This is a genomic window from Pseudomonas sp. TMW 2.1634 (assembly GCF_001703595.1).
In the GTDB taxonomy this organism is placed as follows: domain Bacteria; phylum Pseudomonadota; class Gammaproteobacteria; order Pseudomonadales; family Pseudomonadaceae; genus Aquipseudomonas; species Aquipseudomonas fragi.
In genome coordinates this window covers 452,508-567,850 of sequence record NZ_CP016849.1, presented here as the reverse complement: position 1 = coordinate 567,850, position 115,343 = coordinate 452,508, and the positions used below count along the sequence as shown (strand labels likewise).

General features: G+C 60.3%; 95 protein-coding genes (2 of these 95 cut by a window edge). 43 read left to right on the top strand and 52 right to left on the bottom strand.

Going from position 1 to position 115,343, the window contains the following annotated elements; genetic code table 11:
• The 12 genes from BFC21_RS02690 to BFC21_RS02625 form a co-directional block, all read right to left on the bottom strand.
• Window positions 1-343 carry the 5' portion of a sigma-70 family RNA polymerase sigma factor gene (locus tag BFC21_RS02690; protein ID WP_120265652.1) on the bottom strand. Its footprint begins 158 nt before the window's first position, so 343 of the gene's 501 nt are visible here — the first part of the coding sequence; its start codon is at window positions 341-343; its stop codon lies off the left edge, out of view.
• Window positions 344-541: 198 nt separating this feature from the next.
• Window positions 542-1,288 (bottom strand): SDR family oxidoreductase, encoded by a 747-nt coding sequence (locus BFC21_RS02685; RefSeq protein ID WP_016780488.1) that lies wholly within the window; start codon window positions 1,286-1,288, stop codon window positions 542-544.
• Window positions 1,289-1,354: 66 nt separating this feature from the next.
• Window positions 1,355-3,451, bottom strand: coding sequence for a bifunctional diguanylate cyclase/phosphodiesterase (locus BFC21_RS02680; protein ID WP_095005610.1), 2,097 nt, complete (start codon window positions 3,449-3,451; stop codon window positions 1,355-1,357).
• Between the two features lie 853 nt (window positions 3,452-4,304).
• The gene (locus BFC21_RS02665) at window positions 4,305-5,513 is read right to left on the bottom strand and encodes an acetyl-CoA C-acyltransferase (protein ID WP_088377111.1); all 1,209 of its coding nucleotides are present in this window, start codon (window positions 5,511-5,513) and stop codon (window positions 4,305-4,307) included.
• A 9-nt stretch (window positions 5,514-5,522) separates the two neighbouring features.
• Complete coding sequence (locus tag BFC21_RS02660) at window positions 5,523-5,993, bottom strand: MaoC family dehydratase (protein ID WP_088377110.1); 471 nt, start codon at window positions 5,991-5,993, stop codon at window positions 5,523-5,525.
• 10 nt (window positions 5,994-6,003) lie between these two features.
• Window positions 6,004-6,789, bottom strand: coding sequence for an SDR family oxidoreductase (locus BFC21_RS02655; RefSeq protein WP_088377109.1), 786 nt, complete (start codon window positions 6,787-6,789; stop codon window positions 6,004-6,006).
• A gap of 149 nt (window positions 6,790-6,938) precedes the next feature.
• Window positions 6,939-7,817: an SDR family oxidoreductase gene (locus BFC21_RS02650; protein WP_120265651.1), complete on the bottom strand. Its 879-nt coding sequence runs from the start codon at window positions 7,815-7,817 to the stop codon at window positions 6,939-6,941.
• Between the two features lie 10 nt (window positions 7,818-7,827).
• Window positions 7,828-8,979, bottom strand: coding sequence for an acetyl-CoA C-acetyltransferase (locus BFC21_RS02645; protein WP_088377107.1), 1,152 nt, complete (start codon window positions 8,977-8,979; stop codon window positions 7,828-7,830).
• 2 nt (window positions 8,980-8,981) lie between these two features.
• A complete protein-coding gene (locus BFC21_RS02640; RefSeq protein WP_088377106.1) occupies window positions 8,982-10,040 on the bottom strand; it encodes an acyl-CoA dehydrogenase family protein in 1,059 nt (352 codons plus the stop codon).
• Between the two features lie 8 nt (window positions 10,041-10,048).
• Entirely contained in the window at window positions 10,049-11,203 is a 1,155-nt protein-coding gene (locus tag BFC21_RS02635; RefSeq protein WP_088377105.1) for an acyl-CoA dehydrogenase family protein, read from the bottom strand.
• 10 nt (window positions 11,204-11,213) lie between these two features.
• The gene (locus tag BFC21_RS02630; RefSeq protein WP_120265650.1) at window positions 11,214-11,978 is read right to left on the bottom strand and encodes an enoyl-CoA hydratase family protein; all 765 of its coding nucleotides are present in this window, start codon (window positions 11,976-11,978) and stop codon (window positions 11,214-11,216) included.
• A 155-nt stretch (window positions 11,979-12,133) separates the two neighbouring features.
• On the bottom strand, window positions 12,134-12,688 hold the full coding sequence (locus BFC21_RS02625; RefSeq protein ID WP_088377103.1) for a PadR family transcriptional regulator: 555 nt from the start codon (window positions 12,686-12,688) through the stop codon (window positions 12,134-12,136).
• Between the two features lie 480 nt (window positions 12,689-13,168).
• Here BFC21_RS02625 and BFC21_RS02620 point away from each other — a divergent pair, with 480 nt between their 5' ends.
• From BFC21_RS02620 to BFC21_RS02595, 6 genes are all read left to right on the top strand, one after another.
• Complete coding sequence (locus tag BFC21_RS02620) at window positions 13,169-13,660, top strand: CS1 type fimbrial major subunit (RefSeq protein WP_120265649.1); 492 nt, start codon at window positions 13,169-13,171, stop codon at window positions 13,658-13,660.
• Between the two features lie 108 nt (window positions 13,661-13,768).
• On the top strand, window positions 13,769-16,297 hold the full coding sequence (locus BFC21_RS02615; RefSeq protein ID WP_162939278.1) for a CS1-pili formation C-terminal domain-containing protein: 2,529 nt from the start codon (window positions 13,769-13,771) through the stop codon (window positions 16,295-16,297).
• Between the two features lie 93 nt (window positions 16,298-16,390).
• A complete protein-coding gene (locus tag BFC21_RS02610) occupies window positions 16,391-17,134 on the top strand; it encodes a pilus assembly protein (RefSeq protein ID WP_095005457.1) in 744 nt (247 codons plus the stop codon).
• Window positions 17,131-17,622: a CS1 type fimbrial major subunit gene (locus BFC21_RS02605; RefSeq protein WP_088377099.1), complete on the top strand. Its 492-nt coding sequence runs from the start codon at window positions 17,131-17,133 to the stop codon at window positions 17,620-17,622. The genes BFC21_RS02610 and BFC21_RS02605 overlap by 4 nt, the downstream gene beginning before the upstream one ends.
• 120 nt (window positions 17,623-17,742) lie before the next feature.
• Window positions 17,743-18,915, top strand: coding sequence for an acyl-CoA dehydrogenase family protein (locus BFC21_RS02600; RefSeq protein ID WP_120265647.1), 1,173 nt, complete (start codon window positions 17,743-17,745; stop codon window positions 18,913-18,915).
• Entirely contained in the window at window positions 18,912-20,096 is a 1,185-nt protein-coding gene (locus tag BFC21_RS02595) for an acyl-CoA dehydrogenase family protein (protein WP_120265646.1), read from the top strand. The genes BFC21_RS02600 and BFC21_RS02595 overlap by 4 nt, the downstream gene beginning before the upstream one ends.
• A gap of 133 nt (window positions 20,097-20,229) precedes the next feature.
• Here the strand turns inward: BFC21_RS02595 and BFC21_RS02590 are convergent, their stop codons facing one another.
• From BFC21_RS02590 to BFC21_RS02575, 4 genes are all read right to left on the bottom strand, one after another.
• Complete coding sequence (locus BFC21_RS02590; protein ID WP_088377096.1) at window positions 20,230-21,843, bottom strand: DUF1302 domain-containing protein; 1,614 nt, start codon at window positions 21,841-21,843, stop codon at window positions 20,230-20,232.
• An 89-nt stretch (window positions 21,844-21,932) separates the two neighbouring features.
• The gene (locus tag BFC21_RS02585) at window positions 21,933-23,315 is read right to left on the bottom strand and encodes a DUF1329 domain-containing protein (RefSeq protein ID WP_088377095.1); all 1,383 of its coding nucleotides are present in this window, start codon (window positions 23,313-23,315) and stop codon (window positions 21,933-21,935) included.
• 139 nt (window positions 23,316-23,454) lie between these two features.
• Window positions 23,455-25,833, bottom strand: a complete 2,379-nt coding sequence (locus tag BFC21_RS02580; RefSeq protein WP_120265645.1) for an RND family transporter — start codon at window positions 25,831-25,833, stop codon at window positions 23,455-23,457.
• Between the two features lie 298 nt (window positions 25,834-26,131).
• On the bottom strand, window positions 26,132-26,602 hold the full coding sequence (locus BFC21_RS02575) for a hypothetical protein (RefSeq protein WP_088377093.1): 471 nt from the start codon (window positions 26,600-26,602) through the stop codon (window positions 26,132-26,134).
• A 376-nt stretch (window positions 26,603-26,978) separates the two neighbouring features.
• Between BFC21_RS02575 and BFC21_RS02570 the strand changes: the two genes are divergently transcribed.
• Window positions 26,979-27,212: a hypothetical protein gene (locus BFC21_RS02570; RefSeq protein ID WP_088377092.1), complete on the top strand. Its 234-nt coding sequence runs from the start codon at window positions 26,979-26,981 to the stop codon at window positions 27,210-27,212.
• A gap of 9 nt (window positions 27,213-27,221) precedes the next feature.
• Here the strand turns inward: BFC21_RS02570 and BFC21_RS02565 are convergent, their stop codons facing one another.
• From BFC21_RS02565 to BFC21_RS02555, 3 genes are all read right to left on the bottom strand, one after another.
• Window positions 27,222-27,440: a hypothetical protein gene (locus BFC21_RS02565; RefSeq protein ID WP_088377091.1), complete on the bottom strand. Its 219-nt coding sequence runs from the start codon at window positions 27,438-27,440 to the stop codon at window positions 27,222-27,224.
• Between the two features lie 131 nt (window positions 27,441-27,571).
• Window positions 27,572-28,912, bottom strand: coding sequence for a phospholipase effector Tle1 domain-containing protein (locus BFC21_RS02560; protein ID WP_120265644.1), 1,341 nt, complete (start codon window positions 28,910-28,912; stop codon window positions 27,572-27,574).
• Between the two features lie 169 nt (window positions 28,913-29,081).
• Window positions 29,082-29,486 carry a TraR/DksA family transcriptional regulator gene (locus BFC21_RS02555; protein WP_016780464.1) on the bottom strand — a complete coding sequence of 135 codons (405 nt, stop codon included), beginning with the start codon at window positions 29,484-29,486 and terminating at the stop codon, window positions 29,082-29,084.
• Window positions 29,487-30,124: 638 nt separating this feature from the next.
• Here BFC21_RS02555 and BFC21_RS02550 point away from each other — a divergent pair.
• From BFC21_RS02550 to BFC21_RS02540, 3 genes are all read left to right on the top strand, one after another.
• A complete protein-coding gene (locus tag BFC21_RS02550; protein ID WP_120265643.1) occupies window positions 30,125-30,394 on the top strand; it encodes a hypothetical protein in 270 nt (89 codons plus the stop codon).
• Between the two features lie 161 nt (window positions 30,395-30,555).
• Window positions 30,556-31,272, top strand: a complete 717-nt coding sequence (locus tag BFC21_RS02545; RefSeq protein ID WP_088377088.1) for an HPP family protein — start codon at window positions 30,556-30,558, stop codon at window positions 31,270-31,272.
• A 125-nt stretch (window positions 31,273-31,397) separates the two neighbouring features.
• Window positions 31,398-32,474 carry a GGDEF domain-containing protein gene (locus BFC21_RS02540; protein WP_088377087.1) on the top strand — a complete coding sequence of 359 codons (1,077 nt, stop codon included), beginning with the start codon at window positions 31,398-31,400 and terminating at the stop codon, window positions 32,472-32,474.
• Window positions 32,475-32,585: 111 nt separating this feature from the next.
• Here BFC21_RS02540 and BFC21_RS02535 read toward each other — a convergent pair whose 3' ends face one another.
• From BFC21_RS02535 to tpx, 5 genes are all read right to left on the bottom strand, one after another.
• Window positions 32,586-34,022 (bottom strand): efflux transporter outer membrane subunit, encoded by a 1,437-nt coding sequence (locus BFC21_RS02535; RefSeq protein WP_088377086.1) that lies wholly within the window; start codon window positions 34,020-34,022, stop codon window positions 32,586-32,588.
• The gene (locus BFC21_RS02530; protein ID WP_095005447.1) at window positions 34,019-37,126 is read right to left on the bottom strand and encodes an efflux RND transporter permease subunit; all 3,108 of its coding nucleotides are present in this window, start codon (window positions 37,124-37,126) and stop codon (window positions 34,019-34,021) included. Before BFC21_RS02530 ends, BFC21_RS02535 begins: the two co-directional genes overlap by 4 nt.
• A complete protein-coding gene (locus tag BFC21_RS02525; protein ID WP_120265642.1) occupies window positions 37,123-40,224 on the bottom strand; it encodes an MdtB/MuxB family multidrug efflux RND transporter permease subunit in 3,102 nt (1,033 codons plus the stop codon). Before BFC21_RS02525 ends, BFC21_RS02530 begins: the two co-directional genes overlap by 4 nt.
• Entirely contained in the window at window positions 40,221-41,525 is a 1,305-nt protein-coding gene (locus tag BFC21_RS02520) for an MdtA/MuxA family multidrug efflux RND transporter periplasmic adaptor subunit (RefSeq protein WP_120265641.1), read from the bottom strand. The genes BFC21_RS02525 and BFC21_RS02520 overlap by 4 nt, the downstream gene beginning before the upstream one ends.
• A 288-nt stretch (window positions 41,526-41,813) precedes the next feature.
• Window positions 41,814-42,314, bottom strand: a complete 501-nt coding sequence (tpx, locus tag BFC21_RS02515; protein ID WP_095005444.1) for a thiol peroxidase — start codon at window positions 42,312-42,314, stop codon at window positions 41,814-41,816.
• A gap of 273 nt (window positions 42,315-42,587) precedes the next feature.
• On the opposite strand from tpx, the gene BFC21_RS02510 reads away from it, so the two are divergent.
• Together BFC21_RS02510 and BFC21_RS02505 are read left to right on the top strand one after the other, a co-directional pair.
• Window positions 42,588-43,379, top strand: a complete 792-nt coding sequence (locus BFC21_RS02510) for a hypothetical protein (protein ID WP_120265640.1) — start codon at window positions 42,588-42,590, stop codon at window positions 43,377-43,379.
• 9 nt (window positions 43,380-43,388) lie between these two features.
• Window positions 43,389-44,807 (top strand): DUF1254 domain-containing protein, encoded by a 1,419-nt coding sequence (locus BFC21_RS02505; RefSeq protein ID WP_120265639.1) that lies wholly within the window; start codon window positions 43,389-43,391, stop codon window positions 44,805-44,807.
• Window positions 44,808-44,977: 170 nt separating this feature from the next.
• On the opposite strand, the gene BFC21_RS02500 is transcribed toward BFC21_RS02505, so the two are convergent.
• Complete coding sequence (locus BFC21_RS02500; protein WP_016780454.1) at window positions 44,978-45,646, bottom strand: DUF3313 domain-containing protein; 669 nt, start codon at window positions 45,644-45,646, stop codon at window positions 44,978-44,980.
• Window positions 45,647-45,984: 338 nt separating this feature from the next.
• On the opposite strand from BFC21_RS02500, the gene ccoN reads away from it, so the two are divergent.
• The 3 genes from ccoN to tal all read left to right on the top strand — a co-directional run bounded on the left by ccoN (window position 45,985) and on the right by tal (window position 48,778).
• A complete protein-coding gene (ccoN, locus tag BFC21_RS02495; protein WP_088377079.1) occupies window positions 45,985-47,412 on the top strand; it encodes a cytochrome-c oxidase, cbb3-type subunit I in 1,428 nt (475 codons plus the stop codon).
• A 56-nt stretch (window positions 47,413-47,468) separates the two neighbouring features.
• Window positions 47,469-47,699 (top strand): hypothetical protein, encoded by a 231-nt coding sequence (locus BFC21_RS02490; RefSeq protein ID WP_088377078.1) that lies wholly within the window; start codon window positions 47,469-47,471, stop codon window positions 47,697-47,699.
• A 155-nt stretch (window positions 47,700-47,854) separates the two neighbouring features.
• The gene (gene tal, locus BFC21_RS02485; RefSeq protein WP_088377077.1) at window positions 47,855-48,778 is read left to right on the top strand and encodes a transaldolase; all 924 of its coding nucleotides are present in this window, start codon (window positions 47,855-47,857) and stop codon (window positions 48,776-48,778) included.
• Window positions 48,779-48,929: 151 nt separating this feature from the next.
• Here tal and rfaD read toward each other — a convergent pair whose 3' ends face one another.
• From rfaD to BFC21_RS02450, 6 genes are all read right to left on the bottom strand, one after another.
• Complete coding sequence (gene rfaD, locus BFC21_RS02480) at window positions 48,930-49,919, bottom strand: ADP-glyceromanno-heptose 6-epimerase (protein ID WP_120265638.1); 990 nt, start codon at window positions 49,917-49,919, stop codon at window positions 48,930-48,932.
• Between the two features lie 70 nt (window positions 49,920-49,989).
• Complete coding sequence (locus tag BFC21_RS02475) at window positions 49,990-50,766, bottom strand: class I SAM-dependent methyltransferase (RefSeq protein WP_088377075.1); 777 nt, start codon at window positions 50,764-50,766, stop codon at window positions 49,990-49,992.
• Window positions 50,767-50,833: 67 nt separating this feature from the next.
• Entirely contained in the window at window positions 50,834-53,278 is a 2,445-nt protein-coding gene (locus tag BFC21_RS02470; RefSeq protein WP_088377074.1) for a TonB-dependent receptor, read from the bottom strand.
• A gap of 258 nt (window positions 53,279-53,536) precedes the next feature.
• Window positions 53,537-54,517: a FecR domain-containing protein gene (locus tag BFC21_RS02460; protein WP_120265637.1), complete on the bottom strand. Its 981-nt coding sequence runs from the start codon at window positions 54,515-54,517 to the stop codon at window positions 53,537-53,539.
• A complete protein-coding gene (locus BFC21_RS02455; protein ID WP_088377072.1) occupies window positions 54,514-55,038 on the bottom strand; it encodes a sigma-70 family RNA polymerase sigma factor in 525 nt (174 codons plus the stop codon). Before BFC21_RS02455 ends, BFC21_RS02460 begins: the two co-directional genes overlap by 4 nt.
• A gap of 149 nt (window positions 55,039-55,187) precedes the next feature.
• On the bottom strand, window positions 55,188-56,465 hold the full coding sequence (locus BFC21_RS02450) for a serine/threonine transporter (RefSeq protein WP_016780446.1): 1,278 nt from the start codon (window positions 56,463-56,465) through the stop codon (window positions 55,188-55,190).
• Between the two features lie 228 nt (window positions 56,466-56,693).
• On the opposite strand from BFC21_RS02450, the gene BFC21_RS02445 reads away from it, so the two are divergent.
• Window positions 56,694-57,224 carry a DUF4946 domain-containing protein gene (locus BFC21_RS02445; RefSeq protein ID WP_120265636.1) on the top strand — a complete coding sequence of 177 codons (531 nt, stop codon included), beginning with the start codon at window positions 56,694-56,696 and terminating at the stop codon, window positions 57,222-57,224.
• Between the two features lie 14 nt (window positions 57,225-57,238).
• Here the strand turns inward: BFC21_RS02445 and BFC21_RS02440 are convergent, their stop codons facing one another.
• Together BFC21_RS02440 and BFC21_RS02435 are read right to left on the bottom strand one after the other, a co-directional pair.
• Window positions 57,239-58,198 carry a zinc-binding alcohol dehydrogenase family protein gene (locus BFC21_RS02440; protein ID WP_095005435.1) on the bottom strand — a complete coding sequence of 320 codons (960 nt, stop codon included), beginning with the start codon at window positions 58,196-58,198 and terminating at the stop codon, window positions 57,239-57,241.
• 90 nt (window positions 58,199-58,288) lie between these two features.
• On the bottom strand, window positions 58,289-59,068 hold the full coding sequence (locus BFC21_RS02435) for a helix-turn-helix transcriptional regulator (RefSeq protein ID WP_095005434.1): 780 nt from the start codon (window positions 59,066-59,068) through the stop codon (window positions 58,289-58,291).
• Window positions 59,069-59,240: 172 nt separating this feature from the next.
• Between BFC21_RS02435 and BFC21_RS02430 the strand changes: the two genes are divergently transcribed.
• From BFC21_RS02430 to BFC21_RS02405, 6 genes are all read left to right on the top strand, one after another.
• Window positions 59,241-59,687 carry a DUF411 domain-containing protein gene (locus tag BFC21_RS02430; protein ID WP_095005433.1) on the top strand — a complete coding sequence of 149 codons (447 nt, stop codon included), beginning with the start codon at window positions 59,241-59,243 and terminating at the stop codon, window positions 59,685-59,687.
• 567 nt (window positions 59,688-60,254) lie between these two features.
• Window positions 60,255-61,826, top strand: coding sequence for a glycogen synthase GlgA (glgA, locus tag BFC21_RS02425; RefSeq protein WP_088377069.1), 1,572 nt, complete (start codon window positions 60,255-60,257; stop codon window positions 61,824-61,826).
• A gap of 61 nt (window positions 61,827-61,887) precedes the next feature.
• Window positions 61,888-63,969, top strand: a complete 2,082-nt coding sequence (gene malQ / locus BFC21_RS02420; RefSeq protein WP_088377068.1) for a 4-alpha-glucanotransferase — start codon at window positions 61,888-61,890, stop codon at window positions 63,967-63,969.
• Between the two features lie 26 nt (window positions 63,970-63,995).
• Window positions 63,996-64,223 carry a DUF2934 domain-containing protein gene (locus BFC21_RS02415; protein ID WP_016780441.1) on the top strand — a complete coding sequence of 76 codons (228 nt, stop codon included), beginning with the start codon at window positions 63,996-63,998 and terminating at the stop codon, window positions 64,221-64,223.
• Window positions 64,224-64,366: 143 nt separating this feature from the next.
• Window positions 64,367-66,520 (top strand): glycogen debranching protein GlgX, encoded by a 2,154-nt coding sequence (gene glgX, locus BFC21_RS02410; protein WP_088377067.1) that lies wholly within the window; start codon window positions 64,367-64,369, stop codon window positions 66,518-66,520.
• A gap of 94 nt (window positions 66,521-66,614) precedes the next feature.
• Window positions 66,615-67,418, top strand: coding sequence for an endonuclease/exonuclease/phosphatase family protein (locus BFC21_RS02405; RefSeq protein ID WP_088377066.1), 804 nt, complete (start codon window positions 66,615-66,617; stop codon window positions 67,416-67,418).
• Window positions 67,419-67,552: 134 nt separating this feature from the next.
• Here BFC21_RS02405 and glgB read toward each other — a convergent pair whose 3' ends face one another.
• Window positions 67,553-69,772: a 1,4-alpha-glucan branching protein GlgB gene (glgB, locus tag BFC21_RS02400; protein ID WP_371914929.1), complete on the bottom strand. Its 2,220-nt coding sequence runs from the start codon at window positions 69,770-69,772 to the stop codon at window positions 67,553-67,555.
• A 283-nt stretch (window positions 69,773-70,055) separates the two neighbouring features.
• Between glgB and BFC21_RS27105 the strand changes: the two genes are divergently transcribed.
• The 3 genes from BFC21_RS27105 to mapR all read left to right on the top strand — a co-directional run bounded on the left by BFC21_RS27105 (window position 70,056) and on the right by mapR (window position 73,447).
• Window positions 70,056-70,199 carry a hypothetical protein gene (locus BFC21_RS27105; protein ID WP_162939277.1) on the top strand — a complete coding sequence of 48 codons (144 nt, stop codon included), beginning with the start codon at window positions 70,056-70,058 and terminating at the stop codon, window positions 70,197-70,199.
• Window positions 70,200-70,447: 248 nt separating this feature from the next.
• Window positions 70,448-71,869, top strand: coding sequence for a cytochrome c oxidase accessory protein CcoG (gene ccoG / locus BFC21_RS02395; RefSeq protein ID WP_088377064.1), 1,422 nt, complete (start codon window positions 70,448-70,450; stop codon window positions 71,867-71,869).
• Window positions 71,870-72,034: 165 nt separating this feature from the next.
• The gene (gene mapR / locus BFC21_RS02390; RefSeq protein ID WP_088377063.1) at window positions 72,035-73,447 is read left to right on the top strand and encodes a GntR family transcriptional regulator MpaR; all 1,413 of its coding nucleotides are present in this window, start codon (window positions 72,035-72,037) and stop codon (window positions 73,445-73,447) included.
• 190 nt (window positions 73,448-73,637) lie between these two features.
• Here mapR and BFC21_RS02385 read toward each other — a convergent pair whose 3' ends face one another.
• Entirely contained in the window at window positions 73,638-74,048 is a 411-nt protein-coding gene (locus BFC21_RS02385; protein ID WP_016780434.1) for a hypothetical protein, read from the bottom strand.
• Window positions 74,049-74,237: 189 nt separating this feature from the next.
• On the opposite strand from BFC21_RS02385, the gene BFC21_RS02380 reads away from it, so the two are divergent.
• From BFC21_RS02380 to BFC21_RS02370, 3 genes are read left to right on the top strand one after another with little or no spacing between them, the layout of a single operon-like run.
• Window positions 74,238-77,459, top strand: a complete 3,222-nt coding sequence (locus BFC21_RS02380) for an efflux RND transporter permease subunit (protein ID WP_088377062.1) — start codon at window positions 74,238-74,240, stop codon at window positions 77,457-77,459.
• Window positions 77,449-78,615, top strand: a complete 1,167-nt coding sequence (locus BFC21_RS02375; protein ID WP_088377061.1) for an efflux RND transporter periplasmic adaptor subunit — start codon at window positions 77,449-77,451, stop codon at window positions 78,613-78,615. Before BFC21_RS02380 ends, BFC21_RS02375 begins: the two co-directional genes overlap by 11 nt.
• Entirely contained in the window at window positions 78,599-80,026 is a 1,428-nt protein-coding gene (locus BFC21_RS02370; RefSeq protein WP_088377060.1) for an efflux transporter outer membrane subunit, read from the top strand. The genes BFC21_RS02375 and BFC21_RS02370 overlap by 17 nt, the downstream gene beginning before the upstream one ends.
• An 832-nt stretch (window positions 80,027-80,858) precedes the next feature.
• Here the strand turns inward: BFC21_RS02370 and BFC21_RS02365 are convergent.
• Together BFC21_RS02365 and BFC21_RS02360 are read right to left on the bottom strand one after the other, a co-directional pair.
• Entirely contained in the window at window positions 80,859-82,130 is a 1,272-nt protein-coding gene (locus BFC21_RS02365; protein ID WP_088377059.1) for a Zn-dependent hydrolase, read from the bottom strand.
• A 36-nt stretch (window positions 82,131-82,166) separates the two neighbouring features.
• Window positions 82,167-83,654 (bottom strand): NCS1 family nucleobase:cation symporter-1, encoded by a 1,488-nt coding sequence (locus BFC21_RS02360; protein ID WP_088377058.1) that lies wholly within the window; start codon window positions 83,652-83,654, stop codon window positions 82,167-82,169.
• Between the two features lie 598 nt (window positions 83,655-84,252).
• Between BFC21_RS02360 and hydA the strand changes: the two genes are divergently transcribed.
• From hydA to preA, 3 genes are read left to right on the top strand one after another with little or no spacing between them, the layout of a single operon-like run.
• Entirely contained in the window at window positions 84,253-85,692 is a 1,440-nt protein-coding gene (gene hydA, locus BFC21_RS02355; RefSeq protein ID WP_029611352.1) for a dihydropyrimidinase, read from the top strand.
• Between the two features lie 58 nt (window positions 85,693-85,750).
• The gene (locus BFC21_RS02350; protein ID WP_120265635.1) at window positions 85,751-87,118 is read left to right on the top strand and encodes an NAD(P)-dependent oxidoreductase; all 1,368 of its coding nucleotides are present in this window, start codon (window positions 85,751-85,753) and stop codon (window positions 87,116-87,118) included.
• Window positions 87,119-88,390 carry an NAD-dependent dihydropyrimidine dehydrogenase subunit PreA gene (gene preA, locus BFC21_RS02345; protein ID WP_088377056.1) on the top strand — a complete coding sequence of 424 codons (1,272 nt, stop codon included), beginning with the start codon at window positions 87,119-87,121 and terminating at the stop codon, window positions 88,388-88,390. It abuts the gene before it with no gap.
• Between the two features lie 206 nt (window positions 88,391-88,596).
• Here the strand turns inward: preA and BFC21_RS02340 are convergent, their stop codons facing one another.
• Both BFC21_RS02340 and BFC21_RS02335 read right to left on the bottom strand, forming a co-directional pair.
• Window positions 88,597-89,217: a TetR/AcrR family transcriptional regulator gene (locus BFC21_RS02340; protein WP_016780421.1), complete on the bottom strand. Its 621-nt coding sequence runs from the start codon at window positions 89,215-89,217 to the stop codon at window positions 88,597-88,599.
• A gap of 122 nt (window positions 89,218-89,339) precedes the next feature.
• A complete protein-coding gene (locus BFC21_RS02335) occupies window positions 89,340-89,696 on the bottom strand; it encodes a hypothetical protein (RefSeq protein ID WP_016780420.1) in 357 nt (118 codons plus the stop codon).
• A 251-nt stretch (window positions 89,697-89,947) separates the two neighbouring features.
• Here BFC21_RS02335 and csrA point away from each other — a divergent pair, with 251 nt between their 5' ends.
• Together csrA and BFC21_RS02325 are read left to right on the top strand one after the other, a co-directional pair.
• Window positions 89,948-90,142: a carbon storage regulator CsrA gene (gene csrA, locus BFC21_RS02330; protein ID WP_016780419.1), complete on the top strand. Its 195-nt coding sequence runs from the start codon at window positions 89,948-89,950 to the stop codon at window positions 90,140-90,142.
• A 291-nt stretch (window positions 90,143-90,433) separates the two neighbouring features.
• Window positions 90,434-90,979, top strand: coding sequence for a DUF1269 domain-containing protein (locus BFC21_RS02325; RefSeq protein WP_016780418.1), 546 nt, complete (start codon window positions 90,434-90,436; stop codon window positions 90,977-90,979).
• Between the two features lie 47 nt (window positions 90,980-91,026).
• On the opposite strand, the gene BFC21_RS02320 is transcribed toward BFC21_RS02325, so the two are convergent.
• Window positions 91,027-91,347: a YbjQ family protein gene (locus BFC21_RS02320; protein WP_088377055.1), complete on the bottom strand. Its 321-nt coding sequence runs from the start codon at window positions 91,345-91,347 to the stop codon at window positions 91,027-91,029.
• Window positions 91,348-91,580: 233 nt separating this feature from the next.
• Here BFC21_RS02320 and ppnN point away from each other — a divergent pair, with 233 nt between their 5' ends.
• Complete coding sequence (gene ppnN, locus BFC21_RS02315; RefSeq protein ID WP_088377054.1) at window positions 91,581-92,954, top strand: nucleotide 5'-monophosphate nucleosidase PpnN; 1,374 nt, start codon at window positions 91,581-91,583, stop codon at window positions 92,952-92,954.
• Between the two features lie 76 nt (window positions 92,955-93,030).
• Here the strand turns inward: ppnN and BFC21_RS02310 are convergent, their stop codons facing one another.
• The 3 genes from BFC21_RS02310 to BFC21_RS02300 all read right to left on the bottom strand — a co-directional run bounded on the left by BFC21_RS02310 (window position 93,031) and on the right by BFC21_RS02300 (window position 95,283).
• Window positions 93,031-93,564, bottom strand: coding sequence for a DUF3087 domain-containing protein (locus tag BFC21_RS02310; protein WP_120265634.1), 534 nt, complete (start codon window positions 93,562-93,564; stop codon window positions 93,031-93,033).
• 63 nt (window positions 93,565-93,627) lie between these two features.
• Window positions 93,628-94,308 (bottom strand): glycoside hydrolase family 19 protein, encoded by a 681-nt coding sequence (locus BFC21_RS02305; RefSeq protein ID WP_088377052.1) that lies wholly within the window; start codon window positions 94,306-94,308, stop codon window positions 93,628-93,630.
• A gap of 504 nt (window positions 94,309-94,812) precedes the next feature.
• On the bottom strand, window positions 94,813-95,283 hold the full coding sequence (locus BFC21_RS02300; RefSeq protein WP_016780413.1) for an Lrp/AsnC family transcriptional regulator: 471 nt from the start codon (window positions 95,281-95,283) through the stop codon (window positions 94,813-94,815).
• A gap of 124 nt (window positions 95,284-95,407) precedes the next feature.
• Between BFC21_RS02300 and BFC21_RS02295 the strand changes: the two genes are divergently transcribed.
• Complete coding sequence (locus tag BFC21_RS02295; RefSeq protein ID WP_088377051.1) at window positions 95,408-96,595, top strand: methionine gamma-lyase; 1,188 nt, start codon at window positions 95,408-95,410, stop codon at window positions 96,593-96,595.
• Between the two features lie 457 nt (window positions 96,596-97,052).
• Here BFC21_RS02295 and BFC21_RS02290 read toward each other — a convergent pair whose 3' ends face one another.
• Window positions 97,053-97,973: a LysR family transcriptional regulator gene (locus BFC21_RS02290; protein WP_086796285.1), complete on the bottom strand. Its 921-nt coding sequence runs from the start codon at window positions 97,971-97,973 to the stop codon at window positions 97,053-97,055.
• 306 nt (window positions 97,974-98,279) lie between these two features.
• On the opposite strand from BFC21_RS02290, the gene BFC21_RS02285 reads away from it, so the two are divergent.
• From BFC21_RS02285 to BFC21_RS02270, 4 genes are all read left to right on the top strand, one after another.
• Window positions 98,280-99,011 (top strand): DUF969 domain-containing protein, encoded by a 732-nt coding sequence (locus BFC21_RS02285; protein ID WP_016780410.1) that lies wholly within the window; start codon window positions 98,280-98,282, stop codon window positions 99,009-99,011.
• Window positions 99,008-99,958: a DUF979 domain-containing protein gene (locus tag BFC21_RS02280; protein WP_088377050.1), complete on the top strand. Its 951-nt coding sequence runs from the start codon at window positions 99,008-99,010 to the stop codon at window positions 99,956-99,958. Before BFC21_RS02285 ends, BFC21_RS02280 begins: the two co-directional genes overlap by 4 nt.
• A gap of 7 nt (window positions 99,959-99,965) precedes the next feature.
• Entirely contained in the window at window positions 99,966-100,604 is a 639-nt protein-coding gene (gene pcp, locus BFC21_RS02275) for a pyroglutamyl-peptidase I (protein WP_120265633.1), read from the top strand.
• Between the two features lie 317 nt (window positions 100,605-100,921).
• Window positions 100,922-102,508, top strand: coding sequence for an aldehyde dehydrogenase (NADP(+)) (locus BFC21_RS02270; protein ID WP_120265632.1), 1,587 nt, complete (start codon window positions 100,922-100,924; stop codon window positions 102,506-102,508).
• On the opposite strand, the gene BFC21_RS02265 is transcribed toward BFC21_RS02270, so the two are convergent.
• From BFC21_RS02265 to BFC21_RS02255, 3 genes are all read right to left on the bottom strand, one after another.
• Window positions 102,502-102,951 (bottom strand): hypothetical protein, encoded by a 450-nt coding sequence (locus BFC21_RS02265; RefSeq protein WP_120265631.1) that lies wholly within the window; start codon window positions 102,949-102,951, stop codon window positions 102,502-102,504. The two genes, BFC21_RS02270 and BFC21_RS02265, sit on opposite strands and share 7 nt — an antisense overlap.
• A gap of 260 nt (window positions 102,952-103,211) precedes the next feature.
• Entirely contained in the window at window positions 103,212-104,480 is a 1,269-nt protein-coding gene (locus BFC21_RS02260) for an ATP-binding protein (RefSeq protein WP_120265630.1), read from the bottom strand.
• Entirely contained in the window at window positions 104,477-105,160 is a 684-nt protein-coding gene (locus BFC21_RS02255) for a response regulator transcription factor (RefSeq protein ID WP_016780403.1), read from the bottom strand. Before BFC21_RS02255 ends, BFC21_RS02260 begins: the two co-directional genes overlap by 4 nt.
• A gap of 183 nt (window positions 105,161-105,343) precedes the next feature.
• Here BFC21_RS02255 and bamA point away from each other — a divergent pair, with 183 nt between their 5' ends.
• The 3 genes from bamA to BFC21_RS02240 all read left to right on the top strand — a co-directional run bounded on the left by bamA (window position 105,344) and on the right by BFC21_RS02240 (window position 108,450).
• Window positions 105,344-107,710 (top strand): outer membrane protein assembly factor BamA, encoded by a 2,367-nt coding sequence (bamA, locus tag BFC21_RS02250; protein ID WP_088377046.1) that lies wholly within the window; start codon window positions 105,344-105,346, stop codon window positions 107,708-107,710.
• A gap of 85 nt (window positions 107,711-107,795) precedes the next feature.
• On the top strand, window positions 107,796-108,155 hold the full coding sequence (locus tag BFC21_RS02245) for a type II toxin-antitoxin system RelE/ParE family toxin (RefSeq protein ID WP_016780400.1): 360 nt from the start codon (window positions 107,796-107,798) through the stop codon (window positions 108,153-108,155).
• Window positions 108,148-108,450 carry an XRE family transcriptional regulator gene (locus BFC21_RS02240; RefSeq protein ID WP_088377045.1) on the top strand — a complete coding sequence of 101 codons (303 nt, stop codon included), beginning with the start codon at window positions 108,148-108,150 and terminating at the stop codon, window positions 108,448-108,450. Before BFC21_RS02245 ends, BFC21_RS02240 begins: the two co-directional genes overlap by 8 nt.
• Window positions 108,451-108,454: 4 nt before the next feature.
• Here BFC21_RS02240 and BFC21_RS02235 read toward each other — a convergent pair whose 3' ends face one another.
• The 5 genes from BFC21_RS02235 to BFC21_RS02215 all read right to left on the bottom strand — a co-directional run bounded on the left by BFC21_RS02235 (window position 108,455) and on the right by BFC21_RS02215 (window position 114,945).
• On the bottom strand, window positions 108,455-109,513 hold the full coding sequence (locus BFC21_RS02235) for a linear amide C-N hydrolase (RefSeq protein ID WP_088377044.1): 1,059 nt from the start codon (window positions 109,511-109,513) through the stop codon (window positions 108,455-108,457).
• A gap of 22 nt (window positions 109,514-109,535) precedes the next feature.
• Window positions 109,536-110,297: a hypothetical protein gene (locus BFC21_RS02230; protein WP_120265629.1), complete on the bottom strand. Its 762-nt coding sequence runs from the start codon at window positions 110,295-110,297 to the stop codon at window positions 109,536-109,538.
• Between the two features lie 155 nt (window positions 110,298-110,452).
• Complete coding sequence (locus tag BFC21_RS02225) at window positions 110,453-112,663, bottom strand: FAD-dependent oxidoreductase (RefSeq protein WP_371914928.1); 2,211 nt, start codon at window positions 112,661-112,663, stop codon at window positions 110,453-110,455.
• Between the two features lie 355 nt (window positions 112,664-113,018).
• Complete coding sequence (locus BFC21_RS02220) at window positions 113,019-114,365, bottom strand: glutamine synthetase family protein (protein ID WP_088377043.1); 1,347 nt, start codon at window positions 114,363-114,365, stop codon at window positions 113,019-113,021.
• A gap of 22 nt (window positions 114,366-114,387) precedes the next feature.
• On the bottom strand, window positions 114,388-114,945 hold the full coding sequence (locus BFC21_RS02215) for a helix-turn-helix domain-containing protein (RefSeq protein ID WP_083369465.1): 558 nt from the start codon (window positions 114,943-114,945) through the stop codon (window positions 114,388-114,390).
• Between the two features lie 159 nt (window positions 114,946-115,104).
• Here BFC21_RS02215 and BFC21_RS02210 point away from each other — a divergent pair, with 159 nt between their 5' ends.
• Window positions 115,105-115,343, top strand: partial view of a LysE family translocator gene (locus BFC21_RS02210; RefSeq protein WP_120265627.1) — the 5' end (the start) only. The gene runs 349 nt beyond the window's last position; the window shows 239 of its 588 coding nt (coding positions 1-239); it begins with the start codon at window positions 115,105-115,107; its stop codon lies off the right edge, out of view.

Sequence of the window (115,343 nt, the reverse complement as noted above, 5' to 3'; positions counted from 1 at the left end):
AGCCTTCCAGCACGCGGTCGATGGCTTCGATCGCCTCGCGTACCAGGACAATGTCTTCGGCGGAGGGGGCGAAGGCCTGGGGCAGCTCGGCCAATTGCTCGAGGTAGGACTGCTCCAGCTTGCGCCGCCGCCACAGCGAACACAGCAGGCGCCGGGCCACGGTGCTCAGGTAGGCGCGAGGTTCCTGGATACGCTCCAGTTGCCGGGCGTCCCAGGCGCGCAAGAAGGTGTCCTGGGCCAGATCAGCCGCATCCTGCGGGCAACGCACCTGTCGCGACAACCAGCCGCGCAGCCACGCATGATTGTCGTGATACAGGTTCGCCAGCAGGCTTTTGGGATCCACAGGGCTAGACACGATAGATAACCATACTTAAATAGCAATAAGTCGCATTATCGTCGGATCAAGCCTAAATGCAAGCCATGTGGGAGCGGGCTTGCTCGCGATTAAGGCGATGCGGTCAGTCAGGCACACCGTGGCGCAACCATCGCGGGCAAGCCCGGCTCCCACCGGCATGGCGCCGACCTTGTGGGAGCAGGGCCTTCAGCGACCGCCGCCCAGGTCCAGGAAGGTACCCGTGGTGTAGGAGGCCTTGTCCGAGAGCAGCCACACAATGGCTTCGGCCACTTCTTCGGGGCGCCCGCCGCGGCCCATCGGGATCAGCGGTTCAAGTTTGCTGACTCGCCCCGGGTCGCCACTCAGGGCGTGGAAGTCGGTGAAGATATAGCCCGGGCGCACGGCATTGACGCGGATCCCTTCCCCCGCCAGTTCCTTGGACAAGCCCAGGGTGAAGGTGTCCAGCGCGCCCTTGGAAGCGGCGTAGTCGACATATTCGCCGGGAGAGCCCAGGCGGGCAGCCACCGATGACACATTGACGATATTGCCGCCCTGCCCGCCGTAGCGTGGCGACATGCGCAGCACCGCATGCTTGGCGCACAGGATCGGCCCCAGCACGTTGGTCTTGAGGGTGTGCATGATGCGCAGGTCGGTCAACTCGTCGACCCGCGACTTGAGCCCCACGGTGCCAGCATTGTTGACCAGCGCCGTCACCGGTCCCAGTTGTTCATCGACGTCAAGAAACAGGCGAATGATTTCTTCTTCGTCACTGACATCGGCACGCACGGCAATGGCCTTGGCACCGAGGGCGCGAACCTGTGCCAGCACCTCATGGGCGGCGGCATCATCGGTCAGGTAGTTGATGCAAATCCGATAACCCTGCCTGGCAGCCAGCAAGGCAGTGGCAGCGCCTATACCGCGGCTGCCGCCGGTGATCACGATGACTTTATCCATAAATACGTGTTCCCCTTACACCGATCCAAATCTGGCTGCCAGAATAACCGCGAAGGCGCGGTTTTGTCAGGTCGCCGTCTTGTTGTCTGGCTCGACGGGCCTGGCACTGTGGATATCAGCCATAAACTGTTCCGCCGGCAAGGGCTCGCCCAGCAGAAAACCCTGCAGGGCGTCACAGCCAAGGGTAGTCAAAAAGCTTTGCTGGGTATCGGTCTCTACCCCTTCGGCAACGATGCGCAAACCCAGGGCCTGGCCCAGCGCGACAATGGCCGAGACAATCGCCGCATCGTCACTGTCGTGCTCCAGGTCGCGCACAAAGCCGCGGTCGATCTTCAGTTCATTGGCGGGCAGGCGCTTGAGGTACATCAGGCTGGAGTAGCCGGTACCGAAGTCATCGATGGACAGGTCCACGCCCATTTGCGACAGCCGCTGCAACACCACCATGCTCGCATCGGCATCGCTCATGGCGGTGGTTTCGGTGATTTCCAGGGTCAGGCTGTTGGCGGGCAGGCGGTGGCGCTCCAGCGCCGCGACCACGCTTTCGACCAGGCCGGAATAACAGAACTGCAACGCCGACAGGTTGACTGCAATGCGCCAGTGGCTATAGCCCTGATCAAACCAGATGCGCATCTGCCGGCACGCTTCGTTGAGCACCCAGTCGCCGATGGGGATGATCAGGCCGGTTTTTTCCGCCAGGTCGATAAAGTGTTCCGGCAGCAGCAACCCCTGCTGCGGGTGCTCCCAGCGCAACAACGCTTCAGCCCCCACCGGCTGGCTGTTGCTGGCGTCGAACTTGGGCTGGTAATGCAGACGAAACTGCTGCAGCTCCAGGGCCTGGCGCAAGTCCTGCAGCAGTTGCAATTGCTTGCGCGCATTGGTGTTCATCGAGGCGTCGAAAAAACTGTAGCCGTTCTTGCCGGTGCCCTTGGCGTGGTACATCGCCGCGTCGGCGTTCATCAGCAATTCCTCGGCGGTCAGGCCATTGCCGGGGTACAGCGCGATACCGACACTGGCGGAAATCAGCAACTCATGCTCATCGACGCGAAACGCCCGGGACAGCAGGCTGACCTGACGCGCCGCCACTTGCGGGGCATCGTCCGGCTCAAGCAGGCGCACCAGCAAGACAAACTCGTCACCGCCAATGCGCGCCAGGGTGTCCTGACTGCGCAGTTGCTCGCGCAAGCGCAGGGCGACCTCGCGCAGCAGGCGGTCGCCCAGGTGATGACCAAAAGCATCGTTGACCGGCTTGAAGCCATCGAGGTCAATAAACATCAGCGAAAAACAGCCGCCCTGCTCCGCCACCTTGTTCATCGCCTGGCCGATGCGGTCGGCCAGCAGGATGCGATTGGGCAGCCCGGTGAGGGTGTCGTGCAACGCCAGCTGGGTCAGTTCTTCGTTGGCCAGGGTCAGGGAGTCCGCCAGGGCGGCGGTACGCGCATCGAGGCGGGCATCGAAAATCGAGGTCAGCAAGGCGATCACCAGTACAGCCAGGCTGGACACCAGCACCAGATTGTCCAGGCCGTTGCCGCTCAAGCCGTCGATGGCGGCACCGCAAAAACTGCCGATGGGGAAATTGGCAGCGGCCATGCCGGTGTAGTGCATGCCGACAATCGCCAGGCCCATGATCACCGCAGCGCCACCGCGCATCAGCCGCACATAGGGGGTTTGCCTGCGCAAGCGAAAGGCGATCGCCAATGCGGCCGCCGAAGCCCCCACGGCAATCACCAGCGACAGGCCGAACAGTGTCGGGTCATAGTCGATACCCGGCTGCATGCGCAACGCGGCCATGCCGCTGTAATGCATGGCACTGATGCCCGCGCCCATGATCAGGGCACCGAACAGCAACTGCAGGGCCGGCAACCGTGGCTGACTGACCAGCCACAAGGCAAAGCCCGAAGACAGAATGGCCACCAGCAACGACCACAGGGTGAGCCCCAGGTCGTAGCCCAATTCAAGGGGTAACTGCAGGGCGAGCATGCCGATAAAGTGCATCGACCACACGCCAAAGCCCATTGCCAGCGCCCCGCCGCCGATCCACAGATACACGGTCCGGCCTCGCGCCGTGGCAATGCGGCCACTCAGATCAAGGGCGGTGTACGACGCCAGAATGGCGACACACAGGGAAATCAGAACCAGCGCGGGGGAGTAACTAGCGGAAACCATGGGCCTTCTCGTGAACAGATGCCGAACAGCGTCCATGCCCGGTAAAGAAGCGCAATTGTACTTCTTCCCTGCTTTTACGCACCTATCCGCGCGACTAAATCCTTAAGCCCCATGCCCTCCCAGTGGGAGCCGGGCTTGCCCGCGATGGCCGCGCCGCGGTATGCCTGATTGACCGTATCGCCTCAATCGCGAGCAAGCCCGCTCCCACAAGGTCGGCGCAATGCCCGTGGGAGCCGGGCTTGCCCGCGATGGCCGCACCGCGGTATGCCTGATTGACCGTATCGCCTCAATCGCGAGCAAGCCCGCTCCCACAAGGTCGGCGCAATGCCTGTGGGAGCCGGGCTTGCCCGCGATGGCCGCACCGCGGTATGCCTGACTGACCGTATCGCCTCAATCGCGAGCAAGCCCGCTCCCACAAGATCGGCGCAGTGCCTGTGGGAGCCGGGCTTGCCCGCGATGGTCGCCCCGCGGTATGCCTGATTGACCGTATCGCCTGAATCGCGAGCAAGCCCACTCCCACAAGATCGGCGCCATGCCTGTGGGAGCCGGGCTTGCCCGCGATGACCGCACCGCGGTGTGCCTGACTGACCGCATCGCCTGAATCGCGAGCAAGCCCACTCCCACAAGGTCGGCGCAATGCCTGTGGGAGCCGGGCTTGCCCGCGATGGTCGCACCGCGGTATGTCTGACTGACCGCTTCGCCTCAATCGCGGGCAAGCCCGCTCCCACAAGGTCGGCGCAATGCCTGTGGGAGCCGGGCTTGCCCGCGATGGTCGCACCGCGGTGTGCCTGATTGACCGTATCGCCTCAATCGCGGGCAAGCCCGCTCCCACACAGAAACTGCCCCCCTACCTTCAGTTCAACTCAAACAACCCCGCTGCTCCCATGCCGCCGCCGATGCACATGGCAACCACCACAAACCGCGCGCCACGGCGGCGACCTTCAAGCAGGCTGTGGCCCACCATTCGCGCACCCGACATGCCGAACGGATGACCAATGGCAATCGCCCCGCCATTGACGTTCAGGCGGTCATTGGGGATCTGCAGGAAGTCGCGACAATGCACCACCTGGCAGGCGAACGCTTCGTTGATTTCCCACAGGTCAATATCCGACACCGTCAGGCCAAAGCGCTTGAGCAACTTGGGAATCGCATACACCGGGCCAATGCCCATTTCTTCCGGCGCACAACCACTCACGGCAATCCCGCGATACACGCCCAGGGCTTCGATTCCACGTTGTCTGGCTTCGCCACGGCTCATCAGCAAGACCGCAGCGGCACCATCGGAAAACTGCGAAGCATTGCCTGCCGTAATGAACTCTCCCTGTTCAATCCACTTGCCGTCTTTCCACACCGGCTTGAGGCTCGACAGGTCTTCGAGGGTGGTGGAGGGACGGTTACACTCATCACGGTCCGCGATCACGTCCTGATGGCCGCTGGGCTTGCCTTCCTTGTCAAAGCACAGCTTGCGCGCCGCCAATGGCACGATCTCGTCGGCAAACAAACCTTCAGCCTGGGCGGCAGCCGTGCGCTGCTGGCTCTGCAGCGCATACTGATCCTGCACGTCGCGGCTGATGCTGTAGCGCCGGGCCACGATTTCTGCAGTTTCAAGCATCGGGATATACGCCGTGGGCATGCATTCGAGCACGGCTTCGGACTGGGCACGGTAGGTGTTTTTGTACTTGTTCTGGGTCAGCGAAAGCGACTCCACGCCACCGGCTACGGCTATCTTCATTTCGCCGGTCATGATGCCGTTGGCCGCCACGCCGATACTCATCAGGCCAGAGGCGCACATGCGGTCAAGCGCCATGCCCGGCACAGTGTCAGGCAGGCCGCCGGTATAGGCACACAGGCGCCCGATATTGTAGCTCTGGGTGCCCTGCTGGGCAGCGGCGCCCATGATCACGTCTTCCACCGAGCCCGGCTCGATGCCCGCGCGCTCGACCACCGCGCGCACCACGTGGCCGCCCAGCACCGGCGCTTCGGTATCGTTGAACGAGCCACGGAAGGATTTGGTCAGGGCCGTGCGGGCGGTGGAGACGATCACAACGTCATTCAAATTCATACTCAAGGCTCACTGTTCAAGAGGGTTGAAGGTGTAGCGACTGATGGTGTCCACCACACAGCCGGGGCGTTCGCTGCCTTCGATTTCGACGCTTATGCGCACCACGGCCTGCACGGCCTGGCCCAGTGTTTCGACCCGCATCACCTGGCCATGGCCGCGAATTCGCGAACCGACCTTGACCGCTGCCGGGAAGCGCAGCCGGTCAGTGCCACAGTTGACGCCCATCGCCAGGTTTTCGAATTGCATCAATTGCGGCATAAACAGATTGGCCAGCGACAGAGTCAGGTAACCGTGGGCGATGCAGGCTCCGAATGGCCCGCTGGCGGCGCGCTCAGGGTCGACATGGATCCACTGGTGATCGCCGGTGGCCTCGGCAAACAGGTTGATCCGTTCCTGGGTCAGCAACAGCCAGTCGGTGCGCCCCAGATCAATCCCCTCGGCGGCCAGCAACTGGGCGGCACTGCTGAAAGTCGTGCTCATATGCGCCTCCTCAGGCCTGTTGCGAGCTGACGGGCAGCACTTCGCCGACCATGTACGAGGCGTAGTCACTGGCCAGGAACACCATGACATTGGCCACCTCCCACACTTCGGCGGCGCGGCCAAAGGCTTCGCGGCTGGTAAGCTGGTCGAGCAGTTCGCTGCTGGCGGCTTTTTTCAGAAAGTCATGCAGGGCAATCGACGGTGCCACAGCATTGATCCGTACACCGTTTTCGGCAGCTTCCAGGGCGCTGCAACGGGTCAGGGCCATGACCCCAGCCTTGGCCGCGGCGTAATGGGCCTGTTCCTTCTGCGCGCGCCAGCCCAGCACCGAGGCGTTGTTGACGATGGCCCCGGCGCCACGACGTTCCATGTGCGGAAGCATGGCGCGGGTCATGCGCATGGTGCCGGTGAGGGTGATATCCAGTACCGACGACCACTGCTCATCCGTCATTTCGGTCAGGCGTACCTGGCCGCCAAGCCCGGCGTTGTTGATCAGCACGTCGACGCCGCCCAGGGCCTCTTCGGCGGCGGCGACCAGGGCTTGCACGTCGGCTTCGACGGTGACGTTGCACAGCTGGCCGTAGACCGCCTGCAAGCCGGTTTCAGCCTTGAGCCGCTCGACGGCTTCTTCGAGACGCCGTGGGTGGATATCGGAAATCATCAGGGCGCGGCAGCCCTCTTCGGCGCAGCGTTTGGCGGCGGCGTAACCGATACCGGCGCCGGCTGCGGCCGTGATCAAAATCGACTTGCCAGCCAGTAGCTGGTGGCCGGGGACATAAGGGGGGGCTTGTCTCATGGTTGAATGCTCTTTTTTAATCAAAAATCAAAAGCCCCTCACCCTAACCCTCTTCCAAGGGAGAGGGGACTGACCGCACGCGGTTTCGAGAACACCACAAATCAGCCCCCTCTCCCTCCGGGAGAGGGTTGGGGTGAGGGCCTGCGTTATCAGCTACCCCACACCCGCTGCGGCGCAGGTGCTTCAGCCAGAATCTGGCCCAGGGCAACGCCCACTTCTTCGGGCTGCCATTGCGCGCCCTTGTCGCGGGTTACGCCGGTGCGCCAGCCATCGCCCAAGGACAGGCGCCCACCCTGGCTTTCGATGATCTGCCCACTCACCTCCCCCGAGAGTTCACTGCCCAGCCACACCACCAACGGCGCGACGTTTTCCGGGGCCCAGGCATCAAAGCCGCCGTCTTCAGGTTTTTTCACCATGTCCGGCATCGCGCTCTCAGTCATCGACGTACGCGCCGCCGGGGCCAGGGCATTGGCGGTCACGCCGTAACGCGCCAGTTCTGCTGCCTGCACCAGGGTCAGCGCAGCAATCCCGCCTTTGGCCGCGCTGTAATTGGACTGCCCCACCGAACCCTGCAGGCCCGCGCCGGAGCTGGTATTGATGATGCGCCCAGCCACCGGCTTACCCGCCTTGGCCAGGTCGCGCCAGCGTTTACCGAGGATATTGGCCAGGCAAAAATGCCCCTTCAAATGCACACGCATCACCGCGTCCCAGTCTTCTTCAGCGAGGCTGATAAACATGCGGTCGCGCAGGATGCCGGCGTTGTTGACCAGCACATGCACTTCGCCAAACGCCGCCAGCGCAGCGTCGACGATGTGCTGCGCCGTGGCGAGGGTGGTGATGTCATCGGTATTGGCGATGGCCTGCCCGCCTGCCTGGCGAATGTCCGAGACCACCTCTTCTGCGGCTTCGCGACGAATGTCGTTGACCACTACGTTGGCGCCCTCGGCGGCGAACGCCAGCGCGTAGGCGCGGCCCAAACCGCCGCCCGCGCCGGTAATGATGACGGTACGTCCTGCACAAATTGCCATGTCGTTACTCCTAGAGGCGCTCAATAATCGTCACGTTGGCTTGCCCGCCGCCTTCGCACATGGTTTGCAGGCCATAGCGGCCACCGCTGTGCTCAAGCTGGTTAAGCAGGCTGGTCATCAACCGCGCGCCGCTGGCCCCCAGCGGATGGCCGAGGGCAATCGCGCCGCCATTGGCGTTGGTGCGGGCCGGGTCGAAATCCAGCTCCTTGGCCCAGGCCATGACCACCGAGGCAAAGGCTTCGTTGATCTCGACCAGGTCAATGTCCTGCATGCGCATGCCGGCTTTTTTCAGCGCCGCGCGGGTGGCGGCGATCGGTGCGGTGAGGTGCCAGATCGGGTCGTCGCCGAGCACCGAGAGGTGATGGATCCGCGCTCGGGGCGTCAGGTTGTAGCGCTTGAGCGCAGCCTCGGAGACCACCAGCAAGGCCGCTGAAGCATCGCAGGTCTGGCTGGACACGGCAGCGGTGATCGACGGGAACTCGGCGGATACCGGCTCCAGCTCGGCCATTTTCGCCAGGCTGGTATGGCGCGGGGTTTCGTCGTCCCGCAGCCCTTCACAAGGCACGATTTCGTTGACGAACCGACCGGCCGCCATCGCCTCCAGCGCCCGCCGATGGCTTTGCAGGGCATAGGCTTCCATGTCCTGGCGGCTGATGTTCCAGTGGTCGGCAATACGTTGGGCGGCGTAGAACTGGTTGACCGGCTGCTCGCCAAAGCGCGCTTTCCAGCCTTTGCTGCCAGAGAACGGGTCGGCAAAGCCCAGCGGCTGACCGGCCAGCATCGCCGATGAAATCGGGATCTGGGTCATGGTCTGCACGCCACCCACGGCAATCACATCCTGAGTGCCGCTCATCACCGCTTGCGCGGCGAAATGCAAAGCCTGCTGCGATGAGCCGCACTGGCGATCGATGGTCGTGCCGGGCACATTCAACGGCAAACCGGCAGCCAGCCAGCTGGTGCGGGCAATATCACCGGCCTGGGAGCCGATGGTATCGACACAGCCAAACATCACGTCGTCATATTCGTCGGCCGGAATCCCGTTGCGCTCCACCAGTGCCTTGAGCACATGGGCACCGAGGTCGATGGCATGGACATGGGCCAGGCCACCCTTGCGTTTGCCGGTGGGGCTGCGCAGGGCATCAACAATATAGGCTTGGGGCATGCTCAATCCTCGAACGTATGGCCGGGGCCCAGGGGCGCCGCACCACTCAATACATACTCGGCCACACGGGTCTTGTGCAGCGCACGGTCGCCCCAGGCGTTATCCAGGGCCCAGGCACGCTTCATGAACATTTGCAGGTCGACTTCCCAGGTGTACCCCATCGCGCCATGCACCTGGATGCCGTGACGGGCCGCCAGCCAGCTGGCTTCACAACTGGCCAGGCGCGCCTGGGATACCCACACCGCAGCATTCGGCTCGTTATGGGCCAGGGCATAAGCGGCGCGATACAGCACCGGCTTGGCGAATTCGAGCGCCGTGGCAACATCGGCCAGGTGGTGCTTGACCGCTTGAAAACTGCCGATGGGCTTGCCAAATTGTTTGCGTTGCGCGGCGTAATCCACCGACAAATCGAGCATGCGCTGGGCCAGCCCAACCAACTGCCCGGCCACCGACAGCGCGCCCCGATTCAGGGTTTGCGCCCACAGTGCGCGGCCCCGCTCGCCCTGCGCCACCAGGGTGGCCGCAGCGGGCTGCCAGCTGACCTGCGCCAGGCGCCGCGAGGCATCGAGGCTGGCGTGGTTTTGCACATCGACCTGGCTGCGCGGCACGGCATGGACTTCATCGCCGTGGGCCAGCAGCAACAAATCGGCGTGGGCGGCATCGGCTACCAACGGATTGACCGGGTGCCCGATGGCCACCCGCAAACTGCCGTCGGCAATGCGCTCCAGCCATTCGCCGCGCCGGGCAACGCTGTCATCCAGCCCGGCAATCAGGGCGCTGGCCACATACGCGGTGTCACCCAGCGAGTCAGGAATGGCGTAGTAACCCAACTCCTGGGTCATCAGCGCCCAGGCCACATCGTCCATGCCCAGGCCGCCATAGGCCTCGGGGATCGACAGCGCAGTGAGGCCCTGCTCGGCAATCTTGTTGCGCAGATCCGGGGAGCGACCCACATCGGTTTCCCAGATTTCACGGAGCATCTCGGGGGCGGCTTCGGTCATCAGGAAACGGCTGATGGCCTCGCGGAAGGTGATCTGGTCTTCGGTAAAGGTAAAGTCCATGCCCGGCCTCACTTCGGCAGACCGAGCATGCGCTCGGCAATGATATTGCGCTGGATCTCGTTGGTGCCGGCGTAGATCGGCCCGGCCTGGGCAAACAGAAAGCCCTCCAGCCAGTCGTGGCCATCCGCCGATTTACCGGTCAGTTCACCACTGGCGCCGAGAATGCGCATGGCAGTTTCGTGCATGCGCAAATCCAGCTCCGACCAGAAGATCTTGTTGGTGCTCGACTCGGCGCCAATCTGCGCGCCCTGACTCAAACGCCCCACGGTGTGGTAGGAAGACAGGGTGTACGCCTGCGCATCCATCCAGGCCTTGCACACCGCATCGCCCAGGCTCGGGTCACGGTCGGCGCTGGCGCGGTTGGCCTGATACAGCTCCACCAGCTTGCGCGCCGTGTACTGAAAGCGCGCCGGCGAGCGCAGCAGCAAGCCGCGTTCAAATCCAGCGGTGGCCATTGCTACATGCCAGCCCTGCCCTTCGTCACCGATACGGTTTTCCAGCGGTATGCGCACGTCGTCGAAGAACACTTCGGCAAACGCATCCTTGCCGTTCAAGGCCTTGATCGGACGTACCGTGACCCCCGGTGCGTTGAGCGGCACCATCACAAACGACAGGCCGTGGTGACGGCTTGAACCAGGGTCGCTGCGGAACAGGCCGAACAGCCAGTCGGCAAAAATCGCCCGCGTCGACCAGGTTTTCTGGCCGTTAAGTACGTAGCTGTCACCGTCGCGGGTGGCCTTGCTGGTGATCGCCGCCATATCGGAACCGGCGTTGGGCTCCGACCAGCCCTGGGCCCACATGTCGGCACTGGCCGCCATGCGTGGCAGGAAACGTTTTTTCTGCGCCTCGGTACCGAACTCCATCAGGGTCGGGCCCAGCAACAACTGGCCGTTCTGATTGATCCGCATCGGCGCGCCGGCACCGTAATACTCTTCTTCAAAAATCAGCCACTCGATCAGATCGCAGCCGCGCCCGCCCAGCTCGGTAGGCCACATGACCATCGACAGCCGGCTTTCGAACAGCCTGGCTTCCCACTGGCGGTGCTGCTCGAAACCCTCACGGGTGTCGTAGCTGGCCAGCGGCGTGGCCGGCAGATTGTCCGCCAGCCATTGGCGCACCTCCTGACGGAAAGCTTTCTGCTTGGGGGAGTAAGTCAGATCCATCTTCAGCTCCTCAGAACGTGGCGTCGCGTTTTTCAACGAACGCGCGACGGGTTTCAGCGGAGTCCGCGCAGTTGTAGGCCTGCAGCGTAAAGCCCTGCTCCCAGCGGTATTTGTCTTCCAGGTTGCCGTCTTCAATACCGTTGAGCGCTTCCTTGGCGATGCGGATCATCGCCGGGCTTTTACTGGCGATCTTGCGGGCAATCTCCAGAGCCGTTTCGCGCAGTTGCTCGCGGGGCACCACGCGCTCGATAAAGCCGTATTGCTGGGCGTCGACGGCGCTGATCTTGTCGCCGGTCAGGAACAGATAACGGACTTTTTGCACCGGGAACAAACGCTGCAGGTGCGCTCCGCCACCCATCGCGCCACGGTCCACTTCCGGCAGGGCAAACGTTGCGCAGTCGGAGGCCACGACGATATCCGCCGCGCCGGTAATGCCGATCCCGCCGCCCAGTACAAAACCATGTACTGCAACAATCACCGGCACCGGGTTGCGATGCACCGCCTTGAAGGTGGCGTAGTTACCCGCGTTGACCTTGACGATCAGCTCAGGGTGGGCGTCCAGCTCCTTGATATCGACCCCGGCGCAAAAACCCCGGCCTTCGGCACGGACCACAATCACCCGCACTTGCGGATCCTGGCCCAGGGCTTCGAGGGCATGCGCCAGGTCCAGCCATTGCTGGCTGTCGAGGGCATTGACCGGTGGCCGGTCGATCACCAGCTCAGCGACGCCTGCGTCGATGCTGGTGTGAAATGCGGTATGAGTTGCGCTGTTCACAGGTGCTCCCGGGTTGGCAAAGGCATGGGAGCAGTATGGGAATGCGCTGCGGCGTGATCATCGTCCGTTGAGACTAACGCGAGTGCAGGCGATGCAGCCGCTGACGCACCGGGTGGTACCGGTTCATCAGCGGCCGCGAGGCGTCACGTGCTGCCTTACTCAAACCCGGACGGGCCGTCTACGATGGCTTTGGCGGTGTTATTGAGCAAGTCATGCACTCGCTGGATCTCGGCCGGGCTCCAGAGCCCCTGATGCAATTGCAGGGCATGACGCAGGTTATGCACGGCCTCGTGGATTTCTTCCGGTCGGCCCTGGCTGCGCAGCGAGCGCCTGCTGACATCGATGCGCATGCGCACCCCATTGAGGGCAACGTGTTGCTGGGTCAAATAAGTGCATCCAGCCTCAGTAATGCTGTAGCACTTTTTCTCCCCTTCCATGCAGGCCACCACCAGATGGCCGGCCTCCAGAAACGCCATTGTTGGATAAATAACCCCCGGGCTGGGGCTGTAGGCGCCATCGAAAAGGGCCTCGACTTGCTGGATCAAGTCATAACCGTGGCGCGGTTGATCGCGTACCAGCGACAGCAACAACAACTTCAAGTCACCGGCGGCAAAAACCCTCGGGTTACGGCTGCCGCGCTCTCGCGCTGAGCGTTTATCCATTACCTCGCCAAAATCGCTCTCATGTTGATACTTATATTGGCTACTCATGTTCGCACTCCATTTCATTCAACAGAGCCCACGTTAAAACACAACTTAATTTTCAACTCAAGCCATTAACACAACCCCAGCCAAAATACAGTTACACAGCAACAAAAAATACGATATACCCCGCAACTACGACACAACTAAATTGATATTAACGATATAACTTTCCAGCCCGCCCCACCTCACAATCCTCCCCCATACGCATCCACAAAAAAAAACACAGCCAGACGCGCTTCCCAAAAATTGTATATCTAATAATTTCACAACCGGAAAACAGCCTAAATTCAAATATCAGACATATCTTTCTGCTCATATCTGAAAAAGACTACAAAAGCTTGGATGGTATGACTACTTACTTATCTATTGTCTTCCTTTAACCTGAGCTGGCGCTACAAACGGAGTTTAGAGATTTCGCTCTCGCCCCGTATACAGTTGAAAGTCTCACCCTCCCTGAGAGTCTAATTGACCTACTGGTACCCAATTATGTTCAAAAGCAAAATCGCTGTAATTCTTGGCACCCTGATCATTGGTACATCGACGGCAAGCATGGCAGTTGCCAACACCTCTTCAACCTCAATCAATATCAGCGCAGTCGTTCCAAGCACCGAGTTTCAAGCACTGCCAACCAATCCAAACTTCGGACAAGCAGAAGTGCTGGCTTACAACCCGACCAACTCCAGCCTGGGCGGCCTGAGCCAGCGTTACACATACAAAAGCACGGCGGGCGCGATCAAGGCTTTTATTGAGGGCGGCGTTTCAAATCTCTACAACGGCAACAGCGCTCAAAATATACCGCTAACCACCAAATTCAATAACGTAGTCCTGACTGGCACCGCCCAGGAAGTAGTGGCGCAAACCCTTGCCAATAGCGGGGGATCAGCCGACCTGATAATCACCCCTGGTCCTATTCCAAGCGGCGCTTCGGGTAATTATGACGCGTCATTCACTGTGATTTTTGAAAGCACGGCACCATAACAGTTCGGCTATGGCCCTTTGATTCGGTAGCACTTGGTGCCCGTTCAGTGCACTCGCTGAACGGGCACCACAAGTAAATTATTGGTTTGATAGCAGAGTATGGTGAACATGTTCCCGATGACATGCATCGCGGTAACACTTGCTTCATTGATGTGTTTTGCGACTCTTGCAGTGGCTGCAGGCAACAGCATCACGCCAAAACGTTTGCTGGAGCAGGCCAAGGGGCTGCCGGCAGACTTTGAAGAGCATCTTTTCGATGTGCCGCTGGCCGTACAAGTGGAGCGTGACAGTCAACTGGTCGGAGAAGCCCTTATTGTGCTGTCACGGGATGACCGTATCACGCTGCTCGCATTCACGGACTACAACGAAAGCCAGATATCCCCCAATGAACGGGACATATGGGCGGATCATCTCAAACAGGGTACCCCGCTGGGAGCCTGCACGAGCAAATGCCCCGAACAGTTGCTTGCCATTCACTACAACCTTGAGAACTCAATGGTCTCGTTGCTGACCGCAAAAGCCGAACAACAATTCCAGCAAAGCCAATACTACGACCTGCCCATCGATGGCAGCACCGGATTGATCCTGCGTAACCAGTTGAACCTCACCGGTGGCCAGCAGGAATACCTGGGCGGCCGTTATGGTCTGGAGGCCAGCAGCAGCCTGGGTAACTGGACCCAGACACTCAACCTGCAACTGAATCGCATCGGCGGCCCGCAAGAGAACCAGATCAGGCACGCAGTGTATTCGGCCTACACCCAGCGCGAACTGCCAGGCAGCTTCCTGCGCCTGGGTTACTTTACCCCCGGGTCAGAAGGCCTGACCCGCCAGATCCGCATACTCGGGGACAACCCTGATACGGCGTTTGGCGTAATGTACGGCAGCTCAGACAGCTTGAGCATTACCCTGCCCAAACCCAGCGTCTACCCCATTTATGTCACGCCTAACCGGCAGGCGACGGCGCAAATTTATCGTAACGGCGTGTTGATCAACACCCAACCGGTCGCTGCCGGCTTGCAAAGTCTGGACACCCGCCCCCTGCCGGGCGGGATCTACGAAGTGCAAGTGCGCCTGGTCGAGGATGACCAGGTCAGCAGTACCACCACGGAATTGGTGTACAAGCCGAGCAACTGGCGCAACCTCGACAACCCCTGGCGCTATAACCTGTTTGCCGGCCGTGAGAGTACGTTGCTGAGCAACTGGGAAGCTCAGGCCAGCGGCGAGATGACCGCCGGCGGCGCCGTTAATTACCTGCTGCATCCGCGCGTGGTACTGGGTGTCTCAGGGCGCCAGGTCAAGGGTAACGCGCAATGGGGTACCTCCATTGACTGGACGCTGAGCGGCGCTGCCGGCTTTTACGCCAACCTCTACCAGACCAAAAACCACGGCACGGGTGTCGACCTCAACAGCCAGTATAACTATGGCACGGGCAGCATCACCTTTACGCACAACCGCAGTTGGCTCGATACCCGCGACACCTATGAAACCCTGCCGGATGGCACCTATCTGCGCCCAAAGACGGCTTATTTGGGGCAGGTCAGCCGCTCTTCGGCGTCCTTGAACCATCGCTTCGGGGTCAGAAACACCTTCAGCGCGCGTCTGTCCCATAGCAAGGGTTACACCCAAGGATACGGGCTGGATCTAGGTTGGACGCAAATGACCCATCTGTTTGGCAGCGATGGCAACTGGCGTTTATCGGTATTTGACCGCCCGGCCAGCCTCAGCAGCGCCGACACGCGAAACCGCGGCTTCGACCTCAGTTTCAGCCTTGCCCTAGGCGGTCCGGGCGAGCGCTGGTCAGCCAGCCTGGGCTCGCGTACCAGCCGCGACGGTGAACGCGACAACAACGCTTCACTCAGCTACAGCAAGGATCTCAAGGACCATACCCTGCAAAGCGTGGCAGCTACGGCAAACATCGATGTGTATGGCATAGGGCTCAACGGGCGCACCAGCTTCCAGTCCGATGCCTTTGGCGGCGACCTGTTCCTGCAACGCTCCTCCTACAACGGCAACTTCAGTGGCGGCCTGAACCTGGACAGCACCGTGGCCTTAAACGGCTCAACACTGGCCATGACCAGCCAGCCCGGGGGCCAGGGGGCCGGGCTGATCGTTGATGTGGAGTCCGATGTAGCCGATATCGACTTGCGCGCCGATGACCTGAGCGGCAGCAGTACGATACTGCGCCCGGGCCGCAACTTTATCCCCATTACCGCCTACAAGAACAGTTCGGTCAGCTTCGACTTCCAGGGCACCGATGTCCCTGCTGCTGCGATCCAGCCACCGCGCACGCGCTATCACCTGAATAAGGGCGGCGTGGGCTATCGCAAGATTAATGTGGCCAAAACCGTCACCGTGCTTGGGCGCCTGCTGGACCAGCAGGGCAAACCGCTCAAGGGCCATCACATCATCAACCATGCCAGCCGTGGGGTCAGTGAAGTGGACAGGTTCTTCTCGATGGAAATGAACGCTGGAGCGCCCACGCTCGAAGTGCGCAAGGGCGAAGCATTGCTCTGCCAACTGGCAATCGACATGAGCACAACAGCAATGCAGGCCAACGTCCTGGAAATCGGCGACGTGCGCTGCATCCCTGAGACGCTGACCAGGTCGGTTACGGGTGACAACGTAGCAGGCTTGTAGGCGACAACGGGTTAGTAGCGCTGGGGTTGCAACCGTTCATCGGGTTCAGAAACTCAATGCTGCCAGGCAGCAAACACAACGCGGGAAACAACCATGAAACTTGTCATTACGATATTGGGCCTGTGCCTTTACTCACTGGGCGCAATGGCGAGCCCCAACATCAACATCGGAAGCGTTTTCGACTATATGGACGCCGGGCACAGCTCGTATTTAAAGCGGGTGTACAACGGTGGCAGCAGCACGGCGTTTGTGCGTGTTTCAATTCTGGAAATCGTCTACAAGGCGGACGGCACACACGAAGAAGTGCCGCTCAATAGCAAGGGCAACTCCCCCACACGCGATGGCTTGATCGCCAGCCCGGCCCGCCTGATTGTGCCAGCCAAGGGCAATCAGGGCACGCGACTGGTGTTCAAGGGCACCCGCGACAAAGAGCGCTATTACCGGGTTCGTTTTGTGCCCGTAGTGCCTGAAAAGGAAGATCAGTTCGCCATCAGCGAGGGTGAAGTCAGTGAGTACAAAAAAAGCCTGTCGGCCGGCGTCAATGTGATGGCTGGCTACGGCACAGTTTTTATCGTCAGGCCTGCAAACGCCAGGTTTGATACCCGGATAGAAGACACCCCGCTGCAGTATACCCTGCGCAACAACGGCAACACGGTGGTGGTGCTCGAAGCGTTCAAGGACTGCTCGCTCAAGGATGCACAGGACTGCAAACCCGTCACCTTGCATCATGTCCTGCCCGGCCGCTTCATGACATTTACCAAAGAGGCAGACCGCCACTATCGCTTCAATCTGATAGAGGGCCATGTGAAGAAAAACATCGAGGTAAAAGGCCGATGAAACTGTTCGCCAAGCACACCCTGGGCTATGCACTGGCGGCAGGGTTGCTGGCGACTCATTGCACAGTGCATGCCGTGCGCGAAGTGCATGATTTTGAGGTCACGGTCTCTATCCCGACCCAGGAGTTCTATGCCCTGCCTGCTGACCCGGGTTTTCTTGAGCGTGAACATCAAATGGGCTGGAATCCACAGCATCTGGACCTTGTACCGATCAAGGCATTCTTCGACGTACTCAGCAGCGGTGGCGCTATAACCGCACGGTTGGGCTACGAGCCAAAGCTGTCCAGTAACAAGTTCGAGATCCCGCTCCAGGTCAAGCTCAACAACCAGCTGTTGACCCTGACCGATAGCGTCATCGCCAATGAACAGCAAGCGCGCTACGGTCTGCGGGTGCCATTGCGCATTGATGCCGTCAAACCGGCTCAAGGGTACGAGGCGGGCAAGTATGACGGCAATGTCCTGATCCTGTTCGAGACCCTGGCGCCTTGATCGACCGGCAAGGCGACAGCACAAGCCCTCAAAGGGACTAGTCCGAGTCAGGGATTGCACCCATGCAGCACGCTTTCATGCTGGCGGCATGATCCGTAATCCTGCGAGGAGCGCCGCCCTATGGAGCTTGCCCTGTCTGACGAGCAGCGAATGATTCAAGCGTCTGCCGAACGCTTTCTGGCCCAGGTGGCCAGTTCCGCCGAAGTGCGCACGGCCATGGCCAGCGAACAGGGCTATAACCCGTCTACCTGGGCACGCATTGCAGGTGAGCTGTACTGGCCTGCCCTGGCCATCCCCGAGGCCTATGGCGGCCTGGGGCTGAGCTTTGTCGAAGTGTGCCTGCTGCAGGAACAATTGGGCCGGCGCTTGCTGCCTTCGGCGTTCTACGCCACCTGCTGCCTGGCCCTGCCCGCGCTGTTGCTGAGCCGCAACGAACCCCTCAAGACGCATTGGCTGCCATTGATTGCGGCGGGTGAAGTCACGGCCAGCCTGGCTTACGCCAGCGCTCCACGCTGGGATGACACCGCCGTGCAGGTGTACGCACAAAGCTGCGCTGGCGGCTACCGGCTCAACGGTCAGTACCTGCATGTGATCGATGGGGCCGACTGCGATGTGCTGATCATCGCTGCCCGCACCCCGGGCAGCGTCGGTGAGGCAGGGATCAGGCTGTTTGCCATAGCCGCCAACACCCCCGGGGTTGAGCGTCACTCTCAACCCACTCTCGATCAGACCCGACGCCTGGCCACTGTCAGCCTCAACGATGTGCAGTTGCACGATGAACACCTGCTCAGCGAACCCGGCCAGGGTTGGCCAATGTTGCGCGACGTGCTGCGCATTGGCTGTATCGGCCTGGCCGCCGAACAGACGGGTGGCGCGCAACAGTCAATGGACATGACCCTGAGCTATATCAACGGCCGTGAACAGTTTGGGCGGCGCATCGCCAGTTTCCAGGCCATCAAGCACCGCTGCGCCGATCTGATGCTGGCGCTGGAATGCGCAAGGTCGGCCAGTTACTACGCCGCCTGCATCGCCGCTCAATGCCTGGACATCGACGGCGACCCGGCAGCGCAACAACAACTGGGCGAAGCGGCAGCCACGGCGAAGATCCACGCCAGTGAAGGTTTTTTTCATTGCGCCGCCGAGTCGATCCAGTTGCATGGCGGCGTGGGTTTTACCTGGGAATATGACCCGCACCTGTACTTTAAGCGGGCTCGTGCCAGTGAGCAGTTGCTGGGCTCCCCTGCCTTTCACCGCGAAGAACTGGCCAAACAGATCTTTGGAGAGCTGTCATGAATATTGGATTCAGCGCCGCCGATGAGCAGTTTCGCCAGCAAGTGGCGCAGTGGATGCAAGCCCACCTGACAGGCGAGTTCGCAGCCCTGCGCTTTCGTGGCGGACCGGGGGATGAAGACTTCGCCCCGGCCTTGCGCAAGGCCTGGGAGCAGGTGTTGGGCACCGGCCAATGGATTGGCGCAGGCTGGTCTGCGCAGCACGGCGGTCGCGGCTTGAGCATCAACCGCCAGGTGATCTTTTTTGAAGAGTACGCCCGCGCTGGCGGCCCCGGTCGCATGGGGCATATTGGCGAAGGCCTGGTGGGGCCAACGGTTGCGGTGTTTGGCACGCCAGAGCAGCAGCAGCGGTTTCTGCCGCCGATACTGGCCGGGCAGGACTTCTGGTGCCAGGGCTATTCAGAACCAGGGGCCGGCTCGGACCTGGGCAATATCAAGACCCGCGCCAGCTTCGACAACAGCAGCGGGCAGTGGTTGATCAGCGGGCAAAAGGTCTGGACCTCACTGGCCCATGAAGCAGACTGGTGTTTTGTACTGGCCCGCACCGAGCCGGGCAGCGTGGGCCATCGCGGGTTGTCGTTTTTACTGGTGCCCATGCAGCAAAGTGGCATCAAGGTGCAGCCGATCCGGCAACTGACCGGCTCGTGTGAATTCAACGAGGTATTTTTCGATCAGGCTACGACTGCGGCCGACAACCTGATTGGCCAGCCGGGCGATGGCTGGAAAATCGCCATGGCCCTGCTGGGTTTTGAACGCGGGGTCTCGACCCTGGGCCAGCAGATGCAGTTTCAGAATGAGCTGGACGAGGTGGTACGCATCGCCAAGGCCAATGGCGCGGCACAGGACCCGCTGCTGCGCCAGCGTATTGCCCGGGCCTGGAGCGGCTTGCGGGTATTGCGCTACAACTCGTTGCGCATGCTGTCAGGCGAGCAGGACGGCAGCCTGCGACCCGAGGCGACGATCTACAAGCTGGCGTGGTCGAACTGGCATGTCGAACTGGGCAAGCTGGCAATGGACGTGTTGGGCCCTGATGCGGAGCTGCTGGCGGGCGGGCCTTATGAACTGACCCGGTTGCAGGCGTTGTTCCTGTATACCCGGGCGGACACCATCTACGGCGGCAGCAGCGAAATCCAGCGTAATATCATCGCCGAGCGGGCCTTGGGAATGCCGCGGGAGGCGCGGTAGACGGGCTGAGAATCAAAAGCACCCTCACCCTAACCCTCTCCCGGAGGGAGAGGGAACTGACCGCGCGCGGCTTCAAAATCTCCACTGACCAGCTCCCTCTCCCTTCGGGAGAGGGTTGGCGTGAGGGCCAGGGTCAGAACGTGTACTTGCCGTTAAACGACAGGTAATCCCGATCCGCCATTGTCCGCCCCTGGGCAATATCGGCCGAACTCAGGTACGCCACATAGGTCAGCCCCATCTGGAAGTTGCCCAGGTACTTGAAATCACCGCCCAATGTCAGGCGCTTTTCAGCACGACCCAGCCCCGAATAGGCGCTGCCATCGATATTCTGCGTCCAGGTCGCCTTGGTGGTCAGGTCCCAGCCATTGAACACGTTGGGATGGTCGAAATACGCGCCGATCCCCAGCAGGCTTGAACCCCGTGTTTGCCCGTCATACACGTACTTGTTGAAAGTCCCGTCCGTGCCCGCCCCGCCACCGGTAATGGTCAGGTCATCCACGCCCTGGATGCGCTGGTGCACCACTTCGGTCATCAACGTGGTCTGCTGCGCCATAAACGTCGGGCCGATCATGTACACGGCATTCAAGTTGCCCTGCCACACCTGCCCGCGCGCCGGGGCACCATTGCTCAGGTACACCGCCGCACCGTCGCGATAGCTCAGGTCTCCGGCAAACTGCACCGAATCACCCGCCTTGGTGGTGAAGCTCACGCCCGTGAGCTTGATGTTGTCAAAGTAGCCCAGCTGGTAGCTCGGGCCATTGCCGCTGCCCCCCGCCTTGTTCAGCGAGGAATAGTGGGTCTGCCCGGTAAAGTCGAAAAACAGCGCCGGCACGCGGTCGTGATAACGGTAATGGAACAGGCCAATCTCGGTGTTTTGCGTCAACCGGTAACGCGTGCCCAGCCCCCACTCACCGCTGTCGCCCGGCTTGACCGAGCCGCCGTAGCCAACCGCTGCGCCGTTGGGCAGATTGTCGACGATACCCGGCGCCAAGCGGAAAAACTCCGCCCCCGGGCCAAAGGTGTCGCTGCCAAAGTAGTCACCCACCGGGTTGAGCTGGGTTTCTTCCCACTTGTATTGGTAGAAGCCGAGCAGGGCCAGGTCCTCGTTGACCGACCACGAACCCGATACCTGCCCTACCGGCAGGTAGGCATCCTTGGCTTCGGTACCCGGCACGTTGAACTTGGTCGAGTCCACCGGTGCCTGGCCCTGGCTGATGTTGGGCCAGAACAGGCTCTCGCCCCACGCCACCAGATGCCGCCCGGCCTTGAGCGACAGGTACTGGTCATCATTGACGGTAAAGTCGCCATACACATAAGCATCCAGCAGCCGCGCCTTGCTGCCGCTGAGTTTGCGTGTGTCCCGGCTGAAGTCGTTGTAGCGCCCGGTCTTGTTCACCGTGTCCGGCGAGTCGTTGTCGTTGCGCTGATGGTAGACCTCGTCATAGAAATGACTGGCGCGCATCACCGCACCGAGGTTGTCGTGCTTGAGCATCAATTCGCCGAATACGCTGACCCGATTGTTGATCAATGAACCGCGCTTGAAGTTGCGCGTGGCATCGTCGTAGTTGATGTTGTTGAGGTACTCATGATCCGGTTTTTCGGTACGCATCGAGGCCGTGTAGTTGACGGTCAGCGACGAGTCCAGGGTGGTGTTTTCACCCAGCTCGAGGGTCGGCGCAGCCAGGGCCAGTCCGCTTAGTCCCGAGAGCAAACCGGTGCCGACAAAACGCGAGTAGTGCTTGAACATGCCTTGCTCCTTGTTATTGTTGTTTTGCTCCGCCCGGCCACCTGCGCACAGGCGAGGCCCGTGGCAGACAGCTGAGTGGAGTCAGGGCGTTACTTGCCGGCCCGGCGTGCCGCTTCAGGGCCGAAGTCGCCTGCAGCAAAACCGCCTTTGTTCAGCACATAACCGTTACGTTGTTCATTGATCAGGTTGAAGGCCAGGTAACTGCCGGCATTCAAGTCGTGGTACAGGCCAACACCGGCCTGCCAGGTTTGCGTTTCCGGGGCGTAGAAGTAATTGACCATCGAGGTGCGCCACAGCTCGCCACGGTTGTCGTAGTTGTCACCCATGATCGGGAACCAGCTGTCTTCATCGATATACAGCGTGCGCTTGCCATACAGATGGCGATTGCCAGGCTTGAGCACGCCTTCGAGCACCCACACGCGGTGCAGTTCGTAACGCATGTTGTCCGGGTTGATATGCCCCGGGGTCAGCATGCTCGCGTACTTGAGGTCATTGCCGTGCAGGCGCGCGGTGTTATACGGGATATACAGCTCTTTTTTGCCGACGATGTTCCAGTTATAGCGCTGCGCCGAGCCGTTGAAGATGCGCACTTCGTCGACGGTGATCGAACCGCCGGAACCCGGGAAAGCCATGTCGAAACCGTATCCCGGCGACTGCCGCACGCGGCGCGTACCCGGGTCATAGCGCCAGCTCTGGCGCGGTTCGGTCTTGTCGTTCCAGTACTCGGTACCGGTGTTGATTTCGCCCTTGTCGCGCTGTGGCAGCAGGGTTTCGTTGAGGTAGAAAGACGAGTTGCCCACCGTGTCGCCGATCTTGCCCGGTTCCAGCCCCGGTGCCATGTTGCGCGAGTGCACGCGGCCCCAGTTGATATTGCCGTCCTTGAGCACATAGGCGTTGTCCGAGGTGTATTCCTCGGTCCAGGCGCGCACGGTGAACAGCGAGGCATTTTTCAGCAGCTCGATCCCGTTTTGCGGAATGGGGAATGCCACGCCACCGGTGCGAGCCACCACCCCTTCGCCATCGTCGACCAGCTTGGCGGTCGCGGCGTTTTCCAGGGTGGCCTTGCATACCGTGTCAGAAAAACGAAAGTCACGATGCGAAGGGTAAACCGGCATGCGGAAGGTTTGCGGGTAGAGCTTGAACAGGGCCTTTTGCCCCTCGGACAAGTGCGCGTCGTACTGGCCGAGGTTTTGCGCGGTAATCACAAACAGCGGTTTTTCATTAGGATAGGGGTCGACCGGGTGTTTGCCCGTGCCCTCGAATTTCATCCCCGGGGCCGCGCCCAGCCATTGCCCGCCAAAAGCAGGAATGGTACCTGCGGCGTTGCCCGCTTTTTCAGCGCCGACGCAGGTCAGGTCCTTGCCCAGCCGGGCGATTTGATCGGCCGGGGCCTGGGCCAGCGCCAGCGCGCTGTAACCCTGCAATACCAGAGCGACTGACAGCCAGCCGCCCATGTGGGTGATGCGTCCCATGGAGTTCTCCTTTTTATTGGTCTTGCACATTTACGTGTGGGAGCGGGCTTGCTCGCGATTGGATCGACGAGGTCTGGCTGATACATCCCGGCGCTTGAATCGCGAGCAAGCCCGCTCCCACCTGAAACCCGGCGCCCACTCAAGCGCTGGCTGGTTGCGCAATCGTGAGCATCCCGGGCTGCACCAACGGCCTGCCCAGGTTGAACCACGCGGCCAGTGCCGGCAGCAGGAAGATCGCCCCCAGCACATTGACCATAAACATAAAGGCCAGCAGCACGCCCATGTCGGCCTGAAACTTGAGCGGCGCAAACACCCAGGTACATACCCCCAACGACATGGTCAGCGCGGTGAAAACCGCCGCCGTGCCGCGCTGGCACATGGCCCGGTAGAACGCTTCGCGCAGGTCATGCCCGGCTGCCATTTCATGCTCGATGCGCTCGTACAGATAGATGCCGTAGTCCACCCCTACCCCCACGCCCAGCGCCATCACCGGCAACGTCGCGACCTTGAGGCCAATGCCCAGCAAGGCCATCAACGCATTGCACAGCACCGCGACAATCGCCAGGGGCACCAGAATGCACAGCACCGCGCGCACCGAGCGAAAGGTCAGCAGGCAGAACAGCGCCACCGAGAAAAACAGCGCCGCCAGCATCACCACTTCGGCTTGCTTGACCGCTTCGTTGGAGGCCGCCATGACGCCGATATTGCCCCCCGCCAGCTTGAACTCCACACCGGGCACATGGATGCTGGCGATGATGCGCTTGGCCTCAGCCAGCACATGGGCCACGGTGGCGCCTTCGTGGTCGGTCAGGAACACCAGAATCTGCATCTGCTGGCAGCCGTCCGTTACCAGCCCCGAGTCTGGCGAATAGGCGTACGCGCCCTGCTGCAAACCCTGGGCGGAACCCGGAATGGCCGCCCAGCGCGGGTTGCCTTCGTTGTTGCCGGCAATCACCTGCTTGCTCATGCCCGCCACGCTTTGCACCGACTGCACACCGGCCACTTCACGCATCTTGAAATCGAAGGTTTCCACCGCGCGCATCACGGCCGGGTCCAGGCAGGCCTCGCTGCGATCGCGAATGGTCAGGAACACCGAGAGCACATCAAGGCCGATGGCGTAATTGCTGATGATTTTCTGGTTGTCCTGGTTGTAGCGCGAGTCGGCACGCAACTCCGGCGCGCCGGAACCGATATCACCGGTCGCCAGATCACGGGCCTTGTAGGCGCCGGCCACCAGCAAGACCAGGCTCAAGGCAAAGACCCAAAGTGCCGGGCCGGGCGTGGCCAGCGCCGACAGCCGCCACCACAGCGGGTGGCGTGAACGGGCAATGCGCGCCTGAGCCGTCAGCAAGCGTGGCTCCAGCGTCAGGTGGGCAATGATCAGCGGCAGCATGATCTTGTTGGTGATGATCATCAGCATCACGCCGATGCAGGCCGTAACACCCAACTCATGCACGATAGGGATATCGATCAGCATGATCACCCCGAAGCCCAGGGCGTTCATCAGCAGCGCCAGCGCGCCGGGGATAAAAATCTTGCTGAACGCCGCCTTGGCCGCACTCACCGAATCACTCCCGGCCAGTACTTCCTGCTTCCAGGCGTTGGTCATTTGCACGGCATGGGACACACCGATGGAGAAGATCAGGAACGGCACCAGTATCGACATCGGGTCGATACCCAGGCCCAGCAACGGCAACAGGCCGAGCAGCCAGATCACCGGCAGCAAGGCGACAAACAGGGCCACCAGGGTCAGGCGCAGCGAGCGCGAATACAGCCACAGCAACGCGCCGGTGATCAGGAACGCGATGGCAAAAAAACCCATCACCGTGTTGAGCCCTTCAACCACGTCACCCACCAGCTTGGCAAACCCGACGATGTTGATTTCGATGTCGGCGTTGCTGTATTTGGCGCGGATATCCTCCAGGCGCTGGGCGACTTGCGCATAGCTGACCGGCTGCCCGGTTTTGGGATCGATGTCCTGCAGGTCGGCGCGCACCAGCGCTGACTTCAGGTCATTGGCCAGCAAACGGCCGATCTGCCCCGAGCGCGCGGCATTGCTGCGCACTTGCTGCAAGTCGGCGGGCGTGGCGGCGTATTGGGGTGGCACCACCAGATCACCGACATAACCGTCTTCGGTGATTTCGATATAGCGCACGTTGGGCGTAAACAGCGACGTTACGCTGGGGCGACTGACCCCGGAGATATAGAACACATCGTCGGTGACGTGTTGCAGGGTTTCGAGGAATTCGGGGTTGTAGATATCCCCCTCGCCTTTCCAGTGCACGCTGACCAGCAAGCGGTTGGCACCGGTAAAAATGCGGCTGAAATCCAGAAAGTTGAGCATGTAGGCATGACGCACCGGGATCTGCTTGTTGAAGCCGGGGTCCAGCCGAACATGGGTGGCGCTGTAACCAAGGGCCAGGGTCAGCAGCATAAAAAAGCCGAGCAGGACTTTGCGCCGGGCCATTAATTGCTCGGCGCAGCGCTGCACAGCCGATGACAAGACAAAAGCGCCCATGCTCGCGGTCCCTCGCACACTGGTTGAAAGTGATCGCGATCATCAAACGGGGCCTGGCCTGGAACATCGTCCGTAAGGGTTAGGCTGTTTGAGGGATGGAGAGCAGGTGGGCGTTATACAAAGGCCGAAAACTGTAGCCGCTGAGGAGCGCAGCGAGGCTGCGATCGGGCGCGCAGCGGCCGTGGAATCAGGTTCATCGGTACTCCAGACACTTCGAGTGCTCCGGGTTTACGGCCGCTTCGCAGCCGATCGCAGCCTCGCTGCGCTCCTCAGCGACTACAGGCGGCTACGGGCGGTTTCACTCTTTACTGGCCTTGAACGCCAACTCGCCCTTGGGCCATTTGGCCGCTTTGGCGGTCACCGCCTTGAGGGTTTTGCTCAGGCCTTCCTTGAGCTGGTCGTGAGCGGCGAAAATCAGCATCACGGTCTGGCCTTCCTTGAAGACGATACCTTCGCCCAGAGGGGAGCTGACATAGGCGTAATCACCAATGCCGTAGATCGTCATCTTGATATCGCGAAATTTTATGTCGAGCTTGCCGCCTTCACGGCTGGGCAGGACGGCAGCGCGAAAGTGGTCACCCACCTTAAGCCCAAGGCCTGGCTTGTCATCTACCACCAGCGCTTCTTCAGTGTCGATTTCAGCGATGTAAATCCCTTCGGCGTTCTGCTCGGTGACGTACACAAAACGGGATTGGAACAGTTTTACCAAACGTGCCCGCAAATCACCCAGAACAAACAACGCATGCATTTCCAGATTGCTGACTGCCAACGAAAAACCCTCGAAAACGTGAAGTGGCGCTGCCAGAACAAATGACAGGCAGCAGAATAAAGGCCTTGGCCCACTTATTTTAAAAAACCGGGTACAGCAAAATCTCCTGACTGCTCGAGTCAGAAGTGGCATGTGGCATCAAGACTAAAAAATACAACCGGAGCACCATTCTACCGGCTCATGCCCAAAGTTGGGTATACACATCCACATCCCGGTCCGGGAATCGGTGATTTTTTCTTGATTGGCGCCAGCTTCTACAAGGCTTTCGTCGTTAACTGCGCCGCTGGCTGTCAACAACTGCCATACTGCCCGAAAAATCAGCCTGGCCCATGCCGCCGGGTTGTCCGGCTTCATTACCTCGAAGGGAAAGCGACACGTGACGGAATTTGATATTGGCGAATTTTTTATCCGCGGCGAGTCCAAAGAAGTCGATGGTGAGTTTCAGGCCGTGATTGTGATGCGCGCCAAGCCACCGTTGAAAACCGTGACTTACCATCAGGTCGAGAAAGACCGCTGGTTCAAGACAGCCGAGCAGGCTGAGACGGCCGCCAAGGGTTCGGCTCAGGAATTGAAACTCGCGGTGGACGCAGGCGCCCTGAATCCATCCTGAGACCCCCTTTCAGGCACGCTGGGCCCGAACCTGCATTGCGCACGCGCTGGCGCTCAGCTGCGCCAGCCAGGCAGCGCGACACTCTTCAGCTTCACTGCGGCTGGAGAACGCCGTACCGCGCTGCTCACCGTTGACCAGCACAACCCAGCACACCTTCTGCCCCGTGGCCCGCAACCCCTGAGGCACGCCCGTGCCGATCATCACAGCAACATCAACCCGATTGGACATGATGGCTACTCCACCTATTTAGTTAGTCACCTAACGATGTCGGCCATCTTAAAGAGTTAGGGTCGGTGGAAAAAGCTATGCCCTGCATAGCTGCATTGCATCAGCGGTAACAATGCCGCCGTAATCGATGTTCAAGCGGGGGGCTTTTGCTCGTAGACAAAGCGCCCGCCTTCTTGGGGGATATTGAAAAAAGCCTTGTCCAGCACCCCCAGGCCCTCCCCCACATTGGCATTGAAATTGGCCGACTGATGCACATAGCGCTGGCGCAGCAAACGTTCCTGGGCCGGGGTCAGCTTTAATGCATTGGCCGGGCTGGCCAACTGCTCCTGCAGCCTGGCGGCGATGGGCATTAGCTCGGCAGGCAAAGCATCCTGGGCATCGCTCAGCGCGGCAAACGGTACCCCGTGTTGCCGGGCCAGGGCGTGCATAAGGCGCAAGTACACCCTGGACAAATGACCACGTACGTGGCGCTGCATAAAGACCGCCGCCTGGACTCGCTTCATCGGGTCCTGGCGGGTGCCCGCCTTGTGCTCCTCGATGCGCACCTGCACGCCATCATCGATTGCCTGCGGGTCGATCAGGTCTTTGTCCTGCCACAGCTGCAACTGCGCCTGGGCCAGCTTCCAGGCCTGGGTCAGACGCACGGGGGTGGAGGCACTGACCAGATTGCTTTGCCAACGGCTTAATTGCACTTGCTCCAGCATCTCGAGCGGGTAACCGCCGCCCAGATCGGCATGGGCACCTGGCAGCGCAATATCCAGCGGCCATTGAGGGGCAATGCGGGTCAGGGCAAAGTTGCGCCGGTATTCGTCCCGCGCGCACAGCTGCACGACCTGTTGCGCGCAATCAGGCGCCAGATACAGGTTGAGCCCCGGGTTGATCTCATCGGCCACGTTGCCCAGGTCCTCCAGACCGCCCATTGCCGCGACAGTGTCGAACAAGCCGATAAATTCAATGGAGCACTTGAAATCAGGGGCCAAGGCAAACTGCTGGCGCAAAGGCAGGGTGCGCACCTGGTTGGCAAAATGCCGGGCCGCCGCCGCACCGCGACTGAAGCCAAACAGGTCCAGTTGCAAGCGATTCAGGGTGTTGGGCGCCAGCAAACGGACAAACCGCTCCAGGCTCTGGCTCAGCAGCGCACCGGCCTCATCGGCCTTGCCCAGCACCCCGGTACGCCCACGACCATAGCTGAGGCCCGGAAACGGGCTGTCGGCCGCGCCGGTGGTGGTGCCGATACCGCTGATATAGAGCGAGGTCACCGCCTGGCCATCGCTGAAGGTTGTTTGCACGGGATAGTGCTGGTGCAGGCGAGCGATATTGGTCGGGGCACCGGCATAACTGCTGCCCGGATCGACCTTCAGGCCCTGGGCCTGACGCTCCAGCCCCAGCTGGCTGTTGTACTGATTATTGGCGGTGCCATCGAAAAAAATACCGACACGCAATACGTGTCCCGTATTGCTTGAGCGACTCATGACCCAGGCCCTCGATTGATGCAAATTGGCGTAAATACGCCGTGCCAAATATAAAGGCACGCAACCGGAACACTTGGCTCAACGTCTACTTTTAATTTTAGCGGGGAATTACAACTGGGGGCGTAAAGCTGCCGCAGCCGCATGGCGCGGCTGCGGCAAGGTCAGGCGCTTAGGCTTGACGCTGATGCTTGTCGATCTGCTCGTGACGCTCTTGAGCTTCGATGCAGTACTTGGTGGTCGGGCTGATCAGCAAGCGCTTGAGGCCGATTGCGTCGCCACTGTCGTCACACCAGCCGAAGCTGTCGTCCTTGATACGTTCCAGCGCCTGTTCCAACTGAGGCAGCATGCGCTGGTCACGGTCGATGGCGTTTACCAGCCAGGTGCGTTCTTCTTCAACCGAAGCGGCGTCGGCCGGGTCGGCGGGAGTGTCCAGGCTCTCGATCGCGATGCGGTTCTGCTCGATACGCTCGTGGGTTTCGACCTTCATGTTCTGCAACAGCTCGCTGAAAAAAGCATGTTGCTCGGCATTCATGTAGTCATCCGCCGGCATGGCCAGCAACTTATCCTTTGTCATTGATTTCTCTATAAAAAATACGTGCATTAAGGCGAATTAGGGAGCGTTCTGACCGATCTTCATCCCAACCAGTTAGGTGCCATCTATTTCAAGCGCCACCCGGCACTCAATTTACGAGGGGCGGCAGTCTAAGGCCGAGTTATCGACTCAGCAACTGAAAACGCACCTATTTGTCCAGCAAAACCTGGAAAGTGACGAAAAACGTGTTTAACAGGGGCTAATGGAGTGCGTTTATAGCAAGAAATTCCATGTTCCGACTGAAAATGCACACCTCAAGCGCAAAAACCCGATCACCCGACCACGCGCTGCTCGCCCGACCGTTTCAACAGTGAGGGCGGATGCCGATGCGCGCAGGGCGCAACCGACAACAGGATTTTTATATCCAAATATGAGCGTTAACCGACACGTTCAAATTACTCACTCTGCCTATCGAACAATCCTGCGAGTATCTGCGTAAATCTACTGCACAGCAGCGTAATTCCTGACAATACCGCGCTGTTGGGTCACCTTACAATCACTGCCCCAAGCCTAGATCGCCAGCCGAGTAAATGGCCGAGATGTCACTGCTTGTATCGTGACCGCGGCTATCCGCGACAGGCTTCCATGCATCTATACCCTTATATAGGGAGCACAACGTGATGAGCCACTCAGTGATTGCCAAAGCCACCCCCTGCCCGGAGTCAAACGCCAATGCCCAGGCTTGCGCAGCGGATACCTGCCTGCTGGAACTGTGCAAACTGATAAAACTGCGGGATGCATTGATCGTCTTGAAAGGCCCGCTGGCCAATAGCCCCGAGGTGCGCAGCATCATGGAGCAGCGACTGTTGAACAATGACGTCTATGAGCGCGTATTGGGCAAGCTCGCCAGCGACTGGCCACCCCCTCACAGCGCCATCCATCAAAAATAATGCAGTTAATCAGCATTATTATGCATTTGTTGATTGCTTCTTCACCGTGCAGACTGCACCGGTTCCTCCCCCAAATGAAGGAACATTTTCCAGGGCTTGCCGGTAAACCCGCCAGGCCCTTTTTTTACCCGCCCGTTCCACAAAACCGGATCCCCCTGACCATGCCAACCCGCTGGATCAGCCGCCTGTTGCCTGCGGCTACGAACACCCGTCCCTCCGAATGGAGCCGCGCTGCCATTGGCGTATCACTTGGCACGTTGTTCAGTGTCTGGGTATGCAGCCAGTTTTTCGGCCTGCCCGTGGCCATGCACCTGATCGGCCCGTTGGGGGCCTCGGCCATTTTGCTGTTTGCGGTGTCCTCCGGGGCACTGGCGCAACCCTGGTCGATCGTCGGCGGCTATTTGTGCGCCACGGTGGTATCCCTGGGCGTGGTGTATTTTTTCGGCCGCGGCCTGGACAGCGCCTGCCTGGCCGTGGGTGTTGCCCTGCTGTGCATGTGCCTGCTGCGCTGCCTGCACCCGCCTGCCGGGGCCCTGGCATTGCTGGTGGTCCTGGCTGACCCCGACAGCGCCCGCCTGGGCTGGGGCGTACTGGCGCCGGTGATGCTCAGCGCCGTGTGCATGCTGCTCGCGGCGCTGGCCTACAACAACCTGACCCGCGTGCGTTACCCGAAAAAGCCCGCCGAGCCCAGCCCTGTAGTGGTAACCGGGCAGGCCCCGGCCGACCCGGGCATTACCGCCGAGGATTTGCACAACGCGCTGCAACAAATGGATGCGTTTATAGACGTAACCCCCGAAGACCTTGAAGAACTGATCCGGGCCAGTGAGCAACAGGCACGCCGTCGCAGTATCGGCGAAGTGTTCAGCCACAACGGCTGAACCGCACGCCGGACGCGTTTCGATATGCAGCCAACTCCTGCTAGGGTTACAGGTGTAACCCGGGCGGGAGATGTTTAAACTCGTTTTGCCCGGAGTCCGTCATCCGACAGTGTCCAAGGCGTGCGATGCTCAAAACCATTGAATCCGAGATCTCCAAACAATCTGCGCCACCTGCCTTGCAAGCTGAATTTGCCCAACATGACTTCGAAAAACTGCGCAAATTTTGCCGCCTGACCTACATCACCAGCATTGCCATCTGGTTGCTGTTCAACCTGATTGTCAGTTTCAAGGGCGGCCAGGGCTTTACCGGTCTGTCCTTGCTGTTTATCAGCGTCATGGCGGTGCTCACCATCATTCTTGGCTTTATTCCCAGTTACCGGCATTTCGACGTACTCAACCTGATGTTCGTCGCGGTCATTACCCTGGGCTTGCGCCTGGTCACCTTTGGCCTGCCAGCCGACACACAGCCCATCTGGCTGGCACTGGCCAGTTCCAGCATCCTTTACAGTGCCTCGGTCCTGCCCCTGAGCCGCTGGGCCTTCCTGGGCGTTGCCGCGATCACCTGCCTGCTGCTCAACCCGTTCCTGATGACTCAAGCCTCGATCATGGACCTGCGCGGCCTGCTGATCCTGTGCTATTTCACTTTTTTGTGCAGCCTGACAATCTACAGTTTTTTCAAGTTGCGCCGCATCAAGCTGCACAACTACATCATGTCCAAGCGGCTGTCGGTGCAGGCCTATATCGACGCCCTGACCGAGATCCCCAACCGGCGCTCCTTTATGCTGCATGCCGGCCTGCTCCTGGGGGCCATGCCGCGTGAACACGATCATTACCTGGCAATGATCGACATCGACAACTTCAAGAAGGTCAACGACCGCTACGGCCATGACATGGGTGATGAGGTGCTCAAGCGCACAGCCGCCAGTATCAAGGCGGTGATGGCCGGGCATGAGTTTGCGCGCCTGGGCGGCGAGGAGTTTGCCGTGTACCTGTCAGGCGTACGCCGCGAAGACGTTGAGGGGCTGATGGCCAGCTTGTGTCGCCAGGTGCGCGAAGACCCCGATGAACACCCGGTGACGGTGAGCATCGGCCTGGCACGGGTCGAAGATGCCGACACGCTCAACCAGGCGCTGGCCAAGGCCGACAAGGCCCTGTACAGGGCCAAGAACAGCGGCAAGGACCGGTTCAGTTTTTACTCATAGAAAGACACCGCTAAACCTGTGGGAGCAGGCTTGCCTGCGATGCAAACAACGCGGTCTCCCAGGCAAGCCACGGGGACTTCATCGCGGGCAAGCCAGCTCCCAGAGGAGATGTTACTTGTCGCTCAGGTCGGTATTGCCATCCCAGCCACCGCCCAGCGCCGCGATCAGTTGCACGCTGGCGATCAACCGGCTTTGCAGCAGGTTCAGCACACTGCGCTCGGTGCTCAATGCGGTGGTCTGAACCGATACCACGTCCAGGTAAGCAATCAGCCCGGCCTTGTACTGGTTGGTGGTCAGGCGCAACGACTCGCGGGCCGAGTCCAGTGCCTGCTCCTGCACCACCGTTTCATCCCCCAGCACTTTCAACTGCACCATGTAGTTTTCTACTTCGCGCAAACCGTCGAGCACGGTCTGGCGATACTTGGCCACCGTCTGGTCATACACGGCTTCATTGCGATCCACTTCTGCCGAACGCTGGCCGCCATCGAACAACGGCAGGGAGATTTTCGGCCCCACCGACCAGAAGCGGTTGGGCACGCTGATCCAGTCCTGGTACTGGCTGCTGCTATAGCCGCCCGAGAGGCTCAGACTGAAATCGGGGTAGTACGCCGCCTTGGCCACGCCGATATTGGCGTTGGCGGCAATCACCGAGCGCTCCGCCGAGGCGATGTCAGGACGCCGCTCCAGCAGTTGCGACGGCAGGCTGACCGGGATCTGCGGCAGTTTTGGCACGTCCTTGATTTCCGCCAGGTTGAACCCCGCCGGCGCCTGCCCGGTGAGCACCGCGATCGCGTTTTCAAACTGCGCCCGCTGCCAGATCAGGTCGATCAGGCTGGCCTGGGTATTGCGCAGCTGGGTTTGCGCCTGGGCCACCGCATCCTTGCCGGAAATCCCCGCCCGGTACTGGTTTTCGCTCATTTTCAGCGAGCGCTGATAGGCCTCGACTGTGGCTTCGAGCAAGCGCTTCTGTTCGTCGATAACCCGCAATTGCAGGTAGTTCTGCACCAGTTCCGACTGCTGGCTCAAGCGCATGGCGGCCAGATCGGCCAGGCTGGCTTCGGCGCTCGCCTCATTGGCTTCCAGGCCGCGGCGCAATTTGCCCCACACATCGGCCTCCCAACTGACCCCGACCTGGGCATTCAAGGTGTCGCGAATACCGCTGCTGGAGCTGGTCAGGCTGGAGTTGGAACTGCCCGTGCCCTGGCTGGAGCGAGTCTTGCCCACGCTCAAATCGGCGCTGGGCAGGAATGCCCCACGCGCACTGCGCACCAGAGCCTGGGCCTGACGGAACTGGGCTTCGGACTGGGCCACGCTCTGGTTGGCACTGTTGAGTTTTTCGACCAGGGCGTTGAGCTGCGGGTCGCCATACAGTTCCCACCAGGCGCCACGGGCCAGGGAGTCGCTCGGGTTGGCCTGGGTCCAGCCGGCCGCCTGCTTGTACTCAAGGGGCGCCGAGGTCTGCGGGCGCTGGTAGTCCGGGCCAATGGCACAGCCGCTGAGCAACGCAATGGAAAGCGCCGGGGCAAGGAGAAACAAACGAGAGGTCATAGCGGAGTTTCCAGAGCAGCATCAGTGCGCACGCCACGCCATTTGTTGAAACGATGGCGCACACGGTCGAGATAGAGGTAAACCACCGGAGTGGTGTAAAGGGTCAGGATCTGGCTGAAGATCAGCCCGCCGATGATGGTCAGGCCCAGGGGCTGGCGCATCTCCGCACCTTCGGCGCTGCTGAGCATCAATGGCAAGGCACCGAGGATGGCCGCCAGGGTGGTCATCAGGATCGGCCGCAAGCGCTGCAGGCAGGCGCTGCGGATCGATGCTTGCGGGTCGAGGCCCGAATGCCGCTCCAGTTGCAGTGCCAGGTCGATCATCAAAATGGCGTTCTTCTTCACCACGCCGATCAGCAGGAACAGCCCCAGCAACGAGATCAGGCTGAACTCGCCGCCCGTGAGATAGATACTCAGCAGCGCGCCTACCCCGGCCGACGGCAAGGTCGACAGGATGGTCAGGGGGTGAATGTAGCTCTCATAGAGAATCCCCAGCACCAGATAGACCGCCACCAGCGCCCCGAGAATCATGAACGGCTGGCTTTTTTGCGTGGCGGCAAAGGCATCGCCCGTACCCGCCATTTTCACGATCACCTCTTCCGGCAGGCCGAGCTTGGCCACCGCTCGTTCAATGGCTGCCGTACCCTGCTCCAAAGTAACGCCTGGGGCGAGGTCAAAGGCGATGCTCTCCGAAGCGAACTGGCCTTCGTGGGACACCCGGTCGTTTTGCAGGCTGTTTTCATAGTGGGCAATGGCCGACAACGGAATCCGCTGGCCATCGGCAGTAATCACCTGCACCTGATTCAGGGTTTCCGGGTCCTGGGCGTACTTGGGGTTGACCTCCATCACTACCTGATACTGGTTCAGGCTGTCGTAGATGGTGGAAATCTGCCGCTGGCTGTAGGCGTTGTTGAGCACGGCGGTGACCATGTCCATGTCCACCCCCAGGCGCTTGGCCTGGTCGCGGTCGACCACCAGGGTCACCTGCTGGGCACCACGGCCTTCACGCGCATCAATGGCCGTCAACTCCGGCAATGCCTTGAATGCGGCCACCACTTTCGGGTACCAGGTGCGCAACTCGCCGAGGTCGCCACTTTGCAGGATGTAGGAGTATTGCGAGCTGGTCTGGTCGCGACCGCCGCCAAACTGCAGGTCCTGGTCGGCCATCAGCATCAGGCGCCCGCCTGGCACCTTGGGCATGTTCTCGCGCAGCCGTTCGATGACCTTTTGCGCCGACACCTTGCGCTCCGAGATCGGCTTGAGCCGCACGATCATAAAGGCATTGTTGGTGCCGCCGTTGCCGCCAATAAAGCCGGCGACGCTTTCCACCGCAGGGTCGGCCAGCACCGCCTTGCGGAAGATTTCCATCTTGGGCTGCATCACGCTGAACGACAGGCCATCGTCACCGCGCACAAAGCCGATCAGTTGCCCGGTGTCCTGTTGCGGCATAAAGGTCTTGGGTACCACCACATACAGCGCCACGTTGACGCCGATGGTCACCAGCAGGCTGAGCAGGGTCAGGCGCTTGTGCCGCAGCACCCAGTCCAGGCTGCGGGCGTAGCCGCTGACCATGCGCTCGTTAAGGCGCATGCTCCAGCGTTGCATGGCGTTCTCGGTGCCCGGCACATGGGGCTTGAGCCAGCGTGCGCAGAGCATCGGGGTCAGGGTCAGGGACACCACCAGCGACACGATGATCGAGGCCGCCAGGGTGATGGAGAACTCGCGGAACAGACTCTCGACAATCCCGCCCATAAACAGGATCGAGAGGAACACCGCCACCAGCGACACGTTCATCGACAGCAGGGTAAATCCGACTTCCTTGGCCCCCAGCATCGCTGCTTTCATTGGCGCAACACCAGCATCGATGTGCCGCGAGATGTTCTCCAGCACCACAATAGCGTCGTCCACCACCAGGCCAGTGGCCAAAATCAGCGCCATCAGCGACAGGTTGTTCAGCGAAAAACCGTAGAGGTACATGATCGCAAAGGTGCCCACCAGCGACACCGGCACCGCCAGGGTCGGGATCAGCGATGCGCGCAAATTGCCGAGAAACAGGAACACCACCAGGATCACCAGCGCCACGGCAATCAGCAGGGTCATCTCGGCCTCGTGCAGCGTGGCCTTGATCACCGGCGAGCGGTCCATCGCCAGGTTCAGTTGCACACTGGCCGGCAACACCGCCTGCAGGGCCGGCAACTGGGCCTTGATCGCGTTAACGGTCTCGATGATATTGGCACCGGCCTGGCGGTTGACCACCAGCAGCACCGCCGCATCGTTATTGAAGAAGCCGCTGTTGTAGCGGTCTTCCACGCTGTCCTTGACCTTGGCCACATGGCTCAGGCGCAGTGCAGCACCGTCCTGGTAGCGGATGATCAGCGGCTCGTAGTCCTTGGCTTTCTCCAACTGGTCGTTGGCCTGGATCTGCCAGTTGCGCTCGCCATCGGACACCGCGCCCTTGGGCCGGCGCACGTTGGCGTTGGCAATGGTGTTGCGCACGTCATCCAGCGAAACACCGTACTGGTTGAGCAGTTGCGGCTCCAGTTCGATGCGCACGGCAGGCAGCGAGCTGCCGCCAATCTGCACTTCCCCCACCCCCGGCACCTGGGACAGGCTTTGCGACAGGATGGTCGAGGCCAGATCGTAGAGCTGGCCCTTGGACAATACCTCGGAGGTCAGCGACAGCACCATGATCGGCGCTTGCGACGGGTTGATCTTCTTGTAGGTGGGCATGCTTTTCATGCCGCTGGGCAGCAGGTTGCGCGAAGCGTTGATTGCCGCCTGCACCTCCCGCGCCGCGCCATTGATGTCACGGTCCTGGTCGAACTGCAAAATCACCCGGGTCGAACCCTGGCTCGAATTGCTGCTCATGGTATTGACCCCGGCAATCGCACCGAACGCCCGCTCCAGCGGCGTGGCCACGGTGGAGGCCATCACCTCGGGGCTGGCCCCGGGCAAGCTGGCCGACACCACGATCACCGGGAAGTCCATTTGCGGCAACGGCGACACAGGCAGCAAGCCAAAGCTCACCCCGCCCAGCAACATGATTGCCAGGCTCAGCAGCATGGTCGCTACCGGGCGCTTGATAAACGGGCCGGACAGGTTCATACCGGCGCCTGCCCGGTCTGGTCAGCATGACCGCGCCAGCGACGGCCCAAGCGATCGAAGTACAGATAGATAACGGGGGTCGTGAACAGCGTCAGCACCTGACTCACCAGCAAACCGCCGACCATCACCAGGCCCAGCGGCTGGCGCAACTCTGCACCGGAGCCGGTGGCCAGCATCAGCGGTACGGCACCAAACAGCGCTGCCAGGGTGGTCATCAGAATCGGCCGGAAGCGCAGCAGCGCCGCCTGGTAGATCGCCTGTTCAGGCGCCATGCCCTGGTTGCGCTCGGCGTCGAGGGCGAAGTCGATCATCATGATCGCGTTTTTCTTGACGATGCCGATCAGCAAGATGATGCCGATGATCGCAATCATGCCCAGGTCATTGCCGCTGAGGATCAACGCCAGCAAGGCACCGACCGCCGCCGACGGCAGGGTCGAGAGAATGGTGATCGGGTGGATATAGCTCTCGTAGAGCACACCCAGCACGATATACATGGTCACCACCGCCGCCAGGATCAGCAGCAAAGTGCTCGACAGCGACGCCTGGAACGCCTGCGCGGCGCCCTGGAACTCGGTCTGGACCCCCACCGGCATGCCGATGTCCTTTTGCACCTGATCGATCAGCTCCACGGCCTGGCCCAGCGCCACGCCGGGCGCGAGGTTGAACGAGACCATCACCGAAGGAAACTGGCCGATATGGGAAATGGCCAGTTGCGCCTGACGCTCCTCGACCCGGGCCAGGCTCGACAGCCGCACCTGACCGCCGTCAGTGGTTTTGACGTGGATCTGATCCAGAGCCTGCGGGCCGATTTTCTCGCCCTCTTTGGCCTGCAATACCACGCGGTACTGGCTGGCCTGGGTGTAAATGGTCGAAATCTGTCGCTGGCCGAAGGCGTCATACAAGGCATCGGTGATATTGGCCACCGACACGCCCAGGCGCGAAGCCGCATCGCGGTCGATCACCAGGTACACCTGCAGGCCCTTGTCCTGCAGGTCACTGGCCACATCGGCCAGCTCGGGCTGATTGGACAGCGCGGTGACCAGCTTTTGCGTCCAGGTGCTGAGCAGGTCGGCATCCGGGGACGACAGGCTGAACTGGTACTGGGTACGGCTGACGCGGTCTTCGATGGTCAGGTCCTGCACCGGCTGCATAAACAGGCGGATACCCGACAGTTTGTCCAGTTGCGGCTGCAGCCGCGCAATCACCTCGGTGGCGCTGTCACTGCGTTCGCTGTGGGGCTTGAGGTTGATCAGCATACGGCCGCTGTTGAGCGTCGGGTTATCCCCGTCCACGCCGATATAGGACGACAGGCTCTCGACATCCGGGTCTTGCAGGATGATCTTGCCCAGCTCTTGCTGACGCTGGCTCATGGCGCTGAACGAAATGGACTGCGGCGCCTCGGAAATGCCCTGGATCACCCCGGTGTCCTGCACCGGGAAAAAGCCCTTGGGCACCACCATGTACAGGAACACGGTCAGCGCCAGTGTGCCAATGGCCACCAGCAACGTCAGCGGCTGGTGCTTGAGCACCCACTGCAACATGCGCCCGTACTCGGCGATCATCCAGTCGATAAACGCGCCGCTGGCACGGTAAAAGCGCCCCTGCTCTTCGGGCTTGGGTTCGGCCTTGAGCAAGCGCGCGCACATCATCGGGGTCAGGGTCAGCGAGACCACCAGCGAGATCAGGATTGCCACCGCCAGGGTGATGGCAAATTCGCGGAACAGGCGCCCCACCACATCGGCCATAAACAGCAACGGGATCAATACCGCGATCAACGACAGGGTCAGCGAGATCAAGGTAAAGCCGATCTGTTTGGCGCCCTTGAGCGCCGCCTGCATCGGGCTGTCGCCTTCCTCGATATAGCGCGAAATGTTTTCCAGCATGACGATGGCGTCATCGACCACAAAACCGGTGGCGATGGTCAGGGCCATCAGCGTCAGGTTGTTGATCGAGAACCCGGCCAGGTACATCACGCCAAAGGTGCCAACCAGCGACAGCGGCACGGCAATCGACGGAATAATGGTGGCGCTGGCACGGCGCAGGAACAGGAACGTCACCATCACCACCAGGGCGATGGCGATCAGCAATTCGTGCTGCACATCACGCACCGAGGCACGGATGGTTTGCGTTCGGTCGGTGAGCACCGTGACATCGATACCGGCAGGCAGGTTATCGGTGATGCTCGGCAGCAGCGCCTTGATCCGGTCCACCACCTCGATCACGTTGGCCCCGGGCTGGCGCTGGATATTGAGCAACACGGCCTGGTTTTCGTTGGCCCAGGCAGCGAGACGCTCGTTCTCGGCACCGTCGACAATCTCGGCCACGTCCTTGAGCCGCAACGGCGCACCGTTGTTGTAGGCAAGGATCAGCTCGGCGTATTCCTGCGGGGTTTTCAACTGGTCGTTGGCATCAAGCATCGACACCCGGGTCGGGCCGTCGAAGTTGCCCTTGGGCTGGTTGACGTTGGAGGCACCGATCAGGGTGCGCACGTCGGCCAGGTTCAGGCCGTTGGCGGCCAGCGCCTCGGGGTTGACCTTGATCCGCACCGCCTGGCGTTGACCGCCGGCAATACTGACCATGCCCACGCCGCTGATCTGGGCGATTTTTTGCGCCATGCGCGTATCGACCAGATCATTGAGCTTGGGCAACAGCATGGTCTTGGAACTGATGGCCAGGGTCAGCACCGGGGTATCCGCCGGGTTGACCTTGTTGTACACCGGCGGTGCCGGCAAATCCTTGGGCAGCAGGTTGCTGGCGGCGTTGATCGCCGCCTGCACCTGTTGCTCGGCGACATCCATATTGATGTCGAGGTTGAAACGCAGGGTCAGCACCGACGCGCCGCCGGAACTGGTGGAGGCCATTTGCGTCAGCCCCGGCATTTGCCCGAACTGACGTTCAAGCGGCGCCGTTACCGCGCTGGTCATCACATCGGGGCTGGCACCCGGGTACAGGGTCATCACGCGGATGGTCGGGTAGTCGACCTGGGGCAAGGCCGACACCGGCAGCAAGCGGTAGGCGATGATCCCGGACAGCACGATGGCCAGCATGCACAGCGTGGTTGCGACCGGACGCAGGATAAACAGCCGCGACAGATTCATTCGCGGGCCTTGGTCTTGGCTTGGTCGGCGACAGGCGCGGCATCGGCTTCAGGGCCGCCCTGCAAATGCTGAACCGGGGTGGCAGGGACTTCGACAGTGTCGTTGACCACTTCCACCGCGCCGCCGTCACGCAGACGGTCCGTGCCTTCGAGCACCACGCGATCGCCTGGCTTGAGGCCGTCTTCGATCACCGTTACGTCGCCATCGGTGGCCCCTACCTTGACGGTACGGATCTTGACCTTGTTGTCGCCGTCCATCGCATACACAAACGAGCCGTTGGTGCCGTACTGAATCGCCGCAGTCGGGGCCAGCACCACGTTTTTCAGGGTGTCGGCCAACAGGTGGACATTGACGAACTGGTTGGGAAACAGCGCCTGATCGCGGTTTTCGAACAACGCCTTGAACTTCAGGGTGCCAGTGGTGATATCGATCTGGTTATCAATGCTGCTAAGCACGCCCACCGCCAGTTCCTGGGTGTCACCACGGTTCCAGGCCTGCACCGGCATTTTGGCGCCGCTGCGATAACGCTCAAGCACCAGACCCAGGTTGGTCTCGGGCAAGGTGAAACTGACCACAATGGGCTCGGTCTGTGTGATCACCACCAGGGCAGTAGTGTCGTTGGCGGCCACCAGGTTGCCAACGTCCAGCTGACGCAAACCGACACGGCCGCTGATCGGTGCGCGAATTTTGGTGAACTCCAGGTTCAGTTTGGCGTCGTTGACTGCCGCCTGATTGGTCTTGACCGTGCCCTGGTACTGGCTCACCAGCGCTTCGGCGGTGTCCAGGGTCTGCTTGGCGATACTGTCCTCGGCATACAGGCCGCGATAGCGCTGTACATCGACCTGGGCGTTTTTCAGCTGGGCCTGATTCTGCAGCAACGTGCCTTCAGCCTGCAGCAGGGCATTCTGATAGCTGCGCGGGTCGATTTCAGCCAGCAACTCGCCTGCCTTGACCATCTGCCCTTCCTTGAAATAAACCTTGACCAGCTCCCCTGCTACACGGCTGCGCACATTGATGGTGTTGAGGGCAGTGACCGTGCCCAGCGCCTTGTAGAAAATCGGAAAATCACCCTGTTTCACTTCCGACACCCGCACCGGTACAGGCTGGGTCGAGCCGCCAAAGCCCGGGCGCATCATCCCCGAGCGGCTGGTGCGCCCGGCAGGCTCATCGGTCGCGGCCTTTTTGGAGGCCGACGGCCACAGCCACCAGCACAGGCCAAGGACTATCAGCAAGACCAGCAGACCAACCAGCCAACGACGAGATTTGTGGGAAACAGAGGATTGCATGGAGTGATCAACCATTAGCGCGAGCGAGAATTTTCAGGAAGTGGAACGATAAGCAGTGCAGACCGTTATGAAAAGGTTCTTTACCCGCTATTTACGTTATAGACGTGTCACTGAGATGAAGATGGGCGGATTTTCAGGTAAACCGCAGCGATATCATCGCGAGCAAGCCCGCTCCCACAGGATATTCACTGCCCATGTGGGAGCGGGCTTGCTCGCGATGCAGGCAACGGGGTCGGGCAGGCAGTACGAAAAAAAACGGCCTGGCACGTCAAGTGCCAGGCCGCTTCAGGCTTGCGCTGCGACTTACTTCAAAACAGCCAGGGCTGCTTCGTAGTTCGGCTCTTCAGCGATTTCTTTAACCAGTTCGCTGTGCAGCACATTGTCGTTTTCGTCGAGCACCACCACCGCACGCGCAGTCAGGCCGGCCAGCGGGCCATCGGCGATTGCCACGCCGTAGTGCTCGATGAACTCACGGCCGCGCAGGGTCGACAGGTTTTGTACGTTTTCCAGGCCTTCAGCACCGCAGAAACGGGCCTGGGCGAACGGCAGGTCTGCCGAGATGTTCAGTACAACAGTGTTTGGCAACGCATTGGCTTCAGCGTTGAACTTGCGCACCGAAGTGGCGCAGGTCGGGGTGTCAACGCTTGGGAAGATGTTCAGCACTTTGCGCTTGCCGGCAAAGTCGGCCAGCGTTACATCGGACAGATTGCCGGCAACCAGCGAAAATGCAGGTGCCTTGGCGCCGACTGCTGGCAATTCGCCGTTGACTTGAACAGGGTTGCCTTTAAGCGTCACTTGAGCCATGAACGATGTCCTTTTTAGACAGGTTGTTGAAGAGCCCGAAGTTAAACATGAATCCGTCAGGCTGACCTATGGGCTGAACATAAAATCTCATGCTTCTCATTACAAAAAGACGCTTCCTACCCCCCTCACACAGCACCTGTATTACCTATTTCGCGTCCAGGCAGACTTTTCTGTATACCGGTGCGCAAAACAACCATAAAACCCTACATGGAATGAGCCAAATCCTGGCCTGCTGCTAGCGTTCAGGGCTAGCGCCCAAGGAACAGGATCGCCATGCCCATCACTCGCCTTGCCTCAGGTTTGTTGTTCAGCCTCGCCCTGTGCCCCATTGCCGACGCACTGGCGGATAACGCCGAGACTGCCAACAAAAGTAACAACCCGCTCAACCTGGCACCCGGCATCAACCTGCAGGACTACTACACGCCGCAGGTGTACGACAGCAATATCCACACCAACGACGCCCTGTTGCGTGGCGCCCTGCCCGTGGCCCCCGGCGACATTATCGGTGTGCCGCAACTGCTGCGCGTCACGCTGCCGATCAGCACCCGACCCGACCCGCACGGCGGCTACAGCACGGGCATGGGCGACCTCAACCTGTTCGATATTTTCCTGCTCAAGACCGAAGGCGTGCAATTGGGCATCGGCCCGCAAATCACCGCGCCCACTGCCGAGCATGACGAACTGGGTACCGGCAAATGGCAAGCCGGCCTGGCCGCCATCGCCATCGACGCTTCACCCCGGGGCCTGCTGGGCGCGCTGGTGCAGTATCAAAGCTCGTTTGCCGGGGACAGCGACCGCCAGCATGTCGAGAGCGCCACCTTCCAGCCATTTATCATCCACAACCTGCCCAAGGGCTGGTACCTGCGCTCTACCGGCACCTGGACTTACGACCTGAAAAACAACACCCACTACATCCCCATTGGCCTGGGTGTGGGCAAGGCCTGGAAAGCCGGCAGCAACATCCTCAATGCCTTCGTTGAGCCGCAATGGACCGTGGAACGCAAGGGCGACGACCTGCCCCAGTTCACCCTGTTCGCCGGGATCAACGTCACCTTCGGGAAATAGGAACCTGTCATGCACATCAAGCCCCCCTGCAGCCTGCTCGCTGTCTGCCTGTCCATCGCTGCGGGCAACGCCGCGGCCATCAACTTCAGCGCCACCCCCGCCGAGGCCACGAGCATCGCCAGGGAAGCCTACCTGTATGGCTTCCCGGTGGTGGAGATGTACAAAACCCTCTACACCCAGGCTGTGGATACACAGGGCCAAAACTTCAAGGCGCCCTTCAACCAAATCGGCAACACCGCCATGGTGTTCACCCCCCGGGATACGGCATTCGTGACCCCCAACTCGGACACGCCCTACTCGTTCCTGTGGATGGACCTGCGCACAGAACCGCTGGTGCTGACCCTGCCCGCCATTGAGGACGGTCGCTACTACTCCACGCAACTGATTGACCTGTACACACAAAACTTCGCCTATCTGGGCACCCGCACTACAGGTAATAAAGGCGGCAATTTCATGATCAGCGGGCCCGGCTGGACCGTGGATAAACCTGCCGGTATCGATGCCGTGATTCCCAGCGAGAGTGCCATTGCCTACGGCTTGTACCGCACGCAACTGTTCGATGATAAAGACCTGGCCAAGGTCAAGCACATCCAGCGCGGTTACAAGGTCCAGCCCCTGAGCCAGTTTCTCGGCAAATCCGAGCCCGCAGCAGCGCCAGCCGTGAACTGGCCTGCGCCCGTTGCCGACATGAGCGACAGCCCCGAACTGTTCAAGTACCTCAACTTCATGCTCGCATTTGCCCAGCCTCAATCCAGCGAAGCGGCGTTGCGCGAGCGCTTCAAGAAAATCGGCATTGAACCGGGCCAGCCCTACAACCTGACCGAGCTGACAGCTGAACAGCGCAAGGCACTGGAAGACGGAATTGCGGCAGGCAAGGCCGAGTTCGCGCAGTTCAAAAAAGACAAGGTCGACACCCATGAAATCAGCAGCGGCGACCTGTTCGGCTCCCGCGAACACCTGCACAACAACTATCTGTACCGCTACGCGGGCGCCAACATGGGGATATTCGGCAACTCGGCCGCAGAGGCCAATTACATCGGCTACTTCGTCGACAACCAGCAGCACCCCGTCGACGCCTCAAAACACAGCTACACCCTGCATTTCAACAAGGATGCGCTGCCGCCTGCCAAAGCGTTCTGGTCGCTGACGATGTATGACGGCAAAAACAAATTGCTGGTCGACAACCCGATCAACCGCTACCTGATCAACTCGCGCATGTTGCCGGACCTCAAGCGCAATACCGACGGCAGCGTGACGCTGTATGTGCAGCACAAGGCGCCCGCCAGCGAGCTGCAAAACAACTGGCTGCCAGCACCTGACGGGCCGTTTTATGGTGTATTGCGCATTTACATGCCCAAGCCCGAGGTTGCCAGCGGAGAATGGAAAATGCCCTTGCTGACGCCGGTGGTTAGCCAAACACCTCCGTAGCAGCTGCCGAAGGCTGCGTCCGCGTAGTGCAGCCTTCGTCATGCCAGAGTCCACGGTATGGTCGTAGAACCCTGGACTCAGGTTCTACGACGGCTACGCCGCCGAACGCAGCCTCGCTCCGCTCGTCAGCTGCTACGCAATATCCGGGGTCTGGGCTACACCGGGTACGCTTATTTATTGAGCTTCAGGTACGACTGGTGCAAGTCCGAAGCCCAGGTATCAATCACGTTTTTCACATCATCGGCCTTCATTGCCTGGCTGGCATTGGCCAGCGGCTTGCCGGTGCCCTTGCGCACCACCTGGGCCACCACGTCCTGGCTTTTCCCGTCGATAAATACCGCCTCGGTGGCCAACTGGGTTTCCTGGTCGCGAATCCCCGACGCCGTGCTCACGGCCGCCGCTACCAGTGCTACCGGAATGTATTCATACGGCGCCAGGCTTTCGGTCTCGCTGCTCACTGCGGTGATGGCCGCACGCACCACAATCACGCCCGGCCCCGGGGCACTGGCCAATGGCAATGACTTGCTCAGCTCGCGCTTGAGCGCCTGGTCGTAATACTGGGTGATGCCATTGAGGGTGCTTTGCGGGATTTTTTCGGTTGGCTTGGGCGCCGGGTAAAGCTGGGTGGGTTCGATATACACGCTGGTGTACTGTTTTGGCTTCAGTTTGGGATCGACCCAGCGCATCACCTCAGCACCAGAAGGCGACTTGGCCTCTTTGAGGCGGCTGTAATCCTTTAAAAAACCGGAATATTCATCCGGCTGCTGGACCTTGCTCGCACAACCGACCATCCCGATTGATGCGATGCACAATGTACCGATCATTAAGCCAAGCTTCATTCTGTAGCTCCTGTAGGGGGCGCAGCCGTAAGAACGCGCCCCTATAGGTATAGCCAAGCATTGAACAATCACCTCAGAACCCGGTTTTATCCGACGATGATTGTGATCGAATGCTCAATACATATCGGCATGAGCCTTACAGCTCAGTTATAGCTGGTGATTAGAAAACACTCGAAAACCAGATCAGATTGATCAGGATGTGCCTGAACCTGTGCATATTTGTGCTCCGCATTAATTCTTGTTTTCTGAATCTGTTTTGTTTTTGCCCCGCTTCCTAAAGTTCACCCTGCGCCAGACCACGAGGCCTGGCAGGACTTTGAACCGTGGAAGACTTGAGCATGAGCACAGCACTGAACGGGCAGGCCTATAACTACAAGGTCGTGCGCCAATTCGCCATCATGACCGTGGTGTGGGGTGTAGTCGGCATGGCCATGGGCGTATGGATCGCCTCGCAACTGGCCTGGCCACAGATGAACCTCGACCTGCCCTGGACCACCTTCGGCCGCCTGCGACCCTTGCACACCAGCCTGGTGATTTTTGGCTTTGCCGGCAGCGCGCAATTTGCCGCCAGCTATTACGCCGTACAACGTACCTGCGGGGTACGGCTGTACTCGGACAAACTCGCGGCCTTTACCTTTTGGGGCTGGCAGTCGGTGATCGTGATCATGCTGATCACCCTGCCCCTGGGCTACACCACCACCAAGGAATACGCCGAAATCGAGTTTACCGGCGCCGTCTGGCTGACCGTGGTGTGGGTGGCCTACGCCATCGTATTTTTCACCACCGTGGTGCGCCGCAAGACAAAGCATATCTATGTCGGCAACTGGTTTTTCGGCGCCTTTATCCTGGTGATCGCCATGCTCCATGTGGTCAACCACCTGGCGATCCCCGTGGACTGGTTCAAGTCATACCCGGTGTATGCCGGCGCCACCGATGCGATGGTGCAGTGGTGGTACGGGCATAACGCCGTAGGCTTCTTCCTGACTACGGGCTTTCTGGGGATGATGTACTACTTTGTGCCCAAGCAAGTCGGCAAGCCGATTTACTCTTATCGCCTGTCCATCGTGCATTTCTGGGCACTGATCACCCTGTATATCTGGGCCGGGCCCCACCACTTGCATTACACCGCCTTGCCGGACTGGGCCCAGTCTTTGGGCATGGCCATGTCCATCATCCTGCTGGCCCCCAGCTGGGGCGGCATGATCAACGGCATGATGACCCTTTCGGGCGCCTGGCATAAATTGCGCACCGACCCGATCCTGCGGTTTCTGGTGCTGTCGCTGGCGTTTTACGGCATGTCGACCTTCGAAGGCCCGATGATGGCGATCAAGACCGTCAACGCCCTCTCCCACTACACCGACTGGACCATCGGCCACGTTCACGCCGGGGCCCTGGGCTGGGTGGCGATGATCACCTTCGGCGCGCTGTACCACATGATCCCGAAAATCTTCGGCCGCGAGCAGATGTACAGTACCCCGCTGATCAACCTGCACTTCTGGCTGGCCACCATTGGTACCGTGCTCTATATCGCCTCGATGTGGGTCAACGGCATCACCCAGGGCCTGATGTGGCGCGCAATCAACGATGACGGCACGCTGACCTACTCGTTTGTGGAATCACTGCAGGCCAGCCACCCTGGCTTCGTCGTACGCCTGGTGGGCGGTGTGTTTTTCCTCTGCGGCATGCTGCTGATGGCCTACAACGTCTGGCGCACGGTGCGCGTAGGCAACCTCAAACAGGCCGAACTGACTGCCCGGATCGCCTGAGCCCCCTGCAACGCAGGCCAAGGGCCTGCGTTGCCTTTGCGCAAGGAGCCTTGCCCATGCTCGACCTCGCCCTCAACAGCGCCGCCGTGATCAGCCTGTACTTCGCGGTGGGCTGGTGCCTGAAGCACAAAACCGCAAAGGATATCGACGAAGCCAGCCTGATGCCCTTTGCCGACGACCCGGAAGTGGCGCGCCGGGTAGAACTGGCCACCGGCAAAACCGTCAATGCCGTGCAGACTGCCGAGCCAGAGCCGCCCAAACCGGGATGGGGCACGCTGGAGCTGTAAAATCGGAATATTGGCACTGCGACAGATTAAATCCGCACCATCAGTTGCACTGAGAACGCATTCAGCGGCATTCTGCCACTCTGGGTTCAACGAACTATTGATCGATAACGCACTCAATCTGTACTGCCATTAATACCTTTCCGACAGAGACGCTCATGACTTCCAAGCTGGAACAACTCAAGCAGTTCACCACCGTGGTCGCAGACACCGGCGACCTCGACGCGATTACCCGCCTCAAACCCGTGGATGCAACCACCAACCCGTCGCTGCTGCTCAAGGCTGCCGCGATGCCCGGCTACGCAGAACTGCTGCAAAACGCCATCAGCCACGCCAAAGGCGATGTAGGCCAGGCCTGCGACCACTTCGCGGTCTCCGTGGGTAGCGGTATCTTGAACGTGATTCCGGGCCGCATCTCGACCGAAGTCGACGCGCGCCTGTCGTTTGACGAACCGGCCCTGCTGCAAAAAGCCCACCAGTTGATCGAGCTATACGACAAGGCCGGCGTCGGCCGCGACCGCGTGCTGATCAAGCTGGCATCGACCTGGGAAGGCATTCGCGCGGCCGAGAAACTGGAAAAGGACGGCATTCAAACCAACCTGACCCTGCTGTTCTCGTTTGCCCAGGCGGCTGCCTGTGCCGATGCCGGGGTGTTCCTGATCTCGCCGTTCGTGGGCCGGATCTACGACTGGTACAAGAAGTCCACCGGTATTGACTACACAGGCTCCGATGACCCAGGCGTGCAGTCCGTGACCCGCATCTACAACTACTACAAGGCCAACGGCTACAACACTGTGGTGATGGGCGCGAGCTTCCGCAACCTTAACCAGATCGAACAACTGGCCGGTTGCGACCGCCTGACCATCAGCCCCGACCTGCTGGAAAAACTGGCACTGGACGACGGCAAACTGGAACGCAAACTGGCCCCTGGCCACAAGGGCGAGCCACGCCTGAGCCTGAACGAAGCGCAATTCCGCTGGGCCTCCAACGAAGATGCAATGGCCACCGAGAAACTGGCCGAAGGCATTCGCCAGTTCGCCCGTGACCAGGAAAAACTGGAAGCACTATTGTCAGCTAAATAACTTCATCCTGTGGGAGCGGGCTTGCTCGCGATGCAGGCAGCGCGGTGCTTCAGTTGAACCGCGCCGATGCCATCGCGAGCAAGCCCGCTCCCACAAAGTAAACATGTGCTCACAGATCCCGCACCCAAACAGGTCGACCGTATCAGCGGTTTCAGCGGCCAAGCAACTGCGCGCAATAGCGCTGCACGCCCTCCTCCAGCCCCAGCATCGGCTCGCGATAACCCGCCTCGCGCAACTGCCCAAGATCAGCGCAGGTGTACACCTGATACTTGTGCTTGAGCCCCTCGGGGAACTCGCAATACCGCAACACACCGTCCAGCAAGGCCGTTTCCAGGGTCAGCGGTGGCCGATCCTCGGCACAGCGCACGCTGTTGATGGTCGCCAGCGCCAGGTCATTGAATGACCGCGCCTGGCCCGTGCCCAGGTTGAAAATGCCGCTGGTCTGCGGGTGGTCCAGCCAGTGCAGATTGACCTTGACCACATCCTCTACCGAAACAAAATCGCGCTCATGCCCACCCGCCGGGTAACCCCCGTACTCACCAAACAGCTCGACATGACCACGCTCCCGGTACTGGTTGAAACAGTGCCAGGCCATCGACGCCATACGCCCTTTATGCTGCTCGCGCGGGCCATACACATTGAAGTAGCGCAAGCCGACGATCTGGCTGCGCGCCCTGGGCAGCAACTGACGGACCCGCTGGTCGAAGAGAAATTTTGAATACGCATACACGTTCAACGCCCGCTCGCATTCGCGGGCTTCGCGAAAGTCCCGCCCGGCCCCGTACACCGCCGCCGATGAGGCATACAGCAAGGGCACGGTCTGCTGCACACAGGCTTGCAGCAGATCGCAGCTGTAGCGGTAGTTATTGTCCATCATCAACCGGCCATCGCTTTCGACCGTGCTGGAACAGGCGCCCTGGTGGAGCACGGCTTGCACATCGCCCAATTGATGGGTGGCGAAACGCTCTAGGAATTCGCGCTTGTCGATGTAGTCGGCGATATCGCAGTCCGCCAGGTTACGGCACTTGTCGCCATCGGTCAGATCGTCCACGGCAATGATGTCGCGCTCGCCGCGCCGGTTAAGCGCCTTCACCAGATTGCTGCCGATAAACCCGGCAGCCCCGGTCACGATAATGCTCATCTGTGGCAACCTCCTGGAACATGGATGGAGCTCAGGCTATGCCTGTGCAAGTCAGGCGCATTGATGCAGGTCAAGCGTCCTTGCGGGTGACAAATGCCGACGTGACATACGGCACGCTGACGGTGGCACCGTGATTCAACGCGCTGTGCGAGGCGACAAAAGCCGTCAGTTGCTGTTCCAGCCGATCACGCTCAGCCGGTGCCAGCGCCGAGATAAAACTGGTCGAACGCACCCGGTTGAAGATCACGTCCTCTACCGGTCCGTCGTGGGAATGGCTCAACTGCTGCTCGCGCAAAGGGCCAAAACCCGGATGAGGAAATGCCTGACGCCATGCGCCGGTATAAAAGCGCGGCGCATCGCCTTCCCACTGATTGACCAGCGCATCCAGTTGCGCCACCCACGGCACAGTGGCATCGCGCAGGTTCCAGATCAGCCCCAGTTGCCCGCCAGGCTTGAGTACGCGATACATCTCGGTCAGCGCGGCAGAGGTGGCAAACCAGTGAAAAGCCTGCGCGCACACCACCACATCGACACTGGCATCGGCCAGGGGTATGGCCTGGGCGGTGCCTTGATGGGTTTCGACTTCGGGGTAGCTGCCCGAGAGCTTGTCGAGCATGGCCTGCACCGGCTCGACCACAATCACCCGCGCGCCCGTCTGTAACAGGCGCGCGGTGAACTTGCCGGTACCGGCGCCGACTTCAAGCACGGTTTGCCCGGGGCCCAGGCCAAGGGTTTCGCACAGCCATGCGGTTACACCCGCCGGGTAATCCGGGCGCCCGCGCACATAGGTGTCGGCGCCCTGCTTGTAACCGTCTGCTGCTGCCTGATGGATGGTGGAATCGCTCATTGCCAGCCTCCGTTTTCGTGGTTTTTAACCATAGCCGACGCAGGGCAAACGCGAGATGAAAACCTCGTCAGAAACGGTACTTCATGCCCAGCATCAGGTTGCGCGGGTCACCGTAGTAATAAGTCGAGTAGAGGCCGTAACCGCTGAGGTACTCACGGTCGAAGACGTTGTTCAGATTGACCGACGCACTGAGGTTTTTACTGATGTCATAGCGGGCCATCAGGCCGACCACGGCAAAGCTACCTTCCTTGGCCTCGGTCTTGATCGAAGAATCCAGCTCACTGTAGGTCGAGCCCTGCCAGGTCAGGTTGCCGCCCACGTTGAGGTCCTTGAGGTCGCCGGTCAGTTGATAGCTGGTGGCCAGTTTGAACAATTGCTCCGGGTGGTTGCTGTTGATCCGCTTGCCGTCCTTGTCCCGTGGCTGGGCGTAGGTGTAGCCCGCCAGCAATTGCCAGCCGGTCATGATTTCGCCGGATATTTCGGCCTCCAACCCCTTGGTTTTGGTTCCGCTGATTGCCTTGTAGGCATCCTGGCCATCATCGCGTACACCATCGTATTCGGCGTAGTTGTCCTGCTTGATCATGAACAGGGCGAAACTGGTGTTCAGCGCACCGCCGAAATACTCGGACTTCAGACCGGCCTCATAGCTTTGGCCGGTCATCGGCGGCAGAACCTTGTCGTCACGGTCGAAGTAGCTTTGCGGGGTAAAGATATCCGTATAGCTGGCATAGACCGAGTGGTTTTCGCTCAAGTCGTAGACGATCCCGGCATAAGGAATCATCTTCCCGGTTTTTTTGCTGTTGTCCGAGGTTGGCACAGTTTGCGCCGCGTTATAGGTCATTGTGCCCTTGCGATCGTAGTCCACCACCCTGGTTCCCAGGATGATCGAGAGATCGTCTACCGGTTTAAGGCGCAATGCTGCGTAGGCTGCCGACTCTTTGGTCGTGTACTTTTGCTTCAAGCCCTGGCTCAAATCTGTAGGGCGCGGCGCGTCGTTGTTCCAGTTCTGGTAATTGACGGTCAGGTCATCGGCATTCATCGCCAGGTAGTCCGTGCGCCGGTCACTGACGTTCAGCCCCACCACCAGATCATGGGTACGCCCCAACAGCTCAAACGGTCCGGTCGCATAGGCGTCCAGCGTGTCGGTATTGATCTTGAAGGTTTTGGTCCCGCTCATGAACTGCGCTTCGCCGGTGGCCTTATCCGGAAAAGGCCCCCAGCCCACCAGGTTGCCCTGCAACTGCTCGGTGTTGCCCTTCCAGTGGCTGGCCTCGACCTTGAGCAGCCAGTCGTTGGCAAACCGCTGTTCAACACCGGCGAAGTACTTGGTGCTTTCACTGTCGGCATAGGCCCACTTGGCTGCGGGATTCATCGAGCGCTTGAAGTGGGTGCGGCTGCCGTCGCTGTAATACAGCGGCAACTGGCCAAAACTTGAGCCGTTGGAATTGATCCGCTGGTAGTCGATACCGGCATAAAGAGTGGTGTCATCGGTCAAATCCGCTTCGCCGATGCCGTAGAACACGTCCTTGGTCGAGGAATAACGATCGATAAAGGAGCGGCCATCTTCGTGGGCGGCCACCACACGCCCGCGCAGTGCAGCGTTTTCCGTCAGCGGCCCGGACACGTCCAGCTCACTGCGATAGCGGTCCCATGAGCCGCCGCTGCCCGATACATAGCCCTGAAATTCCTTGGTCGGGCGTTTGCGCACCAGATTCACCGCCCCCGACGGGCTACCCACACCGCTCATCAAACCGGTGGCACCGCGCACCACCTCTACCCGATCGTAAATGGCCATGTCGCGCATGCCCAGGCCGTTGGTATTGGTGGTGAAGTCCGAAGTCGGTACGCCGTCGTACTGGAAGTTGTCGAGGGTGAAACCCCGTGAGTAAAAGTTGTAGCGCTCGCTGTCGTCATGCACCACGGTAATGCCGGGCGTTTGCGACAATACCTGGGCAATACTGCCCAAGCCCTGGTCAGTCATTTGCTGACGGGTAATGACCGTGACCGATTGCGGCGTTTCGCGCAGCGAAAGCGGCAATTTGGTTGCTGTACGGGTTTCACCCGTGGTGTAGGAGTGACTGCCCTCAGTGGTGCTGCCCAACGCCAGACCCGTGACACTGGTAGCTTGCAGTTGCAACTGCCCCTGCGCATTGCCGGAGGTCAGCGAGTACAGGGTCCAGACTCCGCCGGCGCCTTCGGTGGCGGTCAAGCCGCTGCCCCTGAGCAGTTGCTGCAAGCCCTGAGCCACCTCAAAACGGCCCTTGAGAGCTGACGCCTGCTTGTCTTGCACCAGCGCCGGGTCATAAGGCAGGGAGATATTGGCCTGCTGGGCGAAGCGGTTCAGTGCATCCTGCAGATTGCTGGCGGGTACATCGAAACTGCGCTGGACGCTCAAGGGCGCAGCGCTGACCTGCGCCAATGGCTGCGCGACGGAGCCCAGCAAAACGATATGCAAGGCAATGGCCAGGCGGCTGCGGGGAGGCAATGAAGGGTTGGGAAAAACACGGGACATTGGCGCGGGGCTCCTGCAATGGATAAGTCTTATGCCTATCTGTCGAAGGCCAGCCGAAAACCCGCAAAGAAATTTGATAATTATTCGTATTTGTAACTGCGCAAAACCTCGTAGCAGCTGCCGCAGGAACGAGGCTGCGTTCGGCGGCGAAGCCGTCGTAAAACCTCATAGTCGGGTTTAACTGATACACCGCAGAACCTGATTTTGCGACGACTACGTCGCCGAACGCAGCCTCGTTCCTTCGGCAGCTGCTACGGACTAAGCCGCCACAATCCGCGTCCAGAACCGTGTCCGGCGCTCAACACGTACCGCCAGTGACTGGCTCAACCCGTCCAGCGCGTGGTCAATGCGGTCGAGTTGAAACACCCCGGAAACCCGTAATTGAGCGACCGCCGGATCACACTGCAACCAGCCGTGGCGATAGCGCGCCAGCTCTTGCACGAGATCCTGCAGGCGCATCTGCCTGGCCACCAGCACACCGCCGACCCAGCCATTGGCATTAAACACAGACGCCGGCTGCAACTGCGCCGAGCCCGGCGCGATCAGGTACTCGCTGCCCGCCTGCACCAGCACTGGCCGGGCATCGGGCAAGTGAATCGCCACTACGCCCTCCTCAACCATCAATCGAGTACGCCCCGACTCCTGACGTACATCGAATGCGGTGCCAATGGCCTGCAATCGCGCCTCGCGAGTGTGTACCCAAAACGGCCGGCGCCCGCTGGCAGCGGCAGGGTCCAAACCCGTGCGGACAAAAATCTCGCCATCGCGCAATACGATCAGGCGCTGTTGCTCTGTGAACAGCACATCAGCAGCACTGTCGGTATTGAGCTGCAATCGCGTGCCATCGAGCAGGTTGAAGGAGCGTCGCTCCCCCACGCCTGTCGCATAGTCTGCGCCAAAGCTACGCCAGGGCTGCTGTTGCAGCAGGCCTCCCGCTCCCGCGCCCAGCATGCCCACCCCCAGTACCTTGAGGGCCTGGCGCCGTGAACGCAGGCGGCCACTGCCGGCCAGGGTGTCCAGGGCCACGCGCCCGGGCAGCGCCGAAGCCTGGCGCAAAGTGCTCTCGGTCATTTGCAGGGCTTGCCAGGCGGCTTCATGACTGGCATCGGCGGCGCGCCATTGCTCACACGCCGCAAACACCTGCGGCTCGGCTGCACCGGATTGGGTTTTGACCAGCCAGTCAATCGCCTGGTCCAGCACATGGGGGGCAAATTCAGGCGGTGACGAACCCGCGCTCACAGGGCCTGACGCGCCAGAAAACAATGGCGGATGGCTGTGGCCATGTACTTTTCCACCGAGCTGACGCTAACGCCCAGGCGCCCGGCAATGGCCTGATAGCCAAGGCCTTCAAGGCGCGAGAGCAAAAAGGCAGTGCGCACATTGGGCTTCAGGCCATCGAGCAACGCATCAATTCGGGTCAGGGTTTCAAGCAGGATCAAGCGTTCTTCCGGGGCAGGCATCTGCTGCTCGGGCAGGTGCGCCAACGCTTGCAGGTAGGCCTGTTCGACCTTGTGCCGACGAAAGCGGTCAATCAACAGGCCCTTGGCAATGCTGCTCAGCCAGGCCCGCGGCTCGCGCAAGTGCGTCACCTGCTCAGGCTTGCCCAGCACATAAAGAAAGGTGTCCTGGGCCAGGTCGGCGGCATTGTCGGTATCGCGCAGGCGCCGGCGCAGCCAGTTGACCAGCCAGCCATGATGATCGCTGTAAAGGCCATGCACGTCTGCGTGCAGCAGCGGCGGGTTCGGCGGGGATGGCGACACGGGAACCCTCGGGACGTGCGGTCAGCACACTGCGAATAGGAATGGGTCGCAATCATATTCGCAGTACTGGCCAGACTCAAGCCCTGGACGGCTTGCGCGGGTCAATCATTGCAGTGTCGCCGCCAGGACGGCGGCGACAGGGGCATGCATCAAGGGATCAGCGAATACACCAGCGAGGAGATCGCGATCAGGCCGATCACCGTCACGAACACGTTGGAGATCTGCCCCGAGTACTGGCGCATGGCCGGTACCCGACGGATCGCATACATCGGCATCAGGAACAGGATGGCGGCAATCACCGGCCCGCCCAGGGTTTCGATCATGACCAGGATGCTCGGGTTAAGCGTGGCCACGGCCCAGCACACCACCAGCATGAAGGCGGCCGTCATGCGGTCGAGGCTTTTCGTACCCGGGCGTTTGCCGGTTTTCAGTACCAGGCCTTTAAGGCCTTCGCTGGCGCCGATGTAATGGCCCAGGAAGGACTTGGCAATGGCCACGAATGCAATCAATGGCGCGGCAAAGGCGATGGTCGGATTGCTGAAGTGGTTGGCCAGGTAGGACAGGATCGACAGGTTCTGCGCCTTGGCCTCGGCCAGTTGCTCTGGCGACAGGGTCAGCACGCAACTGAACACGAAAAACAGCACCATCACCACCATCAGCAGGTGGGCGCGGGACAGGATCTGCGAGCTGCGCTCATCGGCGTTGGCACCGTAGCGGCGCTTTTGATCAACGGCGAAGGCCGAGATGATCGGCGAGTGGTTAAAGGAAAACACCATCACCGGAATCGCCAGCCACAGGGTATGCAGCAACACTGAAGGTGCAGGCAGCGTGGTCGCAGTACTGAGGATGCCGCCGTTCCAGTGCGGGATCAAAAACACCGCCAAAAACAGCAATGCCACGATAAACGGGTAGACCAGCATGCTCATGGCCTTGACGATCACCTGCTCACCGCAACGCACCACAATCAGCAGGCCCAGGATCAGTACCAGCGACAGGATCGCCCGTGGTGGCGGGGTGATATGCATCTGGTTGAGCATAAAGCTGCCGACCGTGTTGGTCAGCGCTACGCTGTAGATCAGCAGGATCGGGAAGATGGCCAGGAAGTACAGCAGGGTAATCACTGCACCGGCGCGCAAGCCGAAATGTTCTTCCACCACGTCAGTGATATCTGAACCTTCGCGGCCGGAGAGTACGAAGCGGGTCAGGCCACGGTGGGCGTAAAAGGTCATCGGGAACGCCAGCAGCGCCAGGATCAGTAGCGGCCAGAAGCCGCCGAGCCCTGCGTTGATCGGCAAAAACAAGGTACCTGCGCCAATCGCTGTGCCGAAAAGGCCCAGCATCCAGGTGGTGTCATGACGGTTCCAGCGAGTGAGGGTCGCTGGTGTCTCGTCGAAGCGTTCGTCGACGCTGTTAGCCTGGTCATTCATCCGGTCGAATCTCCGCTAGCCGGTCGTTACCACGCAGCCGGGGCGGACAAGAAACACCTTGCTGACATCGCCCCGGCCATAAGAGGGGCGCGATTGTCCGGGATTAGACATAAGAAGCAAAGGTTTAGCTGAGCAATGGTTGAAATTGATGTCACGCTGCAAAGCAATACTTCGACACCTATTGATACACTATTGCAATCCATTGATCGCTCAAAAGGCCCGAGACCCATGCATTTTGCCCGACGTTTCCCCGTTTTTATCGGCCTGTGCCTGCTGGCTGCCGTGCCCGTGGCCAGCGCCGACGGTCTGATGATCACCTGGCCCGGTGGCTGGGAAGTGCAGGCCGTACCGCCCGCGCCTGACGACAGCAGCGTGCGCCAGCGAGCGGTGAAGAACGACGCCAGCGGCGACCCGCAAATGGTCATGGAACTGACCCAGTCGACCCTGGCCCCCGAGCATAAGGTCAATATGGACGCGGTGTTGCTGCAAATGCGCAAGACCCTGCAGCAAAACTTCGCCAAGGGTGGCTACCAGAGCGCCTGCAACAAGATCCATGACAGCACCCTGGGCGGCCTCAAGGCCCTGCAGACCACCTGCAAGATCACCCAGAACGGTAACCACGTCATCACCCAGACGTTAGTGGCCGCCACCCAGGGCAACAACGCCTACGCCCTCTCCTACGCCGGCCCCGCAGAGGGCTACAAGGCCAACGAAGCCGAGGTCAATGGCATTCGCGCCAGCTTGCGCCTGGGGCAGTAACTGCAGGAGCAGGCTCAGGGAATCAGCACCACTTTGGTGCATGTGCCTGCATTGACCTGGGCATAACTGGCCAGGCCGTCTACCAGGGCCGCTTCCTGAAAACCGCCTGGCGCAGGCAGTATGCCTTGATCAAAGTACTGGCCAAACTGATTGAGCATTTGCGCGCAGTCTCTGCTGCTATACAGCAAGGTGTTGACCCCGACCAGCGTACCGCCCTTGCGATACAGGGCCAGCGCAGGCAAATGCACATGACCGTCCAGCGGCGCGGCAATAAAGGCAATTCGCCCAAAAGTCCGCAACGCCGGCACGGCCGCAGGCAGCCAGTGCCCCGTGGTGTCGAAAATCACCTCAGCGCCGCCCTCAAACACTGCATTCACTTGGGAATCCAGCGATTGCGGGTTATCCAGCACCAGCACCTCAACGCCCTGTGCCTGCAGCACCTGCGCCTGCTCGCTGCGGCGCACTGCCGCCAGCACTTTTGCGCCAAGCACTTTCGCCAGAGCGATAGCAGCCGTACCTACAGCGCCATTAGCACCGATCACCAGTAAACGGGTATCAACGCCTACACCGCTGCGCTGCAGAGCCTCCCATGCCGTGGTGTATGGCACCCCCAGGCTGGCGGCCTGGGCAAAGCTCAGTGATTTGGGTTTAAACGCTACGCCGTCAACCGGCAAAGCCAGATAGCCCGCATGGGAACCGTCCCGATAGAAGCCCAGCTCCTTACCCGTGCCCCACACTTCCTTGCCCACCAGTGCCTGTGGGCCATCCACAATCACCCCGGCAAAGTCACGGCCGGGAACCCGTGGCAAAGTGGTGTAAGGAAAGCGCCCGAGCACATTTTTTACATCGCTGGGGTTCAAACCAGCTGCCTTGACCTGCACCAGTACGTCGTCTGCCCCCACCACCGGCAGCGCCAGCTCCGCCAGACGCAGTGCGCCCAGATCGCCTGTTGCGCAAAACTGCAGTGCTTTCATGTTCAGCCCTTCGAATGCTGTAAAGAGGCACCCAGTGTATGGCCGTTAATCGACGGATTCCGGCCAAGGCCTTCTGCCTGCCGGCCAGATTCAGGGTTGCGGTGATGGACTTGAGGCGTACCGCGAAGGGCTTATGCCCAACTCGCGTCGGAACATATCGCTGAAGCTGCTGGGTGAATAACCCAACGAGCGTGAGATCTGACTTACCGAAACCCCTTGAATCAACTCAGCCGCCGCGGTGGCCAGTTGAACCTGCCGCCGCCATTGGGCAAAGCCCATGCCCAGTTCGCCCTGAAACAAGCGGGCCAGGGTGCGCACACTGGCCCCTGCGTTTTCGGCATGCTGCTCAAAGGCAATGGCCAGCGACGGGCTGGCCATGACCGACTGGCACAGGTTGAGCAGACGCCGGTCCGGGCTGTCGGGCATCGGCACTTTAAGCAATGTGCGCCGGGCGCGCTGCAGCTCCAGCAAGGTCAGATCAAGCAGCGCCTCGATGTATTGCGCCTGGTCGTGGGTCTGCTCCACCAGATTGATGATCAGTTCACGCAGCAACCGCCCGACTTCCATGACCTGTACCCGGCTGCCCAGCGTAGTCGCCAGCCTGGGCGGCAAATAAATATTGCGCATTTGCAGATCCGACATCACGCGGATGCCATGCGGCACCTGCGGTGGCAGCCAGACCGCTCGCTGCGGCGGCACAGCCAGTGCCTCATCAGGGGTATCGACCCACATCACGCCGCTCGTGGCGTATAACAACTGGCCCCAGTCGTGCTGGTGCCGTTCGATATACAAACCACGCGGGTAAGTGCGCGCCAAGGGTTGAACCCGCACTGCGGTATCAGACAAATCTGGCGGAGCTGCAAGAGCCATTAGCGGTACACGTCGCAATCGTAAGGGGCTATGGTAGCGAGGCAACTGAGCTACGGCCATAGGCCTTGAATGAACCCAAAGCGCCCCAACATGACAGGTTTGTCATCTTGTCATCAGGTGCCTGACAGTCCTTGTCGCTCAGGCTGACACTTTTTTCGTAAAGAGGATCTCGATGAAAACTCCATTGCGCCTTGTCGCTCTCTCGGCCCTGTTGTTGACCTCTTTGGCGCAAGCGGCTGAACAACTGACCATTGACGTACACCGTGATGCCAACTGCGGCTGCTGCAAAGCCTGGATCTCCCACTTGGAGAGCAACGGGTTCAAGGTCAATGACCATGTAGAAACGGACATGAGCAGCGTTAAACAGCGCCTCGGCGTGCAACCTCGGCTGGCGTCGTGCCATACCGGCGTGATCAACGGCAAATTCGTTGAAGGCCATGTACCCGCCGAACAAGTGGTTGCCCTGACCCAGCGCAACGACCTCAAGGGCATCGCCGTACCCGGCATGCCAATGGGTTCGCCGGGCATGGAAATGGGTGATCGCAAGGACGCCTACCAGGTGATCGGCCTGCGCAACGACGGCAAGGACCAGGTGATCGCCGAATACCCAGGCAACTGAAATACGCGAGGCGAGCGCACCATAGCGGTGCGCCCGCCCTGTTATTTTGCAGACCCGAACACCCCACATCCCCGTAGCAGCTGACGAGCGGAGCTAGGCTGCGTCCGGCGTGATGCGGCACCCCGACGAAGCCGCCGCAAAATCAGATGCCTCGGTGTATCAGTTAAACCCGGCTCCCAGGGTTTACGGCCGCTAAGCAGCCGGACGCAGCCTCGCTCCGCTCGTCAGCGACTACAAAACTGAAACAGCCTTTGTGTTAGATATTTTTCCTACAAGGCAATTCTCATTGTCTTACAAAAATTCATTGCCTTTACCTAGCACCTTGACCCATCTCTCCTACACTCAACGCTGTCGCGTCTACGGCGTGTAATTGTCGTATTTGAATAATCAAATCTTATTCGCCCGTGGTAGGTCCATTCAAGACCCGGTTGCCGCAGTTGGTGCATTCCTTGCAGTGCCCTAATCATCTTTTGAGCATGTTTGTCACGGATGACAGGGCCGATCAGCAATTGGAGGCGTACCCGCCAGTGGCCGTTGGCAGATCAATAAATACAACGGGAGAGATTCATGATCAGTGCTGCTGCGCCACATCAAGAACAACGTCTGACCCCACAGGTTGTGAAAGAGCTGATTTCACTGCCCGATCTGGCCCCTGCAGGGAGGCCCGCGCTGGCGGTGATCAATGCCAATCCCAATAAAAAGAAAGTGCTGTTTGTCACCTCCGAGCTGGCCGACCTGGTGAAAACCGGTGGCCTGGGCGATGTGTCGGCCGCACTGCCTCGGGCCATGCGTCACTTGCATGATGTGCGCGTGCTGATCCCCGGTTATCCGCAAGTGCTCAACAGCGACAACCCGATCCATATCATCGGCGAACTGGGCGGCCATGCTGCCCTGCCCGCTTGCAAGATCGGGCGCATGGACTTGAAGGACGGCCTGGTCATCTATGTGCTGATCTGCCCCGAACTGTATGAGCGCGAGGGCACGCCCTACGGTGCCAACAATGGCCGTGACTGGCCCGACAACCATATTCGCTTCGCCCGCCTGGGCCTGGCCGCTGCCGATATGGCTGCCAACCTGGCGCAAATCCACTGGCAGCCCGATCTGGTCCACGCCCACGACTGGCCTGCCGGGCTGACCCCCGCCTACATGCACTGGCGCGGGCAACGCACGCCAACGCTGTTTACCATCCATAACCTGGCTTACCAGGGCGTATTCAGCCGCGCCTGCTGCCCGGAACTGGGCATCCCTCACCGCGCCTTGCAACAGGACGGCATGGAGTTCTACGGCAAGCTGTCGTTCCTCAAGGCCGGGATGGCTTACTCCAGCCATATCACCACGGTCAGCGCCACCTACGCCGCCGAAATCACCACCCCGGCCTTTGGCTGCGGGCTGGACGGCTTTTTGGCCAGCAAAACCCAGCAAGGCCTGCTCAGCGGCATCCCCAATGGCATCGATGAAAGCTGGGAAGCCACCACCGACCCGCACCTGGTGGCCCCGTTCGCCATCGGCGACTGGGACGCCCGCGCCGTCAACACGGCCCATGTGCGCAACCTGTTCGGCCTCAAGCCGTCCAAGGGGCCGTTGTTTGCCGTGGTTTCGCGCCTTGTGTACCAGAAAGGCCTGGACCTGACCGAAGCCGTGGCGGCCTTTATCGTCGCGTCGGGCGGGCAGATTTGCATCATCGGTCGCGGCGAACCCGAAGAAGAACAGGCCATGCGTGAACTGGCACTGCGTTTCCCGGGTCAGATAGGTGTACGCATCGGTTTCAATGAAACCGATGCGCGGCGCATGTTCGCAGGCAGCGACTTTTTGCTGATGCCCTCGCGCTACGAACCCTGCGGGTTGAGCCAGATGTATGCACAACGCTTTGGCTCGCTACCGGTGGCCCGCAACACCGGCGGCCTGGCCGACACTATCGAGAATGGCGTGACCGGGTTTCTGTTCGACGAGTCCACCGTGGCCAGCTACGAAGAAGCACTCAAGCGCGCCTTCAAGGTGTTCAGCTACCCCAAACTGCTCAATGCCATGCGCTGCCGCGCAATGGCTGCTCCATTCAACTGGTGCCAGGCCGTAGAACCCTATGCCGAGCTGTATGAACAACTGGTTGCCAAGTCATTGCTGCGCGCCGTAAAGCCGTGAGCCCTGCAACCTGCGGATCTGTCTGACGTTCGATCATTTATCGCCAGCAAGGGAACCGCCAATGAGTGAAGCGCAACTAGAAGTACTCGCCGGCCGAGCCGGGCTGGCCGTTGACTGGATTGATGCCAACGGCCAGCCACAACGCGTCACGCCCCAGGTACTGGAAGCTATTCTGGCGGGGCTGGGTTTGCCTGCCGACAGCGCCGAGGCCATCGAAACCAGCCTGCTCAACCTGCAGCTGGAGCAACAGAACAAACGTCTGCCGCCCCTGCTGACGGCTGATGTCGGCAAGGCGCTGGACCTGTCACGCTATTTCCACCCCCATCGCCAGTGTGTCGTTCACCTGGAGAACGGTGAATCACTGCCAATCCAGCTGGATGCCGACGCCATGCTGCCGGGCATGATCCCCATCGGTTATCACCGGGTGCATCTGGACGATCAGCAATTCACCCTGGCCGTGGCCCCGGCCAGGTGCTTCAGCATTGCCGACGCCCTGCACCAATCGGCACCGCGGGCCTGGGGGCTGAGCGTGCAACTGTATTCGCTGCGCCGTCATGGCGATGGTGGCTTTGGCGACACCCGGGCCCTGGAGACCCTGCTGCAAGGAGTGGCAGAACGGGGGGCCGATGCTTTGGCCATCAGCCCTGTACACGCCATGTTCAGCAGCGCGCCCAAGCACTACAGCCCGTACTCTCCGTCCAGCCGCCTGTTCCTCAACAGCCTGTATGCCGCACCCGCCAGTATCCTGGGCGAAGACGCGCTGAACAGGGCCATTGATGCCACCGGCCTGCATGACGAATTGCAGCGCCTGGAACAGCTGCCGCTGATCGATTGGCCCGCAGCCACCCGGGCCAGGCAGACCCTGCTGCGCCAGCTCTACCAGGATTTCACCCGCCAAGCGCACCCGCTTGAGGCTGACTTCCAGCATTTTCGCCAACGGGGTGGCGAAGCCCTGGAAAATCACTGCCGCTTTGAAGCCTTGCAGGAACTCTGCGTGGCCGAGCAACACAGCCTCGACTGGCGCGACTGGCCCGAGCAATGGCGCAACCCGGACAGCCCGGCGCTGCTGCAGTTTGCCGAGGAGCATCGCCAGACCATCGCCTATTACGCGTTTTGCCAATGGTTGATCGCCAGTTGCCTGGAGCGCGCCCAGGCCACGGCCCGCGCCAGTGGCATGGCCATCGGCCTGATTGCCGATCTGGCGGTGGGTGCCGATGGCGCTGGCAGCCAGGCCTGGTGCCGCCAGGACGAATTGCTGGCGCAACTGACCGTCGGTGCGCCACCCGATGCCCTCAACCGCGCAGGCCAGGGCTGGGGCATTTCCGCGTTTTCGCCTGAAGGCCTGAAACGCAGCGGTTTTCGCGCGTTTATTGAAATGCTGCGCGCCAACTTTGCCCACGCCGGTGGCCTGCGCATCGACCATGTGCTGGGTTTGCAGCGCTTGTGGGTGATCCCCCTGGGGGCATCGCCCGACCAGGGCGCGTACCTGTATTACCCCATCGATGACTTGCTGCGCCTGGTCTGCCTGGAGTCCGTGCGCCATCAAGCCATCGTCCTCGGTGAAGACCTCGGCACGGTGCCGGAAGGCCTGCGGGAAAAGCTCAGCGAACGGGCGATCCTGGGCATTCGCGTACTGCTGTTCGAGCAGGACTACGGTGCCCGCTTCAAACCCATTCTGGACTGGCCGGATGATGCCCTGGCCACCACCAGCACCCACGACCTGCCAACACTCACCGGCTGGCTGCACGCGCGTGATATCGACTGGAACGAACGCCTGAACCTGATTGACCCGATTGCCGCGCAACGCTGGCGCGAGGAGCGCCAGCGAGAATGTGAAGGGCTGGACCGGGCCTTGCGCCTGGACCCGCAGAATTTTCAGGAAGAAGTCCAGGGCAACGCCCCGACACTGGACGCCAGCATCCGCTTTCTGGGGCACACCCGTGCGCCCCTGGTGCTGCTGCCGATCGAGGATGCCCTGGGGCTTGAGGAACAAGCCAATGTGCCTGGCACCGTCAGTGGCCACCCCAACTGGTGCCGACGACTGCCGGGCGATTGCAGCCTGTTGCTGGACGCCATCGATGCCACGCAACGCTTCGAGTTGCTGGCTTGCGCCCGCCTGCAAGCCCACGAACGAGACCGCTAACTCACCCAAGAGCAAGGAGCTTTACCATGAGTAATGACGACAAACACATTCGTGAATTTGCCTATCAGATCTGGGAGTCCGAGGGCCGTCCGCAAGGCCAGGAGGCCCGCCACTGGGAAATGGCGCACAAACTGGCCCAGGCGCAAGCCCTGGCCCCCTCCAAGGCGCCGGCAAAGGCCACCAAGGCCAAGGCCGCAGCAAAACCTGCCGGCGAGAAAAAACCCCGGGCACCGCGCAAGCCTGCCTCGTCTTGAGTAGCCGCCACCCCCTGTGGGAGCGGGCTTGCCCGCGATTGGATCAACCCGGCCAACCTGATGTGCCGAGGTGTCTTGATCGCAGGCAAGCCAGCCCCCACGGGCCATCTATGTCTTAATTTGCGGTTGTGCAGGAGCAGGTCATGAGTAAACACACGTCAGCACCGCCCACTGGCGACCCCTTGCGCATCCGCGAAGGGCTGCCCTTCCCCCTCGGTGCCACCTGGGATGGCCTGGGCGTCAACTTCGCCCTGTTCTCGGCCAACGCCACCAAAGTCGAACTGTGCCTGTTCGACGCGGCGGGCGAAGTCGAACTGGAACGGATCGAACTGCCTGAGTACACCGACGAAACCTTTCATGGTTATTTGCCCGATGCCCACCCGGGGCAGGTCTACGGCTACCGCGTCTACGGCCCCTACGAGCCGGAAAACGGCCACCGCTTCAACCACCACAAATTGCTGATCGACCCCTATGCCAAGCAACTGGTGGGTAAGCTGAAATGGTCCGAAGCCTTGTTTGGCTACACCATCGGCCACCCCGATGCCGACCTGAGTTTCGATGAGCGTGACAGCGCGCCCTTCGTGCCCAAGTGCAAGGTCGTCGACCCGGCGCACACCTGGGGCCATGACCGCCGCCTGAGCGTGCCGTGGGAGCGCACCATCTTCTATGAAGCCCATGTGCGCGGCATCAGCATGCGCCACCCCGCCGTGCCGGATGCGCTGCGAGGTACCTTTGCCGGCTTGATGGTGGATGAGGTGGTCGAGCACATCACCGACCTTGGCGTGACCAGTGTCGAACTGCTGCCGGTGCATGCCTTCGTCAACGACCAGCACCTGCTGCAAAAAGGCATGACCAACTATTGGGGCTACAACAGCATCGCTTTTTTCGCCCCGGACCCGCGCTACCTGGCCAGCGGCAAGATCGCCGAGTTCAAGGAAACGGTGGCGCACCTGCACAAGGCCGGGCTGGAGGTGATCCTGGATGTGGTCTACAACCACACTGCCGAAGGCAACGAGCAAGGCCCTACCCTGTCCATGCGCGGCATCGACAACGCCTCGTACTATCGCCTGATGCCCGATGACAAGCGCTATTACATCAACGACTCCGGCACCGGCAACACCCTGGACCTGAGCCACCCGTGCGTGTTGCAGATGGTCACCGACTCGCTGCGCTACTGGGCGCGCGAGATGCACGTCGACGGCTTCCGTTTTGACCTGGCGACCATCCTCGGGCGTTATCACGACGGCTTCAACGAGCGTCACAGCTTTCTGGTGGCCTGTCGCCAAGACCCCCTGCTGCGCCAGGTGAAAATGATCGCCGAACCCTGGGACTGCGGCCCGGGAGGCTATCAGGTGGGTGGTTTCCCGCCTGGCTGGGCCGAGTGGAACGACCGCTTTCGCGACACCGTGCGCGCCTTCTGGAAGGGCGACGAAGGCAAGCTGGCTGAATTTGCCGGGCGCATGACCGGTTCGGCCGACTTGTTCAACCAGCGTGGCCGCAGGCCCTACAGCTCGGTCAACTTTATTACCGCCCATGACGGCTTTACCCTGCACGACCTGGTGTCCTATAACGACAAGCACAACGAAGCCAACGAGGAAAACAACCAGGACGGCAGCAACAACAATATTTCCTGGAACCACGGCGTCGAAGGCCCCACCGACGACCCTGAAATCAATGCCTTGCGCCAGCGCCAGATGCGCAACTTCATGGCCACCCTGTTCCTGGCCCAAGGCACACCGATGCTGGTGGCGGGCGACGAGTTCGCCCGCACCCAGCACGGCAACAACAACGCCTACTGCCAGGACAGCGAAATCGGCTGGATCAACTGGGAACTGGACAAGGCCGGCAAATCCCTGCAGGCCTTTGTCAAACGTCTGATCAAGTTGCGCCTGCAGTACCCGATCCTGCGGCGTGGCCTGTTCCTGGTCGGTCACTCTGTCGACACGCCCGAGTTCAAGGACGTGACCTGGCTGGCCCCCGACGGCAACGAGATGACCACCGAACAGTGGGAAGATGCCCAGGCCCGTTGCATGGGCATGCTGCTCGATGGCCGCGCGCAAGTGTCCGGGGTGCAGCGCGCCGGTGCCGATGCGACGTTGCTGATCGTGGTCAATGCCAACCACGACCCGGTCAGTTTCACCCTGCCCAAAGTGCCCCACGGCATCAGTTGGTCCTGCAGGCTCGACACCACCGACCCGAGCATCAAGGGCCCGCAGCACCTGCCCTTCAACAAGCCCTACGAGGTTACCGGGCGCTCACTGGTGTTGTTTGAGCTGCAACACACCGAGGTGTCGTAGAAGTATTGATAAACATCAAGTGCACCCCCATAAAAAGCGGCAAGCTGTTATTTGAGCTTGCCGCTTTGAAACTGCCCCTGACAGAGGAGTGACCATGCCCACTGAATATGCTGTCGGCAACCCACTTTTATCTGCCACCCCGGCAACAGCGCCTGCCGTGCATCAAATCAAGGTGCTGACGGTCAATACGCACAAGGGCTTTACCGCCTTTAACCGCCGCTTCATCCTGCCTGAACTGCGCGAAGCGGTTCGCAGTACCGGTGCCGACCTGGTGTTTTTGCAGGAGGTGCTTGGCGAGCACGGTAAACACGCCTCACGCTACGAAGACTGGCCTGCCACCTCACAATATGAATTCCTCGCGGACAGCATGTGGAGCGACTTTGCCTACGGGCAGAATGCCGTTTACCCCGATGGTCATCACGGCAATGCCTTGCTGTCCAAGTACCCGATCAAGGCCTCGCGCAATCTCGATGTGTCGATCACCGGGCCGGAGCGCCGCGGCCTGCTGCACTGCGTGCTGGACGTGCCCGGGCATGACAATGTGCATGCCATTTGCGTGCACTTGAGCCTGCTGGAAAGTCATCGTCAGCTACAGATTGTGTTGCTTAACCAGTTGCTCAAATCCTTGCCGCCCCATGAGCCGGTGATCATTGCCGGTGATTTCAACGACTGGAAGCAGCAAGGCAATGCCGCCCTGCGCCAGCGCGACGACCTGCATGAAGTGTTTGAGCGCCATCATGGCAAGGTGGCGAAAACCTACCCCGCACGCTGGCCGGTGTTGCGCCTGGACCGCATCTACCTGCGCAATGCCAGCAGCCGTGACCCCAAGATCCTCGGCGATAAACCGTGGAGCCATTTATCGGATCATTTGCCGTTGGCGGTTGAGGTGCATTTGTAATACAGGGAAGCCCGCCATGCCCTCACCCCAACCCTCTCCCGGAGGGAGAGGGAGCTGATGGGTGGTGTTCTTGAGTCCGCGTGCGGTCGGTCCCCTCTCCCTTCGGGAGAGGGTTAGGGTGAGGGGCTTTGGCTTTACCCAGTCACCGGCCGCAATATCAATACCCCCAGCGGCGGCAGGTTCAAGGCCAGCGACACATCCTGGCCGTGGCTGGCAACCTGCTGGGTCACCACCCCACCGCCGTTGCCATAGTCAGAACCGGCATAGATGGCCGAGTCACTGTTGATCACCTCCTGCCAGGTGCCGGCAAACGGCACGCCAATGCGATAACCCTCGCGCGGTACCGGGGTAAAGTTGGTGACCACCAGCAAGGGCTGGCCATCCTTGCTCCAGCGCAGCCAGGCATAAACGCTGTTGGCCGCATCATCGCCAATCAACCATTGAAAGCCCTGCGGTACATCATCCTGCTCATACAGCGCAGGCTGCTCGCGGTACAACCGGTTCAAGTCACCCACCAGCTTCTGCACGCCCCGGTGCTCGGGGTATTGCAGCAAGTACCAGTCCAACTGCTGATCATGGTTCCACTCGCGCCACTGGCCGAACTCACAGCCCATAAACAGCAATTTCTTGCCCGGATGCGCCCACATAAAGCTCAAGTAGGCACGCAGGTTGGCGAATTTCTGCCAGCGATCTCCGGGCATCTTGTCGATCAGCGAGTGCTTGCCATGTACCACTTCATCGTGGGAAATCGGCAAGATAAAGCGCTCGGTCCAGGCATAGACCAGGCCAAAGCTCAGCTCATTGTGATGGTGGGCGCGGTACACCGGGTCTTGTTGGATGTAGTGCAGCGAATCGTGCATCCAGCCCATGTTCCATTTGTAGGAAAACCCCAGCCCGCCCTGATCGGTGCTCTGGCTGACGCCGGGCCAGGCCGTGGACTCTTCGGCAATGACCAGCGCGCCCGGCACTTCGCAGGCAACCACATCGTTGAGGTGGCGCAAAAACTCGATGGCTTCGAGGTTTTCCCGCCCGCCAAAACGGTTGGGCACCCATTCCCCGGCCTTGCGCGAATAATCGCGGTACAGCATCGAGGCCACCGCATCCACACGCAGCCCGTCGATATGAAAATGCTTGAGCCAGTGCAAGGCCGAAGCAAGCATAAAGCCATGCACCTCGGTGCGGCCCAGGTTGTAAATCAGGGTGTTCCAGTCCTGATGAAAGCCTTCAAGCGGGTTGGCGTATTCGTACAGCGCCGTGCCATCAAACTGCGCCAGCCCGTGAGTGTCATTGGGAAAGTGTGCGGGCACCCAGTCGAGAATCACCCCGATACCGGCCATGTGGCAGGCATTGACGAACGCGGCAAAATCATCTGGCGAGCCATAACGGGCCGTCGGCGCAAATTGCGACAGGGGCTGATAACCCCAGGAACCACCGAACGGGTGCTCCATGATCGGCATCAGCTCGATATGGGTGAAGCCCAGTTGCTGCACGTAAGGGATCAGGCGCTCGGCCAGCTCCGGCCAGGTGTACTGGCGGGCGATATCACCGACATCATCGACCTCACATTGCCATGAGCCTGCATGCAACTCATAGATCGACAGCGGCGCATCATGGCGCTGGCGCTGCTCACGGGCTTGCATCCACTCGCCGTCCTGCCAGTCAATGGCCAGGGGCGCGGCAACCCTGGACGCGGTATCCGGTGGCAACTGCGTGGCCAGGGCTACGGGGTCGGCCTTGAGCGGCAAGATGCCGTTGGCGCCGAGGATTTCATACTTGTAGGCCTCGCCCGCTTGCAGGCGCGGCACAAACAGCTCCCACACGCCGTTGGCATGGCGCAGGCGCATGGGGTGGCGACGGCCGTCCCAGCCATTGAAATCACCCACCACCGAGACCCGCCGCGCATTCGGCGCCCACACGGCAAAGCGCACCCCCGGTACGCCATCGACATGCATCAATTGGGCACCGAAGCAGCTGCTTAAATCACGGTGATTGCCTTCGGCAAACAGATACAGATCCATCTCACCCAGCAGCGGGCCAAAGCTGTAGGGATCTTCGCTGGTCTGCACCGCATTGCCCCAATCAACCTGCAGCAAGTACGGCCGCGCCTGTGTGAAATGCCCGACAAACAGGCCGGGCACGTTTGCATCATCAAGACGGCCCAGCACCTCACCGGTATCCCTGGCCAGTACATTGACATTTGTCGCGCCGGGCAAATAAGCCCGGATAAACTGCCCGCCCCCACCATCGGCATGTGCCCCCAGCACCGCAAACGGATCGGGGTGCTCGGCCTTGGTCAGTGCGTCGATATCCGTAGGGGCGGGTAACAGCGAGTCTTTACCTTTACCAGTATCCATGCTCGAACTCATGCTGCTCTCCGTCCGGTAAAGGTTGTGTATGCATGTGCATACTTTTCAGTCATCGACTTGGCCTATGTCCTACAATCCACAGTCCCCACCAAGACTAGCTGTTGTGGGGCACCCCGTGAGGGCTAATTGCCCTTGGTTTATGCAAAACACATGCAAAGATTGCGGCACGCACAGCGTTTTGCGCCGTCGGTCACATCAGCGGAATCAAACCTGCCCACCGCGGGTCAACCACCCGACAGCCCTGACATCCCGCCACCATGAGGTCATCGTGATGAGCATCCCCATTGCCCCTGAAACCCCCGACCCCAATATCGACCAGCCGGCCCTGCCACCCGTTCCCCCGGCGGCGCCAGAGCAGCCTGACCCACAGCCCATTGGCGACCCGCCTTGTGAGCAAGTGCCGCGAAAGGTGTGAAGCTGGCTGAACGCGACAGCGGGTGATTCGCTGATTTGCTTGACCCCGATCACCCTCTGTTCCACAGAACTGCGTTAAGGGCGCGCAAAGCCTGTAAAAACGGGGCACAGCGCCGGATGCAGCCGATTGTCGCAGGCCGTCGCCAGAGCGCATCTGATCCGGTTTTAAATCAAATACCTGAGTCTGTTCTGCAAACAGTTCGCTGGGCATAGTGCTCATGCCTGATGGAGGCTGATGAGCGAAAGACCATGAGCGAACAAATTCCCGTCCAGATACTTGAATCATTTGAGGCTCCCCGACCAAGGGCCGCAAAAATCAAAAACAAGTCCAGCGACAACCTGATTCACACCCGCAGTTTCACCGGCCTGTTCCGCACCCTGCGGATCCTGGGCGCAGGCCTGTTGTTTTTGCTGTTCTTTGGCACGGTCTGGCTGAATTGGGACGGCCGTCAGGCGGTCCTTTGGGATTTATCTGAAAGCAAATTCCATATCTTCGGCGCGACCTTCTGGCCGCAGGACTTTATCCTGCTCTCGGCACTGCTGATCATTGCCGCCTTTGGCCTGTTTGCGATCACGGTATTTGCCGGCCGGGTGTGGTGTGGCTACACCTGCCCGCAAAGCACCTGGACCTGGCTGTTTATGTGGTGCGAAAAGATCACCGAAGGTGATAGAAACCAGCGCATAAAACTGCAAGCCGCACCCTGGCGCCTGAACAAGATCCTGCGCCGCACGGCCAAGCACTCGCTGTGGCTGGCCATCAGCGTGATGACCGCGCTGACCTTCGTCGGCTACTTCACGCCGGTACGGCCGTTGGCCACTGAATTGCTGACCCTGGAAATCGCCGGTATCAGCCTGTTCTGGATGCTGTTTTTCACCGGAGCCACCTATCTCAGCGCTGGCTGGCTACGCGAGGCGGTGTGCATGCACATGTGCCCGTATGCACGGTTCCAGAGCGTGATGTTCGACAAGGACACCCTGGCCATTTCCTACGACGTGGCCCGCGGCGAAAGCCGTGGCCCGCGCAAGCGCGGGGTGGAGCCCAAGCAGGCCGGGCTGGGGGATTGCATCGATTGCCATATGTGCGTGCAGGTCTGCCCCACCGGCATCGATATCCGCGATGGCTTGCAGATGGAATGCATCGGCTGCGCAGCCTGCATCGATGCCTGTGACTCGGTGATGGAAAAAATGGGTTACGCCCCGGGCCTGGTGCGCTATACCTCAGAGCACGAACTGCAAGGCGGCAAGACCCACCTGCTGCGCCCGCGGCTGATCGGTTACGCCGTGGTGCTGGTGGTGATGATCGGCGCGCTGGTGATGGCCCTGAACATGCGTACCATGGTGTCCCTGGACGTGATCAAGGACCGTGGCCTGTTCCGCGAGAACAGCCAGGGCCAGATCGAGAACATCTACAGCCTGAAAATCATCAACAAGACCCAGGAGCCACAGCACTATCGGGTGTCGTTGCAGGACGCCGAGGACTTCCAGTTGCAGGGCAAGACCGAACTGACCCTGGCCCCCGGCGAGATTGTCGATGTGCCGGTGTCGGTCGCACTGCTGGCCGAGCGCCCGAAAAGCAGCTCGCAGACCCTGGAATTTGTGGTCACCGACACCGATGAACCGAACATCCGCAGCGTGGCCAAAAGCCGTTTCGTTGCACCGCTGAACCGTTAATCTGCAAATACTTTGTGTGTGGGAGCGGGCTTGCTCGCGACAGGATCGCTGCGGTGTGTCAGGCCAATCGCGGTGAGGCTGTCGCGAGCAAGCCCGCTCCCACAACAAGCCCGCTCCCACACATTTGTACTGCGTGCACCCCAACGCCGGACCGAGCCTTACCCCATGAAACGCTACGAAAAATTCGCCGACGATATTGCCGAACTGATCCGCTCCGGGGTGCTCGGCCCCGGGCAGCGCGTGCCTTCGGTGCGCTATGCCAGCCAAACCTATGGGGTCAGCCCCTCGACGGTGTTCCAGGCCTATTACCTGCTGGAGCGCCGCGGCCTGATCCGGGCCAAGCCGCGCTCGGGCTATTTCGTCAACACCCACACCCCCGGCGCCTTCTGTGAACCGGTGTTCAGCAGCCATGTCACCGAATCCACCCAGGTGGATGTCAGCGCCCTGGTGTTTTCGGTGCTGGACTCCATCAAGGACCCGCACACCGTGCCCTTCGGCTCGGCTTTCCCCAGCCCGATGCTGTTCCCGCTGCAGCGCCTGGCCCGTTCGATGGCCACCGCCAGCCGCGAGATGGACCCGCGCATGGTGGTCACCGACATGTCCCCCGGCAACCCGCAACTGCGCCGGCAAATAGCCCTGCGCTACATGGTCGGCGGGCTGATGCTGCCGATGGAAGAACTGCTGATCACCAATGGCGCGCTGGAAGCCCTCAACCTGTGCCTGCAGGCCGTCACCGAGCCCGGCGACCTGGTGGCCATCGAGGCCCCGGCGTTCTACGCCTGCCTGCAAGTACTGGAGCGGCTCAAGCTCAAGGCCGTGGAAATCCCGGTACACCCCCGTGATGGCATCGACCTCGGGGTACTGGCGCAAACCCTGGAGCGCCACCCGATCAAGGCCGTGTGGTGCATGACCAGCTTCCAGAACCCGATTGGCGCGACCATGCCCGAGGCCAAGAAACAGGCGCTGGTCGAGCTGCTGCGCACGCATCAGGTGCCGCTGATAGAGGACGATGTATACGCCGAACTGTATTACGGCCAGCACCCGCCCAAGCCGGCCAAGGCCTTTGATACCGAAGGGCTGGTGATGCATTGCGGCTCGTTTGCCAAAAGCCTGGCACCGGGCTATCGCATTGGCTGGGTGGCGGCGGGCCGTTACGCGCAGAAAATCGAACGGCTCAAACTGATGACCTCGCTGTGCGCCTCCATGCCGGCCCAGGCCGCCATTGCCGATTACCTGCAACACGGCGGCTACGACCGGCACCTGCGCAAATTGCGCTATGCCCTGGAAGAACAGCAAAGCGCCATGCTGGCAGCCATTGCCCGGTATTTTCCGGCGCAGACACGGGTCAGCCAGCCGTCTGGCGGTTACTTTCTGTGGCTGGAACTGCCCGAGCAGATGGACTCGCTCAAGCTGTTCCAGATGGCGTTGGCGCAAGGGATCAGCATTGCACCGGGGCCGATCTTCTCGGCCACCCAGCGCTTTCGCAACTGCATCCGCCTGAACTATGGCAGCCCGTGGGATGCTGCTTGCGAAAAGGCCATGGAAACATTGGGCAAGATCGTCAAGTCGTTAAGTTGATGCCCATATTCCTGTAGCAGTTGCCGAAGGAACGAGGCTACGTTCGAGATGGTGCGCCACCGCGACGAAGCGCTCGTAAAACCTTCACCCGTGATTTGACAGAAAGACCGAGGTATCAGGTTTTACGACGACTGCGTCGCCGAACGCAGCCTCGTTCCTTCGGCAGCTGCTACAGGGGGAGAGGGCAATCTCACCCCGGCATACAGGTGAAGTCCGCCGTGTGCGCCACTTCCTTGCCGTGGCCATCCACCAGCCTTGCGCTGATCTCAGGCCCCAGGCTCGATTCGATCAGTTGGTAGCGCTCGCCGGCCTTGAACCCGGTGTAGTTGACCTTACCCTGGCAATCCACCTGGTTTTCATCGCCCGTGGCCCCTTCAAACAAGGTCACGTCCAGGCGGTGGGCACCGGGGGTGACTTCGAAGTAGCGGCCATCGTTGATGTTTTTGCCATCCACGCGTTCGGCCATCAGGTCACTGTTGCCCTCTTCTTTAAGACCGATCCACGCCTCGCCCGGGTCTTGCTTGGGCACCGGCCCGGCACAGGCCGACAGCAAGAGCACCAGGCCCAGGGAGGGAATCAGCAACAGCGGTTTAAGGTTCATCGCAGGCGTGCCTCGAAACAATGGAGTAGGCCTCAAGCTTGCAGCGCCCCGCGCCTTGCGCCAAATGAATGAAAGTGAAGGGAAATTCAGCCCATTACTAAAGGAACCTTCACGTTGCTGAAAGCGGATCGTTAGGTTTGGACGGTGAGACTGCCGAGGTTTGCAATTCCACTCCCCGGAGGTCCAGGCATGCTCGGGCTGGTAAAGACCGCACTGCACAAGCCCTACACGTTTATCGTGTTGGCGATTTTCATCTGCATCATCGGGCCGTTGGCCGCTGTGCGCACCCCCACGGATGTGTTCCCCGATATCGGCATTCCGGTGGTGGCCGTGGTGTGGCAATACACCGGGCTGGCCCCGGCAGACATGGCGGGCCGGGTGATCTACACTTACGAGCGCTCGCTCAGTACCACGGTCAACGACATCGAACATATCGAGTCGCAGTCACTGCCCGGCATGGGCATCGTGAAAATTTTCTTCCAGCCCGGGGTCGATATTCGTACCGCCAATGCGCAAGTGACCGCCGTGTCACAAACCGTACTCAAGCAAATGCCACCCGGCATTACGCCGCCGCTGATCCTCAATTACAGCGCCTCGACCGTACCGATCCTGCAACTGGCGTTCTCCAGCCCTACCTTGTCGGAAGCCAAAATCCGCGATCTGGTGCAGAACAATATCCGCCTGCCCCTGAGCGCCCTGCCCGGCCTGGCCATGCCCACCCCCATGGGCGGCAAGCAACGCCAGATCACCCTCGACCTCGACCCTCAGGCCCTGGCGGCCAAAGGCCTGTCGGCGCAGGACGTGGGCAATGCCCTGGCGGCGCAGAACCAGATCATCCCGGTGGGTACCGCCAAGCTCGGTACCTATGAATACACGGTGCTGCTCAATAACAGCCCCAAGGCCATCGACGAACTCAATGACCTGCCGATCAAGACCGTCGATGGCGCGCTGATCACCATTGGCCAGGTGGCCCATGTGCGTGATGGCTCGCCGCCGCAAACCAACATCGTGCGGGTCGACGGCCACCGGGCGGTGCTGATGCCGGCGCTGAAAAACGGCAATATCTCGACGCTGTCCATTGTCGACGGCATTCGCGGGATGCTGCCGCGCATCAACGAAACCCTGCCGCCCTCCCTGAAAACTTCGTTGCTGGGCGACGCCTCGGTGTTCGTCAAGCAATCGGTGGGCAGCGTGGCCCAGGAAGGCATCATTGCCGCCCTGCTGACCAGCGCCATGATCCTGCTGTTCCTCGGTAGCTGGCGTTCAACCCTGATTATTGCCGTGTCGATCCCCCTGGCCGTGCTGTCTGCGATCGCACTGCTGGCCCTGAGCGGGCAAACCCTCAATGTCATGACCCTCGGCGGGCTGGCGCTGGCGGTGGGGATTCTGGTGGACGATGCCACGGTCACCATCGAAAACATCAACTGGCACCTTGAGCAGGGCAAGTCGGTGCGCGACGCGATCCTCGACGGTGCCAAGCAGATCGTCGGCCCGGCCTTCGTGTCGCTGTTGTGTATCTGCATCGTGTTTGTGCCGATGTTCATGTTGCAAGGCATTGCCGGCTACCTGTTCCGCCCGATGGCACTGTCGGTGATTTTCGCCATGGGCAGCTCCTTTATTCTGTCGCGCACCCTGGTGCCGACCCTGGCGCTGTTTCTGCTCAAGCCACATGTGCCGGAGCAAGGTGCCGGGCATCACCCCGAAGACGGCTACATCAACCATCACGAGGGCGACCAGCACAGCCAGCAGCATTCGGCGCCTGTGCGTGCGCTGTTGAGCTTTCAGGCCGGTTTCGAGCGGCGTTTCTCGGCGGTGCGCGATGCCTATTACGCCCTGCTGGAGTTGGCCCTGGCCAACCGCAAGCGCTTTTTACTAGGCTTTATGGCCTGCGTGCTGGCCTCCTTTGCATTGCTGCCAAGCCTGGGCCAGGACTTCTTCCCGGCCACCGATGCCGGGGCCCTGGCCCTGCATGTGCGCTTGCCGCTGGGGACGCGCATTGAAGAAAGCGCTGCGGACTTCGACCGCATCGAATCGCGCATTCGCGAAATCATCCCCGCCGACCAGTTGGACACCGTGATCGACAATATCGGCATTCCTCTTAGCGGCATCGATATGGCCTACAGCAGCAGCGGCACAATCGGCCCACAGGACGGCGATATTCAGGTCACCCTCAAGGAAGGCCACAGCCCTACCGCTGACTATGTAAAGCGCCTGCGTGAAGCGCTGCCAGAGAGTTTTCCCGGCAGCCAGTTCGCCTTTCTACCAGCGGATATCAGCACCCAGATCCTCAACTTCGGCGCCCCGGCGCCGCTGGACGTGAAGATCTCCGGGCATGACGACGAGGCCAACCGCGCCTATGCCCTGGAACTGCAACGGCGCCTGCAACATGTGCCGGGCATTGCCGATCTGCGCATTCAGCAGTCGGTGGGTTACCCGTCGCTGCAGGTCAAGGTCGATCGCCTGCGCGCCAATGGCCTGGGGATTACCGAGCGTGACGTAACCAACAGCATGGTCGCGTCGCTGGCAGGCAGTTCCCAGGTGGCGCCGACGTTCTGGCTCAACCCGCAAAACGGTGTGTCCTACGGCGTGGTCGCGGCCACACCGCAATACCGCCTGGACAGCCTGCCGGCGCTGGAAGCGTTGCCGGTAACGGGCAGCAACGGCCAGTCACAAATCCTCGGCGGGCTGGCCACCATCAGCCGCGTAGAAAGCCCGGCCGTGGTCAGCCACTACAACATCCAGCCGACGCTGGATCTGTACGCCAATATTCAGGGCCGCGACCTGGGCTCGGTAGCGGCGGATGTGCAAAAGGTGATTGACGGCGCGGCCGACCTGCGGCCCAAAGGCGCAATCATCAGCCTGCATGGCCAGATCGACGCCCTGCATGAGGCCTTCAGCGGCCTGAGTTTTGGCCTGCTCGGCGCGGTGGTGCTGATCTACCTGCTGATCGTGGTCAACTTCCAGTCCTGGGTCGACCCGTTCGTGATCATCACCGCCCTGCCCGCAGCCCTGGCCGGGATTGTGTGGATGCTGTTCCTCAGCGGCACCTCACTGTCGGTGCCCGCCCTGACCGGCGCCATCCTGTGCATGGGGGTGGCTACGGCCAACTCGATTCTGGTGGTGAGCTTCTGCCGCGAACGGCTGGCCGAGCATGGCGATGCCCTCAAGGCGGCGCTGGAAGCGGGCTACACACGCTTCAGACCGGTGTGCATGACCGCACTGGCGATGATGATCGGCATGCTCCCGCTGGCCGTGTCAGAAGAACAGAACGCCCCCCTCGGACGCGCCGTTATTGGCGGTCTGATGCTGGCCACCGTTGCCACCCTGCTGTTCGTGCCCGTGGTGTTCAGCCTGGTGCACGGCCGTGAAAAAAATCGCGCTGCTGATGGAGAAACTTCCCATGTCGTCTGATCAAAAACCCTCGCGCAAGCGCTTGATGTACCTGGGCATCGGTGGCCTGACCCTGGCGGCGTTGCTGGTCGCCAACGGCCTGGCCGCCCGCAGCCGCCATGAACAGGCGGTGAGCCAATGGACCGAAGCGGCCGCGCTGCCGATTGTCAGCGTGTTCCAGCCCCTGCAGAACGCCCACGGCGACACCTTGCGCCTGCCCGCGCACCTGGAAGCGTGGAGCAAGGCGCCGATCCATGCCCGGGTCAATGGCTACCTGCAAAGCTGGCAGACCGACATCGGCAGCAAGGTCAAGGCCGGGCAAATGCTGGCAGTGATCGACAGCCCCGATCTGGATCAGCAACTGGCCCAGACCCGCGCGCACATGCGCCAGGAGCAGGCCAACGCCCGGCTGGCGGCCACCACGGCCACGCGCTGGCAAAACCTGCTGGCCAGCCACTCGGTATCGCGCCAGGAGGCCGACGAAAAACTCTCCAATGCAGCCGCCGCCAAGGCCAATGCCCAGGCCGCTGAAGCTGATTACGCACGCCTGTCGACGTTGGAAGCCTACAAGACCATTCGTGCGCCATTCGCCGGTACCATCACCGCGCGCCACACCGATATTGGCCAGTTGATCAAGGCCGACACCGACAGCGATACCGAGTTGTTCGATATTGCCGACACCCACCAGCTGCGCCTCTATGTGCCGGTGCCGCAGAACTACGCCAGCGTGATCCGCCCCGGCATGCAGGTGCAGCTCAACGTACCGGAACATCCGGGGCAAACGTTCAACGCAACACTGATCGGCAACTCGACCGCGATTGATCAGCGTTCCGGCACCCTGATGGCCCAGTTTGTCGCGCAAAACCCCGGCGACGCGCTGATGCCCGGCGACTATGCCGAGGCGGTGCTGTCGATCCCGGCCGATACCCACGGCGTCAGCATCCCGGCCAGCGCGTTGATCTTCCGCGCCCAGGGCACCCAGGTAGCGGTGCTCGACAGCGCCCGGCATGTGCACTTGCAAACCATCCATATCGGCCTGGACCTGGGTGAGCGACTGGTGATCGACCAGGGCCTCAAGGCGGCCGACACGGTCATCGACAACCCGCCTGACGCCTTGCGTGAAGGCGATTCGGTGAAACTGGCCGACGCAGGAGCCCCCCATGCAGCCAAGGCTTAAACGCAGCGCCCTGTTACTGGCCCTGGCGTTGCAGGGCTGTTCGCTGGCGCCGACCTACAAGACCCCCGACCTGCAACTGCCCGAGCACTACCGCGAGCAAAGCAGCGACGGGCCGTGGCACAGCGCGCAACCGGCCGACCAGCTGTCACCGCAGTGGTGGCGGGTGTATCAGGACGAACGCCTGAACAGCCTGCAACAGCAGTTGCTCCAGGCCAACCCGGATCTGGCCGCGGCGCTGGCGCACTTTGATGCGGCGCAGGCCTATGCCGGCCAGTTGCACGCCGGGCTCTTTCCACAAGTTAGCGCCAGTGGTCAGCCGCTGCGCCAGCGCCAATCAGACAACCGACCGTTGCGCGGCAGTACTCAACCTTCCGTCTACAACAGCAATACGGCGGGGTTTGCGTTGAATTTCGACCTCGACCTGTGGGGCAAAATCCGCAATCAAGTGGCAGCAGGTGATGCCCAGGCCCAGGCCTCGGCGGACGATCTGGCCGTGGCGCGCCTTAGCCTGCAACGTCAATTGGCCAGCCTGTATGTGCAAGTTGACGGGCTGGATGCCCAGCAGCAGATCCTGTCCCGCTCGCTGGATGATTACGGCCAGGCCCTGGCATTGACCCGCTCGCGCTATGAAGGGCAAATCGCCTCCGAACTTGACCTGACCCGCGCCCAGAGCCAATTAGCAGAAGCCGAGGCGCAACTGGACGATGTGCGCGGCCAGCGCAACCTGGCCGAACACGCCATTGGCGAACTGGTGGGCGAGCCCGCCAGCAGCTTCCAGCTGGCGCCAGGCAAACAGACCCTGGGCTTGCCCGACCCGCCGCGCACCTTGCCCAGCACCCTGCTGCAGCGACGCCCAGACATTGCCGCAGCCGAACGCCGGGTATTTGCCGCCAACGCAGGGATCGGCGTGGCGAAAGCGGCCTGGTACCCGGACTTCAGCCTGACCGGCCTGCTGGGCGGGCAAACCCAGGGCAGCGGCAACTTGCTGTCTGCCGGTAATCGGTTCTGGGCATTGGGGCCGTTGGTCAACCTGCCGATTTTTGACGGTGGCAGGCTGGATGCCCAGGAGCGCCAGGCCAGGGCAGAATTTGCAGAAGCCTCGGCCCACTACCGCAGCCAGGTGTTGCACGCGGTGCGCGAAGTTGAAGATAACCTGGGCCAGCTGCGCGACCTGCAACAGCAAAGCCTCGACGAACAGGCCGCGGCCAATGCGGCCGAACACACCCGGGCCATCGCCACCCACAGCTATGAAGCGGGCGCGGTGAGCTACCTGGACGTCGTCACCGCCCAGACCGCCGCCCTGCAGGCGCAGCGCCAGGTACAAGCCCTGCGCACCCGGCAGTTGCAGGCCAGCGTGGGGTTATTGACGGCGTTGGGGGGTGGTTGGAATCAGTCGGCACAAAACCTGTAAATACTCTATTGCCGGTTACGGGTTCCTTGTATGAGCTGACTCGCGGAGCAAGGCTGCGTCCGGCTGTGTAGCGGCCTGAAAGCCCGGGAGTCGGGTTTAACCGGTACGCGCAGGTGCCTATTTTTACGACTGTTGCGTCCCAGTGGCGCACCCAGTCGGACGTAGCCTCGTTCTACTCGTCAACGGCTACAGGAAAACAGTTAACTCGAGTACATATCCAGCATTCGCGTTTAACTGAAATTATGGTTTCGCCCTTACGGCGAGTCCCTTTTGTCAAACAGCCACAAAAGGAACCAAAAAGGCCTTGCCCCTGGCGTACGGCCTTCGCTGCGCTCAGGTTCCCTCACTCCGGTCCCGCTCCGTGGGCCCGCCGCCACGGGCCATCCATGGCCCATCGCGGCTCTCCCGGCATCCATGCCGGTCGGCCCACTGCGCAGAACCTCCTCTCGGCCTCCCGATGGGGCAGGTAGATCAAGATCGAAAGCAGATCAAAAACCTCCGAGGCGGCCAACTGGCCGACCTGTTGGCGCAAGTGTGTACGACGCAATCTTTGTAGCAGCTGACGAGCGGAGCGAGGCTGCGTAGCGGCCGTAAAGCCCGGGAGTCGGATCTAACTGGCACACCGCAGGCGTCTGGTTTTACGACTGCTGCGTTGCAGTGGCGCACCAAACCAGACGTAGCCTCGTTCTACTCGTTAACTGCTTCAGGCGGGAGCGTGCTTCAGATGCGAATCCTGTAGCCGCTGCCGCAGGCTGCGAAAAGGGCCGCAGGCCCTTCGCTTCAGGTCAAAGCACAGGTCGCGGCGCAACCCTTCGCAGTCTCGTTTCTTTCTTCAGCGGCTACACACCGTTTTCGAAGCCGCCAACATCGCCTTGAGCAGCACAGCACACCCCGCCGCCAGATCCTTGGGATCGGCGTTTTCGATTTCGTTGTGGCTGATGCCACCTTCGCACGGCACAAATATCATACCCGCCGGGCCCAACTCGGCCAGGAAGATGGCGTCATGCCCTGCCCCGCTGACGATATCCATATTCGACAAGCCCAGTTCATTGGCCGCATCACGTACCGCGCTGACGCAATCAGGGTTGAAGTACAGAGGCGGAAAATCCGCTGTGGGCGTCAGTTCAAAACTCAGGCCATGCTCTTTGCAGGTGGCCTCGATGACCCCGCGCACCTGTTCGATCATCGAGTCCAGGCGCTCGGGCAGCAAATGCCGGAAATCCAGGGTCATGCGCACTTCTCCAGGGATCACGTTGCGCGAACCCGGGTAGGCTTGCAGGCAACCCACGGTGCCGCAGGCATGGGGTTGGTGGCCGAGGGCAGCCTGGTTGACCGCAGCCACCACGGCCGCCGCGCCCACCAGGGCGTCCTTGCGCAGATGCATGGGGGTCGGCCCGGCATGGGCTTCGACGCCACGCAGGTTGAGGTCGAACCATTTCTGCCCCAGGGCACCCAGCACCACACCGATGGTCTTGCGTTCGTCTTCGAGGATCGGCCCTTGCTCGATATGGGCTTCAAAGTACGCCCCCACCGGATGCCCGCTGACCTTGCGGCTGCCGGCATAGCCGATCGCATCCAGGGCTTCACCCACGGTTACGCCCTGGGCATCGGTTTTGGCCAGGGTTTCTTCGAGGGTGAATTTTTCTGCAAACACCCCGGAGCCCATCATGCACGGCGCAAATCGCGAGCCCTCTTCGTTGGTCCACACCACCACTTCCAGCGGCGCTTCGGTCTCGATGTTGAGGTCGTTAAGGGTACGCAGCACTTCAACCCCGGCGAGCACGCCGAAACAGCCATCAAACTTGCCGCCCGTGGGCTGGGTGTCGATATGGCTGCCGGTCATCACCGGTGGCAACTCTGGGTTGCGCCCGGCGCGGCGGGCAAAGATATTGCCCACGGCATCCACGCTGACGGTGCAACCCGCCTCTTCGCACCAGCGCACGAAAATATCCCGGGCCTGACGGTCGAGGTCGGTCAGGGCCAGGCGGCACACGCCGCCTTTGACCGTGGCGCCAAGCTGGGCCAGTTCCATCAGCGAGGCCCACAGGCGCTCGCCGTTGATCGATTGCGGGCGTTGCTGTTGCAGCTCTTGTACAGCGTTCATGGTGTTTTCCTCAGGCATTTTTTATAGGAATCGGCTTCAAACCGTACCTTCGACGGTCTCGACCTGCTGGCTGCCCAGACGGTGCAGCGCGTAGTAAATCCCGGCCCCGAGCAACGACCCGGTAAACCAGCCGAAATCATAGAACCAGCTGAAAGCGTTGCTGCCCAGTGACAGCAGGGTCAGCACCACAGGTACGCCAAAGGCGATAAAACCGTTCCAGTGCCAGGCCGGATACACGCCGTCGCGGTACAGCCCGGCGAGGTCGAGTTTTTGCTGACGAATAATGAAATAGTCGACCACCATGATCCCGGCAATCGGGCCCAGCAGGCTGGAATAACCCAGCAGCCAGTTGGAATACACGGTCTCCAGGCTCACGTCCGAGACCAGCAGGCCGAGTTTTTTCAGCAGTTCATGGGCCATCAGCGCCAGGCCCACCAGGCCCGTGAGCATCACCGCCGTGGTGCGGTTGATCAGCTTGGGGGCGATGTTCTGGAAGTCATTGGTGGGCGACACGATATTGGCCGCGGTGTTGGTCGACAGCGTGGCGATGATGATCAATGCCATCGCCAGTGCCACCCAACCCGGGCTCTGGATATGACCGATCAGGCTGACCGGGTCGGACACGGTAACGCCGACCAGTTTTTCCGACGCGGCGGTCATCACCACACCCAGGGCGGCAAACAGGAACATGGTCAGCGGCAGGCCAAAAATCTGCCCCAGGATCTGGTCTTTCTGGCTTTTGGCGTAGCGGCTGAAGTCCGGAATGTTCAGGGACAAGGTGGCCCAGAACCCCACCATCGCGGTCAGGCCGGCAAAGAAGTAACCATACACACTGGCGCCTTCCGGGCGCTTGGGTGGCTGAGCCAGCAGTTCGGTCATCGACACGTTGGGCAATGCCCACACCAGCAGGCCCAGGCCGACCAGCACCAGCAGTGGTGCCGACAGGGTTTCCAGCCACTTGATCGATTCGGCGCCGCGCAACACCACCCACAGGTTGAGCGCCCAGAAAATCATGAAGCCGATCACTTCACCGGTACCCCCCAGGCTTTTCCAGCCCTCGAACACCGAGCCCAGAAACAGGTGGATGGCCAGGCCACCGAACAGTGTCTGGATCCCGAACCAGCCGCAGGCCACCAGGGCGCGGATCAGGCACGGTACGTTGGAGCCGAGAATGCCGAAGGAAGAGCGCAGCAACACCGGAAAGGGAATGCCGTATTTTGTGCCCGCAAAAGCGTTGAGGGTGAGTGGGATCAATACCACGATATTGGCCAGCAAAATTGCCAGCAGTGCCTCGCCGACTGACAGCCCGAAGTAAGCCGTGAGCACCCCGCCCAGGGTGTAGGTGGGCACGCAAATGGACATACCGACCCACAGGGCAGTGATATGCCATTTGTTCCAGGTGCGTTCGTGAACCTGGGTGGGGGCGATGTCAGGATTATAGCGGGGGCTGTCGAGGACTTCAGGTCCGGCGTCCAATTCGTACAAGCCGTTACGTTCGGTGACTTTTGATCTGCTCGGTTGCATGTTCGATCACTCTCTTTTTTGTGCTGTCAGGTCCTGCACATGGGTACAGGGCGTTTCCCTTGCCTGGATACTCACTTGTCTGCATCGGCCCGCGCGGTCATGACAGCAACAATCAAGAACTGTGCCGTGTTACTTGCACCTTCCCCGCACACTGGCTTTTATCACTTGCAACTCTCTGGTTTTAAAACTGTTTTAACCTCATTTCCAAATGACTCTCATTCCTGTTTGTCTCTGGTATTGTTTTTTTGATATAGCCAAATGAAACAACTCGGTGCGCCCTTATTTAATTTATCGTTTCATCTCCTTCGCCCTGCGCACTCAAGCGCCTGATTTCGCATAAGAAACTTCGCTTATATTTGATTCCTGTCAAGTGCGTCAAAATGGTGAGTGCGTGCATCATTTTGGTGATTTGATTTAAATAATCATATAAATCAAACAGTTAACTTAAAAGAACATCTTTAAAAATAAAGTTTGATCATTTTCAAACAACCCTCTAGATTTTATTCCTGTCACCAGTGGCAGGAATGCAAACTCCCCACTAATTTCAATAACAACACTTAGAGCCGGCTCAAGCCGGTCAGCCTGCGAGGAACTCCGTATGTCGCTGTTAATCCGTGGCGCTACGCTTGTGACCCATGATGAAAGTTATTGTGCCGATGTTTATTGTGCTGACGGTCTAGTCCGCGCAATTGGTACTGATCTTGATGTTCCTGCAGACTGCGAAGTGCTCGATGGCAGCGGCCAGTATTTGATACCGGGTGGTATTGACCCTCACACTCATATGCAATTGCCATTTATGGGCACCGTCGCCAGCGAAGACTTTTTCAGTGGCACCGCAGCCGGTCTGGCCGGCGGCACTACATCGATTATCGACTTTGTCATTCCCAACCCGCAGCAGTCCCTGCTGGAGGCTTTTCATCAGTGGCGCGGCTGGGCCGAAAAGTCGGCAGCGGACTACGGTTTTCATGTCGCCATCACCTGGTGGAGCGAGCAGGTACGCGAAGAGATGGCCGAGCTGGTCAGCCATCACGGCATCAACAGCTTCAAGCACTTCATGGCCTACAAAAACGCGATCATGGCCGCCGACGACACCCTGGTGGCCAGTTTCGAGCGTTGCCTGGAACTGGGCGCGGTCCCCACTGTGCATGCCGAAAACGGCGAACTGGTGTACCACCTGCAACGCAAACTCATGGCCCAGGGCATGACCGGGCCGGAAGCCCACCCGCTGTCGCGCCCTTCCCAGGTGGAAGGCGAAGCTGCCAGCCGGGCGATCCGCATTGCCCAGACCATTGGCACGCCGTTGTATCTGGTGCATGTGTCGACCCGTGAAGCACTCGACGAAATCACCTACGCCCGCAGTCAGGGCCAACCGGTATATGGCGAAGTACTGGCTGGGCATTTGCTGCTGGATGACAGCGTGTACCAGCACCCCGACTGGCAAACGGCGGCCGGTTATGTGATGAGCCCGCCCTTCCGCCCTCGCGGGCATCAGGAGGCCCTGTGGCACGGCTTGCAATCGGGCAACCTGCACACCACCGCCACCGACCATTGCTGCTTTTGTGCCGAGCAAAAGGCCGCCGGGCGCGATGATTTCAGCAAGATCCCCAATGGCACCGCGGGGATCGAAGACCGCATGGCACTGCTGTGGGATGAAGGGGTGAATACCGGGCGCCTGTCGATGCAGGAGTTCGTCGCGCTGACCTCCACCAACACCGCGAAGATTTTCAATATCTACCCGCGCAAAGGCACGATCCGGGTAGGGGCCGATGCCGATCTGGTGCTGTGGGACCCTTTGGGCACGCGCACCATTTCCGCCAAGACCCACCACCAGAACGTCGATTTCAATATTTTTGAAGGCAAGACCGTGCGCGGCGTGCCCAGCCATACCATCAGCCAGGGTCGCCTGGTGTGGGTCGATGGCGACCTGCGGGCCGAACGCGGCGCCGGGCGCTATATCGAACGTGCGGCCTACCCCGCCGTATTCGACTTGTTGAAAAAACGCGCCGAGCACCAGCAGCCGGTAGCTGTGAAGCGCTGAGCCACAAGGCACTGCCCGACAGAGGCAGGAAGACCCCCACAACCGTGAGGCAATCACCGTGATCAAGTCCCTGAATCATTTACCGCATCCGCACGAAAATGCGCAGGTGCTGGCCAGCCATTTTACCGATCTGGCCCCTCCCCTCAGCGCTCGTCAGGCCGTACTGGAAAGCTCACGCTGCCTGTATTGCTACGACGCGCCGTGCGTCAACGCTTGCCCCAGCGACATCGATATCCCGTCGTTTATTCGCAATATTCAGCAGGAAAACGTCCAGGGTGCAGCGCAGAAAATTCTCTCGGCCAATATCCTCGGCGGCAGCTGTGCCCGGGTATGCCCGACAGAAGTGCTGTGCCAGCAAGCCTGCGTGCGCAACAACACGCAAGAGTGCGCACCGGTGTTGATCGGTTTGTTACAGCGCTATGCCGTGGACCACGCGCAGTTCAGCGAACACCCCTTCAAGCGCGCCGCGCCCACCGGCAAACGCATTGCCGTGGTCGGTGCCGGGCCGGCTGGCCTGGCGTGCGCCCATCGCCTGGCGCTGCACGGCCATGAGGTGGTGATATTCGAAGCGCGGGAAAAATCCGGCGGGCTCAATGAGTACGGTATTGCCAAATACAAGCTGGTGGACGATTTTGCCCAGCGTGAAGTGGATTTCGTGCTGCAAGTCGGTGGCATCGAGGTGCGCCACGGCCAGCGCCTGGGCGACAACCTGAGCCTGAGCGAACTGCATGCCCAATTCGATTCGGTGTTCCTCGGCCTGGGGCTGGCAGCCAGTCGCCTGCTGGGCCTGCCCCACGAAGACGCGCCAGGGCTGCTGGCCGCCACTGACTACATCCGCGAACTGCGCCAGAGCGACGACTTGACCCAATTACCCCTGGCCGAGCGCTGCATTGTGCTGGGCGCAGGCAACACGGCCATCGACATGGCGGTGCAAATGGCCCGGCTGGGCGCCCGGGAAGTGAACCTGGTGTATCGCCGCGGGCTTGAGGACATGGGTGCCACCGCGCACGAGCAGGACATCGCCAAGGCCAATCAGGTAAGGCTGATGACCTGGGCGCAGCCGCAGCACATTTTGCTCGATGACCAGGGCAAGGTGCGCGGCATGCGCTTTGCCCGCACACGCCTGGAGGACGGGCACCTGGTGACCACCGGCGAAACCTTCGAGCTGACAGCAGACGCGGTGTTCAAGGCCATCGGCCAGACCTTTGACGATGCCAGCCTCAGCGACCCACTGGCGCAAGCGCTCAAACGCTCAGGTGATCGCATCGAGGTGGACGAACAATTGCGCACCAGCGTGCCCGGGGTCTATGCCGGTGGCGACTGCACCTCCCTGGGGCAAGACCTGACCGTACAGGCCGTACAACACGGCAAGCTGGCCGCAGAAGCCATGCATGCCCAACTCATGCTTGATCAGGAGGCTGCGTAAATGGCCGATCTTTCGATTGTGTTCGCCGGCATCAAGGCGCCCAACCCTTTCTGGCTGGCTTCGGCGCCGCCTACCGATAAAGCCTACAACGTGGTGCGCGCCTATGAGGCGGGCTGGGGGGGCGTGGTCTGGAAAACCCTGGGTGAAGACCCCGCAGCGGTCAACGTGTCGTCCCGCTACTCGGCACACTTCGGGGCCAACCGCGAAGTCATGGGCATCAACAATATCGAACTGATTACCGACCGTTCTCTTGAAATCAACCTGCGCGAAATAACCCAGGTCAAGAAAGACTGGCCGGACCGGGCCCTGATCGTGTCCTTGATGGTGCCCTGCGAAGAAGAGTCGTGGAAATACATCTTGCCACTGGTGGAGGCTACGGGTGCCGATGGCATCGAGCTGAATTTCGGTTGCCCCCACGGCATGCCGGAGCGCGGCATGGGCGCGGCCGTGGGCCAGGTGCCCGAGTATGTAGAAATGGTCACACGCTGGTGCAAGACCTACTGTTCACTGCCGGTGATCGTCAAGCTGACACCCAATATCACCGATGTGCGCCTCAGCGCCCGGGCCGCCCACCGTGGCGGGGCCGATGCGGTGTCGCTCATAAACACCATCAACTCGATCACCAGCGTCGACCTAGAGCGCATGGTGGCGCTGCCGATGGTGGGCAGCCAAAGCACCCACGGCGGTTATTGCGGCTCGGCAGTCAAGCCGATTGCACTGAATATGGTCGCCGAAATCGCCCGCGACCCGCTGACCAAAGGCCTGCCCATCTGCGGTATCGGCGGTATTGGCAGTTGGCGCGATGCGGCAGAATTTATCGCCCTGGGCTGTGGCGCCGTTCAGGTGTGCACCGCCGCAATGCTCCACGGATTTCGGATTGTGGACGAGATGAAGGACGGTTTATCACGCTGGATGGACAGTCAGGGCTATGCCAGCCTGGATGAATTCTCCGGCCGTGCTGTAGGCAATACCACTGACTGGAAATATCTGGATATCAATTATCAGGTTATCGCCAAGATCGACCAGGACGCCTGCATTGGTTGCGGACGCTGCCATATTGCCTGTGAAGACACCTCGCACCAGGCGATTGCCAGTTTGAAGCAGGCTGACGGCACACACCGTTACGAAGTTATCGACGATGAATGCGTGGGCTGCAACCTGTGCCAGATCACCTGCCCGGTGCAGGACTGTATCGAGATGGTGCCGCATAACAATGGCCTGCCGTTTCTGGACTGGAACCATGATCCGCGTAACCCGTATTGCGTGGTTTGAAATGTGGCTGGCGTGATTGACCGCAGTGCCCCTATCGCAGGCAAGCCAGCTCCCACAGGTTTTGTGGCGCTCACAAAACCTGTTCCTTGCTAGGGCCATTGTGGGAGCGGGCTTGCTCGCGATGCAGGCGATGCGGTGTGTCAGGTACACCGGGGTGATGCCATCGCGAGTAAGCCCGCTCCCGCACGATCGATAAGCAAGGTTGCTTACGGCTCCAGCCCGATCCCCCGCAGGATCACGCTGGTGACGGTCTGCACCGCACGCTCAAACTGGATATCGGACAACGGCTGGTGATCGTTGATGATCATCACTTGATGGTCAAAGTCAGCATAATGCTGGGTTGAAGCCCAGATCATGTACAGCAAACTGGACGGTTCCACAGGCAGGATTCGCTTGTCCTGCACCCATTGGCGAATTTTCGCTTCTTTCATCTTGGCCCAGTCGTACAGGCTGGCGTCCAGCGCCAGACCCAGGGTCGGCGCGCCGTGGATCATTTCATTGGCCCAGACTTTAGAGCCGTGCGGCCGGGTACGCGAGTGATTCATCTTGGCGCGGATATAACTGCTCAGTACCAGGCGCGGATCATCATAAGTCTCGAAACACAGCGCATCCTGCTTCCACACCTCGAGCAACGCCAGCAATACCGCGCTGTACAGATCAGTCTTGGTGCTGAAGTAGTAATGCAGGTTGGAGCGCGGCAACTGCACATGCGCTGCAATATCCGCCATTGCCGTACCTGCAAAGCCTTTTTCGGCAAAAACCTGTTCGGCCCCCAGAAGGATTTTTTCGACATTGCTGCGTCGAATTTCGATCTTGTGATTGCTCATGGCAATTGCCCTTACCGTCGTGCTGCTCTGTTGGACGCCGAGTGGGCAAAAAAATCCTGCACAAAGCGCCGAATAACCCCTGTGGCAGCTACGCTTAGGCGATTACCCGACGCTGTATCCGTTTATTTCGCGGCGGGCAATTCGATCACGTTGGTTTCAATGCCGTCCAGCTTGGGCTTGAGCTTCATCTTTTCCTGGGCCTCAAGCGCCTGGGCCTGGGTGGTAAACGGCCCGATCAGGAAGTGCTGAACACCGCCGCTCTCGTAAATGTAAGGAGTAAATCCGTTGTCAAGAAGCCTGCCGGTGGTGTCAGGAATGGTCGCTCTCTGGCCTTCAGTGATCTCCAAAGCCCAGTGCGCAACAGGGGCCTGGGCCATTGTTGCTTCAGAAGCTGCTTTAGCCCGCTGGATTTTATCGTTAGACTCCTGACCGCAAGCCGTCAAGGCCAAAATTGCTGTCATCACGATGACTATACGCACTGCGTTTCCCCTGTCTGTTTGAATGGGTAGATTTTATCACTGGGGCAGCGGCCTTGCTCTCCTTGAACAAATCCAAAGCGCCCCAATTTAAGGCTTATGCGCGAGAATTTTCCCCGTAAAGGGAATTAAACCTCTGGCCATGTCGTCTGTAATGAGCGGCGCAAAAATACGTACTTAGCAGTATTCTGTAGTCATGACCGAAGCCGCACCGTCTCAGAGACGTGCCTTACAAAGCCATCAAGGAGAAAAAAATGCTGATACTCACCCGCAAAGTTGGTGAAAGCATAAACATCGGTGACGATATTACGATCACTATTTTAGGTGTCAGCGGACAACAGGTCAGAATCGGCATCAATGCACCGAAGGATGTAGCCGTTCACCGTGAAGAAATTTACCAACGTATCCAGGCCGGTTTGAATGCCCCTGAAAAGAACGAACAGCCATAAGTCTGTGAGGCATCAGCCCCAGGCTTGAGGTCAGGGCTGCTCAGCCAGCCCTCCTCAACGCACCTGCACTTGCCACGGCACAGCTCCCCTTGCCACACCCTTCTCTTTTTCAAGAGATATGTCTTGTTGACTTGACCGTTTCACGGTTAGCGACCACGCTCATTCCTCGCAGAAGGCTCCAGACAGCTGAACCACTGCGCGCCAGGGTGTTTGCGTTGTGACGCCTTGTGAAACTCCTCCACCCTTCAGCCCTTCGTCGGGCTGGACCTGTACCGTCAAGGAATGAAAGACATGTCCGATTTAATCGTAGTGGGATTTTCAGACACCGAAAAAGCAGACCGTGCTCTCACCAAGATGGTTTCGCTGAGCAAAGAGCACCTGGTAGAGCTGGAAGATGCGGTGATTGTGGTACGTAATGCCGAAGGCAAGATCCATATCAAGCAAAGCGTCAACCTGACCGCGATCGGCGCCACTTCAGGCCTGGTCACCGGCGGCCTGTGGGGCGCACTGGTCGGGTTGCTGTTTCTCAACCCGCTTGCAGGCTTTGCCATTGGTGGCGCGCTGGGGGCTGGCACTGGCGCCCTGTCGGGTTCGTTGAGCGATTACGGGATCGATGACGATTTCATCAAGTCATTGAGCGAAACCATTCCCAATGACTCCTCGGCCCTGTTCGTACTGCTGCGCAAGTTCCAGCCGGAAAAAGTGTTGAAAGAACTGGAAGACTCGGACTTCAAGGGCAAGGTCCTGCGCACCTCCCTGTCCCCGGAACAAGAGCAGAAACTGCAGGACGCGCTGTCCAAGACCACGGCCGGCGTGCCTTTGGCGAAAACGGTTTAACCCCTGCAGGCCCATTCGACCGCCCTGCGCGGTCGAAACCCCGGGCCTCAGTTCAAGCGCACCGCTGTGCCCGTGGCAAATACCACCAGCATGCCGCCACGACCTGATGGCATGCTGATTTCAAAGTCCAGCCCCATGATCGCATCTGCCCCCAGGGCTTTTGCCCTGTCACGAATTTCCTCCGTGACCTCTGCGCGCGCTTCTTTCAGCGCTCGTTCCAGCGTCTGGGAGCGCCCACCAAAAAAGTCGCGCACTCCGGTAAAAAAATCCCGCACAACGTTAATGCCGTGGACCGATTCGGCACTGACAATCCCCAGGTATTCAGTGGCTTTTCTGCCGTCAATGCTGTGTGTGGTCGTGATGATCATGGGCCTGTCCCTTTTCTTTTTCAGTGACGGGCGAGGTTACCTTATCGCTGCCGTGCTCACTGCTGCTACTGTAACCGGAGTTATCTGAAGGCGCTTTTAATTACACGGCCAGGGCTACTATGCTTAAAGTAGAACAATCAAAAGACGTAAGAGTTGGGACGCCTCGCTCGCTGCTGACCTGAATTCAAAAGCTGCGCCAAGCAATTTTTCGACCCCGCTCAAGGAAGCTCGCAATGGTCCAAAGACAAGTCATCAATGCCTCGGTCAGTCCGAAAGGCAGTCTGGAAACACTTTCCCAACGTGAAGTACAACAACTGAGTGAGGTTGGCTCAGGCACCAGCTACACGCTTTTCCGCCAGTGCGTACTGGCCATCCTGAACACCGGCGCCCACGTCGATAACGCCAAGACCATCCTTGAGGCCTACCAGGATTTCGAGGTACGGATTCACCAGCAAGACCGCGGCGTGCGCCTTGAACTGCTCAACGCCCCCGCCGATGCATTTGTCGATGGCGAAATGATCGCCAGTACCCGGGAAATGCTCTTCAGCGCCCTGCGCGATATCGTTTATACCCAGAGCGGCCTGGACAGCCCGCGCATTGACCTGAGCACCTCTGCCGGCATCACCGACTACGTTTTCCACCTGCTGCGCAACGCCCGCACGCTTCGCCCGGGCGTAGAACCGAAAATCGTGGTGTGCTGGGGCGGCCACTCAATCAATACCGAAGAATACAAATACACCAAGAAGGTCGGCCATGAACTGGGCCTGCGCAGCCTGGATATCTGCACCGGTTGCGGCCCCGGCGTAATGAAAGGGCCGATGAAAGGCGCGACTATTTCCCACGCCAAACAACGTCTGACCGGTGGCCGTTATCTGGGGCTGACCGAGCCGGGCATCATTGCGGCCGAAGCGCCGAACCCCATCGTCAACGAACTGGTCATTCTGCCGGATATCGAAAAGCGTCTTGAAGCCTTTGTCCGCGTCGGTCACGGGGTGATCATTTTCCCCGGCGGTGCCGGTACCGCGGAAGAGTTCCTGTACCTGCTGGGTATTCTGATGCATCCGGAGAACAAGGATGTGCCCTTCCCGGTTGTGCTCACCGGCCCCAAGGAAGCCGAACCCTACCTGCAGCAACTGCATGAGTTCGTCGGCGCGACCCTGGGTGAAGAAGCACAACAGCAGTATCAGATCATCATCGACAACCCGGCCGAAGTGGCCCGCCATATGATTGCCGGACTCAAGGCGGTAAAACAGTTCCGTCGCGAGCGCAACGACGCTTTCCACTTCAACTGGCTACTGAAAATCGACGAAGGCTTCCAGCGCCCGTTCGACCCGACCCACGCCAATATGGCCAGCCTGAAACTGCGCAGCGACATGCCGGCGCATGAATTGGCCATCAACCTGCGCCAGGCCTTTTCCGGGATCGTCTCGGGTAACGTAAAAGAGAAAGGCATCCACCTGATCGAGCAACACGGGCCTTACGAGATCCACGGAGACGCTGCCGTGATGAAGCCGCTGGACAAATTGCTGCAAGCCTTTGTCGAGCAACACCGCATGAAACTGCCAGGCGGCGCGGCCTATGAGCCGTGTTATCGCGTCGTCAGCTGACCCTCACCGTTGCAGGGCTTGCCAAGCGAAACGCGTCGCCGCAGGGCGCACCTCGCCTGGCCAGCCCCTTGAGGCGTTATTGCAGTGGCGCATACTTTTTCACTTCAACAAACCACTGCGGGTCAAGCCGGGTCTGCCCGGGGTCGATGCCCAGTGCTTCAAGGCGCGCCTTGTGCAAGTCAATCTCGCGCACCATCTGGCTTAATGCACTGGAGTTGGCATCCAGTTGATACATCTGGGTTACGCCCAGGTGATAAAAGCGCAGTAGTTTCAGCGCCGCCACATTCCCCGCCATCACCCCTGCCGTTACATGGTGCATGACATTGGTCACCTTCATCAGGCTGCGCTTGAGTTGCCAGCCATAGACCGCCGCTGCCATCCAGGGTTGTGTCCAGAACAGATAACGCACCAGCAACGCCGTCGCGATCAGGGCGACAATGACCCCGGCCAGGTTCAGGCGAAAATTGTCGCCACCTGCCACGCCCAGCACCATCACCGCCAGCCCGGACACCAGCAGCGCCAGTACGATAAAGGTCAGGGCGATATACAGCGTGCTGCGGCGAGTTTGCTGGCGATAGGTTTCAGGGTTTATCGGTTTTAGTTCAAACATCACTGTTTTATGACTCCAGAATGACGGGCAACGTGCGCCGGCATTATGGCCTGTTAACCGTGTTCAGGCGCGCAATAAACCCAGCGCCTGGTGATACAGCGCCAGGCGCTCGGCCTGGCCGTTGAGGCCGCCATTGATGGCCCGGGTAACCCGGTCAAAATCATCCCCGTCAGCCAGCGCATTGATATTGCGCGAGTCCCAGTACCAACCTGCCGACTCCACCGCCCATTGCCATTCCTGGAGCAATTGCGGATTGGTCAACAGGCGCATGTCGCCGAACAGCCCGAGGCTGCACAGCCGGTAGTTGGTCTTGCCGGTGATCTGGATCAAGCCACGGCCCCGATACCGCCAGCCATCCCCCGAGCCCTGCGGACCATTGCCAAGGCGGTCACTGTAGACCCGGTTGGCAATTGCCTCGGGCCTGCGCTGGAGCACCAGCGCATCGGCATTGGGTACCCGTCGCGAGCGATTGCCCTGGCTGCTCATGACGTAACTGCCGTCCGCATTCTTTTGCGCAAAATGTGCGCCCCAGGTAGCCGCCAGGCCATCGGCGCTGTAGTTAAGGTTTTCCACCAGTGCCCTGAAGCCTGCGCTTTCATGCCCCACCTGGGCGAGAAAGGCGGCAAGGCGCCGGGGGGTGTTGATCTGTCGCCGGCGCGTCGCGGCCTGCACAAAGGGCAGGTACAGGTCCACGGCGCCAGCGCTTTTGGGAAACAGTTGCAACATGATTTCGCGGGTTAACATGATGACTTACTCTTGCTGAATGAGTTTAAAAGTGAATCACCCAAAACCCACCCCTGCGGCCATAAACAACAGTATTAGACCGGTACGACCTGAGTTAAGGAAAACACTTACAACTCACCCTTAAACTGCACTGACCTAAACGTCCCTGCCGTTGCCCCTTAGAGAGCCTGCCAAACAACACCCTGTTATTTTTATGCTCAAACAGCTTATGCCTGCCTGTAGAGCAAACCTCTGCACTTGCCCAATAAAAGGCAATGGACGCCCACGACGCAAATTCACAACTTGCGCCTTTAACAATTTCCATCCTGTTATAAATTAAGACTAAGCGAGGTCCACAACCTGTCAAACGCCTTCCATCCCCATAAACAAAGGCCAACCATCATTCAACTATTCGTTTGAGGCACTTTACTGCGCCCGCCTCACCGAACGATTTTGCCTGTTGACCCAGGGATATGGCGCGCACCACTCATAATGCCAAAGTGTTCCATCCACAACCCGGCACCTTTAGCCTGCCACCGGAATCATGCGCTGCGGCTTGACCGACTTGTATGAAAAGCTTGAATAGATTTCCTTCACCGCAGGCAAGGTTTGCAACACTTCGCGGGCAAATTCCCCGAAGGATTCCAGATCCCTGGCCACCACTTCCAATAAAAAATCATAACGCCCCGAAATGTTATGGCAGGCCACAATTTCAGGAATATCCAGCAAACGCTGCTCAAAACTTCTGGCCACCTCCTGCGAATGGGAGGCCATCATGATGCTGACAAATGCCGTCACCCCATAGCCCAAGGCCTTGGGCGAAAGAATCGCCTGGTAGCCGGTAATCACACCACTGTCTTCAAGCATTTTTACCCGCCGCCAACAGGGCGAGGTGGTCAATGCAACGCTCTCGGCCAACTGGGCCACCGTGAGCCGGGCATTGCCCTGCAATGCCACGAGCAAGGCCTTGTCGCTTCTGTCCAGGGCGTTTGGCATAAATTGCCTCCAGGTTCGACCGTGGCTATTTTTTGTTCTAATAAGTGCCGTATTTACCAGTAAATTTGGCATTTACCGCGTTCATTTAAAGCATAGCATTGTAGGAAATATCGGAGAGTTCAGCATGAACGATAAAAACAACAACTTCGGCTTTTCTACCCGCGCTATCCATTACGGTTACAACCCGCTGGAAAACAACGGTGCGGTTATCCCCCCTGTTTATATGACCTCAACTTTTGCCTTTGCCACCGCTGAATATGGTGCGGGCTGCTTTTCCGGTGAAGAGCACGGGCATTTTTATACGCGTATCTCCAACCCGACCCTGGCCCTGCTGGAAACACGCATGGCGGCACTGGAAAACGGCGAAGCGGGTGTTGCCTTCAGCTCCGGCATGGGTGCGATTGCCGCCACCTTCTGGACCCTGCTGCGCCCTGGCGATGAAATCATCGTCAACCGTACCCTGTATGGCTGCACCTTTGCCCTGCTGCACCACGGCATCGGTGAATTCGGGGTAGTGGTCAAGCATGTGGACATGGCCAACCCGGCTGAGCTGGAAGCGGCGATCAGCCCCGCAACGCGGATGATCTACTTCGAAACGCCGGCCAACCCGAACATGCAACTGGTGGATATCGCTGCGGTCTGCAGCATCGCCCAGCGCCACAGCGACGTCCTGGTGGTTATCGACAACACCTACTGCACCCCGTACCTGCAACGCCCGCTGGAGCTGGGCGCCGACGTGGTGGTGCATTCAGCCACCAAGTACCTGAGCGGGCACAGTGATATCACCGCGGGCATCGTGGTCACACGCAAGGCGCTGGCCGACCGGATCCGCCTGCAGGGCCTCAAGGACCTGACCGGTGCAGTACTGTCGCCCCATGACGCACACCTGCTGATGCGCGGCATCAAAACCCTGGCCTTGCGCATGGATCGCCATTGCAGCAGCGCCCAGGCCCTTGCGCAGATGTTGCAGGATCACCCTGCCGTGGAATGGGTGGCCTACCCTGGCCTGCCCAACTTCGCACAGTACGAACTGGCGTGCCGGCAAATGAAATTGCCGGGCGGGATGATTGCCTTTGAACTCAAGGGCGGCATGGCCGCGGGCCAGCGTTTTATGAATGCCCTGCAGCTGTTCAGCCGGGCGGTGAGCCTGGGGGGTGCCGAATCACTGGCGCAGCATCCGGCGAGCATGACTCACTCTACCTATACCCTGGAGGAACGGGCACGGCACGGGATCAGTGAAGGGTTGGTACGCCTGGCGGTGGGCCTGGAGGATGTTGCCGATTTGCTGGCGGATATAGAGCAGGCGTTGTAGGGCAGCGCTGATCCCGACCGTAGCAGCTGACGAGCGGAGCGAGGCTGCGTTCGGCGTGATACGGCACCCCGACGCAGTCGTCGCAAAACCGGACACTGCGGTGTGTCAGTTAACCCTGACACTCAGGGTTTACGACGACTGCGTCGTCGATCGCAGCCTCGCTCCGCTCGTCAGCTGCTACACGCAGTGTGAGGACAGGATGAAATATCAACCCGGCGGAATGGTCGCCAAAATACCGATGCCAATGGTCAGCACCAAAAAACCGCCCAAAAACCATGCCATCTTGTTCATCACATTTCCCCGTCAATCGTTCGTCATAAAACAGGCGCAGAACATCAGCCGACCACACGCATGTGCTGCTGTGTACTCGCGTCCCCGTCTGTCTCGAAAGGTTGAAGAGAATTTTGCGCCGCTGCCTGCATACATAACAGGCGCAGTTAATGCGAAAAAATACGGATCAGATGCCTGGCAACACAAAATGCTCAGGCACAACGCTGCGCTGGTATTCGCCCACCACGGCCTGGCTCAGGCTGACCACCGCTTCATTAAGCTCCAACCCCGCCCCTGTGCGCCAACTGGCGTACACCGCAAAGCCCGGCGCCGTCTCGATCGGCAAGGCAATCATGGCCCCGCTCTGCAATTCGCGGCTGACCAGCACCGGCGGCAAGGCGCCGATGCCAAATCCGTCGGCCACCAGTTTGATAATCGCCGCCACCGAGTTGATGCAGCTGATTCGCGGTGCGGCAATGCCTTGCTGGTGCAGAAAGTTGAGCATGTCCTGATGTGGCCGTGACAAGCGCGAAAAGGTCAGCAGGCGCTCCTCACAAAGGTCCGCCAGGTCGACGTAACTGCGGTCCAGGGCAGCCCCCTTGGCGACAATCCAGCTCAGCGGGTAGCTGGCCAATTGCACATTGCGCACGCCGTCGGCGCGCAGCAGGTCAGTCTGGAAAATCAGGTCCAGCTGCCCTTTAAGCAATTGCTCATTAAGGTTCAGCGCCGTATCGGCGGTCAGCTCGACCTCAACCTGGGGGTAGTCGCGGCTCAGGGCGCTGATCAGGTCCCCCAGCCAGCTATGAATCACGGTGTCCATCACCCCGATGCGCAGGCGCCCGGCAAAACTGTCCGCCTGCCCCAGCGATTGCAGCAGGCGTTGCTGGGTGGCCAGCATTTCTTCGGCATAGCCCAGTACCTGATGGCCTTCGCGGGTGAGGTTGACCCCGCGCGAGTCGCGCTGGAACAACTGCACCCCCAGTTCGGTTTCAAGCACCGAAATACGACTGGAGATGGCTGCCTGGGTACTGGAAAGCTTTTCGGCGGTCAGACGAAAGCTGCCCAGGCGCGCCACCCAGACAAACGTAAGAAGAAATCGCATATTCATGGAGCACGCCTCACCCAAGCAAAACCAGGGCATCACTGTAAACCCTTGCCGCAGTCACAGGCCAGTCGGCTTAAGTCGGTGATTGATAAAACTTTTTTGTTCAGTGGTGACAAATTTTATTGACTGGACGCCCACCCCAAAACCACCAACCCTATCGGTCAATGAGGCCCATAGGGTTTCAACAATAAAAAAACACGCTGAGTCCGGCAGCGTACCGATTTTTCGAAAGTGTGCCTGACCGCTTTCGACTTGCTCACGCCAGCCTGCCCTGGTGCTGCAGCAACCAGCTAAAGGGATTGCCCCCTCATGCAAACCGCCGTAAACCTCTGGCCCTTGATTGGCGTGTTCGTCATTATCATTGGCTTTGTGCTGCGCTTTAATCCGTTGCTGGTGGTCAGCGCGGCCGCCATCGTCACCGGCCTTGCCGCCAACTTCCCGCTGGAAAAAATCATCAGCGAAATGGGTGAAGGGTTCCTGCAAACCCGTGCCCTGCAGTTGATCCTGTTGTTGCCCCTGGCCGTGATCGGCCTGCTGGAACGTCATGGCCTGCGCCTGCATGCGCAAAACTGGATTGCCAGTTTCCAGCGCGCCACGGTCGGGCGCTTGCTGATCATGTACCTGTTTGTGCGTGAGACCACCGCCGCCGTTGGCTTGACCAGCCTGGGCGGGCACCCGCAAATGGTTCGTCCGCTGCTGGCGCCGATGGCCGAAGGCGCCGCCGAAAACAAGTACGGCAAGCTGCCTGCCCCCGTGCGCCAGAAAGTGCTGGCCATGTGTGCCGCCACCGACAACATCGGTTTGTTTTTTGGCGAAGACGTGTTTGTGGCCTTTGGCGCAATCGCGCTAATGCACACCTTCCTGCTCGGCTCGGGGCTGGATGTCGAGCCGCTGCATATTGCCTTCTGGGGGATTCCGACGGCGATTTGCGCCTTTATCGTGCATGCCCTGCGCCTGTATCGCTTTGACCTGATGCTGGAGCGCAGCATGGCCGAAGTAGCCCGCGAAGACGCTGACGCAGCTCAGGAGCTGGCACGATGATTATCTCTATCGAATATTTCTACTGGCTGGCCGGGGTTCTGCTGCTGATCACCGCGGGCATGATCCTGACCGATCGCACCCACCCCAAGCGCTGGACCAGCAGCCTGTTCTGGGCGCTGTTCGCCCTGGTGTTCCTTATTGGCGATCGGCTTTCGCCGTTTGTGGTGGGTATCGCCGTGCTGGTCATGGCCGGCATTGCAGGCATTGGCGGCGTTGGCCGTGGCACCCATGCCGAGTTGCATGTCAAGGCTGCGCGGGCCAGTGCCGGGCGTCTGGGGCACAAGCTGTTTATCCCGGCCCTGTCGATTCCTCTGGTGACAGTGATCGGTTCGATCCTGTTGAAGAACACCCAGATCGGTGGCGTGCCGCTGCTTGACCCGAAAAACACCACGTTCGTGTCCCTGGGCATCGGCTGCATGGTGGCCCTGGTGCTGGCCTGCATCCTGACCCGCGACACCCCGCTGCAAGGCTTGCGTGAATCACGCCGCCTGACCGAAGCATTGGGCTGGACCATGGTGCTGCCACAAATGCTCGCCATGCTGGGCCTGCTGTTCAACGACGCCGGGGTCGGCACCGCCGTTGCCCACGTCACCACCGCCTATATCAACATGGACTATCGTCTGGTCGCGGTGATGGTCTATGTGCTGGGCATGGCGCTGTTTACCGTGATCATGGGCAACGGCTTTGCCGCCTTCCCGGTAATGACCGGCGGTGTCGGTGTACCGGTGCTGGTGGGCATGTACGATGCCAACCCGGCGGTGATGGCGGCGATCGGCATGTTCTCCGGCTACTGCGGCACGCTGATGACGCCAATGGCGGCCAACTTCAATATCGTGCCCGTCGCCCTGCTGGAACTGCCGGACAAATACGCGGTGATCAAGGCGCAAATGCCCACCGCGCTGATGATGCTGGTGGTCAATATCGTGCTTCTTTATACGCTGATGTGAGGCCCTGATGCGCACTGTACTGCTGACCGGTTTTGAACCGTTCGACCAAGACACCGTCAACCCGTCCTGGGAGGCCGTGCGCCTTTTGGACGGCACCGTGCAGGGCGATGCACGCATCGTCGCCCGGCAGTTGCCCTGCGCGTTTGCTGCAGCGCCCAAGCGCCTGTATCAGTTGCTGGAGGAGTTCACCCCGCAGCTGGTGATTGCCGTCGGGCTTGGCCCCGGCCGCACAGACATCGGCATCGAGCGGGTTGCGATCAATATCAACGACGCCCGCATCCCTGACAACCTGGGCTATCAGCCGATCGATATAGCGGTGGTGGAGCAAGGGCCTGCGGCGTATTTCAGCACCCTGGCGCTCAAGGCAATGGTGCGGGCACTGAGGGCGGCGGGTATTCCGGCGTCGGTGTCGCACACGGCGGGTACGTTTGTCTGCAATCAGGTGTTCTATTGCCTGCAACATGCATTGGCCGGGTCGGGGGTGCGCAGCGGTTTTATCCATGTGCCAGCATTGCCGCAACAGGCGGTGGCCGCCGGTGGGCCGTCGATGGCCCTCTCGACCCAGGTCGAAGGGCTGCGCATTGCCGTGGTGACGGCCCTGCACAGCGAACACGATGTGCAGGAAAGCGGCGGGCAAGTCTGCTGACGCGCCTGAGAGATGACCGGTGGTTATCAACCAATCAGCATTCGTCATTGGGCAGTGCCCGCGACAAAAACTACAGTGGGCACAACAAGGGGCCTTGAAGGCTCGTTGCCGGATTAGCTGCGGCGCAGCTTCCCCTGTAGCAGCTGCCGAAGGAACGAGGCTGCGTCCGGCGGCGAAGCCGTCGTAAAGTCAGGTTGTGCGATAGTCCAGTTAAATCCTGCACCCCGCATTTACGAGTGCTTCGTCGCAGTGGCGCACCATCTCGGACGCAGCCTCGTTCCTTCGACAGCTGCTACGTCCACCCTAAGGAAATCCATATGCCCACCATCACCGGCCAGAATTTCATCGGCGGCCAGCGCAGCGGCGCTGGCAGTGTTCATCTGCACAGCGTGGACGCCAGCACCGGCGAAACACTGCCTTACACCTTTGTCCAGGCCACCGAGGCCGAAGTCAATGCGGCGGTCGGTGCCGCCAATAGCGCTTTCCCGGCCTTTCGCAGTTTGCCGGCCACGCGCCGCGCCGAGTTTCTGGAAGCCATCGCCGATGAAATCGACGCACTGGGTGACGACTTTGTCGCCATCGTCTGTCGCGAAACCGCCCTGCCTGCCCCCCGTATCCAGGGCGAGCGCGGCCGTACCAGCGGGCAAATGCGCCTGTTCGCCAACGTACTGCGCCGTGGCGACTTTTACGGCGCGCGCATCGATCAGGCGCTGCCGGACCGTCAGCCCCTGCCCCGCGCAGACTTGCGCCAGTGCCGCATCGGCGTAGGCCCGGTGGCCGTGTTTGGCGCCAGCAACTTCCCGCTGGCGTTCTCCACGGCGGGTGGCGACACCGCTTCGGCACTGGCCGCAGGTTGCCCGGTGGTATTCAAGGCCCACAGCGGGCATATGGCAACTGCTGAACAGGTGGCCCTGGCCATAGTGCGCGCTGCCGAGCGCACCGCAATGCCCGCCGGTGTATTCAACATGATCTACGGCGCGGGCGTGGGCGCAGCGCTGGTCAAGCATCCCGCCATTCAGGCCGTCGGCTTTACCGGTTCGTTGTCCGGTGGCCGCGCCCTGTGTGACATGGCCGCCGCCAGGCCCCAGCCAATCCCGGTATTCGCCGAGATGTCGAGCATCAATCCGGTGCTGGTATTGCCACAGGCGTTGCTGGCCCGTGGCGAGCAGATCGCAAGGGAGCTGGGTGGTTCGGTGATGCTCGGCGCCGGGCAATTCTGCACCAGCCCGGGTCTGGTGCTGGGTATCCGCTCTGACGCATTCACCCGTTTTGTTGCTGAGCTGGGTCAGTTCTTCAGCGCGCAACCCGCGCAAACCCTGCTCAATGCCGGCGGGCTGGTCAGCTACAGCAAAGGCATCGAACGTCTCGCAGGCGTCGAGGGCATTCGCCATCTGGCAGGTGCCCAGCAACAGGGCAACCAGGCCAGCCCGCAGCTGTTCCAGGCTGATGCCGGTTTACTGATTGCGGGTGCCGGGGTCTTGCAGGAAGAAGTGTTCGGCCCCACCACCCTGGTGGTTGAAGTCGCCGACCAGGCCCAGTTACTGCAAGCCCTGCACAGCCTGCACGGGCAACTGACGGCCACCCTGATTGCCGAGCCTGCCGACCTGCAGGCCTTCGCCGAGGTGGTGCCAGTGCTGGAACACAAGGCCGGGCGCCTGCTGCTCAATGGCTACCCTACCGGGGTCGAGGTGTGTGACGCGATGGTGCATGGCGGGCCATACCCGGCGACGTCCGACGCGCGTGGCACGTCGGTGGGAACCTTGGCCATCGATCGCTTTCTGCGCCCGGTGTGCTACCAGAACTACCCTGACAGCCTGCTGCCGGATGCGCTGAAAAACGCCAACCCGCTGGGGATCGAACGTCTGGTCAATGGCAGCCACAGCCGTAACCCGCTGGATCACTGATCGACGGCGTAAATCACGGTCTGGGCGCTGTGACCCGGCACCTGCTTGAGGGTGAAGTAGGTGTCGCCTTCATCGGTCAGGATCTCGTAGCCGGCCTTGCTGGCGACGCGACTGGTGACGCTGACATGCTTGATGATCTTCAACACCCGCTGGAACTTCACCGTCTGGGTGCCGTTCTGCGCGGGCCCGGTGAGCACATTGACGCTTTGAAACCAGCCCTGGTTTTTTTTGTTCGCGACCAGGGTACTGGTCAGCGCTTCAAAGCGTTCAAGGCGGGTAAACCCCCACAGCGTCTGTTCTTCGACAGTGTTGCCCAGCGCCCCGGCGCCGGTAAACACGAACAGGTTGATCGCCGGGTTGTCTTCACAAAAAAAGTCGTAAGGCACCAGACCGTCGACCATTTTCTTGCCGGCTACGAAGCCTTTTTTATGAACCAGAAACATGGCCACTTCCTTTCGATATAGAGCGGCAAAGTCTACGGGGGCGCGGCGTACAGGGCCGTCAAGGCAGTGTAATTTCGTGTAAAGATCTCTGGCGATCCCGTAGCAGCTGCCGAGGAACGCAGGCTGCGTCCGGCTGCGAAGCAGTCGCAAACCCGGGGATCACGGTACATCTGATAGGCTGTGCCGAATAATTTCACGACGTCTTCGCCGCCGGACGCAGCCTGCGTTCCTCGGCAGCTGCTACGGGAAGTAGTGTACAGCTACAGCGATAGTGGCAAGGTGATTGCCACGCTCAGGCCGCCACCCGGCAGGTTGCTCGCCTTGATGCTGCCGCCGTGCATTTCCACTGCCCTCGAGGCAATCGCCAGCCCCAAACCAAAACCGCTACCCGCTTCGCCGGTGCCGCGCTCGAACGGGTCGAAAATCCTCTGCAAGCGCGACTCCTCGACACCAGGCCCCTCATCGCTGATCCTCACCGTCAGGCAGTGACCCGCCGGGCTGGCTTCGGCCACGACCCACACTGCCGTGCCCGCCCGGGTGTAGCGCACAGCATTACGGATCACGTTTTCGAAGCAGCGATACAACAATTCGCCGCTCACCCGGCTGACAAAGGACGGGCACCCCTGCAGGCTGACCCGGCAACCCTTGATACCCGCTTCGAACTGCGCGTCTTCGACGATCAAGTGCAGCAACTCGATGATATCCACCTGCTCGCGCTCGACACTCTCGGGCCGCCCCTGCACCCGGGCCAGGGTCAGCAGGGCTTCGATCAGGGTGTCCATGCGCTGCGATTCACGCTCGATGCGTTCAACCATGTCGGCACGACCCGGGTTTTGATGCAACAAGCCAATGGCGGCCTGCATGCGCGTCAGGGGCGAACGCAACTCATGGGAGATGTCATGCAGCAAGTGTTGCTGGGCATCAACCAGCAGCTTGAGTTGGTTGGCCATGCGGTCGCAGTCTTCGGCCAGGTCGACAATTTCATCGCGCCGCGCGCCCATAAAGGGTTTTACCCGGGTCTCGAAGCGTCCCTGGGCTACATCGCTCATTGCCCGACGCAAATAAGCCAGCGGCCAGGCCAGATAAAAAGCCATAAAGCTGCTGAACAGCGCGCTCATCACGGTGCCGATCAGCAATGGCATCAGCCCCGGCCCACCCTCCCCGCCACCCCCATTGCCGGGTACCCGCGTCGACCTGAGCGACAGAGTAAGGCCTTCCTTGCTGATCACCGTGCGCTCGAACGCCGGTTGCTCGATCGCCTGCCCGGCCAGCAGTTGGCCGCGGCTGTCATAGACCGCGATGGCTTCGTCATCGGGGGGGTGATGCCACACCTGCAGCAACTGCTTGCCCGCCGCCACGCCGAACTGGCGCAGCAACTGCTCCTCGCTTTCAAGGATGGTGTCCAGATGCGGATTGCCAGGGCCCTGGCGGCTCAAGGTGATAATGCCGATACCGACAAAAAACGTCAGGCTGGTGGCCAGCCAGAAGGCAAGAAACAGTTTCCAGAACAGCCGGCTGGGTCTCATCATTCGGCAATCAACAGGTAGCCGAGCCCGCGCACGCTCTGGATCCAGGCCTTGGCATCCGGCCGTGGGCCGAGCTTCTGGCGGATGCTGCTGATATGTACATCGATACGCCGGTCATAGCGGGTCAACGGACAGCCCAGGGCATTGAGCGACAGGTCCTGCTTGCTGACGACTTGCCCGGCACTGCGGGCGAGTTCTTCGAGCAGGCTGAATTCGGTACTGGTCACCCCCAGCTCACGCCCCTGCCACATTGCCTGGCGCTTGCCGGGCCACAACACCAGCGGACCGGTCTTGATCACTTCGGTGGTGGCCTGCCCGCCCGGTTGCACCCGGCGCATGATTGCACGCAGGCGCGCCACCAGCTCACCCGGGGAGCTGGGTTTGGGCACATAGTCATCGGCACCGAGTTCCAGGCCGGTGATGCGGTCGATGTTGTCACCGCGGGCGGTGAGCAACACCACCGGCACCTGACTGCGGGCACGAATGCGCCGCAGTACTTCAATCCCGGAAAGCCGGGGCAGCATCACGTCCAGCACCACGATGCTGAACTGCCCCGACAGCGCCTGCACCTCGCCCTCCTCGCCGGTATGCACCGCCGTCGCCTCAAAGCCTTCGCGCTCCAGATACTCACTGAGCAAACCGGTCAGTTCCTGGTCATCGTCGACGAGCAATACACGGATCATGGCGAACTCTTGAAGGGGGGATCTACGCATTATCGTCATTGCGGCCCGCAGCGTCATTGCCTGCAGCCAACCTTTACCTAACTTGACACTCGGTTAACCGCACCATACGCCCCGAGCTTTTATGCTGGACCTCCACCAGCCTGCTTGTGCTGTTTGTCGATGTGTCCTGGATAACTGATCTAAATGAATTTTGCGCGCCTGCTCTGCTCGGTTGCACTGCTGCTCAATGCCTCACTGGCCCACGCCCAAGGCTTCAAGATAGCCGATATCCGCATCAACGGCCTGCAGCGGGTGTCCGCCGGCAGCGTGTTCGGCGCCCTGCCCTTGAACGTTGGCGAACAGGTCGATGACCAGCAACTGGTGGAGTCCACGCGCGCACTGTTCAAGACCGGTTTTTTCCAGGATATCCAGCTGGGGCGCGATGGCGACGTGCTGGTGATCACTGTGGTCGAGCGGCCGTCCATTGCCAGTATCGACATCGAGGGCAACAAGGCCATTTCTACCGATGACTTGATGAAAGGCCTCAAGCAGTCCGGGCTGGCCGAAGGCGAAGTGTTCCAGCGCGCGACACTCGAAGGGGTACGCAATGAGCTGCTGCGCCAGTATGTGGCGCAAGGGCGTTACTCGGCCGCGGTGGACGCCGAGGTGGTTGCCCAACCGCGCAACCGCGTCGGCCTGAAGATCAGGATCGACGAAGGCGAAGTGGCCGCGATCAAGCATATCAATGTGGTGGGCAATAGCGTTTTCGACCAGGCAGAGCTGGACGATCAGTTCACCCTCAAGACCAGCAACTGGCTGTCGTTTTTCAAGAACGATGACAAGTATGCCCGCGAGAAACTGTCCGGTGACCTGGAGCGCTTGCGCTCGTATTACATGGACCGCGGCTATATCAATATGGAGATCGTCTCGACCCAGGTGTCGATCAGCCCCGACAAGAAGCAGGTCTTTATCACGGTCAATATCAACGAAGGCACCAAGTACACCGTGCGCGACATCAAGCTGCGCGGCGACCTGAAAGTGCCCGAGGATCAGATCACGGCCTTGCTGCTGGTGCAAAAGGGCCAGGTGTTTTCCCGCAAACTCATGACCTCGACTTCGGACCTGATTACCCGCCGCCTGGGCAACGAGGGCTATACCTTTGCCAACGTCAATGCGGTGCCAACCCCGAGCAAGGACGACAACACGGTAGACATCGAATTTGTGGTCGACCCGGGCAAGCGCGCCTACGCCAACCGCATCAACTTTCGCGGCAACACCAAGACCGAAGACCAGGTGCTGCGCCGCGAAATGCGCCAGATGGAAGGCGGCTGGGCGTCCACCTACCTGATCGACCAGTCCAAGACGCGGCTTGAGCGCCTGGGCTACTTCAAGGAAGTCAACGTCGAGACACCGGCGGTGGCGGGTGTCGACGACCAGGTTGACGTCAACTACAGCGTTGAAGAACAGTCCTCCGGCTCGATCACTGCCAGTGTCGGCTTTGCCCAGAGCGCGGGGTTGATCCTGGGCGGCTCGATCACCCAGAACAACTTCCTCGGCACGGGCAACTCCGCCAGCCTGGGCCTGACCCGCTCCGAATACCAGAGCAAGTACAACATCGGCTTCACCGACCCGTACTTCACCAAGGACGGCGTGAGCCTGGGCTACAACGCCTTCTACAACAAGACCGACTACAACGATTACTACGACGACGGCGTGTCGTACTACTCGATCAACAGTTACGGTGCCGGCGCCACCCTGGGCTACCCGATCAATGAAACCTCACGGATCAGCTTTGGCCTGACCGCCCAGCATGACAGCATTGAACCCGGCACCTACAGCGCCGACGAGATCTACGACTTTATCGACCGTGAAGGCAAGGAATTCACCAACTTCAAGGCCAACCTGGGCTGGTCGGAGTCGACCCTGAACAAGGGCATCCTGGCGACCCGCGGCTACTCGCAAAACCTCAACCTGATGGTCACGGTGCCCGGCAGCGACTTGAGCTTCTACAAGATCGACTACACCGGCCAGACCTTCCTGCCGGTGAGCGCATCCACCTCGTTGCGCTTTCATACCAAGCTTGGGTACGGCAACGGCTATGGCTCCACCGATGGCCTGCCGTTCTATGAAAACTACACTGCAGGCGGCGAAGGCACGGTGCGCGGCTTTGAAAGCGGTACCCTGGGCCCGCGCAACACCCCGGCCACTGGCACCTACTCCAGCGCCGGCCAGGCGTATTACTCCGACCGCGACACCGAAGCCCTGGGTGGCAACATCATGATTACCGGCGGGGTTGAATACCTGTTCCCGATGCCCTTTATCAAGGACAACAAATCCCTGCGCACCTCATTGTTCTGGGATGTGGGTAGCGTGTACTCGGACAAGTGCTACCTGAGCACCACCACCGGCTGCGACGGCGTGGACCTCAGCCAGATGGCCAGCTCCGTGGGTGTGGGCGTGACCTGGTACAGCCCGATGGGCCCGCTGAGCGTCAACCTCGCGCTGCCGATCCGCAAACCTGATGACGCCGAAACACAGGTGTTCCAGTTCTCCATGGGGCAGACGTTTTAAAAGCACGGGATAACAATCCCTGGCCGCTGGTCAGCTGGGGCTGGCAAAACTTGAGAGATGTACCATTTTAGGTACACTCAAGTTCATGACTCGAATCCCTCCCATCCTCACGGTTGCATTTTTTCGCACCGAAGCCGATAACGAACCCGTTCGCGAATGGTTAACCGGCCTTGGGCGCGAGCAAAGACGACTGATTGGCATCGATATCAAGACCGTGCAACTTGGCTGGCCGATTGGCATGCCGGTTGTACGCAAACTGGAGCCAAAACTGTGGGAGGTTCGCTCTGATCTGGAGGGCATCATTGCTCGCGTCATCTTTACGGTCGTTGGCTCACAGATGATCCTGCTTCACGGATTTATCAAAAAAAGCCAGAAAACCCCGACGGTGGATCTGCAAACCGCCAGACAGCGCCATGCAAAACTACGAGGTACCGCGCATGAATAATCATATCGGCTCTGACTTTGATGACTTTCTCTCGGAACAAGGCCTTGCAGAAGAGGTTTCGGCCGCCGCACTCAAACGCGTTATTGCCTGGCAGATAGCCCAGGCCATGAAAGAACAGCACGTCAGCAAAAAAACACTGGCCGACCGCATGCATACCAGCCGCACGGCGGTGGATCGGGCGCTCGACCAGAATGACCCGGGCATGACACTGGCCACACTGGCCAGCGCTGCACGGGCATTAGGACAGCGTGTAGAAGTCCGCCTGGTGCCAGAGCACAAAGCAGAACACGGGTAATTCCTTACGCCCCTTCAAACTTGAAGGCCGCAGTGGCCTTGAAGCGGCTGGAGACCTCTCCGGAAAAAATGGTGCTTTGGTCCGGCCCCAGGTCCAGTTTTTTCACGGCGCCCGTGGCCCTGGAAAAGTCGATCTTGTTCAGGTCCACCCAAAAGGTGTTTGGCGTGATCGCCGACTCGAAAAAGTACAGCCCCTGCTTGTGGTCGATCACCGAGCGCCAGCGTGTCGAGGAAATGTTCGGCTCACCGGGAGTGGTAATGCCATACGGCACCGAGACGTTGCGGATCACACTGAATACGCTGGCCAGCGACAGGCGTGCGTCCTGGTTTTTTGGCACTGCGTTGACGTAAAACGAAGCACGGGCAAACCGGTCCGCCGAGCGATTGGTGCCGGGCAGCATCACCGTCCCGCCGATGGCTTGCCAATAGGCGTTCATGGCCAGTTGCGCATCGAATGCCGGGGAGTTGGTCATCACCTGATAGCTGCGGTCGTGGTGGATCACCTGCTTGCCACCGATAAACTCAATGATGGCGCTGTCCCCCGAGGCATCGGACATCGACAGGTGCAAGGTTGCCAGCCGGCTCTCACCCGGCACATTGGCGGTGACCACGGTAAAGGGCTCGGTCTTGAGCACGGCCACCGCTTCGGCAACGCTGCTGAAATTGTCCAGCACATACTGGGCCCAGGCGGCAATGCTCAGCCCCGGCTTGCCCTGATGAACCGGCGGGTATTCGGACTCGACCAGCCACAGCAAGTTGGCCGACAACCCGGCTTCGTTGACTCCGTCGGTGGTGGAAATATCATAGCCGCTGGCAATCACGCTGCCGTACTTCGACGTCCACTTGAGCGACCCAGGCCCCGCTTCGCCGGTGCGCTGCATGCCCTGGGGAAAGATCCACAGGTTGGTGGCCACGTCAGTTTTCCAGTCCATCGACCGCGCGGTGATCACCCGGCCGTTGTCCCCCAGATACACCAGGCGGGTGCAGGCATTGGCAACGGGCAATGCGAGCATAAAGCCGGCCAGTGCCAGTGTCAGGGTACGGGTGTGTTTAAACAGTTGCATTCCCTTGTCTCCTCGGTGCTTGTCAGAAGCGCATGGACAGGCCCAGTACCGGGCCGCGCTGGGTCACGTCGTACTTGAACGTGTTGCCGGTAAAGTCGGTGGTTCGATAGTTTTGCGCCAGTACCCGATAGCCGACGCGGATGATCGTAGGGTGATCGGCCAGGTACATGCGATAGCCCAGATAACCTTGAGCGTTCCAGGTTTTCTTCGAGGACGTATCCAGACCGCCGGTGTCGGTTTCACCAGAGAGGGTCCAGCGGTCAGTCAGGTCAGCCTGCATGCGCAGCCCCACAAACGGATCGGTCCACTCAGTTTTTTTCTTGGTGCTGAACCCCAGGGAGTCGATATCCAGTTTGGTTGACAGCTTGGTCCAGCGCACACCGACCGTAGGTTCTACACGCCAGGTACGCGGCTCGCCAAAAACCGTCTCGCCACCCAACGCATATTCATAAACCCGGTAATACGCGCCTGCAGCCACTGTGCTCTGGGTGATCGCCAGGCCCACCTTGCGTCCGTAGACCCGTTCGGACTGATCGGTTTTGGCGTGGACGCCGTCGACATAAAAACCCAGGGTGCGGTTGGTCAACTCCAGATTGCCCATAAATACCGTGCTCAGGTTTTCCCAAACATCGGCAAACGGCACATCGACCTTGGTATTGGCCCCGCCCAGCGCCGCCTGCCCGCTCATGGACGGTGCCCAGACAAAGGGGCTGGCCAGCAGTAGCCACTGGCTGTCGGCAGCTTGCTCTGCGTGCGCCATTTGCACAAACAGCAACAGCGGCAAGGCCGTTACGGGGGGGTTAAAAACAGTTTGCTCATCGTCCTGACTGACCGCTTCCTGGAGTTGACCAACAGGTATAGCAGGAAATGGCGAAGTAACGTCTTTGAGCTGTAGCCGCTGAGGAGCACAGCGCGGTTGCGGTTACCGGTACACAATGATCAAGCACCCTTTGCCCTGAAGTACGCTCCCGACACCGCAGGTGCTCTTGCCTGGATAAGCTCCTGAACCAGAGAGGCCCATACCAGCCCCTGCGTGGTACCTGCGGCATAGGTGCCCCCGGCCGCAATGCAATTGTATGCCGACCAATGCACGATCGCGATTCCATCCGGGGTACCTGGGCGGGCACATTCGATAACCTGCAATTCGCCAGTTTCAATTGCCCGGCCATAGGACTGTGGAAAGTGCCGGGAAACCGCAGCAAGACAGGCCTCGAATGTTTGCTGCTTGTACTGCGGCGTAGCGTTGGGCGCAACCTGCCCGCCGGAAATCACAATGCAGGCGCCGTCCAGGCGGCAATTCATCACCCCGACTGGCAGATCGTACTGCAGCTTGAGCCCGCGCAGCCTGGCACCTTCGTTGGCAACAGCAGGCAGTTTAAAAAACCAGCCAATGATCGCAACGACATCTGCTTGTTCGACACCCAGGGCCGTCACAACAAAGTGCTCTCTACTCAGGTCTGCAATTTGGGCGCGGGTCAGACGCTGAGGCAGGAACTGAACCCCGGAGCGCTGCAAAAGCGCCACTATCGCGTCCATAAGCGGCACAAACTCCAGATCGTAGCCCGATACCTCTATAGCCCGAGCGATCCCGGGGATTGCATAACGGGCCAAAAATTGCCGCTGATTGATCTGCGTGAGTTCGCCTCCCGGCTTGCCGCTGGGCCAGGGCCGGTTTTCGATATCACGTTGCTCACCGATCGCAGCCTCAACATCACTGGCATCTTGCCTGTAGGCTCGAACAATACCCGCCTGGGCGAATGGCGCCAGCGAGGGGTTGTCGGCCACAAGCTTGGCAAACAGCTCGATGCCTGCACGATTGCATTCAACGGCCAGGTACTGGTTCCCAGGCAGCAGATAGTCGTTATGCAGCGGCTTTGCCGTAGTTTCCGTCGCTGACAGATGGCGCATGTTCACCTGCTTGTGACTGGCACCATCGCTCTGCTGAGCGGTGCCGTAGACCGTGACCTGATAATTCGCCAGGCGGCACATCACGGCCTGGAGCAGGCCATTGATACCTCTGCCGATGATCGAAATGCACGGTGCACCGGTATGCACCTGCCGGGCGGGGATCCTCAATGATTGCGCAAGCTTGCGCCTGACCAGGCTGCGCAAGCCCATAAGGCTCAGTTGAACGCAGACGGCATAGTCAAGATCGCAATTGCACGCTTCGTTGGTGGCTGCCTGCGTGGTCAGGGTCGCGGGCTTGCGCCAGCTGGAGGCACTGCAGCCGAGCGCCTGGGTGCGCAGCCGGAACGCAGTTAATGTTGCAGGGCCATAATCCAGTACCAGCTGGATGCCTTCAGCCTCGGCCAGGGCTTGCAAGGCGTCATCGCTGAACACATCCGGCTTGGCCACACAGACTACTCGGGCCTGGCAGTGCAGACAGTCAATCAGGGACTTGTCAATGCGATGCGCGGTTTGATCATTCAGGGCCACGCAAACAGCCACCGCCTGGGCGCCGTCCATTGCCTGGCGCCAATCCACGACAAATGACACCCTGCCATCGGCAAAGCCTTTGCCAAAAGGCTGCGTAACCCGCGGATGCCGGGCCAGCACCTTGATCCGTACCTCGGGATCGCGGTCCAGCAACAGCCGGACCAGCTCTTTACCCACATTGCCGTACCCCAGCACAGAGATATCACGGGGCATGGAACCATCGCAGCATGTCAGCCAATGCGCGATATAGGCCGCGACATGGGGCGCGTTGACCCCCGGTGTGTTGACTACTCGAATGTGGTTGGGGCCGCACAGATCCAGCCTGACCTTATCCAGGCTCGTGCCTCGGCGAACCAGAAAGAGGTCTCCAAACGGGTGGGATATGCGCCATTGGTCAATCACCTCTGCATCGATGATCTGGTCTGCCACAACCAGCGTTGACGGACGCAGCAGCCCGATCTGTACAAGCAGGGTTTGCTTGCTCAAGGTGGGGGGCAGGAACACGACATTATCCGGAGCCTGGGCCTTCCAGCCTTTCGACACGGGCGCGATATGCAGGATATTTTCGCTTGTGGCAATAAGTGATGCAGCAACTGGCGGAACACAAGAAAGCGTCATGGCTTTGTCTCCAACAATTCTGAACCTGATGCCCCGCAAACCAGGAACGCTAACAAGTTGGGGCGTTACTGAAACAAACTTGTTTATTTCTGGCAATAAAACGCCCGCCCTGGGCAACTTGCACCCAAGTTCCATTAATTACTCATGGAGTGGCAACAGCACCAGAATATTGCAACGCGCTCAAACGCAGTTTGAGCCAGTGCAGAGTGTATTGTTTAACTTATAAACTCCGCCTATATGTAACAACCTAAATCAGGCTAGCAGGGACTAACATTCTCATCTGTAAGACGTTTCCGAAATTTCTAAAAATATTAAGTTAGCGTTAGCCTGCACTGGCCAGCGAGTGTGTACATGGGCATCAACTGCAGAAGACGCAGGTGATACGCGACCGCCAAAAGGCGCCACTCATGGCGCCAGGCAAGTCGTCAGGGGCTGGGCACACGGTGCGCCCTTACATAAACCAGCGATATTCCCGGGCACTGATGTCCTGCATAAAGGCCAGATGGTCCTGGCGCTTGTTCTCGCAGTACACATCGACAAACTCGGCGCCCAGGCCGTCACGCAGCTGTGGCTGGTGCTGCATGGCCCGAACGGCTTCGAGCATGTCCAGGGGGAAGGCGATACCGCTGTTACGGTCTTCGTTCAACGGCAGGATCGGCTCCTTGCCCGCTTCCAGCCCGTGCTCGAGCCCCACCAGAATCGCCGCCAGCAGCAGATACGGGTTGGCATCGGCCCCGGCAAGGCGATATTCGACGCGCAGGTTTTTGCTGTCCGACTCCGGAATGCGCAGGCACGCATCGCGGTCTTCATAACCCCAACTGGCCTGGGTGGCAATATTGGTGGTGCCGCCCAGGCGGCGAAACCCGTTGTGGTTGGGCGCAAAGATCGGCATGCACGCCGGCAACAATGCCAGGCAACCGGCGATGGCATGGCGCAGGGGTTGTTGCTGGTTGACCGCCAGCAGGTTGTTGCCTGCCCCGTCGTACAAGCTGACATGCACATGCATGCCGCTGCCCGGGTGCTGCAAGTAGGGCTTGGCCATGAAACTGGCGCGATAGCCATGCTTGAGTGCGACCCCGCGGGTGCTGCGGCAGAACAGGGCCGCCCAGTCCGCGGCGCGCAAACCGTCATCGAGATGGCCAAAATTGATTTCGAACTGCCCCGGGCCCAGTTCGGCGGTAATCACGGTGGCATCGATGCCCTGGGCCTGCGCTGCATCGACCATTTCATCGAGCACCGGGGCAAAGCGCGACAGGCGCTCGATATGCATATTGGGCTGGTCGTCGGCATCGTCGCTCAGGTGATCCCGGGGGAACTGCGGCAAGCCATCACGCAGTTGCTTGTCGAACAGATAAAACTCCAGCTCGAACGCCACCACAGGGTGAATGCCTTTGCGCGCCAGCCGCGCCAGCACTTGGGCGAGCACTTCGCGGGGTTCGAAGACGATCGGCTGCTCTGTGCCGTCAGAGGTGATCAGCATCTGGCCCAGGGGCTTGCCTTCCCAGGTTACCGGTTTGAGCGTACCCGGCACCAGGCGGCGCACGGCATCCGGGTCGCCGTCGTTGAAGCAGTAATCGCCAATCTTGAACAGCCCGCCCTGCACCCCCAGCAGCACGCAGTTTTGCGGCAGTTTTAGAACACTGCCAGCCGCGACTTTTTCGAGCATGTCGATGGGGTAGCGCTTGCCATAGAAATGCCCGGGGATGTCCAGGGAGATCAGGTCGACGTAACGCACCTCGGGGTTGCGCTGGCGAAACGCGCGTACTTCGGCCAGCAGATCAGAGCAGGCAGCATCCATCTTCAAGGTTCCTTTATTGTTATCAGGTGTAGACCCACAGCACGCGCGTGCGCTGCTGTGTCAGGTTGGCGTAGCGACAGCGGGTGTGACTGTCGAACTGGAAACTGTCTCCGGCATTGAGGGTGGCGGGCTCATCGTCATCTCCCAGCCACAGGGTCAACTGGCCCTCGATCACGTAGCCGCCCTGCTCCGAACTGTCTGTCATGTGTCGATCACCGCTGCTGGCCCCGGCTTCCAGCAGGCTTTCGAGCATGGAGAACGACGCGCGGATTTGCGGCGAGACCAGGATGTCGGTGATGCCGTTGCCCAGGTACAGCGTGCGGCGCTCGTCAGGGCGGGTCACCCAGGGCAACTGCTTGGGCTTGGGCAGGCTGTAGAAATAGGTGGTAGGCACGCCCAGGGTTTCGCTGATGGCGGTCAGGTCGGCCACCGTGGGCTGGGACAACCCGCGTTCGACCTGGGACAAAAAACCCACGGAACGGCCGATCTTGTCGGCCAGCTCCTTGAGGGTGTACTTCTTGTGCTTGCGCAGGTCGTGGATAAGGATCGCCAACGCGGCCATCTCTTCTTGCTTGTTCATTCCCGGCCGCCGTGAAATTCAGATCATATAATTTCATGAAAAAATACAGATTAAATTTCACCAACGCAAGTCATCGCTGCACAGGGGAGTTTTGTTCAATACGCCGGGCTACGCGCCTCATAACCTCAAGGCTCAACCTTGAAGCGGAGAACAATCACGATGAGCCTGTTGATTTCGATGGCGGCATTTGCCCTGGCAGCCTCCATTTCACCGGGGCCGGTGAATGTGGTGGCCCTGAGTTCGGGCATGCAGTTCGGCCTGGGCCCCAGCCTGCGCCATGTGCTGGGGGCTACCGTCGGGTTTGTAGTGTTGCTGCTGTTTACCGGTTTCGGCCTGCATGAGGTGCTCAAGCAGTGGCCGATCCTCACCGACCTGATCCGCTGGGCCGGCATGGCCTT

Coding starts and splice junctions, on each gene's coding strand:
- BFC21_RS02685 (WP_016780488.1), bottom strand. CDS start 1,288: ATGGATAAAGTCATCGTGATCACCGGCGGCAGCCGCGGTATAGGCGCT.
- BFC21_RS02680 (WP_095005610.1), bottom strand. CDS start 3,451: ATGGTTTCCGCTAGTTACTCCCCCGCGCTGGTTCTGATTTCCCTGTGT.
- BFC21_RS02665 (WP_088377111.1), bottom strand. CDS start 5,513: ATGAATTTGAATGACGTTGTGATCGTCTCCACCGCCCGCACGGCCCTG.
- BFC21_RS02660 (WP_088377110.1), bottom strand. CDS start 5,993: ATGAGCACGACTTTCAGCAGTGCCGCCCAGTTGCTGGCCGCCGAGGGG.
- BFC21_RS02655 (WP_088377109.1), bottom strand. CDS start 6,789: ATGAGACAAGCCCCCCCTTATGTCCCCGGCCACCAGCTACTGGCTGGC.
- BFC21_RS02650 (WP_120265651.1), bottom strand. CDS start 7,817: ATGGCAATTTGTGCAGGACGTACCGTCATCATTACCGGCGCGGGCGGC.
- BFC21_RS02645 (WP_088377107.1), bottom strand. CDS start 8,979: ATGCCCCAAGCCTATATTGTTGATGCCCTGCGCAGCCCCACCGGCAAA.
- BFC21_RS02640 (WP_088377106.1), bottom strand. CDS start 10,040: ATGGACTTTACCTTTACCGAAGACCAGATCACCTTCCGCGAGGCCATC.
- BFC21_RS02635 (WP_088377105.1), bottom strand. CDS start 11,203: ATGGATCTGACTTACTCCCCCAAGCAGAAAGCTTTCCGTCAGGAGGTG.
- BFC21_RS02625 (WP_088377103.1), bottom strand. CDS start 12,688: ATGAGTAGCCAATATAAGTATCAACATGAGAGCGATTTTGGCGAGGTA.
- BFC21_RS02620 (WP_120265649.1), top strand. CDS start 13,169: ATGTTCAAAAGCAAAATCGCTGTAATTCTTGGCACCCTGATCATTGGT.
- BFC21_RS02615 (WP_162939278.1), top strand. CDS start 13,769: ATGTTCCCGATGACATGCATCGCGGTAACACTTGCTTCATTGATGTGT.
- BFC21_RS02610 (WP_095005457.1), top strand. CDS start 16,391: ATGAAACTTGTCATTACGATATTGGGCCTGTGCCTTTACTCACTGGGC.
- BFC21_RS02605 (WP_088377099.1), top strand. CDS start 17,131: ATGAAACTGTTCGCCAAGCACACCCTGGGCTATGCACTGGCGGCAGGG.
- BFC21_RS02600 (WP_120265647.1), top strand. CDS start 17,743: ATGGAGCTTGCCCTGTCTGACGAGCAGCGAATGATTCAAGCGTCTGCC.
- BFC21_RS02595 (WP_120265646.1), top strand. CDS start 18,912: ATGAATATTGGATTCAGCGCCGCCGATGAGCAGTTTCGCCAGCAAGTG.
- BFC21_RS02590 (WP_088377096.1), bottom strand. CDS start 21,843: ATGTTCAAGCACTACTCGCGTTTTGTCGGCACCGGTTTGCTCTCGGGA.
- BFC21_RS02585 (WP_088377095.1), bottom strand. CDS start 23,315: ATGGGACGCATCACCCACATGGGCGGCTGGCTGTCAGTCGCTCTGGTA.
- BFC21_RS02580 (WP_120265645.1), bottom strand. CDS start 25,833: ATGGGCGCTTTTGTCTTGTCATCGGCTGTGCAGCGCTGCGCCGAGCAA.
- BFC21_RS02565 (WP_088377091.1), bottom strand. CDS start 27,440: ATGTCCAATCGGGTTGATGTTGCTGTGATGATCGGCACGGGCGTGCCT.
- BFC21_RS02560 (WP_120265644.1), bottom strand. CDS start 28,912: ATGAGTCGCTCAAGCAATACGGGACACGTATTGCGTGTCGGTATTTTT.
- BFC21_RS02555 (WP_016780464.1), bottom strand. CDS start 29,486: ATGACAAAGGATAAGTTGCTGGCCATGCCGGCGGATGACTACATGAAT.
- BFC21_RS02550 (WP_120265643.1), top strand. CDS start 30,125: ATGAGCCACTCAGTGATTGCCAAAGCCACCCCCTGCCCGGAGTCAAAC.
- BFC21_RS02545 (WP_088377088.1), top strand. CDS start 30,556: ATGCCAACCCGCTGGATCAGCCGCCTGTTGCCTGCGGCTACGAACACC.
- BFC21_RS02540 (WP_088377087.1), top strand. CDS start 31,398: ATGCTCAAAACCATTGAATCCGAGATCTCCAAACAATCTGCGCCACCT.
- BFC21_RS02535 (WP_088377086.1), bottom strand. CDS start 34,022: ATGACCTCTCGTTTGTTTCTCCTTGCCCCGGCGCTTTCCATTGCGTTG.
- BFC21_RS02530 (WP_095005447.1), bottom strand. CDS start 37,126: ATGAACCTGTCCGGCCCGTTTATCAAGCGCCCGGTAGCGACCATGCTG.
- BFC21_RS02525 (WP_120265642.1), bottom strand. CDS start 40,224: ATGAATCTGTCGCGGCTGTTTATCCTGCGTCCGGTCGCAACCACGCTG.
- BFC21_RS02520 (WP_120265641.1), bottom strand. CDS start 41,525: ATGGTTGATCACTCCATGCAATCCTCTGTTTCCCACAAATCTCGTCGT.
- tpx (WP_095005444.1), bottom strand. CDS start 42,314: ATGGCTCAAGTGACGCTTAAAGGCAACCCTGTTCAAGTCAACGGCGAA.
- BFC21_RS02510 (WP_120265640.1), top strand. CDS start 42,588: ATGCCCATCACTCGCCTTGCCTCAGGTTTGTTGTTCAGCCTCGCCCTG.
- BFC21_RS02505 (WP_120265639.1), top strand. CDS start 43,389: ATGCACATCAAGCCCCCCTGCAGCCTGCTCGCTGTCTGCCTGTCCATC.
- BFC21_RS02500 (WP_016780454.1), bottom strand. CDS start 45,646: ATGAAGCTTGGCTTAATGATCGGTACATTGTGCATCGCATCAATCGGG.
- ccoN (WP_088377079.1), top strand. CDS start 45,985: ATGAGCACAGCACTGAACGGGCAGGCCTATAACTACAAGGTCGTGCGC.
- BFC21_RS02490 (WP_088377078.1), top strand. CDS start 47,469: ATGCTCGACCTCGCCCTCAACAGCGCCGCCGTGATCAGCCTGTACTTC.
- tal (WP_088377077.1), top strand. CDS start 47,855: ATGACTTCCAAGCTGGAACAACTCAAGCAGTTCACCACCGTGGTCGCA.
- rfaD (WP_120265638.1), bottom strand. CDS start 49,919: ATGAGCATTATCGTGACCGGGGCTGCCGGGTTTATCGGCAGCAATCTG.
- BFC21_RS02475 (WP_088377075.1), bottom strand. CDS start 50,766: ATGAGCGATTCCACCATCCATCAGGCAGCAGCAGACGGTTACAAGCAG.
- BFC21_RS02470 (WP_088377074.1), bottom strand. CDS start 53,278: ATGTCCCGTGTTTTTCCCAACCCTTCATTGCCTCCCCGCAGCCGCCTG.
- BFC21_RS02450 (WP_016780446.1), bottom strand. CDS start 56,465: ATGAATGACCAGGCTAACAGCGTCGACGAACGCTTCGACGAGACACCA.
- BFC21_RS02445 (WP_120265636.1), top strand. CDS start 56,694: ATGCATTTTGCCCGACGTTTCCCCGTTTTTATCGGCCTGTGCCTGCTG.
- BFC21_RS02440 (WP_095005435.1), bottom strand. CDS start 58,198: ATGAAAGCACTGCAGTTTTGCGCAACAGGCGATCTGGGCGCACTGCGT.
- BFC21_RS02435 (WP_095005434.1), bottom strand. CDS start 59,068: ATGGCTCTTGCAGCTCCGCCAGATTTGTCTGATACCGCAGTGCGGGTT.
- BFC21_RS02430 (WP_095005433.1), top strand. CDS start 59,241: ATGAAAACTCCATTGCGCCTTGTCGCTCTCTCGGCCCTGTTGTTGACC.
- glgA (WP_088377069.1), top strand. CDS start 60,255: ATGATCAGTGCTGCTGCGCCACATCAAGAACAACGTCTGACCCCACAG.
- malQ (WP_088377068.1), top strand. CDS start 61,888: ATGAGTGAAGCGCAACTAGAAGTACTCGCCGGCCGAGCCGGGCTGGCC.
- BFC21_RS02415 (WP_016780441.1), top strand. CDS start 63,996: ATGAGTAATGACGACAAACACATTCGTGAATTTGCCTATCAGATCTGG.
- glgX (WP_088377067.1), top strand. CDS start 64,367: ATGAGTAAACACACGTCAGCACCGCCCACTGGCGACCCCTTGCGCATC.
- BFC21_RS02405 (WP_088377066.1), top strand. CDS start 66,615: ATGCCCACTGAATATGCTGTCGGCAACCCACTTTTATCTGCCACCCCG.
- glgB (WP_371914929.1), bottom strand. CDS start 69,772: ATGGATACTGGTAAAGGTAAAGACTCGCTGTTACCCGCCCCTACGGAT.
- BFC21_RS27105 (WP_162939277.1), top strand. CDS start 70,056: ATGAGCATCCCCATTGCCCCTGAAACCCCCGACCCCAATATCGACCAG.
- ccoG (WP_088377064.1), top strand. CDS start 70,448: ATGAGCGAACAAATTCCCGTCCAGATACTTGAATCATTTGAGGCTCCC.
- mapR (WP_088377063.1), top strand. CDS start 72,035: ATGAAACGCTACGAAAAATTCGCCGACGATATTGCCGAACTGATCCGC.
- BFC21_RS02385 (WP_016780434.1), bottom strand. CDS start 74,048: ATGAACCTTAAACCGCTGTTGCTGATTCCCTCCCTGGGCCTGGTGCTC.
- BFC21_RS02380 (WP_088377062.1), top strand. CDS start 74,238: ATGCTCGGGCTGGTAAAGACCGCACTGCACAAGCCCTACACGTTTATC.
- BFC21_RS02375 (WP_088377061.1), top strand. CDS start 77,449: ATGTCGTCTGATCAAAAACCCTCGCGCAAGCGCTTGATGTACCTGGGC.
- BFC21_RS02370 (WP_088377060.1), top strand. CDS start 78,599: ATGCAGCCAAGGCTTAAACGCAGCGCCCTGTTACTGGCCCTGGCGTTG.
- BFC21_RS02365 (WP_088377059.1), bottom strand. CDS start 82,130: ATGAACGCTGTACAAGAGCTGCAACAGCAACGCCCGCAATCGATCAAC.
- BFC21_RS02360 (WP_088377058.1), bottom strand. CDS start 83,654: ATGCAACCGAGCAGATCAAAAGTCACCGAACGTAACGGCTTGTACGAA.
- hydA (WP_029611352.1), top strand. CDS start 84,253: ATGTCGCTGTTAATCCGTGGCGCTACGCTTGTGACCCATGATGAAAGT.
- preA (WP_088377056.1), top strand. CDS start 87,119: ATGGCCGATCTTTCGATTGTGTTCGCCGGCATCAAGGCGCCCAACCCT.
- BFC21_RS02340 (WP_016780421.1), bottom strand. CDS start 89,217: ATGAGCAATCACAAGATCGAAATTCGACGCAGCAATGTCGAAAAAATC.
- csrA (WP_016780419.1), top strand. CDS start 89,948: ATGCTGATACTCACCCGCAAAGTTGGTGAAAGCATAAACATCGGTGAC.
- BFC21_RS02325 (WP_016780418.1), top strand. CDS start 90,434: ATGTCCGATTTAATCGTAGTGGGATTTTCAGACACCGAAAAAGCAGAC.
- BFC21_RS02320 (WP_088377055.1), bottom strand. CDS start 91,347: ATGATCATCACGACCACACACAGCATTGACGGCAGAAAAGCCACTGAA.
- ppnN (WP_088377054.1), top strand. CDS start 91,581: ATGGTCCAAAGACAAGTCATCAATGCCTCGGTCAGTCCGAAAGGCAGT.
- BFC21_RS02310 (WP_120265634.1), bottom strand. CDS start 93,564: ATGTTTGAACTAAAACCGATAAACCCTGAAACCTATCGCCAGCAAACT.
- BFC21_RS02305 (WP_088377052.1), bottom strand. CDS start 94,308: ATGTTAACCCGCGAAATCATGTTGCAACTGTTTCCCAAAAGCGCTGGC.
- BFC21_RS02300 (WP_016780413.1), bottom strand. CDS start 95,283: ATGCCAAACGCCCTGGACAGAAGCGACAAGGCCTTGCTCGTGGCATTG.
- BFC21_RS02295 (WP_088377051.1), top strand. CDS start 95,408: ATGAACGATAAAAACAACAACTTCGGCTTTTCTACCCGCGCTATCCAT.
- BFC21_RS02290 (WP_086796285.1), bottom strand. CDS start 97,973: ATGAATATGCGATTTCTTCTTACGTTTGTCTGGGTGGCGCGCCTGGGC.
- BFC21_RS02285 (WP_016780410.1), top strand. CDS start 98,280: ATGCAAACCGCCGTAAACCTCTGGCCCTTGATTGGCGTGTTCGTCATT.
- BFC21_RS02280 (WP_088377050.1), top strand. CDS start 99,008: ATGATTATCTCTATCGAATATTTCTACTGGCTGGCCGGGGTTCTGCTG.
- pcp (WP_120265633.1), top strand. CDS start 99,966: ATGCGCACTGTACTGCTGACCGGTTTTGAACCGTTCGACCAAGACACC.
- BFC21_RS02270 (WP_120265632.1), top strand. CDS start 100,922: ATGCCCACCATCACCGGCCAGAATTTCATCGGCGGCCAGCGCAGCGGC.
- BFC21_RS02265 (WP_120265631.1), bottom strand. CDS start 102,951: ATGTTTCTGGTTCATAAAAAAGGCTTCGTAGCCGGCAAGAAAATGGTC.
- BFC21_RS02260 (WP_120265630.1), bottom strand. CDS start 104,480: ATGATGAGACCCAGCCGGCTGTTCTGGAAACTGTTTCTTGCCTTCTGG.
- BFC21_RS02255 (WP_016780403.1), bottom strand. CDS start 105,160: ATGATCCGTGTATTGCTCGTCGACGATGACCAGGAACTGACCGGTTTG.
- bamA (WP_088377046.1), top strand. CDS start 105,344: ATGAATTTTGCGCGCCTGCTCTGCTCGGTTGCACTGCTGCTCAATGCC.
- BFC21_RS02245 (WP_016780400.1), top strand. CDS start 107,796: ATGACTCGAATCCCTCCCATCCTCACGGTTGCATTTTTTCGCACCGAA.
- BFC21_RS02240 (WP_088377045.1), top strand. CDS start 108,148: ATGAATAATCATATCGGCTCTGACTTTGATGACTTTCTCTCGGAACAA.
- BFC21_RS02235 (WP_088377044.1), bottom strand. CDS start 109,513: ATGCAACTGTTTAAACACACCCGTACCCTGACACTGGCACTGGCCGGC.
- BFC21_RS02220 (WP_088377043.1), bottom strand. CDS start 114,365: ATGGATGCTGCCTGCTCTGATCTGCTGGCCGAAGTACGCGCGTTTCGC.
- BFC21_RS02215 (WP_083369465.1), bottom strand. CDS start 114,945: ATGAACAAGCAAGAAGAGATGGCCGCGTTGGCGATCCTTATCCACGAC.